General features: G+C 67.2%; 110 protein-coding genes (2 of these 110 running past the window's edge). 65 read left to right on the forward strand and 45 right to left on the reverse strand.

Features of this window, described 5'->3' with window-relative positions; translation table 11 throughout:
- The 14 genes from VL15_RS17985 to VL15_RS18050 all read left to right on the forward strand — a co-directional run.
- Positions 1-470, forward strand: partial view of a ShlB/FhaC/HecB family hemolysin secretion/activation protein gene (locus VL15_RS17985; protein ID WP_230684478.1) — the 3' end only. It extends 1,174 nt beyond the left edge of the window; 470 of the gene's 1,644 nt are visible here — the last part of the coding sequence; its start codon lies beyond the left edge, outside the window; the stop codon is at positions 468-470.
- Between the two features lie 67 nt (positions 471-537).
- Entirely contained in the window at positions 538-2,343 is a 1,806-nt protein-coding gene (locus VL15_RS17990; RefSeq protein ID WP_048247555.1) for a DUF2341 domain-containing protein, read from the forward strand.
- A gap of 28 nt (positions 2,344-2,371) precedes the next feature.
- Positions 2,372-2,779 carry an ExbD/TolR family protein gene (locus VL15_RS17995; protein WP_048247341.1) on the forward strand — a complete coding sequence of 136 codons (408 nt, stop codon included), beginning with the start codon at positions 2,372-2,374 and terminating at the stop codon, positions 2,777-2,779.
- Positions 2,780-2,787: 8 nt separating this feature from the next.
- Positions 2,788-3,486: a TonB family protein gene (locus VL15_RS18000; RefSeq protein ID WP_053077670.1), complete on the forward strand. Its 699-nt coding sequence runs from the start codon at positions 2,788-2,790 to the stop codon at positions 3,484-3,486.
- A 101-nt stretch (positions 3,487-3,587) separates the two neighbouring features.
- Positions 3,588-5,402, forward strand: coding sequence for a putative porin (locus tag VL15_RS18005; RefSeq protein ID WP_048247345.1), 1,815 nt, complete (start codon positions 3,588-3,590; stop codon positions 5,400-5,402).
- A 12-nt stretch (positions 5,403-5,414) separates the two neighbouring features.
- Positions 5,415-6,098: a hypothetical protein gene (locus tag VL15_RS18010; RefSeq protein ID WP_048247347.1), complete on the forward strand. Its 684-nt coding sequence runs from the start codon at positions 5,415-5,417 to the stop codon at positions 6,096-6,098.
- A gap of 58 nt (positions 6,099-6,156) precedes the next feature.
- Positions 6,157-6,750: a YbjN domain-containing protein gene (locus VL15_RS18015; RefSeq protein ID WP_048247349.1), complete on the forward strand. Its 594-nt coding sequence runs from the start codon at positions 6,157-6,159 to the stop codon at positions 6,748-6,750.
- An 82-nt stretch (positions 6,751-6,832) separates the two neighbouring features.
- Positions 6,833-7,720 carry a peptidylprolyl isomerase gene (locus VL15_RS18020; RefSeq protein WP_048247557.1) on the forward strand — a complete coding sequence of 296 codons (888 nt, stop codon included), beginning with the start codon at positions 6,833-6,835 and terminating at the stop codon, positions 7,718-7,720.
- An 8-nt stretch (positions 7,721-7,728) separates the two neighbouring features.
- On the forward strand, positions 7,729-8,544 hold the full coding sequence (locus VL15_RS18025; protein WP_048247351.1) for a hypothetical protein: 816 nt from the start codon (positions 7,729-7,731) through the stop codon (positions 8,542-8,544).
- A gap of 46 nt (positions 8,545-8,590) precedes the next feature.
- Positions 8,591-8,956, forward strand: a complete 366-nt coding sequence (locus tag VL15_RS18030; RefSeq protein WP_048247353.1) for a hypothetical protein — start codon at positions 8,591-8,593, stop codon at positions 8,954-8,956.
- Between the two features lie 47 nt (positions 8,957-9,003).
- Complete coding sequence (locus tag VL15_RS18035; RefSeq protein WP_048247559.1) at positions 9,004-10,419, forward strand: Do family serine endopeptidase; 1,416 nt, start codon at positions 9,004-9,006, stop codon at positions 10,417-10,419.
- A 50-nt stretch (positions 10,420-10,469) separates the two neighbouring features.
- The gene (locus tag VL15_RS18040; protein ID WP_048247355.1) at positions 10,470-10,949 is read left to right on the forward strand and encodes a hypothetical protein; all 480 of its coding nucleotides are present in this window, start codon (positions 10,470-10,472) and stop codon (positions 10,947-10,949) included.
- A gap of 55 nt (positions 10,950-11,004) precedes the next feature.
- Entirely contained in the window at positions 11,005-11,541 is a 537-nt protein-coding gene (gene tecA / locus VL15_RS18045) for a type 6 secretion system effector deamidase TecA (RefSeq protein ID WP_230684479.1), read from the forward strand.
- Between the two features lie 287 nt (positions 11,542-11,828).
- Positions 11,829-12,722 carry an IclR family transcriptional regulator gene (locus VL15_RS18050; RefSeq protein ID WP_048247358.1) on the forward strand — a complete coding sequence of 298 codons (894 nt, stop codon included), beginning with the start codon at positions 11,829-11,831 and terminating at the stop codon, positions 12,720-12,722.
- Positions 12,723-12,759: 37 nt separating this feature from the next.
- Here VL15_RS18050 and VL15_RS18055 read toward each other — a convergent pair whose 3' ends face one another.
- Both VL15_RS18055 and VL15_RS18060 read right to left on the reverse strand, forming a co-directional pair.
- The gene (locus tag VL15_RS18055) at positions 12,760-13,062 is read right to left on the reverse strand and encodes a DUF1330 domain-containing protein (RefSeq protein WP_048247360.1); all 303 of its coding nucleotides are present in this window, start codon (positions 13,060-13,062) and stop codon (positions 12,760-12,762) included.
- Positions 13,063-13,198: 136 nt separating this feature from the next.
- Positions 13,199-14,278, reverse strand: a complete 1,080-nt coding sequence (locus tag VL15_RS18060; protein WP_048247362.1) for a porin — start codon at positions 14,276-14,278, stop codon at positions 13,199-13,201.
- A 446-nt stretch (positions 14,279-14,724) separates the two neighbouring features.
- On the opposite strand from VL15_RS18060, the gene VL15_RS18065 reads away from it, so the two are divergent.
- From VL15_RS18065 to VL15_RS18135, 15 genes are all read left to right on the forward strand, one after another.
- Entirely contained in the window at positions 14,725-15,042 is a 318-nt protein-coding gene (locus VL15_RS18065) for a non-heme iron oxygenase ferredoxin subunit (protein ID WP_048247364.1), read from the forward strand.
- A gap of 1 nt (position 15,043) precedes the next feature.
- Positions 15,044-15,355 (forward strand): recombinase-like helix-turn-helix domain-containing protein, encoded by a 312-nt coding sequence (locus tag VL15_RS18070; protein ID WP_048247367.1) that lies wholly within the window; start codon positions 15,044-15,046, stop codon positions 15,353-15,355.
- Between the two features lie 54 nt (positions 15,356-15,409).
- The gene (locus VL15_RS18075) at positions 15,410-16,480 is read left to right on the forward strand and encodes an aromatic ring-hydroxylating oxygenase subunit alpha (protein ID WP_048247369.1); all 1,071 of its coding nucleotides are present in this window, start codon (positions 15,410-15,412) and stop codon (positions 16,478-16,480) included.
- Positions 16,473-17,243, forward strand: a complete 771-nt coding sequence (locus VL15_RS18080) for an SDR family oxidoreductase (RefSeq protein ID WP_048247371.1) — start codon at positions 16,473-16,475, stop codon at positions 17,241-17,243. Before VL15_RS18075 ends, VL15_RS18080 begins: the two co-directional genes overlap by 8 nt.
- A 29-nt stretch (positions 17,244-17,272) precedes the next feature.
- The gene (locus tag VL15_RS18085; protein WP_048247372.1) at positions 17,273-17,800 is read left to right on the forward strand and encodes a cupin domain-containing protein; all 528 of its coding nucleotides are present in this window, start codon (positions 17,273-17,275) and stop codon (positions 17,798-17,800) included.
- A gap of 18 nt (positions 17,801-17,818) precedes the next feature.
- Positions 17,819-18,715: an alpha/beta fold hydrolase gene (locus VL15_RS18090; RefSeq protein ID WP_048247374.1), complete on the forward strand. Its 897-nt coding sequence runs from the start codon at positions 17,819-17,821 to the stop codon at positions 18,713-18,715.
- Complete coding sequence (locus tag VL15_RS18095) at positions 18,712-19,569, forward strand: IclR family transcriptional regulator (protein ID WP_048247376.1); 858 nt, start codon at positions 18,712-18,714, stop codon at positions 19,567-19,569. The genes VL15_RS18090 and VL15_RS18095 overlap by 4 nt, the downstream gene beginning before the upstream one ends.
- Positions 19,566-20,363, forward strand: coding sequence for an SDR family oxidoreductase (locus VL15_RS18100; RefSeq protein WP_048247378.1), 798 nt, complete (start codon positions 19,566-19,568; stop codon positions 20,361-20,363). Before VL15_RS18095 ends, VL15_RS18100 begins: the two co-directional genes overlap by 4 nt.
- A complete protein-coding gene (locus VL15_RS18105; RefSeq protein ID WP_048247380.1) occupies positions 20,356-22,023 on the forward strand; it encodes a thiamine pyrophosphate-binding protein in 1,668 nt (555 codons plus the stop codon). The genes VL15_RS18100 and VL15_RS18105 overlap by 8 nt, the downstream gene beginning before the upstream one ends.
- Positions 22,016-22,831 carry an aspartate dehydrogenase gene (locus tag VL15_RS18110; RefSeq protein WP_048247382.1) on the forward strand — a complete coding sequence of 272 codons (816 nt, stop codon included), beginning with the start codon at positions 22,016-22,018 and terminating at the stop codon, positions 22,829-22,831. The genes VL15_RS18105 and VL15_RS18110 overlap by 8 nt, the downstream gene beginning before the upstream one ends.
- Positions 22,832-22,903: 72 nt before the next feature.
- Complete coding sequence (locus VL15_RS18115) at positions 22,904-24,394, forward strand: aldehyde dehydrogenase (RefSeq protein WP_048247384.1); 1,491 nt, start codon at positions 22,904-22,906, stop codon at positions 24,392-24,394.
- Positions 24,395-24,412: 18 nt separating this feature from the next.
- Entirely contained in the window at positions 24,413-25,375 is a 963-nt protein-coding gene (locus VL15_RS18120) for a VOC family protein (RefSeq protein ID WP_048247386.1), read from the forward strand.
- Positions 25,372-26,616 carry an NAD(P)/FAD-dependent oxidoreductase gene (locus tag VL15_RS18125; protein ID WP_048247388.1) on the forward strand — a complete coding sequence of 415 codons (1,245 nt, stop codon included), beginning with the start codon at positions 25,372-25,374 and terminating at the stop codon, positions 26,614-26,616. Before VL15_RS18120 ends, VL15_RS18125 begins: the two co-directional genes overlap by 4 nt.
- Before the next feature lie 30 nt (positions 26,617-26,646).
- Entirely contained in the window at positions 26,647-28,047 is a 1,401-nt protein-coding gene (locus tag VL15_RS18130; RefSeq protein ID WP_048247390.1) for an MFS transporter, read from the forward strand.
- 116 nt (positions 28,048-28,163) lie between these two features.
- On the forward strand, positions 28,164-28,715 hold the full coding sequence (locus VL15_RS18135; RefSeq protein WP_048247392.1) for a GNAT family N-acetyltransferase: 552 nt from the start codon (positions 28,164-28,166) through the stop codon (positions 28,713-28,715).
- A gap of 24 nt (positions 28,716-28,739) precedes the next feature.
- Here the strand turns inward: VL15_RS18135 and VL15_RS18140 are convergent, their stop codons facing one another.
- Positions 28,740-29,666, reverse strand: coding sequence for an ADP-ribosylglycohydrolase family protein (locus VL15_RS18140; protein ID WP_048247394.1), 927 nt, complete (start codon positions 29,664-29,666; stop codon positions 28,740-28,742).
- 180 nt (positions 29,667-29,846) lie between these two features.
- Between VL15_RS18140 and VL15_RS18145 the strand changes: the two genes are divergently transcribed.
- The 5 genes from VL15_RS18145 (at position 29,847) to VL15_RS18165 (ending at position 34,087) form a co-directional block, all read left to right on the forward strand.
- Positions 29,847-30,059: a DUF3079 domain-containing protein gene (locus tag VL15_RS18145; protein WP_048247396.1), complete on the forward strand. Its 213-nt coding sequence runs from the start codon at positions 29,847-29,849 to the stop codon at positions 30,057-30,059.
- A 196-nt stretch (positions 30,060-30,255) separates the two neighbouring features.
- Positions 30,256-31,923: a hydroxylamine reductase gene (gene hcp / locus VL15_RS18150; protein WP_048247398.1), complete on the forward strand. Its 1,668-nt coding sequence runs from the start codon at positions 30,256-30,258 to the stop codon at positions 31,921-31,923.
- A gap of 13 nt (positions 31,924-31,936) precedes the next feature.
- Positions 31,937-32,959, forward strand: a complete 1,023-nt coding sequence (locus tag VL15_RS18155) for an FAD-binding oxidoreductase (RefSeq protein WP_048247399.1) — start codon at positions 31,937-31,939, stop codon at positions 32,957-32,959.
- A 128-nt stretch (positions 32,960-33,087) separates the two neighbouring features.
- A complete protein-coding gene (locus VL15_RS18160; RefSeq protein WP_048247401.1) occupies positions 33,088-33,501 on the forward strand; it encodes a PPC domain-containing DNA-binding protein in 414 nt (137 codons plus the stop codon).
- 73 nt (positions 33,502-33,574) lie between these two features.
- Positions 33,575-34,087, forward strand: a complete 513-nt coding sequence (locus VL15_RS18165; protein WP_048247402.1) for a DUF4274 domain-containing protein — start codon at positions 33,575-33,577, stop codon at positions 34,085-34,087.
- A gap of 116 nt (positions 34,088-34,203) precedes the next feature.
- Here VL15_RS18165 and acnB read toward each other — a convergent pair whose 3' ends face one another.
- Positions 34,204-36,789, reverse strand: a complete 2,586-nt coding sequence (acnB, locus tag VL15_RS18170; protein WP_048247404.1) for a bifunctional aconitate hydratase 2/2-methylisocitrate dehydratase — start codon at positions 36,787-36,789, stop codon at positions 34,204-34,206.
- A 393-nt stretch (positions 36,790-37,182) separates the two neighbouring features.
- On the opposite strand from acnB, the gene VL15_RS18175 reads away from it, so the two are divergent.
- Entirely contained in the window at positions 37,183-37,947 is a 765-nt protein-coding gene (locus VL15_RS18175; protein ID WP_048247405.1) for a BPL-N domain-containing protein, read from the forward strand.
- A gap of 11 nt (positions 37,948-37,958) precedes the next feature.
- Here the strand turns inward: VL15_RS18175 and VL15_RS18180 are convergent, their stop codons facing one another.
- The gene (locus VL15_RS18180; RefSeq protein ID WP_048247406.1) at positions 37,959-38,432 is read right to left on the reverse strand and encodes a nuclear transport factor 2 family protein; all 474 of its coding nucleotides are present in this window, start codon (positions 38,430-38,432) and stop codon (positions 37,959-37,961) included.
- 223 nt (positions 38,433-38,655) lie between these two features.
- Between VL15_RS18180 and VL15_RS18185 the strand changes: the two genes are divergently transcribed.
- Positions 38,656-40,038 (forward strand): lysozyme inhibitor LprI family protein, encoded by a 1,383-nt coding sequence (locus VL15_RS18185; protein WP_080970869.1) that lies wholly within the window; start codon positions 38,656-38,658, stop codon positions 40,036-40,038.
- A 48-nt stretch (positions 40,039-40,086) separates the two neighbouring features.
- Here the strand turns inward: VL15_RS18185 and VL15_RS18190 are convergent, their stop codons facing one another.
- Both VL15_RS18190 and VL15_RS18195 read right to left on the reverse strand, forming a co-directional pair.
- Positions 40,087-40,335, reverse strand: a complete 249-nt coding sequence (locus VL15_RS18190) for a hypothetical protein (RefSeq protein WP_048247408.1) — start codon at positions 40,333-40,335, stop codon at positions 40,087-40,089.
- A gap of 570 nt (positions 40,336-40,905) precedes the next feature.
- On the reverse strand, positions 40,906-41,340 hold the full coding sequence (locus VL15_RS18195; RefSeq protein WP_048247410.1) for a universal stress protein: 435 nt from the start codon (positions 41,338-41,340) through the stop codon (positions 40,906-40,908).
- 313 nt (positions 41,341-41,653) lie between these two features.
- Here VL15_RS18195 and VL15_RS18200 point away from each other — a divergent pair, with 313 nt between their 5' ends.
- The 6 genes from VL15_RS18200 (at position 41,654) to VL15_RS18225 (ending at position 46,675) form a co-directional block, all read left to right on the forward strand.
- The gene (locus VL15_RS18200) at positions 41,654-43,138 is read left to right on the forward strand and encodes an amidase (RefSeq protein WP_048247412.1); all 1,485 of its coding nucleotides are present in this window, start codon (positions 41,654-41,656) and stop codon (positions 43,136-43,138) included.
- 370 nt (positions 43,139-43,508) lie between these two features.
- Positions 43,509-44,195 carry a hypothetical protein gene (locus VL15_RS18205; protein ID WP_048247414.1) on the forward strand — a complete coding sequence of 229 codons (687 nt, stop codon included), beginning with the start codon at positions 43,509-43,511 and terminating at the stop codon, positions 44,193-44,195.
- A gap of 123 nt (positions 44,196-44,318) precedes the next feature.
- The gene (locus VL15_RS18210; protein ID WP_048247416.1) at positions 44,319-45,149 is read left to right on the forward strand and encodes an arylamine N-acetyltransferase family protein; all 831 of its coding nucleotides are present in this window, start codon (positions 44,319-44,321) and stop codon (positions 45,147-45,149) included.
- Between the two features lie 129 nt (positions 45,150-45,278).
- A complete protein-coding gene (locus VL15_RS18215; protein ID WP_048247418.1) occupies positions 45,279-45,455 on the forward strand; it encodes a ribbon-helix-helix domain-containing protein in 177 nt (58 codons plus the stop codon).
- Position 45,456: 1 nt separating this feature from the next.
- On the forward strand, positions 45,457-45,807 hold the full coding sequence (locus VL15_RS18220) for a VOC family protein (protein ID WP_048247420.1): 351 nt from the start codon (positions 45,457-45,459) through the stop codon (positions 45,805-45,807).
- A gap of 7 nt (positions 45,808-45,814) precedes the next feature.
- Positions 45,815-46,675, forward strand: coding sequence for a class I SAM-dependent methyltransferase (locus VL15_RS18225; RefSeq protein ID WP_048247423.1), 861 nt, complete (start codon positions 45,815-45,817; stop codon positions 46,673-46,675).
- A gap of 4 nt (positions 46,676-46,679) precedes the next feature.
- Here the strand turns inward: VL15_RS18225 and VL15_RS18230 are convergent, their stop codons facing one another.
- The 4 genes from VL15_RS18230 to VL15_RS18245 all read right to left on the reverse strand — a co-directional run bounded on the left by VL15_RS18230 (position 46,680) and on the right by VL15_RS18245 (position 53,601).
- The gene (locus VL15_RS18230; protein ID WP_048247425.1) at positions 46,680-51,521 is read right to left on the reverse strand and encodes an NAD-glutamate dehydrogenase; all 4,842 of its coding nucleotides are present in this window, start codon (positions 51,519-51,521) and stop codon (positions 46,680-46,682) included.
- 188 nt (positions 51,522-51,709) lie between these two features.
- Positions 51,710-51,898, reverse strand: coding sequence for a 4-oxalocrotonate tautomerase (locus tag VL15_RS18235; RefSeq protein ID WP_048247564.1), 189 nt, complete (start codon positions 51,896-51,898; stop codon positions 51,710-51,712).
- 58 nt (positions 51,899-51,956) lie between these two features.
- Positions 51,957-52,733, reverse strand: coding sequence for a class II aldolase/adducin family protein (locus VL15_RS18240; protein ID WP_048247427.1), 777 nt, complete (start codon positions 52,731-52,733; stop codon positions 51,957-51,959).
- Positions 52,708-53,601, reverse strand: a complete 894-nt coding sequence (locus tag VL15_RS18245; protein ID WP_048247429.1) for an urea transporter — start codon at positions 53,599-53,601, stop codon at positions 52,708-52,710. Before VL15_RS18245 ends, VL15_RS18240 begins: the two co-directional genes overlap by 26 nt.
- A gap of 245 nt (positions 53,602-53,846) precedes the next feature.
- Here VL15_RS18245 and VL15_RS18250 point away from each other — a divergent pair, with 245 nt between their 5' ends.
- Entirely contained in the window at positions 53,847-54,407 is a 561-nt protein-coding gene (locus VL15_RS18250; protein WP_048247430.1) for a putative glycolipid-binding domain-containing protein, read from the forward strand.
- Here the strand turns inward: VL15_RS18250 and VL15_RS18255 are convergent.
- From VL15_RS18255 to VL15_RS18275, 5 genes are all read right to left on the reverse strand, one after another.
- Complete coding sequence (locus VL15_RS18255; RefSeq protein ID WP_048247565.1) at positions 54,362-55,273, reverse strand: alpha/beta fold hydrolase; 912 nt, start codon at positions 55,271-55,273, stop codon at positions 54,362-54,364. The genes VL15_RS18250 and VL15_RS18255 overlap by 46 nt on opposite strands.
- Before the next feature lie 4 nt (positions 55,274-55,277).
- Positions 55,278-56,183 (reverse strand): metal-dependent hydrolase, encoded by a 906-nt coding sequence (locus VL15_RS18260; protein ID WP_048247432.1) that lies wholly within the window; start codon positions 56,181-56,183, stop codon positions 55,278-55,280.
- Positions 56,180-57,115 (reverse strand): SDR family NAD(P)-dependent oxidoreductase, encoded by a 936-nt coding sequence (locus VL15_RS18265; protein WP_048247435.1) that lies wholly within the window; start codon positions 57,113-57,115, stop codon positions 56,180-56,182. The genes VL15_RS18260 and VL15_RS18265 overlap by 4 nt, the downstream gene beginning before the upstream one ends.
- A 21-nt stretch (positions 57,116-57,136) precedes the next feature.
- Entirely contained in the window at positions 57,137-58,726 is a 1,590-nt protein-coding gene (locus tag VL15_RS18270; RefSeq protein ID WP_048247437.1) for a flavin-containing monooxygenase, read from the reverse strand.
- A gap of 246 nt (positions 58,727-58,972) precedes the next feature.
- The gene (locus tag VL15_RS18275; RefSeq protein WP_048247567.1) at positions 58,973-59,644 is read right to left on the reverse strand and encodes a lysoplasmalogenase; all 672 of its coding nucleotides are present in this window, start codon (positions 59,642-59,644) and stop codon (positions 58,973-58,975) included.
- Here VL15_RS18275 and VL15_RS43585 point away from each other — a divergent pair.
- The 3 genes from VL15_RS43585 (at position 59,634) to VL15_RS18285 (ending at position 61,655) form a co-directional block, all read left to right on the forward strand.
- Positions 59,634-59,756, forward strand: a complete 123-nt coding sequence (locus tag VL15_RS43585) for a hypothetical protein (RefSeq protein ID WP_268991209.1) — start codon at positions 59,634-59,636, stop codon at positions 59,754-59,756. The genes VL15_RS18275 and VL15_RS43585 overlap by 11 nt on opposite strands.
- A 235-nt stretch (positions 59,757-59,991) precedes the next feature.
- Complete coding sequence (gene speB / locus VL15_RS18280; protein ID WP_048247438.1) at positions 59,992-60,960, forward strand: agmatinase; 969 nt, start codon at positions 59,992-59,994, stop codon at positions 60,958-60,960.
- A gap of 125 nt (positions 60,961-61,085) precedes the next feature.
- Positions 61,086-61,655, forward strand: a complete 570-nt coding sequence (locus VL15_RS18285) for a YdeI/OmpD-associated family protein (protein ID WP_048247440.1) — start codon at positions 61,086-61,088, stop codon at positions 61,653-61,655.
- A 298-nt stretch (positions 61,656-61,953) separates the two neighbouring features.
- Here the strand turns inward: VL15_RS18285 and VL15_RS18290 are convergent, their stop codons facing one another.
- The 5 genes from VL15_RS18290 to VL15_RS18310 form a co-directional block, all read right to left on the reverse strand.
- A complete protein-coding gene (locus tag VL15_RS18290) occupies positions 61,954-62,166 on the reverse strand; it encodes a DUF1059 domain-containing protein (RefSeq protein WP_048247441.1) in 213 nt (70 codons plus the stop codon).
- A 381-nt stretch (positions 62,167-62,547) separates the two neighbouring features.
- Positions 62,548-63,528: a sulfonate ABC transporter substrate-binding protein gene (locus VL15_RS18295; protein ID WP_048247443.1), complete on the reverse strand. Its 981-nt coding sequence runs from the start codon at positions 63,526-63,528 to the stop codon at positions 62,548-62,550.
- Positions 63,529-63,651: 123 nt separating this feature from the next.
- Entirely contained in the window at positions 63,652-64,491 is an 840-nt protein-coding gene (locus VL15_RS18300; RefSeq protein ID WP_048247445.1) for a MerR family transcriptional regulator, read from the reverse strand.
- 9 nt (positions 64,492-64,500) lie between these two features.
- Complete coding sequence (locus tag VL15_RS18305; RefSeq protein WP_048247446.1) at positions 64,501-65,064, reverse strand: GNAT family N-acetyltransferase; 564 nt, start codon at positions 65,062-65,064, stop codon at positions 64,501-64,503.
- 98 nt (positions 65,065-65,162) lie between these two features.
- On the reverse strand, positions 65,163-66,182 hold the full coding sequence (locus VL15_RS18310) for an AraC family transcriptional regulator (RefSeq protein ID WP_048247448.1): 1,020 nt from the start codon (positions 66,180-66,182) through the stop codon (positions 65,163-65,165).
- Between the two features lie 426 nt (positions 66,183-66,608).
- On the opposite strand from VL15_RS18310, the gene VL15_RS18315 reads away from it, so the two are divergent.
- Positions 66,609-67,973 carry an MFS transporter gene (locus tag VL15_RS18315; protein WP_048247449.1) on the forward strand — a complete coding sequence of 455 codons (1,365 nt, stop codon included), beginning with the start codon at positions 66,609-66,611 and terminating at the stop codon, positions 67,971-67,973.
- A gap of 75 nt (positions 67,974-68,048) precedes the next feature.
- Here VL15_RS18315 and VL15_RS18320 read toward each other — a convergent pair whose 3' ends face one another.
- Complete coding sequence (locus tag VL15_RS18320; RefSeq protein WP_048247569.1) at positions 68,049-68,921, reverse strand: LysR family transcriptional regulator; 873 nt, start codon at positions 68,919-68,921, stop codon at positions 68,049-68,051.
- Between the two features lie 137 nt (positions 68,922-69,058).
- Between VL15_RS18320 and VL15_RS18325 the strand changes: the two genes are divergently transcribed.
- On the forward strand, positions 69,059-70,057 hold the full coding sequence (locus VL15_RS18325) for a quinone oxidoreductase family protein (RefSeq protein WP_048247570.1): 999 nt from the start codon (positions 69,059-69,061) through the stop codon (positions 70,055-70,057).
- Between the two features lie 75 nt (positions 70,058-70,132).
- Here VL15_RS18325 and VL15_RS18330 read toward each other — a convergent pair whose 3' ends face one another.
- A complete protein-coding gene (locus VL15_RS18330; RefSeq protein ID WP_048247451.1) occupies positions 70,133-71,647 on the reverse strand; it encodes an MDR family MFS transporter in 1,515 nt (504 codons plus the stop codon).
- Positions 71,648-71,877: 230 nt separating this feature from the next.
- On the opposite strand from VL15_RS18330, the gene VL15_RS18335 reads away from it, so the two are divergent.
- A complete protein-coding gene (locus VL15_RS18335; RefSeq protein ID WP_048247453.1) occupies positions 71,878-73,437 on the forward strand; it encodes a methyl-accepting chemotaxis protein in 1,560 nt (519 codons plus the stop codon).
- Positions 73,438-73,482: 45 nt separating this feature from the next.
- Here VL15_RS18335 and VL15_RS18340 read toward each other — a convergent pair whose 3' ends face one another.
- Together VL15_RS18340 and VL15_RS18345 are read right to left on the reverse strand one after the other, a co-directional pair.
- Positions 73,483-75,150 (reverse strand): ATP-binding domain-containing protein, encoded by a 1,668-nt coding sequence (locus tag VL15_RS18340; protein WP_048247455.1) that lies wholly within the window; start codon positions 75,148-75,150, stop codon positions 73,483-73,485.
- Between the two features lie 106 nt (positions 75,151-75,256).
- Complete coding sequence (locus tag VL15_RS18345) at positions 75,257-76,111, reverse strand: helix-turn-helix domain-containing protein (RefSeq protein ID WP_048247456.1); 855 nt, start codon at positions 76,109-76,111, stop codon at positions 75,257-75,259.
- 224 nt (positions 76,112-76,335) lie between these two features.
- Between VL15_RS18345 and VL15_RS18350 the strand changes: the two genes are divergently transcribed.
- Positions 76,336-77,670, forward strand: coding sequence for an NAD(P)/FAD-dependent oxidoreductase (locus tag VL15_RS18350; protein WP_048247458.1), 1,335 nt, complete (start codon positions 76,336-76,338; stop codon positions 77,668-77,670).
- Positions 77,671-77,754: 84 nt separating this feature from the next.
- Positions 77,755-78,849: a potassium channel family protein gene (locus VL15_RS18355; RefSeq protein WP_048247460.1), complete on the forward strand. Its 1,095-nt coding sequence runs from the start codon at positions 77,755-77,757 to the stop codon at positions 78,847-78,849.
- A 116-nt stretch (positions 78,850-78,965) separates the two neighbouring features.
- Here VL15_RS18355 and VL15_RS18360 read toward each other — a convergent pair whose 3' ends face one another.
- Complete coding sequence (locus VL15_RS18360) at positions 78,966-79,592, reverse strand: TetR/AcrR family transcriptional regulator (protein ID WP_053077671.1); 627 nt, start codon at positions 79,590-79,592, stop codon at positions 78,966-78,968.
- A 267-nt stretch (positions 79,593-79,859) separates the two neighbouring features.
- Here VL15_RS18360 and VL15_RS18365 point away from each other — a divergent pair, with 267 nt between their 5' ends.
- Positions 79,860-80,195: an H-NS histone family protein gene (locus tag VL15_RS18365; protein ID WP_230684480.1), complete on the forward strand. Its 336-nt coding sequence runs from the start codon at positions 79,860-79,862 to the stop codon at positions 80,193-80,195.
- 40 nt (positions 80,196-80,235) lie between these two features.
- Here the strand turns inward: VL15_RS18365 and VL15_RS18370 are convergent, their stop codons facing one another.
- Entirely contained in the window at positions 80,236-80,898 is a 663-nt protein-coding gene (locus tag VL15_RS18370) for a helix-turn-helix domain-containing protein (RefSeq protein WP_048247466.1), read from the reverse strand.
- 329 nt (positions 80,899-81,227) lie between these two features.
- On the opposite strand from VL15_RS18370, the gene VL15_RS18375 reads away from it, so the two are divergent.
- On the forward strand, positions 81,228-82,439 hold the full coding sequence (locus tag VL15_RS18375; RefSeq protein ID WP_155420252.1) for an alpha/beta hydrolase family protein: 1,212 nt from the start codon (positions 81,228-81,230) through the stop codon (positions 82,437-82,439).
- A 79-nt stretch (positions 82,440-82,518) separates the two neighbouring features.
- On the opposite strand, the gene VL15_RS18380 is transcribed toward VL15_RS18375, so the two are convergent.
- A complete protein-coding gene (locus VL15_RS18380) occupies positions 82,519-83,277 on the reverse strand; it encodes an SDR family oxidoreductase (RefSeq protein WP_048247468.1) in 759 nt (252 codons plus the stop codon).
- Positions 83,278-83,466: 189 nt separating this feature from the next.
- Positions 83,467-84,411, reverse strand: coding sequence for a LysR family transcriptional regulator (locus VL15_RS18385; RefSeq protein ID WP_048247469.1), 945 nt, complete (start codon positions 84,409-84,411; stop codon positions 83,467-83,469).
- 166 nt (positions 84,412-84,577) lie between these two features.
- Here VL15_RS18385 and VL15_RS18390 point away from each other — a divergent pair, with 166 nt between their 5' ends.
- The gene (locus VL15_RS18390; RefSeq protein ID WP_048247574.1) at positions 84,578-85,792 is read left to right on the forward strand and encodes an FAD-dependent monooxygenase; all 1,215 of its coding nucleotides are present in this window, start codon (positions 84,578-84,580) and stop codon (positions 85,790-85,792) included.
- Between the two features lie 111 nt (positions 85,793-85,903).
- On the opposite strand, the gene VL15_RS18395 is transcribed toward VL15_RS18390, so the two are convergent.
- Together VL15_RS18395 and VL15_RS18400 are read right to left on the reverse strand one after the other, a co-directional pair.
- Positions 85,904-86,839, reverse strand: a complete 936-nt coding sequence (locus tag VL15_RS18395; RefSeq protein ID WP_048247471.1) for an alpha/beta hydrolase — start codon at positions 86,837-86,839, stop codon at positions 85,904-85,906.
- A gap of 61 nt (positions 86,840-86,900) precedes the next feature.
- Positions 86,901-87,998 carry an OpgC domain-containing protein gene (locus VL15_RS18400; RefSeq protein WP_048247576.1) on the reverse strand — a complete coding sequence of 366 codons (1,098 nt, stop codon included), beginning with the start codon at positions 87,996-87,998 and terminating at the stop codon, positions 86,901-86,903.
- 381 nt (positions 87,999-88,379) lie between these two features.
- Here VL15_RS18400 and VL15_RS18405 point away from each other — a divergent pair, with 381 nt between their 5' ends.
- Positions 88,380-89,534, forward strand: a complete 1,155-nt coding sequence (locus VL15_RS18405; RefSeq protein ID WP_048247473.1) for a porin — start codon at positions 88,380-88,382, stop codon at positions 89,532-89,534.
- A gap of 42 nt (positions 89,535-89,576) precedes the next feature.
- Here VL15_RS18405 and VL15_RS18410 read toward each other — a convergent pair whose 3' ends face one another.
- Complete coding sequence (locus VL15_RS18410; protein ID WP_048247475.1) at positions 89,577-90,488, reverse strand: LysR family transcriptional regulator; 912 nt, start codon at positions 90,486-90,488, stop codon at positions 89,577-89,579.
- A 141-nt stretch (positions 90,489-90,629) separates the two neighbouring features.
- Here VL15_RS18410 and VL15_RS18415 point away from each other — a divergent pair, with 141 nt between their 5' ends.
- Together VL15_RS18415 and VL15_RS18420 are read left to right on the forward strand one after the other, a co-directional pair.
- Positions 90,630-91,631 (forward strand): aldo/keto reductase, encoded by a 1,002-nt coding sequence (locus tag VL15_RS18415; protein ID WP_048247477.1) that lies wholly within the window; start codon positions 90,630-90,632, stop codon positions 91,629-91,631.
- Positions 91,632-91,770: 139 nt separating this feature from the next.
- Positions 91,771-92,511 (forward strand): sulfite exporter TauE/SafE family protein, encoded by a 741-nt coding sequence (locus VL15_RS18420; protein ID WP_048247479.1) that lies wholly within the window; start codon positions 91,771-91,773, stop codon positions 92,509-92,511.
- 65 nt (positions 92,512-92,576) lie between these two features.
- Here VL15_RS18420 and VL15_RS18425 read toward each other — a convergent pair whose 3' ends face one another.
- The 4 genes from VL15_RS18425 to VL15_RS18440 all read right to left on the reverse strand — a co-directional run bounded on the left by VL15_RS18425 (position 92,577) and on the right by VL15_RS18440 (position 97,328).
- Positions 92,577-94,751, reverse strand: a complete 2,175-nt coding sequence (locus tag VL15_RS18425; RefSeq protein WP_048247481.1) for a hypothetical protein — start codon at positions 94,749-94,751, stop codon at positions 92,577-92,579.
- 474 nt (positions 94,752-95,225) lie between these two features.
- Positions 95,226-95,612, reverse strand: coding sequence for an ester cyclase (locus VL15_RS18430; RefSeq protein ID WP_048247483.1), 387 nt, complete (start codon positions 95,610-95,612; stop codon positions 95,226-95,228).
- A gap of 70 nt (positions 95,613-95,682) precedes the next feature.
- Entirely contained in the window at positions 95,683-96,390 is a 708-nt protein-coding gene (locus VL15_RS18435; RefSeq protein ID WP_230684481.1) for a hypothetical protein, read from the reverse strand.
- Positions 96,391-96,431: 41 nt separating this feature from the next.
- Positions 96,432-97,328 carry a LysR substrate-binding domain-containing protein gene (locus VL15_RS18440; RefSeq protein WP_048247485.1) on the reverse strand — a complete coding sequence of 299 codons (897 nt, stop codon included), beginning with the start codon at positions 97,326-97,328 and terminating at the stop codon, positions 96,432-96,434.
- Between the two features lie 126 nt (positions 97,329-97,454).
- Here VL15_RS18440 and VL15_RS42045 point away from each other — a divergent pair, with 126 nt between their 5' ends.
- The 4 genes from VL15_RS42045 to VL15_RS18455 all read left to right on the forward strand — a co-directional run bounded on the left by VL15_RS42045 (position 97,455) and on the right by VL15_RS18455 (position 100,811).
- On the forward strand, positions 97,455-97,601 hold the full coding sequence (locus tag VL15_RS42045; protein WP_155420253.1) for a hypothetical protein: 147 nt from the start codon (positions 97,455-97,457) through the stop codon (positions 97,599-97,601).
- Positions 97,602-97,878: 277 nt separating this feature from the next.
- Positions 97,879-98,724 (forward strand): peptidoglycan DD-metalloendopeptidase family protein, encoded by an 846-nt coding sequence (locus VL15_RS18445; RefSeq protein ID WP_048247487.1) that lies wholly within the window; start codon positions 97,879-97,881, stop codon positions 98,722-98,724.
- A gap of 210 nt (positions 98,725-98,934) precedes the next feature.
- Complete coding sequence (bla, locus tag VL15_RS18450) at positions 98,935-99,834, forward strand: class A beta-lactamase (RefSeq protein WP_048247488.1); 900 nt, start codon at positions 98,935-98,937, stop codon at positions 99,832-99,834.
- Between the two features lie 104 nt (positions 99,835-99,938).
- Positions 99,939-100,811 (forward strand): LysR substrate-binding domain-containing protein, encoded by an 873-nt coding sequence (locus tag VL15_RS18455; protein ID WP_048247490.1) that lies wholly within the window; start codon positions 99,939-99,941, stop codon positions 100,809-100,811.
- A gap of 46 nt (positions 100,812-100,857) precedes the next feature.
- Here the strand turns inward: VL15_RS18455 and VL15_RS18460 are convergent, their stop codons facing one another.
- The 9 genes from VL15_RS18460 to sapR form a co-directional block, all read right to left on the reverse strand.
- Entirely contained in the window at positions 100,858-101,193 is a 336-nt protein-coding gene (locus VL15_RS18460) for a hypothetical protein (RefSeq protein WP_048247491.1), read from the reverse strand.
- A 355-nt stretch (positions 101,194-101,548) separates the two neighbouring features.
- Complete coding sequence (locus tag VL15_RS18465) at positions 101,549-101,803, reverse strand: GlsB/YeaQ/YmgE family stress response membrane protein (RefSeq protein ID WP_048247494.1); 255 nt, start codon at positions 101,801-101,803, stop codon at positions 101,549-101,551.
- Positions 101,804-101,932: 129 nt separating this feature from the next.
- Positions 101,933-102,709: an ABC transporter ATP-binding protein gene (locus VL15_RS18470; RefSeq protein ID WP_048247496.1), complete on the reverse strand. Its 777-nt coding sequence runs from the start codon at positions 102,707-102,709 to the stop codon at positions 101,933-101,935.
- A complete protein-coding gene (locus VL15_RS18475) occupies positions 102,706-103,620 on the reverse strand; it encodes an ABC transporter ATP-binding protein (protein ID WP_048247498.1) in 915 nt (304 codons plus the stop codon). The genes VL15_RS18470 and VL15_RS18475 overlap by 4 nt, the downstream gene beginning before the upstream one ends.
- A gap of 1 nt (position 103,621) precedes the next feature.
- On the reverse strand, positions 103,622-104,536 hold the full coding sequence (nikC, locus tag VL15_RS18480) for a nickel transporter permease (RefSeq protein WP_048247499.1): 915 nt from the start codon (positions 104,534-104,536) through the stop codon (positions 103,622-103,624).
- Between the two features lie 66 nt (positions 104,537-104,602).
- Entirely contained in the window at positions 104,603-105,673 is a 1,071-nt protein-coding gene (locus VL15_RS18485) for an ABC transporter permease (protein WP_048247501.1), read from the reverse strand.
- A 10-nt stretch (positions 105,674-105,683) separates the two neighbouring features.
- Entirely contained in the window at positions 105,684-107,285 is a 1,602-nt protein-coding gene (locus tag VL15_RS18490) for an ABC transporter substrate-binding protein (RefSeq protein WP_048247503.1), read from the reverse strand.
- A gap of 61 nt (positions 107,286-107,346) precedes the next feature.
- Complete coding sequence (gene ddpX / locus VL15_RS18495) at positions 107,347-107,910, reverse strand: D-alanyl-D-alanine dipeptidase (protein WP_048247504.1); 564 nt, start codon at positions 107,908-107,910, stop codon at positions 107,347-107,349.
- 27 nt (positions 107,911-107,937) lie between these two features.
- Positions 107,938-108,813, reverse strand: coding sequence for a sap1 transcriptional regulator SapR (sapR, locus tag VL15_RS18500; protein WP_048247506.1), 876 nt, complete (start codon positions 108,811-108,813; stop codon positions 107,938-107,940).
- 255 nt (positions 108,814-109,068) lie between these two features.
- On the opposite strand from sapR, the gene VL15_RS18505 reads away from it, so the two are divergent.
- The 4 genes from VL15_RS18505 to VL15_RS18520 all read left to right on the forward strand — a co-directional run.
- A complete protein-coding gene (locus VL15_RS18505) occupies positions 109,069-109,317 on the forward strand; it encodes a helix-turn-helix domain-containing protein (protein ID WP_048247508.1) in 249 nt (82 codons plus the stop codon).
- A gap of 3 nt (positions 109,318-109,320) precedes the next feature.
- Positions 109,321-110,655, forward strand: a complete 1,335-nt coding sequence (locus VL15_RS18510) for a type II toxin-antitoxin system HipA family toxin (protein WP_048247510.1) — start codon at positions 109,321-109,323, stop codon at positions 110,653-110,655.
- A gap of 339 nt (positions 110,656-110,994) precedes the next feature.
- Entirely contained in the window at positions 110,995-112,251 is a 1,257-nt protein-coding gene (locus VL15_RS18515) for an oxalate decarboxylase family bicupin (protein ID WP_048247511.1), read from the forward strand.
- Positions 112,252-112,341: 90 nt separating this feature from the next.
- Positions 112,342-112,635 carry the beginning of an Nramp family divalent metal transporter gene (locus VL15_RS18520; RefSeq protein ID WP_048247513.1) on the forward strand. Its footprint extends 1,014 nt past the window's final position, so only the first 294 of its 1,308 coding nucleotides appear in the window; its start codon is at positions 112,342-112,344; its stop codon lies off the right edge, out of view.

A 112,635-nucleotide genomic window follows, 5' to 3' on the forward strand; every position in this document is an offset into this window, starting at 1 on the left:
GCAAGTTCGACGTCAACCACACGCAGCGCTTCGCGAACGACATGCAGGCCAATGCGCACGTGAACGCGCAGATCTCGAACTCGCCGCTCGTGTCGAGCGAGCAGTTCGCCGCGGGCGGGATGAACAGCGTGCGCGGCTACATGCAGGCCGAGAACACGGCCGACAGCGGCGTGATCGCGTCGCTCGAAGTGCGCAGCCCGTCGCTCGCGAAGTGGCTCGGCGGCGCGGTCGGCAGCCGCCTGAACGAGTGGCGCTTCCACGCGTTCTTCGATGCCGCGCACCTGTGGCTGCTGAGCCCGCTGCCGGAGCAGACGTCGCGCTTCAACCTGATGAGCGTCGGCGTCGGCACACGGCTGCAGATCATGAAGTACGCGAGCGCGGATTTCGAGGCCGGGTGGCCGCTGAAGGCGGGCGTCTATACGCGGCAGTACAGCCCGCGGTTCGATTTCTACGTAAGGCTGGGGTTCTGACGGATTTTTTTTGACCGTGCCGGGGCGAAGCGACGAGCGCGGCGCCCGCACATTCGGGGAGTGGATCGTGAAGCGAGTCTTGTTTTTCCTGTTGGCGGTGATGCTCGGCGTGCTGCCCGGCATCGCGAACGCATGGTGGCAGAACGACTGGTCGTACCGGAAGGCGATCACGATCGACGCGAGCGCGAAGGGCGCGAATCTCGCCGAGTCGGCCGGCCGCGTGCCGTTGCTGATTCGCCTGCACTCGGGCAACTTCCAGTTCGACGGGCTGGCCGACAACGGCGCCGATATCCGCTTCGTCGCCGCCGACGACAAGACGCCGCTGAATTACCACGTCGAGCAATACGATCCGGTGCTCGGCGTCGCGCTGATCTGGGTCGACATTCCGAAGATGCCGGCCGGCGCCGCGGAGTCGATCTGGATGTACTACGGCAACAAGAAGGCACCGGACGGCAGCAAGCCGGCCGAGACCTTCGACGCCGACTACACGCTCGTCTACCACTTCAACGGCGCGGCGGGGGCGCCGCCGAAGGATATGACCGCGTACGGCAACAATGCGCAGAACGCATCGTTCCGCACGGTCGAGGACGGCATCGTCGGCAAGGGCGCACGGTTCGACGGCAGCGGGTCGTTGACGCTGCCGGCGAGCCCGTCGCTGAACCTGGCTGCCGGCGGCAGCTTCACGTTCAGCGCATGGGTGAAGCCGTCGGCGCTGGCGCCGAACACGCTGCTGTACAGCCGCCGCGACGGCGCGAACGCGCTGCTGATCGGCCTCGACAACGGCGTGCCGTTCGCGCAGGTCGACGGTGCCGCCAACAGCCCGGCGCCGGTGCGGACGCCGGCCGCCGCGCCGGTCGCCGCGAACCAGTGGACGTATCTGGCCGTCACGGCCGACGGCAAGAACCTGACCGTCTACGTGAACGGCAAGCAGGTCGCGCAGGTCGCGGCGACGCTGCCCGCGCTGAACGGCGTGGCGACGATCGGCGCGGATGCGGCCGGTGCGCCGGCCGGGCTGGCTGCCTACACGGGCGCGCTCGACGAACTGCGGTTGTCGAAGATCGCGCGCTCGCCGGCCGCGCTCGCCATCGATGCGCTCGCGCAGGGCTCGGAATCGAAGCTGGTCGCGTATGGCGCCGACGAGAAGCAGTCGGGCTTCGGCTTCGGTTACTTCGGCGTGATCGTGCAGTCGGTGACGGTCGACGCGTGGGTCGTGATCGCGATCCTGCTCGGCATGGCGGTCGTGTCGTGGGTTGTGATGTGGACGAAGGCGCGTTACGTCGGCACCGTCGACAAGGCGAACCTGTATTTCGTGCAGCGTTTTCGCGAAGTGGCCGGGCGTCACCTGGTCGGTCTCGCGCATGTCGACGAAGCGAGCGACGACGGCCGCCGGCTGTACCAGTCGTCGCTGTACCGGCTGTACAAGGCCGGCGTGCATGAAATCCACAGCCGCATGGACGGCAACGGCCGCACGGTGATCACGTCCGAATCGATCGAGGCGATCCGCGCGTCGATGGACGCGACGCTCGTGCGCGAGAACCAGCGGCTGTCGAAGTCGATGGTGCTGCTGACGATCGCGATTTCGGGCGGCCCGTTCCTCGGCCTGCTCGGCACGGTGGTCGGCGTGATGATCACGTTCGCGGCGATCGCGGCAGCCGGCGACGTGAACGTCAACGCGATCGCACCGGGTATCGCGGCCGCGCTGCTCGCGACGGTGACGGGCTTGTTCGTCGCGATTCCCGCGCTGTTTGGCTACAACTACCTGCTGATCCGCAACAAGAACGTGACCGCGAACATGCAGGTGTTCGTCGACGAATTCGTCACGCGCCTCGCCGAAGCGCATCGCACGCCCGATCACGCGGTGCTGGCCGACTGACCGCACTGAACGCACGCAGGAGATCACCATGCAGGTTCAGGACGACGACAAGCCGTACGACGACATCAACATCACGCCGATGCTCGACCTCGCGTACGTGCTGCTGATCATCTTCATCATCATGACGACCGCGTCGGTGCAGGGCATCAAGGTCGATCTGCCGAAAGCGAGCTCGTCCGCGAGTCTCGCGAAGCCGAAGACGAAGGCGATCACGGTCGCCGATTCGGGGCAGGTCTTCCTCGATGCGTACCCGGTGACGATGGACGAGCTCGAGAGCCGGCTGCGCACCGAGAAGGCGACCAATCCGGAATTCCCGATCGTGCTGAAGGGCGACGCGGCCGTGCAGTACCAGAAGGTCATGGACGTGCTCGACCTGCTGCGCCGCCTCGACCTGTCGCAAGTCGGTCTCGTGACCGGCAGGGCGAAGCAGGGCTAGGGCGCGCAATGGAAATGACCTACAACGGCGGCCCGCCGGACAAGGGCCCCGGCCGCTACGTGAAGCCCGTCGCGATCGCGCTCGTGCTCGCGGGTCTGGCCGCGCTGATCTGGCGTTTCGCGGGCGATACCGCGGGTGTGAAGCGCGTGAGCGCGCCGCAGGTGACGACGGTGATCCCGTTGCCGCCGCCACCGCCGCCGCCGAAACAGAAGCCGCCGCCCGAGAAGGTGAAGGAAGAGGTCAAGACGCCGATCGACCGGCCGACGATCGCGCCGAAACCGTCCGAGGCGCCGAAGCCGTCGGACAACCAGCCGAAGCAGATGACGATGAATGCCGATGCGCAGGCCGGCAGCGACAACTTCGGCATCGGCGCGGGCGACGGCTCCGGAATGATCGGCAGCGGCGGGGGCGGCAAGTTCGGCAATGCGAGCTACGCGCAATACATGGTGTACGTGCTGCAGCGCGCGATCGAGCAGGACAAGGGTGTGCAGGAGGCCGGCGGCGCGCGCTTCGCGGGCAACCTGAACCTGTGGATGGATCCGTCGGGGCGAATCACGAAGGTGACGATCGCGCAGTCGACCGGCGACGCGAAGATCGATGCAGCCGTGGTCGCGGCGGTCGAAGCGCTCGGCAAGGTCGACGAGGTGCCGCCGCCCGCGACCACGTATCCGGTACTCGTCAAGCTCCAGGGACGCAAGCCGGCATGACGACGCTGACGATGCGCACGCGAAACGACGAAAGAATCATGGGGCAGCGCCGTCGCGCGGTTGCTGCCGGAAAAGAAACGAAAATTGTTCGGAGTGCTTCGATGATTCACAAGATGAACGGACGGGGTGGGGTGCCCCGCAACGGCGCGCTGCCCGCGCGCCTGTCGCGCGTCGGCGCGGCGGTGCTGACGCTCGGGCTGACGTGCGCGTCCGCCGCGCACGGGCAGTCGCTCGAAGCGCAGGCGGCATCGGGGAAGGCCGCGCCGACGGAGAGCGTGGTGATCAACCTGATCAACCTGCTGGTCAAGCGCGGCGTGCTCACGCAGCAGAACGCGAACGAGCTGATCAGCGAGGCGCGCACGGAAGCCGTGCAGGCGAGGGCCTCGCGAGGGGCCGGCGCACCCGTGGTGGCCGGCGCCGGTGTGGTCAACCCGCCGACGCAGCCGGGCGACGTCGCGGTGCCGTACGTGCCGCAGCTCGTGCGCGACCAGATCCGTGACCAGGTGAAGCAGGAAGTGATCGCGCAGGCGAAGGCCGAGAACTGGGCGCAGCCGAACACGTTCCCCGACTGGGTGTCGCGCATCAAGCTCGACGGCGATCTGCGCGTGCGCGACGAATACCATTTCTACGGCAGCCGCAACGCGAACAACGTGACGAACTTCGCGGCGATCAACCAGGGCGGCGGGTTCGACATCAACCCGAACACCAACACGACGCAGTTGCCGACGCAGAACACCACGCAGAACCGCAACAACCTGCTGCGCTACCGCGCGCGGCTCGGCGTGACGGCGACGCTGTCCGACGACATGATCGCCGGCATCCAGCTCGCGAGCGGCAACGACAACGGGCCGGTGTCGACCACGTCGACCGCCGGCGGCGGCTTCGCGAAGAAGAACATCTGGCTGAACAAGGCGTTCTTCGCGTACAAGCCGACGTCGTGGCTGAACCTGACGGCCGGCCGCTTCGACAATCCGTTCTTCAAGTCGGACCTGGTGTTCTCCGACGACCTGATGATGGACGGGCTCGCCGCGAACCTGCGCCATGCGCTGCCGTGGAATCCCGACGTCACGTTGTTCGGCACGCTTGGCGTGTTCCCGATCCAGTACACGAGCGAGAACTTCCCGTCGAACAGCACCGACAAGGCCGGCAGCGACACGAAGTGGATGTTCGGCGCGCAGTTCGGCGCGGACTGGAAGATCGATGCGAAGAACCGGCTGCGCGGCGCGGTCGCGTACTACGACTTCCAGAACATGCGCGGCACGCTGTCGTCGCCGTGCGCGCTGTATCTCGGCGCGACGAGCTGCAACACCGACAACGAGGCGCCCGCGTTCATGCAGGGCGGCAACACACTGATCGCGCTGCGCAACATCGTGCAGAACCCGAACCTCGCGCCGGGGATGACGCCGCAGCCGCAGCTCTTCGGGCTCGCGTACAACTACCGGCTGCTCGACCTGAAGGCGCAGTGGGACACGGTGGTGGCCGATCGCTTCAAGCTGCGCCTGGACGGCGAATACGTGCGCAACCTCGCGTACAACGACAACAAGGCGTTCGCCGCGGCGTCGCTGCCGGTCAACAACTACGAATCGACGTCGGTGAACGCGACGCGCGCCGACTACCGCAGCGGGCCGAACGGCTTCCTCGCGAAGGCGACGATCGGCGAGCCGGAGCCGCGCGAGAAGGGCCAGTGGAACTTCTCGATCGCGTACAAGTACCTGCAGCCGGACGCCGTGCTCGATGCGTTCAACGATCCCGACTTCCATCTCGGCGGCACCAACGCGCGCGGCTACGTGCTCGGCGCCGCGTACGCGGTCGCACGCGACACGTGGGTGTCGGCCCGCTACCTGAGCTCGAAGGAAGTGTACGGGCCGCCGGTATCGATCGACGTGCTGCAGATCGAGCTCAATGCTCGCTTCTGACCGGAGCCGCGAATGAACACCACCTATCGCACGATGCTCTCGGCCGGCGTGGCCGGCGCGCTGCTGTTCGCGGCCGCCGGCGCGCACGCGCAGAGCATCGAGGACAAGCTGCGCAGCCAGTTGCGCTCGACCGTGCAGGAGCTGCGCCAGCTGCAGGACAACCAGGCGCAATTGCAGACCGACAAGGCGGCGGCCGAGAAGCAGCGCGACGATGCACTCGCGCAACTGAAGGCGTTGCAGGGGCAACTCGCGACGGCGCGCGGCGATTCGGGTGCCGAGGCGGCCGCGAAGCGCGCGCTCGCGCAGGAACGGGCGGGCCGGGAGCAGGACGCGAAGTCGCTGGCGAAATACAAGTCGTCCTACGAGGATCTGCTCGCCGTGTCGCGCGCTCGCGATGCGCAGCACACGCAACTGCAGAAGGATGTTGCCGCGCGTGACACGCAACTGAAAACCTGCCAGGCACACAATGCCGACCTGTATCGCGTGGGTCACGAGATTCTCGACGCGTACGAGCATGTCGGGTTTGGCACGCTGTTCTCGTCGCGGCAGCCGTTCGCGCAGTCGGCGCGCGTGAAGTACGACGATCTCGCGCAACGCTACGGCGATGCGCTGTATGCGGGCAAGTACGACCCGGCCACGCGTCCGGCCGTCGCGACGCCGGCTCCGGCGTCGGCCGCATCCGCGAATGCGCCGTGAACCTAGGGCCGGCGCAGGGCATCAACCGATCGATTCGATGAATACGGGGAAGACAGACATGCAAGACAAGCAACCGAACGCCGGCGACGAACGCGCGGCACACGATGCGCCGATCGAAGCGATCAGTGCCGACGGCCTTGCCGACGTGCTGCGCCGCGCGGGTTACCGCGTGACGGCAGCCGAGCAGAACGGCACGGTGCAACTGATGAGCGCAAGCCAGGGCATTGGTTTCGCGGTGCGCTTCGGCAACCCGGCCACCGCGCTCGCGCCGCAGGGCACCGACGCTGAAGCCGCCGCGCTGCCGTACATCGACTACACGCTGTCGTGCGTGCTGCAGGTGCAGGGTGAATTACCGACCGAACTTGTCGCGGACTGGAACCGGACCAAGCGCTTCGCGCGTCTCGCGAGCCATGGGCCGTTTCTCGCGCTGGAGATGGACGTGGTCGTCGCGGGCGGTGTGTCCGAGCGCTACCTGCGCTCGACGATCGAGCTGTGGGACCGGCTGATCCAGGAATTCCTGCTGCACCTGCGCAACCGTCCCGCGATGGCCGAGCAGGATGCGGCGCGTGCGGCGGCGAGCGAACCCGCCAGCGCATCGGTCGCTGGAGCGGCCACCGAAGCGGCCGGGATCGAGGCTGCCGCGCAGTCGTGATCGCCGTGAGCCGGATCGGCGCCGTGAGCGCCGGCCCCGGCGTCTGCATATCAAGAACAATCGAGAGGGCAGTCGAATGACGATGACGAAGATGAAGGTGCTGGCGATGGTTGCGGCCGGTCTCGTGCTGGGTGCGCCGCTCGTCGCGTACGCACAGGACGACGTGATCGCAAACGCCGCGCAGGCGTCGGTCACGCAGGCCGACATCGCGGGTCTGCTGAAGGCGGTGAGCCCGGAGGGGCGTGAACGCCTCGCGGCCGATCCCGCGGCGCTGGACCAGGTCGTGCGTTCGACGCTTGCACAGAAGGCCGTGCTGGCCGAAGCGAAATCGAAGGGCTGGGACAAGCAGGCCGAGGTGCAGGCGGCCGTCGAGCAGGCGCGGCGCGATATCGTCGCGCGCAGCTATCTGACGTCGGTGAACGCGCCGCCGGCCGACTATCCGTCGGACGCGGAGATCCAGTCCGCGTATGACGCGAACCGCGCCGCCTTCACCGCGCCGCGCGCGCTGCACGTCGCGCAAATCTATATCGCGGCGCCGCCGAACGCGGATGCCGCGACGCTCGACAAGGCGCGCAAGCAGGCGGCCGATCTCGCGAACCGCGCGCGCAGCGGCGATTTCGCGGCGCTTGCGAAAGCGAATTCGCAGGACAAGGCGAGCGCCGCGAACGGCGGTGATCTCGGTTTCGTGCCGGACGCGTTGATGGTGCCGGCCGTCCGGCAGGCGGCCGACGCGCTGAAGCCGGGCCAGGTCTCCGCGCCGATCCAGACGCCGGCCGGCTTTCATGTCGTGAAGCTGATCGACGTGCGCGCGGCCGCGCCGCGCCCGCTGGCCGACGTGAAGGAACAACTGCGCGCGATGCTGCGCGCGCAGCGCACGCAGCAGAATGCGCAAACGTATCTCGCGAAGCTGGCCGCGAATGCGCCGATCAACGAAGACGCGCTGAAGAAAGCGCTCGCGTCCGCCCGGTAGGCGCGCTCATGGCACCTGTCCGTTCGACGCCGCGCGTCGAGGCGCCCGACGCACGCACGCCGGGGCGCCGCCGCCCGGCCGCTGCCGCCGACCGTCCGCGTTTGCCGAAGGCGAACCCGTGGCCGGGCCGGCCCGGCGAATGGCCGACGCATTGCCCGCTGTGCTTCGGCGCGCTGGAGCCGTTGCCCGGTGCGGGCGGTTATGCGCGGCACCGGAGCACGCGGTGCTCCGCGCAGTGCGTGCTCACCACGCGCCAGTATCAGCCGGAGGAACTGACGATACGCGGCTCGCGCGACGTGCAGGTCGCGGCGCTGCATCGCGAGCGCTTCATCGCACATTGGCAGCGCCATTACACGCTGATGCGCCGCGTGTGGCCCGCGCTCACGATCGAGCGTTTCATCGCGGTGGTCGCATGCGTGGACGTCGCGGATCTCTGGTCGTACCGGATGTTGCGCGACGACGATCTCGCGGCCGTGCTGCTCGTGCTGGCCGGTTTCCTGCGCGTGCCGGATGCGCCGGACACCGATGCGCGGACGCCCACGGTGCGCTGGGCGAGATTCTGGTTCGACGCGAGCGTGCGCGATGTCGGTGATCTGTGGACGGCCGGCAACGACGCGCCGCCGCTGTTTCGCGTCGACTATCGGGAACCGCTCGTCACGCCGTATCCGACCGGCGCGCAGGTGCAGGCGTGGCAGCCGGTCGACGGCATGCGCGATGCGTGGGTGCGGCACGCCGATGCGGATGAGCCGGCCGTCGAAGCGACCGATCGCTCGGCATTCGCGCGTTTTCTGGCGCGTGCGCCGGTGTCGGGTACGAGCGTATGAGTGCGGCGGCGCAAACGCGATGGCGTTATCTCTGAAGGAGGCGCGGATGAAGATGCGACGAAACGGAATCGCGACGATCGTCTGCCTGCTGCTGGCGGCTGGCGCACACGCGCAGGGCAGCCGCGCGGCGGCGCCGGCCAACGCAGGTTCGGCAACGAAGCCGGTGTGCGTCGACGCGGAAGTCGACGGCAAGCGCGCGCTGTCGTACGACTGCCTGAGTCAGCAGTTGAAGCCGACGGCCGAGCCGCAGGCGGGGGCATCGCAAACGGATTCGGAGCGGCTGTCGAAGCAGCCGTCGAACCGTCTCGGCACGTTCAACCTGTCGACCGAGCAGAACCGCTTCGGTTCGAACTGGGGCCGTTCGGTGACGCCGCAGCGACCCGATGCGCCGGTCGCGGTGCCGCCGAAGTGACGCAGGCGATTGCCATCGCGGCACGGGCATCGACGAGGAACAGCGACATGAAAGCGGGCAAGCATACGGGCCGGACGAGGGGGCTGCGGGCGATCGCGGGCGGGCTCGCGTTTGCCTGCGCGTGTGCGACGGCACCGGCCGCCGAGCGGCCGGCGCAGGCGGGTGCCGCGCCGCCGACCGTCGCGCTGCCGAACTTCGCCGCGCTGGTCCGGCGCGTCGGCCCGGCCGTCGTCAACATCAGCGTCACGCGCGAAGTCACGCAGATGGGCATCCAGTTGCCGCCCGGCATCGCGCCCGATCATCCGCTCGCGCCGTTTCTCGCGCGGCGCGTGATCGGCAACCGCGAGGAAGTGAGTCTCGGCTCCGGCTTCATCGTCAGCGCGGACGGCGTGATCCTGACGAACCGGCACGTCGTCGGCGACGCGACCACCATCGACGTGAAGCTGACCGACAAGCGGCAGTTCAAGGGGCGCGTGATCGGCAGCGATCCCGTGTCCGATGTCGCGGTGATCCGCATCGACGCGCACAACCTGCCGGTCGTTGCGACCGGCGACCCCGCGCGCACCGAAGTCGGCGACTGGGTGATGGCGATCGGTTCGCCGTACGGGTTCGCGAACACGGTCACGCAGGGCATCGTCAGCGCGAAATCGCGATCGTTGCCCGGCGAGCGCGCGATTCCGTTCATCCAGACCGACGTGCCGATCAACCCCGGCAATTCGGGCGGCCCGCTGTTCGACCTCGGCGGCCGCGTGATCGCGATCAACTCGATGATCTTCTCGAAGACGGGCGGTTATCAGGGGCTCGCGTTCGCGATTCCGATCGACATCGCGCTCGACGTGAAGGACCAGTTGCTGCGGACCGGCAAGGTCACGCGCGGCCGGCTCGGCGTGGCCGTGCAGGAAGTGAGCCAGGCGCTTGCGCGTTCGTTCGGCCTCGCGAGTCCGGACGGCGCGCTGATCACGATGGTCGAAGCGGACGGCCCGGCCGCGCACGCGGGCCTGCAGGCGGGCGACGTCGTGCTCGCGGTCGACGGCAAGCCGGTGGCCGAATCGTCGGACCTGCTCGGCACGGTCGCCGGCATGCGCGCCGGGCGGCAGGCCGACCTGCTGGTGTGGCGCGCGGGGCGGGCGATGCACGTGGTCGCGACGGTCGGCGCGTTCGACAGCGGCACGGCATCGGCGGGCGGCGAGCAAGGGCCTGCGCGGTTCGGGCTCGCGCTGCGCGCGGCGACCGAGCAGGAACGCCAGCGGCTCGGCGTCGGCCAGGCGCTCGTCGTCGAGCAGGCGAGCGGCCAGGCCGCCCGCGCGGGTTTGCAGCCCGGCGACGTCGTGCTGTCGGTCAACGGCACGCCGGTCGCGAGTATCGGCGCGCTGATGACCGAGATCGACGCCGCGCACGGCAACGTCGCGCTGCTCGTCCAGCGCGGCGGCACGCGGTTGTATGTGCCGATCGAAATCGGCTGAGCGGGCGCGGCAACGCGGCACATGAGCGAATCGTCGAAACGGGAGGCGGGATGAAGCGAATGCAGAAGTGGGGCGCGTCCGGGTGGCTGCGGGCGATCGCCGTCGGATATGCGCTGGTCGTGGGGGCCACGCCGGCCGTCGCGCAGACAGCCGATGTGCCGCAGACGTGGATCCGTTATGGCCAGCTTGCCGGCCAGCAGTTCCAGGCGTGGCTCGAAGCAGACGGCGATGCGGCCGACCGGCTGCATCGTTATCTCGAGACGCGCGTGCTGAATGCGAGCGCCGATGCGCCGCCGCCCGCGATCGTCGTGCGCGCGTGGATCGGCGCGAACGGCGCCGTCACGCGCATCGAATTCGCGTCGCTCGGCGACGCCGACGCGGACGCGACGCTGCGCCAACTGCTCACGGCCGGCCCGCTCGCGGAGCCGCCACCGCCCGACATGCTGCAGCCGCTGCGCGTGCGCCTGCGGCTCGCACCGAATCCTGACGCGGCGGCCGCCGCACCGGCGTCGGCGGTACGCACGCCGTGACGCTCGGAGTCGAAAGCTGAAGCCTGGCCGATGCCGGTGGATATCGTAATAAGATATGAGGTTATTGCGTTGGCAGGACGCTGACGACCCTTTTCGTCAAAAGGAGCTACCCATGCAACTGACCCAGTTAGGCGGACATGTCGCCCAATCCGGTTTCCCCGAACGGCAGAAACATGCGCAAGCGCTGATGTTCGGCATGGCCAACATCAACGAGTACGTGTCCGCCGGCGTCTGCTACGACGCCGCGGCCTATGTCAGGTACCTGATGCGCGGCGACGCGATGATCGCGCCCGGTGCGCTGCTCGACACGGTCGGCCAACTCTGGAAGACGCGCTTCAACTTCGAGGCCGGCGATCAGTGGGACGGGCGCGCCGCCATTCCGGCGGGAACCGCGGTCGGCTTCTCCCGGAACGGCAATGTCTTTCATGCGGCGATCGCGGTCGGCGGCAGCCGGATCCGGGCGGTGAATGGCGGCCGTCTGGGCAGCGGATGGATGTATGCGGTCGATCTTGCACGGGAACTCGCGCCGGATGCGGCCGGCGGCTTCACGTACGACCGCGCGAACATCCGGGTTCACCTGTCGCGCCTGTAGGCAACCCGGCATCGAATACCGCGCCGGCCGCCATCCTGCGGCCGCTCGCGGCGCGCACGGACCGCGCGGCGGTTTCCCGCCGTTCGGCGATATCCGCATGGCGTCGCGCCGTCCATCGCTGCTATCCTCTCGACCGTGAATGACGCTTCATGGGGTCGCGGATGCGCATGCTGCGTCGCGGTGATGCGCGGGGTGCGAGCGCTGCGTGCGCACTGAGGTAGCATGACTGAATATCCACGATGATCCATGGCCTGTTTCGTGATTGATTTCCTTCCGTCCATGTCCACATGGTCAAGACAACGATGAGCGGCGCTCCCGAATCTGCCTCGCCCGGCGACGACGAATCGTCCGGCGGTGCGTCGTCCTATCTGGTGCCGGGGCTCGAACGCGGGCTGCGGATTCTCGCCGAATTTTCCGCGCGCGAGCCCGTGCTCGGCGCGCCCGAATTGTCCAAGCGCATCGGCATTCCGCGCACGACCACGTTCCGTCTGCTGCAGACGCTCGAGGCGCTCGGTTTTCTCGAGCGCGTGAACGGCGACCGCTATTTCCGGCTCGGCGTCGGCGTGCTGCGGCTCGGCTTCGAATACCTGAACTCGCTCGAACTGACCGATCTCGGCGCGCCCGTGCTCGAACGGCTGCGCGATTCCACGGGCTTCTCGACGCACCTGCTGATCCGCGACCAGCGCGATGTCGTGTTCGTCGCGAAGGCACAGAGCAACACATCGATGTTCGGCTCGGTGAAGGTGCATGTCGGCACGCGCTTGCCCGCGCATGCGACCGTGCACGGTCATGTGCTGATGGGCGACCTGACGCGCGACGCGCTGCGCCAGCTCTATCCGGAAAAGCGGCTCGAACAGTTCACCGAGCGCACGCCGGGCACCGTCGACGAACTGTACGAACGCGTGCGTCAGTACGCGCGGCTCGGCTACGCGGTCAGCGAGGCGGCATTCGAGAGCGGCATTTCGGCTGTCACGGCGCCGGTGCGCGATCATTCGGGCTCGATCGTCGCGGCGATCACCGCGACGGTGCCGCGCTCGGAGATCGGCGAGGCCGGCGAGAAGGAGCGGCTCGTCGAAGCCGTGTGCGGCGCGGCGGTCGACCTGTCGCAGCGGCTGAACTATCGTCCGCTCGAAAGCGATCCGACCTTCGCGCACGCGCGCCACAAGGTCGCGATGTTCTGACCGTGCCGATGCGCGGCCGGCCGGGCCGCCGTCGTGCTCACGCGCCCGGTGCGGGCAGGCCGTGCACGAGCAGCGCGAGCGTGTCCGCGCCCGCCTGGCGATCCACGGAAATCGCCTGGTACTCCGGCGACTCGATGAACCGGCGCGCTGCTGCTTCGTCGGGAAACGACATCAGCACCACCTTGTTCCGGTCCCATTCCCCCTCGAGCGTCACCGGCGCGTCGTCAGCCGCGAGCAGGCGGCCGTCGAACCTGCGGAATACATCCATGAAGCGCGCCTGATACCGGTCGTATGCGTCGCGCTGCGTGAAGCGAAGTTGCGCCAGCAAGTAGACGGCCACGGTCGTCTCCGTTCGTCGGAATCCGCCGATGCTACCCGTTGCCGGCGCGACGCGGACGGCCTCGCCAAAGAAAACAGCGGCCCGCGGGCCGCTGTTTTTTCATCTCGGGCGCCGAACGCCCGATGCGTGAACCTGCTCAGAACGAGTGGTGGATCCCGGTCAGCACGATCACCTGGTTCGCGGTGCTCGACACGCCGGCCGTGAAGAACGCGGCTTTCGCACCGCCCGAACCGTGTTCGACCAGCACGTTCGCATAAAGCTGCGTGCGCTTCGACAGCGCATAGATGTCGCCGAGCTCGAGCTGCGTCCAGCGGCGGCCGGCCAGCGTCGTGGTCGCCGCGCCGCCCGCGATCGTGTTGAACGCGCTGCTGCGGTAGTTCACGCCCGCGTCGTAGCTCTGGAACGTGTCCGAAAAACCGTTCGACTGCATCTTCGTGCGCGTGTAGAGGCCGTGCACGAGGAAGTCGCCGAACTGGTAGGACGCGCCCGCGCCGATGTTCTCGACCTTGTTCGCGGTGTAGCCGTTCGCGGTGTTCTGCCCCTGGAACGACGTGATGCCGGTCTGGCTGATCAGGATCGAGCGGTCGTGCTCGTTCGAGTAGACGGCCGACGCCTTGAACGGCCCGTTCGCATAGTTCAGCGCGACGCCGACCGACTTGCCGGTCGAGAAGTTCGTCGTGTTGCCGAGCGCCATCGTTGCCGCGGCGGAGAAGCCCGCGTAGCTCGGCGAGCGGTATTTGACCGCGTTGTTGTACGGCACGTTGCCGGTCGCGGCGAGCCCGTCGATGTTGCCGGGGTGGAACGCGTACCAGCTCATTGCGAGGTAGGCCGTGCTGAGCGGATCCAGATAGTCGAACGACAGCGGGGTCTGGCGGCCGAGCGTCAGCGTGCCGTAGCGCTCCGAACTGAGGCCGACGAACGCCGCGCGGTTCCAGATCGTGTTCGCGGTCGCGAACTGGCCGTTGTTCGTATAGAAGCCGTCTTCGAGCTGGAAGATCGCCGACAGGCCGTCGCCGAGGTCTTCCTTGCCCTTCAGGCCCCACCGATCGGGCTGCGTGTTGCCCTGGATCATCGCCCACTTCGCATGGCCGCCGACGTTGTTCACGTACGCGACGCCCGCATCCATGCTGCCGTACAGCACCACGCTGCTCTGCGCCCACGCGCCGGACACGGCGCCCAATCCGATGACTGCTGCTGCTACCGCATGCTTGACCATTTGATCTCCTGACTCTCCAACCTGATGAAAACGTGCCGTGGCGGCATGCGCGGTGACGGCCGGCCGTCGCGCGTGTTCCACCGCCGGGTGGGCATTCGTATGTTCCATATAAGGAACAGTGTGCCTCTGATGGAATGGAGTATAGAGGTGTCATGCGCGTGATCAAAAATAAATTTTTCGGGACGGATGGGTTCCCGGACGCTGCCCGACACCGGTGCGCGACGCCCGCAAAAATGGCATAACTCCCCGTCACACAACACAAATTTACATTTGATAGGGTAGGCGGAAGCAATGGTCGACCCGGCGGTCGGTGTTTTCCCTAGGGCATGCAGCTTTTTGTTTTACTCGTGGAAAGTCGCTCCTATAATCACCATCCATAAACTGATGTTCCTAATATGGAACAAAAGAGAAGCAAACCGAGAGTCGATCAGAAGGAAGGGTGTGAGATGTCTGAACAATGGATTTGCGCCGGACACGCCGGCGCGCTGTCGGAAGACACGCCGATCGAGTTCAAGCGGACCGACGGCGTCGAAATCGGGATCTACCGCGTCGGCGACGACGTGTATGCGCTCGAGAACGTGTGCCCGCATGCATACGCGCTGCTCACGCAGGGGTTCGTCGACGAAGGCACGGTCGAATGCCCGCTGCACGAGGCCGTGTTCGACATCAAGACGGGCGAATGCCTGAAGGGTCCGGGCGGACGCGCGCTGAAGCAGTACACGGTGCGCCTCGCCGGCGAGGAAATCCAGATCAAGGTGGAATGACATGAAAGAAGCGACCGTCAACTTCAATCCCTTCCTGAAGCCGTGGGTGGCGCCGCAGCCGAACAACGTCGCGGGCAAGGGGCAGATCGAGATCCCCGGTCAGGTCGAGAACCGGATCTGGCAGAACCGCAAGGCCGAGCCGACCCAGTACGAGAACGACCTCGGCGACGCGCTCGAACGCGTGTTCGAAGCCGGCGCGACCGAGCTGGACGATGTCGTCGCGGGCCTGAACCGCATCGGTTTCCGCGCGCCGGACGGCACGACGTGGACCCCCGAGCGCTTCCGCGCCGAACTGGCCTCGCTCGCGGAATGACCGCGCCGAGCGCGTGACCGCCGACCCGACGACAACCGCATCCGGAGCACACTGATGACGTCCCCCGTACAACACGCAGTCCAACACGACCCGGTCCGTGACTATCTCGACCGCGGCATCAAGAACTACTGGTATCCCGTCGCGCCGAGCTGGCAGGTGTCGAATGCGCCCGTCGGCCTCACGCGCCTGTCCGAGCAGATCGTGCTGTGGCGCGATCACGAGGGCAAGGTCCACGCGCTGGAAGATCGCTGTCCGCACCGCGGCGCGCGCCTGTCGCTCGGCTGGAACCTCGGCGGCAACATCGCCTGCTGGTATCACGGCATCGAAGTCGACGGCGGCGGCACGGTCAACCGTGTGCCGGCCGTGTCGAACTGTCCGCTCGAAGGCACGACGTGCGTGAAGTCGTATCCGGTCGAAGAGAAGGCCGGCGCGATCTTCCTGTGGTTCGGCGACGAAGCGCACGGCGAGCCGGCACCGCTGAACCTGCCCGAGGAACTGGTCGCCGACGAATACGCGCACTTCCTGTGCGTGTCGAACTGGAAGTGCAATTACCAGTACGCGATCGACAACGTGATGGACCCGATGCACGGCGCGTACCTGCATGCGACGTCGCACTCGATGGCCGAAGGCGACAAGCAGGCCGACATGCGCGTGCGCAAGACGGAAACGGGCCTGATGTTCGAGAAGATCGGCCAGCGCGACGTGAATTTCGACTGGGTCGAGCTCGGCGAAACGGGCTGCCTGTGGATGCGCCTCGCGATTCCGTACAAGCAGAAGTTCGGCCCGGGCGGCAACTTCGGGATCATCGGCTTCGCGACGCCGGTCGACGGCGACAACTGCCAGGTCTACTTCTGGCGCACGCGCAAGGTCGACGGCTGGCAGCGCGACGTGTGGCGCTTCATGTACCGCAACCGCCTCGAAGGCCTGCACTGGGACGTGCTCGAGCAGGACCGCTACGTCCTCGAAAGCCTCGCGCCGCAGGCACGCGATCACGAATACCTGTACCAGCACGACATCGGCGTCACGCGGGTGCGCCGGATGCTGCGCCAACGCGCGCAGGAACACCTGTCCGCGCTCGACGCGCATCGCGCGGCGCAGGCCGCTTCGGAGCCCGCGAATGGCTGAGTACGCTCCGGTCGTGTCGCTCGCGGGGCGCCGCGTGCTCGTCACGGGCGGCGCGCGCGGTCTCGGCGCGGCGTTCGTGAAGGCGCTCGTCGCGGCGGGCGCGCAGGTCGCGTTCGGCGACGTGCTGGTCGACGAAGGCCGCGCGCTTGCGGAAGAACTCGCGCAAGCCGGCCATGCCGCGTTTTTCTTCGCGCTCGACCTGGCCGATCCGGCGAGCGTCGACGCATTCGTCGCGCAGGGCGCGGCGGCGCTCGGCGGCATCGATGCCCTGATCAACAACGCGGCAATCACGAACTCGGGCGGCAAGCTGTCGACGGAGCTGGACGTGTCGACCTGGGACGCCGTGATGAACGTGAACGTGCGCGGCGTGTGGCTCGTCAGCAATGCAGCGCTGCCGCACCTCGCGCAGTCGGGTCGCGGCGCGATCGTGAACCTCGCATCGGACACCGCGTTGTGGGGCGCGCCGAGGCTGCTCGCGTACGTCGCGAGCAAGGGCGCGGTGATCGCGATGACGCATGCGCAGGCACGCGAGTTCGGCGCGCACGGCGTGACGGTCAACGCGATCGCGCCGGGGCTGACCGAAGTCGAGGCAACCGCGTACGTGCCGGCCGAGCGCCACGCGTTCTACATGCAGGGCCGTGCGCTGACACGCGCGCAGGTGCCCGACGACGTGACGGGCCCCGTGCTGTTCCTGCTGTCGGACGGCGCGCGCTTCGTGACGGGCCAACTGCTGCCGGTGAACGGCGGCTTCGTAATGAATTGATGTTTTCACTCTGAATGAAGGAGAGGACGATGGCGGACGCCGATCTCGATCGCAAGTCGTGGGACCAGCCGGAAGGCGCAAGCTTTGAAGACTGGATGGAAGGGCGCGTGGCGCGTTATGCGACGCGGCGCTACGACTGGGACGCGCTGAAGTTCCAGGCCGACTACGACCCGAAGTACCGCCGCGCGCAGATGCGCTATGTCGGCACGGGCGGCACGGGCGTCGCGAAGGACGTCAACACGGTGCCGGCCGGCAACTTCACGTTCTCGACGATGGTCATCCCGGCCGGCAACATCGGCCCAAGCCACATCCACATCGACGTCGAGGAAATCTTCTTCGTGCTGCGCGGCAAGATGAAGGTGATCTGCGAGCGCGACGGGCAGACGTGGGAAGCGATCCTCGGCGAGCGCGACCTGATCTCGGTGCCGCCGGGCGTGTATCGCACGGAAATCAACATCGGCGAGGAAGACGCGCTGATGTGCGTGATGCTCGGTTCGTCGAAGCCGATCACGCCGACCTATCCGCCCGATTCGCCGCTGGCGAAGATCAAGCGTTGAGTCGGGGCGGGTGAAGCAATGAGTGTCATCGACAAACGTGAACGCGACCGCACCGCGGCGTTCGCCGCGCTGCTCGGGCAGTTTCCCGAGCAGCGTTGCGCGGCCGGCGCGGCGGGCACGATCGGTTATCGCGAGGCCGGCGCGCAGCATGCGGGCCGCGCGCTGCCGGTCGTGCTGCTGCACGGAATCGGCTCGGGCGCCGCATCGTGGGTATGCCAGCTCGACGCGCTCGGCGCATCGCGGCGCGTGCTCGCGTGGGATGCGCCCGGCTACGGCGTGTCGACGCCCGTGCATGGCGCATCGCCGGCCGCCGCCGATTACGCGGCGTCGCTGAACGCGTGGCTCGAGGCACTCGGCATCGAACACTGCGTGCTGGTCGGTCATTCGCTCGGCGCGATCATCGCGGGCGGTCTCGCCCGTGCGATGCCCGCGCGGATCGCCGGTCTGCTGCTGGTCTCGCCCGCGGGCGGCTACGGCAGCGCACCGGTCGAAACGCGCGAATCGCGCCGCGACGCGCGGCTCGCGATGCTCGCGGAACTCGGTCCGGAAGGGCTCGCCGAGCAGCGCAGCGGCAACATGCTGTCGGGTTTCGCGAGTGAGGATGCGCGTGCGTGGGTGCGCTGGAACATGGCGCGCATCGTGCCGGCCGGCTACGCGCAGGCTACGCATCTGCTTGCGAACGCCGATCTCGCGACCGATCTCGCCGGCTTTCGCGGCCGCACGGCCGTGGCCGTCGGCGCGAACGACGCGATCACGCCGCCCGCTGCCTGCGAACGGATCGCCGCGGCCGCGCAGGTCGGGCTGCAGGTGATTCCGCAAGCAGGACACGCCGGTTACGTGGAAGCGCCGGCCGTTTATTCCGCACTGGTCGCTACATTCTGCCGTCAGTGCGATACGCAGCGAGGGCTGGTATGAGCGAACCGCTGCAACAACACGAATCCGAAAACGCGAAGGCGGAAGCCAGCTACGTGGTGCCGGGCCTCGAACGCGGGCTGCGGATTCTCGCCGAATTCTCGCCGCGCGAGCCCGTGCTCGGCGCGCCCGAGTTGTCGAAGCGGCTCGGCATTCCGCGCACGACGGTATTCCGTCTGCTGCAGACGCTCGAATCGCTGGGTTTCCTCGAGCGCGCGGACAAGGATCGCAACTACAAGCTCGGCATCGCCGTGCTGCGGCTCGGCTTCGAATACCTGAGCTCGCTGGAGCTGACCGATCTCGGCCTGCCCGTGATCGAAAGCCTGCGCGATGCGACCGGCTTCACGACGCACATCGTGATCCGCGACGGCCGCGACGTGGTGTTCGTCGCGAAGGCGCAGAGCCAGTCGCCGGTGTTCAGCTCGATCCGCGTGAACGTCGGCACGCGCTTGCCCGCGTATGCGACGACGCACGGCCACGTGCTGATGGGCGACCTGTCGCTGAAGGAGTTGCACGCGCTGTATCCGGAACGCGCGCTGAACCGGATGACGAGCGCGACGCCGGAGACGGTCGACGCGCTGTACGAAGTGATCCGCGAGGATGCGCTGCGCGGCTACGGCGTCAGCAATTCGTCGTTCGAGCGCGGCATCTCGGTGGTCACGGCGCCGGTGCGCAACGAGACGCAGCGGATCGTTGCATGCATCACGGTGACGGTGCCGCGGCCGGAGATCGATGCGGCGCTGATCGCCGACGGGTTGATCGACAAGGTGCAGCGCGCGGCGGCGGAATTGTCGCGGCGGCTCAATTACCGCTCGGATGACGAGCACACGTTTCTCAAGGCTTTAGGACTGCGATGATTGAGATCGATCTGACCGGGCAGGTTGCGGTGGTGACGGGCGGTTCGTCCGGCATCGGCCTCGCGACCGCCGAACGGTTCTTGCAGGCCGGCGCATCGGTCGCGATCTGCGGCCGCGACAGCGACCGCCTCGTGCGCGCCGAAGCAACGCTCCGCGAAAAATATCCGGGCGTGCAACTGCTCGCCGAGCGTTGCAACGTGCTCGACGAAGCCGACGTGGCCGCGTTCGCGCAAGCGGTGTCCGCCCGCTTCGGCCGTGCCGACATGCTGGTCAACAACGCGGGCCAGGGCCGCGTGTCGACCTTCGCCGACACGACCGACGACGCATGGCGCGAAGAGCTCGAGCTGAAGTACTTCAGCATCATCCGCCCGACGCGCGCGTTCCTGCCGCTGCTGCGCGACGCGCAGGCACCGACGATCACCTGCGTGAATTCGCTGCTCGCGCTGCAGCCGGAGCCGCACATGGTCGCGACGTCGTCGGCGCGCGCGGGCGTGCTGAGCCTCGTGAAGTCGCTCGCGACCGAACTGGCGCCGCAGCGCATCCGCGTGAACTCGATCCTGATCGGCATCGTCGAGTCGGGTCAGTGGCGCCGCCGTTACGAAACGCAGGCGCAGCCCGGCGAAAGCTGGGAAGCGTGGACGGGCGCGCTCGCCCGCAAGAAGAACATTCCGTTGAATCGCTTCGGCAAGCCCGACGAGGCCGCCTGGGCACTTTTTTATCTCGCAACGCATCTGTCGTCCTACACGACGGGCAGCCATATCGACGTTTCTGGAGGCTTTGCACGCCATGTCTGAAAAAACCACGGTTGGCGAGCTGATTGCCGCCTTTCTCGAGCAGTGCGGCGTGAAAACCGCATTCGGTGTCATCTCGATCCACAACATGCCGATCCTCGACGCGATCAACTCGCGCGGCAACATCCGCTATGTCGGCGCGCGCGGCGAAGCCGGCGCGGTGAACATGGCCGACGGCCTGGCCCGCGTGTCGGGCGGCCTCGGCGTCGCGTTCACGAGCACGGGCACGGCGGCGGGCAACGCGGCCGGCGCGATGGTCGAGGCACTGACGGCCGGCACCGCGATGCTGCACATCACGGGGCAGATCGAGACGCCGTACCTCGACCAGGATCTCGCGTACATCCACGAAGCGCCCGACCAGCTGACGATGCTGGACGCGATCTCGAAGGCCGCGTTCCGCGTGCGTACGGTCGAAACCGTGCTGCCGACGATCCGCGAAGCCGTGCGCATCGCGCAGACCGCGCCGACCGGCCCCGTGTCGGTCGAGATTCCGATCGACATCCAGGCTGCCGAAATCGAATGGCCGGAAGATCTTGCGCCGGCGCACATCACGGTGCGCGAGCACGACGAAGCGCGTGTCGCGAAGCTCGCCGACGCGCTTGCCGCCAAGCGCCGCCCGCTGCTGTGGCTCGGCGGCGGCGCGCGTCACGCACGCGAGGAAGTCGAACGCCTCGTGAAGCTCGGCTTCGGCGTCGTGACGAGCGTGCAGGGCCGCGGCGTGCTGCCCGAGGATCACCCGGCGACGCTCGGCGCGTTCAACGTGCACGCGTCCGTCGAGGCGTTCTACAAGACCTGCGACGCACTCGTCGTGGTCGGCTCGCGCCTGCGCGGCAACGAGACGCTGAAGTACAAGCTCGCGCTGCCGCAGCCGCTGTTCCGCGTCGATGCCGACGCGCTCGCCGACAACCGCGGTTATCGCAACGAGTTGTTCGTGCACGGCGATTCGAAGCGCGTGCTGGCCGAGCTGGCCGACCGCCTCGAAGGCCGCCTGTCGGTCGATTCGCAGTTCGCGGCCGATCTCGCGGCGGCGCGCGATCAGGCGGTGACCGACGTGGCGAAGGGCCTCGGGCCGTACAAGCAGCTCGTCGATACGCTGCAGGGCGCCGTCGGCCGCGACTACAACTGGGTGCGCGACGTGACGATCTCGAACAGCACGTGGGGCAACCGTCTGCTGAAGATCTTCGAGCCGCGCGCGGGCGTGCATGCGCTGGGCGGCGGCATCGGCCAGGGGATTCAGATGGGCATCGGCGCGGCGCTGGCGGGCGCGGCGGCGAAGACGGTCTGCCTCGTCGGCGACGGCGGCCTGATGGTCAACGTCGGCGAGCTCGTGACGGCCGTGCAGGAAAACGCGAACGTGATGATCGTGCTGATGAACGATCAGTGCTACGGCGTGATCCGCAACATCCAGGACGCGCACTACGGCGGCCGCCGCTGCTTCGTGCAATTGCACCAGCCCGATTTCGCGCAGTTCTGCGCGAGCTTCGGCCTCACGCACTACCGGATCACGTCGCTCGACCAGGCCGAAGCGATCGTGCGCGAAGGGATGGCGAAGGAAGGCCCGGTGATGGTCGAGGTCGACATGCTGTCGGTCGGCTCGTTCGCATCGCAGTTCGCAGGCCCGCCGGTGAAGAAGGAAGCGCCCACGGAGCGCCAGTATGCGTAACGCGCACGCACCCGTCGACGTCGCGATGATCGGCTTCGGTGCGATCGGCGCGGCCGTGTACCACGCGGTCGAGCACGATGCGTCGCTGCGCATCGCGCACGTGATCGTGCCGGAACACCAGCGCGCGGCGGTGCAGGGCGTGCTCGGCAGTGCGGTCGAGGTCGTATCGTCGGTCGACGCACTGGCCCGTCGCCCCGAGTTCGCGCTTGAATGCGCGGGCCACAGTGCACTCGTCGATCACGTCGTGCCGCTGCTGAGGGCCGGCACCGACTGCGCGGTCGCATCGATCGGCGCGTTGTCCGATCTCGCGCTGCTCGACGTGTTGTCGCGGGCAGCCGACGAAGGCAACGCGACGGTGACGCTGCTGTCCGGCGCGATCGGCGGCATCGACGCACTGGCTTCCGCGCAGCAGGGCGGCCTCGACGAAGTGCTGTACGTCGGCCGCAAGCCGCCGCTCGGTTGGCTCGGCACGCCGGCCGAGGCATCGTGCGACCTGCGCGCGATGACCGAGGAAAAGGTGATCTTCGAAGGCACCGCGCGCGACGCCGCGCGGCTGTATCCGAAGAACGCCAACGTCGCGGCGACCGTCGCGCTGGCGGGCCTCGGCCTCGACGCGACGCGCGTGCGCCTGATCGCCGATCCGGCCGTCGAACGCAACGTGCACCGCATTACCGCGCGCGGCGCGTTCGGCGAGATGTCGCTCGAAATGAGCGGCAAGCCGCTGCCGGACAACCCGAAGACGTCCGCGCTGACGGCGTACAGCGCGATCCGCGCGTTGCGCAACCGCGCGGCCCGCTGCGTGATCTGACCGGGCCACCAAGCGTCCGCCCGCGCCACGGCGAGGGCGGCTGTGCAGAGACAGATTTGTGGGACTTGTGACATGACTCCTTTCGATACGAGCCTCGTACCCGACGGCAACATCCTGATCGGCGGCGAATGGCGGCGCGGCCGTGGCGCGCCTTACGCGAGCATCTATCCGGCCGACCAGTCGCTGAACATGGAAGTGTCGACCGCGAACGCGGAAGACGCGGCCGAAGCCGTCGAGGCCGCCGATGCCGCATGGCGCCGCGCCGACTGGGCCGGGCTGAAGCCGCACCAGCGCGCGCAGGTGCTGTACCGCATCGCGGATCTCATCATGCAGCGCCACGAGGCACTCGCGAACCTGCAGCGCCGCGACAACGGCAAGCCGATCGGCGAGACGCGCGTGCTGGTGGCCAGCGCCGCAAACACGTTCCGCTATTTCGCGGCCTGCCTCGAAACGCTCGACGAGGAGCTGACGCCGTCGCGCGGCGACTACCTGACGATGAGCGTGTACGAGCCGATCGGCGTGATCGCGGCGATCACGCCGTGGAATTCGCCGATCGCGTCCGATGCGCAGAAACTCGCGCCGGCGCTCGCGGGCGGCAACGCGGTGGTGCTCAAGCCGGCCGAAGTCACGCCGCTCGTGTCGCTTGCGCTCGCGCGCATCTGCGAGGAAGCCGGCGTGCCCAAGGGCGTGCTGAGCGTGCTGCCCGGCAAGGGTTCGGTGATCGGCGACGTGCTCGTGCGTCATCCGCTCGTGAAGAAGGTGTCGTTTACCGGCGGCACCGAAGTGGGCCGCGGCATCGCGCGCATCGCGGCAGAAAAGCTGATGCCCGTGTCGCTCGAACTCGGTGGCAAGTCGCCGACGATCGTGTGCGACGACGCCGATCTCGATCACGCGGTCAACGGCGTGCTGTACGGCATTTTCAGCTCGTCGGGCGAAGCGTGTATCGCCGGTTCGCGGCTGTTCGTGCAGCGCGCGGTGTACGACGAATTCATGCAGCGCCTGGTTGCGGGCGCACGCAAGCTGCGCGTGGGCGACCCGACGCGGCCCGATACGCAGATGGGGCCGCTGATCACCGCGAAGCACCGCGAATCGGTCGAGCGTTACGTCGCACTGGGCCTGCAAGAAGGCGGCCGGTTGTTGTGCGGCGGCGAGCGGCCGTCGGGCGACGGGCGCGAGAACGGTTTCTTCTATCAGCCGACGATTCTCGAAGGCTTGCCGAACAGCGCGCGCATCTGCCAGGAAGAAATCTTCGGGCCCGTGCTCGTCGCGATGCCGTTCGACGATGAAGCGTCGTTGATCCGGCAGGCGAACGACAGCGTGTTCGGCCTTGCCGCCGGCATCTGGACGCGCGACTACAAGCGTGCGTGGCGCATCGCGCGTGCGCTGGAGACGGGCACCGTCTGGATCAACACGTACAAGCTGTTCTCGATCTCCACGCCGTTCTCGGGCTGGAAGGAGAGCGGGATGGGCCGCGAGAAGGGGCGTCTCGGCATCCGCGAGTACATGCAGCAGAAGAGCCTCTACTGGGGCTTGAACGACGCGCCGCTGCCGTGGGCGAACTGAGCGAAGGGGAAAAACGCAATGAGCATTTTGGGAATCGAGCAGATCACGTACGGTGTCGACGATCTCGCCACCTGCCGGCGCTTTTTCGCCGACTGGGGGCTGAAGGAAGTCGAGCACGACGACACGGAAGCACGCTTCGAGACGATGAACGGCTGCACCGTGCTGGTCGTCAAGGCCGACGATCCGGCGCTGCCGCCCGCGTTCGAAGCGGGCCCGACGCTGCGTGAAGTCACGTGGGGTGTCGCGACGCAGCAGGAACTCGACGCGCTGCGCGGCAAGTTCGCCGGCCAGCCCGGCTTTTACGCACGGAAGGATGCGCTCGGCTGCACCGACCCGAACGGGATGGCGATCCGCGTCGAGGTCACGCGCAAGCGCGAGCTCGACATCACCGGCTCGCCATCGAACGTGTGGGGCCGGACGCTGCGCGTCGACGAGCCGAGCCCGATCTATGCACGCGCGGAGCCGGTCGAGGTCGGGCATGTCGTGTTCTTCACGAACTGCCTCGACGCACAGGAAAAGTTCTATCACGAGCTGCTCGGCTTCGAGACGTCGGACCGCTACCCGGGCCGCGGTGCATTCATGCGCTGCGCGCCGCACGGCGGCCACCACGACCTGTTCCTGCTCGCGCTGCCGAATGGCAAACGCGGCCTGAACCACGTCGCGTTCACCGTGCGCGATATCCATGAAGTGTTCGGCGGCGGCATGCATATCGACCGCTGCGGTTGGGAAACGCAACTCGGCCCGGGCCGTCACCCCGTGTCGTCCGCGTACTTCTGGTATTTCCAGAATCCGGCCGGCGGCCTGATCGAGTACTACGCGGACGAGGACGTCCTGACGCCCGAGTGGCAGCCGCGCGATTTCGAGCCGGGCCCGACCGTGTTCGCCGAGTGGGCCGTCGACGGCGGCCTCGACGGCAACACGCGCCGGCAGAAGAACGCGAAAGCGCCGGAAGGCAAGTTCATGACGGAGCGCAAATCATGACCGAAGCGAACACGCCCCCGCAGCCCGCGCCGGGCACGGTCGTCGTGATCGGCGGCGGCCAGGCCGCCGGCTGGGTGCTGAAGACGTTGCGCGCGGAAGGCTACGCGGGCCGCCTCGTGATGATCGCCGACGAGGCGCACCTGCCGTACGAGCGTCCGCCGCTGTCGAAGGCCGTGCTGGCCGGCGATGCCGATATCGAAACCGTGCGCGTCGTGCGTCCCGACGAATTCGACGCGCTGAACGTCGAGGCGTGGCAGCCGGAACGCGCCGCGTCGGTCGACCGCGCGCGCCGCGTGGTGACCACCGCCAGCGGCCGCGAGATCGCATACGACCGGCTCGTGATCGCGACCGGCGGCACGTCGCGCCGCCTGCCGGACGCGATCGTGAAGACGCCGAACCTGCACTACCTGCGCACGCTCGACGAAGCGGCCGCGCTCGGCGAGAAACTGCGCGCCAGCCGGCGCGTGCTCGTGATCGGCGGCGGCTGGATCGGTCTCGAAGTCGCGGCGACCGCGCGCAAGCTCGGCGTCGAGGCGGTCGTGGTGGAAGGCGCGCCGCGGCTGTGCGGCCGCTCGGTGCCGCAGATCGTGTCGGATTTCCTGCTCGACCTGCATCGCTCGAACGGCGTCGACGTGCGTCTCGGCGCGGCACTCGCGTCGCTCGACGCGCAGCCGGACGACGCATCGAAGGTGCGCGCGACGCTGGCCGACGGCACGACGATCGACGCCGATTTCGCGGTGGCCGGCATCGGCCTCGCGCTGAATGCGTCGCTCGCGAGCGACGCGGGGCTGGCCGTCGACGACGGCATTGTCGTCGATGAATTCGGCGCGACCAGCGACCCGGCGATCTTCGCGTGCGGCGACGTCGCGAACCATCACAACGGCTGGCTGAAGCGGCGCGTGCGGCTCGAATCGTGGGCCAATGCGCAGAACCAGGCGATCGCGGCCGCGAAAGCCGTGCTGGGCGTGCGCGCACCGTACGCGGAGATTCCGTGGTTCTGGTCCGATCAGTACGACGTGAACCTGCAGATTCTGGGCGATCTGCCGGCCGATGCACAGCTCGTCGTGCGCGGCGAACTCGCCGCGCGCCGCGCGACGCTGTTTTTCCTTGGCGACGGGCATGTGAGAGGTGTCATCGCCGTGAACAACGCACGCGAGCTGAAACTCGCGCGCAAGTGGATGAACCAGGGCCGGGCAGTGGATACGGAAGCCCTGGCAGACACGACCAAAGCGCTTGCCTGACCGGGCAGAGAGACTACGGAGACACCCCGCATGAGCACTTTCGACAACGTCGTGGCCGGTCGCGCCACGATGGAAGCTGCCGCCTCCACGCCCGGCGCGATCATCGCGCGGCTCGAGCGGCTTCCGGCCAACGCGATGCAGATCCGCGCACGCGTGCTGATCGGTACCGCGACGTTCTTCGACGGCTTCGACGTGATCACGATCGCGGCGACGCTGCCGCTGCTGATTCACAAATGGGGGCTGTCGCCGACGCAGATCGGCATGCTGATCGCGTCCGGCGCGATCGGCCAGCTGATCGGCGCATTCCTGTTTCCCGCACTGGCCGAGAAGCATGGCCGCGTGAAGGCGATCGCGTGGAGCTCGGCCGTGATCGGCGTCACGAGCATCGCGTGCGGCTTCGCGCCGACCTTCGAGATCTTCGTGCTGCTGCGGATCCTGCAGGGGCTCGGGCTGGGCGGCGAGCTGCCGGTCGCCGCGACGTACATCAACGAGATCACGCGCGCGCATGGCCGTGGCCGCTTCGTGCTGCTGTACGAGATCGTGTTTCCGATCGGCCTGCTCGTGTCGATGGCGCTCGGTGCGTGGCTCGTACCGCGGTTCGGCTGGGAAATCATGTACTTTGTCGGCGGGCTGCCGCTGATCCTGTCGCTCGTGCTCACGCGTCTCGTGCCGGAATCGCCGCGCTGGCTCGCATCGCGCGGGCGGCTCGCGGAAGCCGGGCGCGCAACGAGCGTGTTCGAAGCGTCGGTGCGCGGCGAGCTGCCGCCGGTCACGCAGGTCGCCGCGTTCGACGAGATGGTGCGCCAGCATCCGAAGCGCAAGATGAGCGACCTGTTCAGCGCCGCGTATCGCAAGCGCACGCTCGCGGTGGCGACGTTGTGGGCGACCTGCGGGTTCATCCAGTACGGGTTGTCGACGTGGCTGCCGACGATCTACAAGAACTTCTATCATGCGCCGCTGCAGCTCGCGCTGAACCTCGCGGTGATCGGCTCGGTGATGGGCGTGCTCGGTTCGCTGGCGTCGGCGCTGCTCGTCGACAAGCTCGGCCGCAAGCCGGTGATCGTGTGGTCGTTCGTGCTGTGCGCGCTGTCGCTGGCGTTCGCGGGCATTTATCACGCCTCGTCGGTGTATGTCGTCGCGATCTTCTGCTCGCTGTCGCTCGGGTTGATGGCGTCGGGGTTCATTACCGCGTACGTCTATACGCCGGAACAATATCCGACGAGCATCCGCGCGTCGGGCTGCGGGCTCGGCAGCGCGTGGCTGAAGATCGCATCGTTCGTCGCGCCGATGGTCGTGCCGCACGCGATCATCGGCGGGAACCTCGCACCGGCGTTTTACCTGATCGGCGTCGTGCCGCTGATCGCCGCAGTGACCGTGCACTTCGTCGGGATCGAGACGAAGGGGAAGGTGCTGGAGGCGCTTGAAGCATAGGCGCTGCCGGTAACGGCGGATGCAGCAAAAAGGCTCGGGCGACGTCCGGGCCTTTTTGCGTTTGGCGGTCGGCATGTTCTAATCCAGCGTCCATTTTCCCGATCGCCGCCGCTGCCATGCCCATGTTCGAACCCGTCACGCTCGATACACCGCGTCTTCTTCTGCGTCCGCTTCGCGAAGCCGATGCGCACACGTTGTTCGATCTCTGGTCGGATACCGAAGCGATGCGCTATTTCTCGTTCTCGCCGATGACGCACATCGAGCAGGCAGCGGAGCGCGTTGCACGCAACCTGAAGACGTCCGCCAGCGGGCAGGATCTGGTCTGCGTGCTCGAACTGCGGGAATCCGGCGAAACGCTGGGCGAATGCTCGCTGTTTCATGCGAACGAGCAATGCCGGCGTGCCGAGATCGGCTTCAGCCTGCGGCGCAAGTACTGGAGCGGTGGATACATGCGCGAGGCGGCGTCCACCATGATCGATCATGCGTTCGACACGTTGCGGCTGAACCGGCTCGAAGCCGATATCGATCCGCGCAACGCGGCGTCGGCGCGGCTGCTCGAACGGCTCGGCTTCGCGCGGGAAGGGCTGCTGCGCGAACGCTGGATTGTCGGCGATGAAGTGTCGGACAGCGCGCTGTACGGATTGCTCGCGAGCGATCGCCGCGGGTGACGCGGCAGGGTCGGCGCCGGTCGCTCACAGTCTCGCGAGCCAGCCCTCGACCATTGCTTTCCCGCGCAGTATCGCGACCCATCGATCCGGCAATGCCTGCTCGCCATACAGCGCACCGGCGAGGCTGCCGGCGATTGTCGCCGTCGTATCCGTGTCGTTGCCGAGCGCGATCGCGCGCTTCACGCAATCTTCGTAGCTGCCCGTCGACAGCAGGCAGTGGATGGACGACCAGAAGCTGTCGACCACATAACCGGACCCTTGCGGCGCATCGAAGCGGCCGTCGAGCACGATCTTCAGTTCGATCTCGTCGGCCGTGCCTTCGTAGCGCGCCAGCAGTTCGTCTTCGGCCGCGCGCACCGCATCGGGCGCCGGCTGGCCCTCGACGATGCCCAGCGCCGTCAGGCCATAAAGCGCGCAGCAAAGCTGCGAGCGCACGTGGCCGTGCGTGACGACGCTCTGCTTGCGTGCGAGGCCGATTACTTCGTCGCGTGATGCGGCAATCATGACCACGGGAAAGCAGCGCATCAGCGAGCCGTTGCCGTTGTCGCGCTCGTCATCAGGCCCGGCAGTGGCCGGCGCCGCGCCGGCCGCCAGCGCGTGGAACGCACGCTGCGTCTGCAGGCCGACGTCGAACACACGGCCGTCCGGTGTGAATGCGCCGCGATGAAACCAGTCCTGCAGGTTGTCGGCCAACGTGTCGAGATTCAGGTCGCGGTCGTGCAACAGCGCATCGAGCAGCGCGAGCGCCTGCGCGCCGTCGTCGCTCCAGGTGCCGGGCGGTACGCCGTCGTGCGCGGGTGCGAAGCCGGGCGGCGGCGTCATGTCGATTGCAGCGGGCGGCGGGATCGATGTGGCGTCGTGGAATTCGTACGGCACGCCCAGCGCGTCGCCGATCAGCAGGCCAAGCAGGCCGCCGCGCAGGCGGGAAAGTCGGTTCGAAATGGCGGTCATCGGAAGGTGGCCGGGTGGAGCGGCTCGCGTCGCGGAATACCGTGCAGACTAGACCAATCGCATCGACGTGCCTAGCCGACGCAGTGCGGCCGGTGCGAATGAATGCCGCATGGCCCGCGTGCGCCGGTGAACTAGAGTCGAGCGGTAGCGGATCAAACCACACCGGGAAGACGACGCGCGATGGCCAAGAAATTTCCCCTGCATCCCATGCATCCGGAGAGGATCTGCTGGGGATGCGACAACTATTGCCCGACGCACGCGATGCGCTGCGGCAACGGCTCCAGCCGCACCCAGCACCCGAGCGAATTGCTCGGCGACGACTGGTATCGATACGGCGACTGGGGCATCGAAGGCGCGGATGCCGACGACGTGTCCGAACCCGGCAGGCAGTGATGGCGACAAGTTGCCTCACCCGCGAGCGTCCCGTTTCTTGATCTGCATCACGGTGGCGATAGGCGTGCCGAAACATCATGAAAAAGATGCATAAGAAACGCATCTTGAAGCGGGCGAGACGTCCGGCGGCAAGGAACCCGCGTTCCGCCGTCGTGTGCGCTGACCCGCGCCCCCATGATCGAGAAAGGAGAGCACCGTGTTTTGCTACCAATGCGAACAGACCGACCGGACTGGCGCGCGGCCCGGCTGCGCGTCGGCGAAGGGCAACTGCGGCAAGGATGCCACGACGGCCGATTTGCAGGACCTGCTGGTCCATGCGGTGAAGGGCATCGCGCAATACGGCGCGATCGCGCGGGCGGCGGGCGTGCCCGATCGCGATGCCGACCGGTTCGTGCTGTACGCGATGTTCACGACACTGACCAACGTGAATTTCCATGCGGCACGCTTCGTTGAGCTGCTGCGCGACGCGGCGCAGACGCGCGACCGCGTGAAGGCCGCATGCGAAGCGAACGCGCGGGCGGCTGGAACGGCCGTTCCCGCGCCGCGGGGGCCGGCGACGTGGCAGCCGGCGGACGATCTTGCCGGCCTGCTGGAACAGGCCGCGACCGTCGGCATCGACACGGGCCTCGACAAGGTGGGCGCGGATATCGTCGGCCTGCGCGCGCTGGTGCTGTACGGGCTGAAGGGCGTGTGTGCGTACGCGCATCATGCGCGGGTGCTCGGCTACGAGCGTGACGATATCTACGAGGGCATCGAGGCGGCGCTCGCGTTTCTCGCGAGCGAGCCCGACGACGTCAATGCGCTGCTCACCCAGGCGCTCGATCTCGGCCGGTTGAACCTGACGGTGATGGAACTGCTCGACAGTGCGAACACCGGCCGTTTCGGCGCGCAGCAGCCGACCGCCGTGCGCGTGTCGCCGGTGGCGGGCAAGGCGATCCTCGTGTCGGGCCACGATCTCGGCGATCTGTACGCGCTGCTCGAACAGACGGCCGGCACGGGCATCCAGGTGTACACGCACGGCGAAATGCTGCCGGCCCACGCGTACCCGACGCTCAACGCATTTCCGCACCTGGCCGGCAACTACGGCGGGGCGTGGCAGGACCAGCAGAGCGACTTCGCGCATTTCCCCGGGCCGATCCTGATGACGTCCAACTGCATCATCGAGCCGATGCCGCAATACCGGCAGCGGATCTTCACGACGGGGCCGGTCGGCTGGCCCGGTGTGCGCCATCTCGAGCATCGCGATTTCTCCACGCTGATGCGCGCCGCGCAGGCGCTGCCCGGGTTTCCGGCCACGGCGCCGGAAGAGACGATCACGGTCGGGTTCGGCCGGCATGCGGTGCTCGGCGTCGCGGACAAGGTCATCGACGCGGTCAAGGCAGGGCAGATCCGCCATTTCTTCCTGATCGGCGGTTGCGACGGCGCGGCGCCGGGCCGCAACTACTACACCGAGTTCGCGGAGCAGGCACCCGACGACACGGTCGTGATGACGCTCGGTTGCAACAAGTACCGGTTCAACCGGCACGCGTTCGGCGATATCGGCGGCATTCCGCGGCTGCTCGACGTCGGACAGTGCAACGACAGCTATTCGGCGATCCGGATCGCAACGGCGCTCGCCGACGCGTTCGATTGCGGCGTGAACGACCTGCCGCTGTCGCTCGTGATCTCGTGGTTCGAGCAGAAGGCGGCGGCCGTGCTGCTGACGCTGCTCGCGCTCGGCCTGCGCAACATCCGCCTCGGGCCGACGCTGCCGGCGTTCGTCACGCCGGGCGTGCTCGCGGTGCTGGTCGAGCAGTTCGGCATCCAGCCGATCGGCGACGCCGGTGCCGACCTTGCCGCGTCGCTGGCGCGCAAGGCCGCTTGAGCGGGATCGTTCGATGACTTATCGGATCGAAATCACGACGCGCGACGGCGAACGGTTCGGCTTCGGCTGCGACGCCGAACAGGATCTGCTCGCGGCGGCGGCCGACGCCGGCATCACGCTGCCGTCGCAGTGCCGGCGCGGAAGCTGCGGCGCGTGCCGGGCGACCGTCGTCGACGGTGCGTACGAGATGCCGGCCGACAGCGCCGGCGTGCTGCCGGCCGGCCAGCGCGGCGCGGTCCTGTTGTGCCGGACCACGCCGCGCGGCGATCTGCGGGTCGCCGCACCGTACGACCGGACCAAGGTGCTGCTGCATCCGGTGCCCGTGCGCGCCGCGCGGATCGCGACGCTCGACACGATCGCAGCCGACACGATGCGCGTCGAGTTGCAGGTCGAGCCCGACGACGCCTCCGGCTCGGCCGTGGAGTTCGAGCCCGGTCAGTTCGCCGAACTCGAGGTGCCGGGCAGCGGTGTGCGCCGCCCGTATTCGCTCGCGAACACGAGCAACTGGGACGGCCGCCTCGAGTTCCTGATCCGGCTGCGGCCGGACGGCTGGTTCTCGACGTACCTGCGCGAGCGCGCGCGGCCGGGCGATCTGCTGACGGTCCGCGTGCCGATGGGCGGTTTCGGGCTGTTCGCGGACAGCCTGCGGCCGCGCTGGTTCGTTGCGGGCGGCACGGGTCTCGCGCCGATCCTGTCGATGCTGCGACGCATGGCCGAGTATCAGGAGATGATCGACACGCGGCTGTTCTTCGGCGTCAATCAGGAAAGCGAACTGTTCATGCTCGACGAGCTTGCGCGTTTGCAGGCCGACCTGCCGCAATTGCGGGTCGATCTGTGCGTATGGCGGCCGGGTGCGGAGTGGGCCGGGTTTCGCGGCACGCCGGTCGACGCGTTGCGCGCGGCGCTCGCGCAGGCCGGTGCGCCGCCGGACATCTACGTGTGCGGGCCGCCGCCGCTCGTGCAGGGTGTGCGGGACGTCGCTGTCTCGGCAGGCGTGCCCGATGCGCGGATCGCGAGCGAGCGTTTTACGGGGTGATGCCCGCGGGTGTTGCCTGCGCGTTGCAGTGAGGCGAGGGCGGTTTTTCTGGGTGCGGGTGACTTGCCGGATTCACGGGGCGAACGTACTCTTTGTCGACACCACGATCCTCCAGCGGGTTCTCGACCATGCAAGCCCATCCCCTGCGTCTTTCTCCCGGCGACGATCTGCGCGCATCCATCGAGGAAGCGTTGCGTTCGCACGGTGCGCACGCGGCATTCGTGATCCAGGGCATCGGCAGCCTGAGCGTCGCGCAGTTGCGCTTTGCCGGCGCCGACCTGCCGACCGAACTGCGCGGCGACCTCGAAATCCTGACGCTGGCCGGTTCGGTCTCGCCGGACGGCGCGCACCTGCACATGTCCGTTTCCGATGCGAGCGGCCGCGTGTCGGGCGGCCATGTGGTGAGCGGCTGCGTGGTGCGCACGACCGCCGAGATCCTGCTCGCGCTGCTGCCCGCGCATCGTTTCGCTCGCGAACCCGATGCGGGTACCGGCTTCAACGAGCTGGTGATCCGTCGCGAGCCGGGCGGCGATGCCGCGTGAGTCCGCCGACGCAGCGCCGAAACCTTGAATATTCAGAACTTCCCGCCATCCGTCATTCGCAAGGAGATCCTGCATGGATGATTCCGAAATCGAACAGAAAGTGTGGGACATCGTCCGGACCTGGCTCGAGGGCGCGACGCCCGAGCAATGGCACCGGTTCGCCGCGCGTTCCAATTACGACGGCAACGGACACGCGCTGCGCTGGCTGCTCGACAACCGCAACGTCGATCACGCGACCGCGCTGCTGATCTACTGGAATCTCGGCGCCGCATGGTTCGTCCAGTACGCGAACGAAAGCGATCTGGGCGACGCGTCGTATCAACTGGACACGTTCCGGCTGCTGCGTGAAATCGAACGGCGCTACGCCGAAGGCTATTACGCCGATCATGGGATCTGGTTCGATCCGCATGACTTCGAAGGCGCGGGCCCGAGCGATTATCCGGATGTACCGGTTGCGCGGCCGGTGCCGGCGTTGATGCTGCAGCCGACGAAGGGCCGCGAGTATGTCGATCTCGACGAAGCGGAAGGTTATGACGAGGGTCTGCCGTTCGACGTGGTCGAGCGGATCAGCGCGCTTTACGACTGACAGGGCAGGTACCCGGAGCCGAAGCCGCATGAAAAAAAAGCGCCGCAGGCATGCAGCCTGCGGCGCCATCGTGCGGCGCTGCGACGGGAACGACCCGCCGCGACCCGGCAGTGTGCTTACATCTGCACGGTGTCGGCCACTTCCTTGAAGTCTTCGATCTGGTCGAAGTTCATGTACTGGTAGATCTTGTCGCCGTTGGCCGTGAGCACGCCCATGTCGGCCATGTACTCGTCCTTGGTCGGGATCTTGCCCAGGCGCGAGCAGATCGCCGCCAGTTCCGCCGAGCCGAGGTACACGTTCGTGTTCTTGCCGAGACGGTTCGGGAAGTTGCGGGTCGACGTCGACATGACCGTCGCGCCTTCGCGCACTTGTGCCTGGTTGCCCATGCACAGCGAGCAGCCCGGCATTTCGGTACGCGCACCAGCCGTGCCGAACACGCCGTAGTGACCTTCTTCGGTCAGCTGCTTCTGGTCCATCTTGGTCGGCGGCGCGACCCACAGCTTGACCGGAATGTCGCGCTTGCCTTCCAGCAGCTTCGACGCGGCACGGAAGTGGCCGATGTTGGTCATGCACGAGCCGATAAACACTTCGTCGATCTTCGCGCCAGCGACGTCGGACAGCGTCTTCACGTCGTCCGGGTCGTTCGGGCACGCGACGATCGGCTCGTGGATGTCGGCGAGGTCGATCTCGATGACGGCCGCGTAGTCGGCGTCGGCATCCGGCGACAGCAGTTGCGGGTCGGCCAGCCATTGCTCCATCGCCGCGATACGGCGCTGCAGGCTGCGCGGATCCTGGTAGCCCTGCGCGATCATCCACTTCAGCAGCGTGACGTTGCTGTTCAGGTACTCGATGATCGGTTCCTTGTTCAGGTGCACCGAGCAACCGGCGGCCGAACGTTCGGCGGACGCGTCCGACAGCTCGAACGCTTGCTCGACCTTCAGGTCGGGCAGGCCTTCGATCTCGAGAATGCGGCCCGAAAAGATGTTCTTCTTGCCTTGCTTGGCCACCGTCAGCATGCCTTGCTTGATCGCGTACAGCGGAATCGCGTTGACGAGGTCACGCAGCGTCACGCCCGGCTGCATCTTGCCCTTGAAGCGGACCAGCACCGATTCCGGCATGTCCAGCGGCATCGTGCCGGTGGCGGCCGCGAATGCGACCAGGCCCGAGCCTGCCGGGAAGCTGATGCCGATCGGGAAGCGCGTATGCGAATCGCCGCCGGTGCCGACGGTGTCGGGCAGCAGCATGCGGTTCAGCCACGAGTGGATCACGCCGTCGCCCGGGCGCAGCGCGATGCCGCCGCGCGTGCTGATGAAGTTCGGCAGCGTCTGGTGCGTCTTCACGTCCACCGGCTTCGGATAAGCGGCGGTGTGGCAGAACGACTGCATCACGAGGTCGGCCGAGAAGCCGAGGCAGGCGAGGTCCTTCAGTTCGTCGCGGGTCATCGGGCCCGTGGTGTCCTGCGAGCCGACCGAGGTCATCTTCGGTTCGCAGTACGTGCCCGGGCGCACGCCCTGGCCTTCCGGCAAACCGCACGCGCGGCCGACCATCTTCTGCGCGAGCGAGAAGCCCTTGCCGCTGTCGGCCGGCTGGTGCGGCAGGCGGAACAGCGTCGACGGCGCGAGGCCCAGCGCTTCGCGTGCCTTCGCGGTCAGGCCGCGGCCGATGATCAGCGGAATGCGGCCGCCGGCGCGCACTTCGTCGAACAGCACGTCGGACTTGACCTGGAATTCGGCGATCACGGCGCCGTTCTTCAGTGCCTTGCCGTCATACGGGCGCAGTTCGACCACGTCGCCCATTTCCATCTGCGACACGTCGAGCTCGATCGGCAGCGCGCCGGCGTCTTCCATCGTGTTGTAGAAGATCGGGGCGATCTTGCTGCCGAGGCACACGCCGCCGAAACGCTTGTTCGGAACGAACGGGATGTCTTCGCCGGTGAACCACAGCACCGAGTTGGTGGCCGACTTGCGCGAGGAGCCGGTGCCGACCACGTCGCCCACGTAGGCGACCAGGTGGCCCTTTTCCTTCAGCGATTCGATGAACTTGACCGGGCCGCGCTTGCCGTCTTCTTCCGGCGTGATGCCCGGGCGCGTGTTCTTCAGCATCGCCAGCGCGTGCATCGGGATGTCCGGGCGGGTGGTGGCGTCCGGGGCCGGCGACAGGTCGTCGGTGTTGGTTTCGCCCGTCACCTTGAAGACGGTGATGGTCAGGCTTTGCGGCACTTCCGGACGGCTGGTGAACCATTCGGCGTCGGCCCAGCTTTGCAGCACGGCCTTCGCGTGCGCGTTGCCCTTGTCGGCGAGTTCCTTCACGTCATGGAACTGGTCGAACATCAGCAGGGTTTTCTTCAGCGCGTCGGCGGCGACGGCCGCGACTGCTTCGTCGGACAGCAGTTCGATCAGCGGCTGGATGTTGTAGCCGCCCAGCATCGTGCCGAGCAGTTCTGTGGCGCGTTCGCGCGAGATCAGCGGGCAGGCGGTCTCGCCCTTGGCCACGGCGGCCAGGAAGCCGGCCTTCACGCGGGCGGCTTCGTCGACGCCGGCGGGCACGCGGTAGGTGATCAGTTCGACCAGCGTCTGCTCTTCGCCGGCGGGCGGGTTCGTCAGCAGTTCCACCAGTTCGGCGGTCTGCTGAGCCGTCAGCGGCAGGGGAGGAATACCGAGCGCGGCGCGGGCGGCCACGTGAGCACGAAAGTTTTCAAGCATGGGGAGACCTGCTGATATTGCGTTTGAGGGGAAGGCCGTTCCGGCACTCCGGGGCTGTTCCAGGCACTGCTTTGAACGCGATTCTAATCGCATCACTCTATAACGTCAAATGTCTTATGTCTTATATAAGACTTGAGGCGCGGACCGTTCGAGGCGGCGACTGGCGATGGCATGTGCCGGCTATCGAAGCCGTGGGGCTCGATTCCGATTGCCGGTGCGGCACATATCTGCACAAGCACGCAAGAAACGGTACACACGCGGCGCTTTCGCGCGCCTACGCTTCGTGTCGCGCGGCTTGCAATCCGGTTTCAAAAGCGCGGGGCGAAAAAGGGGCGTGCGTCCGTCGATTCGTCTTGAGCGGTCGCGATGCCTTCAACTCCGTCGATCAAGAACATGCGATCCCGAGATTCGATTGTCCTGCTGGTGTCACTCGTCGCGTCGTCGGTCGTCCAGGCGGCCAGGACCGGTGACGAGATGCGTGGCGCGGCCAGCCGGCCCGTCGCGCTGGTCTATCGCGGGCCCGCGGCGTGCGACGGTTGCCCCGAGGCGATCGCCGCGCGCCTGCAGGAGTCGGACTACAAGTTCCGGGTGATCTACGTCGGGCCGGCGGAAAAGCTCAAGATCACGCCCGGCGCGCTGGCCGGTGCCGCGTTATACGTCCAGCCCGGCGGCGGGCAGGACATTCCCGGCGCGGCTGCCAGCATCGGGAGAAATTCGATCAGGGCCGTGCGGCACTACGTGTCGAACGGCGGGCGATACCTTGGTATCTGCATGGGCGCCTACCTGGCGGGCGACCAGGGTTTCGGGCTGGTCGACGGCGAGATCGACTCCGAGGTCGACCGGCCGGGCTCGACGATTCACGGTATCGCGGACACGGTGACGCCGGTCGTCTGGCGCGGGAAAAAGCGCTGGATCTACTTCCAGGATGGCGCGACGCTCCCGGCCGCTCGAACCGGCTCCGGCGGTGTCGTGCTCGCGACCTATCCGAACAACGATATCGCGGCCGCGACTTACCGCTACGGCAAAGGGCGCGTCGGGCTCGTCGGCCCGCATCCCGAGGCCGATGCAAGCTGGTATCGCCAATACCGTCTCACGAACCCGGACGGCGTGTTGCCGGACATGGCGTATGACCTGATCAACGCCACGATGAAGCCATAACGGCGCGTGTCCTACTTTCGCTTGGCGCGATACGCGTCGAGATTCTTCCGCGCCTGCGCGCGGATCGCGCGTTGCACGAAAGGCGTCCAGCCGAGCAGGGCGCCCTTGAACCCGAGCGCCTGACGTGCCCAACGCCAAAGGTCGAAACTGTCGCGATGCTCGACGATGCGCCCGTCGCGAAACCGGAACTGTGCGCGGATCCGGTTGACCACCATCCGGCCGGTCGTGGTGAACCGGTAGTGCGCGACCCACTCCGCGTGCCCGGTCTGTTCGTCCGCGTCGACCTCGCCGAACGTCAACGAGAACTCCTGCGCACGTGCGACCAGCATGCGCCACATGTCACGGGCGAGGTCGCCGCGCAGTTCACCGAATGCGGGATCGCTGAAGACGATGTCGTCGGCATAGCAGGCAAGCATCGCGTCGATGTCGCGCTGCTGGAAGGCTGTGTAAAAGCGCTGGATCAGCTCGGTGTTCGGATGACTCATCTTTTGATTGTCTGTCGTTGTCGATGAAGCGGCGTCTCGACGCGGCGGCCGGAGGCCGGGCAAGCCACTGTAGCGGAAATCGAATGCGCTGTCGCCGACGGGCGCGCTCACGCGCGGTGATTTCTCCCGGCTGTTCCGCCGGCCGGCCAATTGATGGAAAATCGCGCGCTGGAGGCCGGCAAGGCCCCGATCTGAGAGCGCGTTGACCGTCGAGAACCCATCCATGAAATTCCGCATTGAAGCGCCGTTCCGGCGCACGTTGTTGCTCGTGCTGCTTGCGCACGCATCCGAATCCTTCGCGGCCGGGCTCGACTGCACGCAAGCAACCAGCCCGACAGAAAAGGCCGTGTGCGCGTCGAACGACCTGCATCTGGACGACGGCAGGCTGTCGGCCTTTTACCGGAAGCTGTCCGATACGTTGCCGCCGGGGCAGCGCACGGCGTTGCGCACCGCGCAGCTCGGCTGGCTGAAAACCCGCGATCAATGCGGCGCCGATCACGGCTGCCTCGAGCAGCGCTATCTGTCGCGCATCGCCGATCTGCAAGCGCGCCTCGCCACGGTGCTCGCGTATCGCCCCGACGCAGAAGACAAGGCTGCGCTCGACGATTTGCGTACGCTCGTCGAGCAGGCGCGCCGAACGGATTCACGCTCGCCGGTCGACAAAGCGATCGAGCGGCTGCGAATCAAGGATGCTGTCACGCGCTTCTCGAGCGAATCCGGCGGCGAGCAAGGGCCGGTTTTCCCGGCTGCCCGGCCCGACGGCGTGACGGCCGACGAATGGAAGGCGTTGAAGGCGTCGCAGATCGACACGGACGATACGGCGATGGGCGCGTTCTACACGCTCATCGATCTCGACGGCGACGGGCGGCGCGATCTGGTCGTCGAATCGGCATCGAACGGAACCGGGTTGTGGTCGTCGGTCGACGTCTTGCGGCGCAACGGCGGCAAGTTCGACGTGCCCGGCGAGTCGAACGAGGCGATCGACCGCAGCCTGTACACGACGAATGGCCGCGGCGCGAATCAGGCGGCCGATTGGATTCGCGTGCGCGGGCGCGTCTATGCGCTTTATCGCGACAGTCATTACGGGGTGGACGAGTTTTACCTGCTGCGGCCGTTTACCGTCGTCGACCAGGTGCCGAAACTGACGGTGCACTACCGTTACCGTCTGTCGGTGCCGGTCGAGCAGCACGATGAAGGGAAGAAGGGCGCGACGGTGCTCGACGGCACGTTGCATGCGGCCCTCGAACAGGCGCTGCACGCGGTGAGCGACAGCACTGCGCGCGACGCCGGCGCCGACAAGCCGCTATGTCCGATTCCGCCCGACGTGCAAGGCGACGATCGCAGCGAGTATTCGAACTACGGCCCCGGCCACTACACGTACGAGATTGTCGGCGACATGCCGGTTCATATCGGCGGCAAGTGCTACATCGGCCGGCTGATCGACTGGTTCGGGCAATACGGAAAGGACGGGCTGACGGCGCAGTTGTCGATGCGGCTTCCCCGCGACGATACGGACCGCGAGCAGACGTTCAGCGTGAACGGCGTCCGGGCCGTGACGTCCGTCACGACCTCGATCGAGAAAATGACGGTAAACAGCGGGAATTGACGCCCGCGCTCACGATTGCGGCGCAGCCGGCTTGCCGCGGGATTCGCGTCAGCGGGCCGCCATCGCGACGTCCTGATGGTCGCGCCCCGTTACCAGGCAGCCCGACATGAACGCCTCGCTCTGGCTGCTGGCGGCTGCCGCGCCGAAGCCGCGGCCGAGCGCGTCGACCTTCACCTGCGCGGCGCCCTGTTCGCACGCAAGCGGGCTGGCGTCGCGGCCCTGCGCATGCAGGATCGCACGATCGCCAATGAGATAGGCCAGCAACGCGAAAACAGCGATATGTACGGCTCGTCTCATGGTTTGTCTCCTCGTTGCTCAAGCGTAACGCGGACACGTTCGACGAAGCACTTGGGGGTTCCCCTTGTAAACGTCTGCTGAAACGGGGGCGGGGCAGAGGGCATCTGTCCCGTTTTTGATGGCTCGCGCGCGGGAGGCGTCGGCGGTTTTCGGGCCGGCGGCGAGCGGTTTTAATGCGTCCGGCAGACGAAGCCGAGCGTGCAGCATGGCCATCGTGCGCCAGATTTCCGCGCGGCAGGCGGGTGATTCGCGCGAGTTTGACGAATGTCAGGGTACGGGCGGGAGGGGACGGTCGCGCGGCAGTTCAAAGCGATAGCATGAATGCATGATTTGACGGAACGCGATGCCTGACGAGCGCAGTGCATCGGGTCCGGCAAGCAGGTCCATGTTGAATATCGCTCTCGAAATAGTGAGGAATCCAAATGTTGAACGTCTCTTCCGTGCTGATCAGTCTCGCTCCGATGTGGGCAATCTTGCTGGTTGCGTCTTCGGCGGCCGCCTATTTCGTATTCTGGCGCAAGGCCATCAAATAAACGCTGCACGACAGGCGCGCATGGCGCGCCATGCCTGTCATTGCACCGCAGTTACCGGCACATTCGAAATCCGCACCAGCCGGTCCATCACGCTGCGGCGAAACACCGACAACAGCGCATGCAGCGGATCGTGCCGCGGCGCGACGACCACGATCTCGTCGCACCCGGTCTCGGCCGCCGCGGCCGCGATCGTATCGGCCACCGGCCCGACCTTCATCACGACGCTGAATTTCACGTTCGCATCGCGCAAGATCCGCTCGGCCATCGCGAGATCGTCGGTCGCGAATTTCTCCTCGATCGCGCGCAGCCGCGACAGCGGGTGAAACGCCTCGAGCCGCGTCGATTCGAGCGGCGCCTGGACGTTGATTAGCACGATTTCCGACGCGCACCGCTCTCGATACAGAAACGTTGCGTGCCGGACGGCCTGAAGCGAGCGCGGCGAATGGCCGACCGGAACCAGCAGCTTGAGCATGGACGATGTCCCAGGAACGAAGTACTTCCAGCGTAGCGTTCCGCCGCCGGAAGCGATCTAAAGAGATCGGATCTACGCGTAAAAAAGTCGTTAACGCAGGCGGCGTCGTAGCGCGTCTATTAGAAATATAAGAAATTTAAGTTTATGCGCATAAACGAGGACGCCGGCCCCTCCCACACCACCCCGATTCAGTCGAATCCGCAATGAATTGCGCCGCAAAATATCGGAGGTCGCCCGGAACGCGTCGCGTAGAGTAGAGCATCGGCCGCCGCCCAGCGGCCCGCCATTCGATAACGCTTCCCAGGAGACCCGCATGCCGCACGGCGCCCCGCAGCTTCTCGCTCCCGCTTCCATTCCCGTCGACCCGATCGTGCGCCTGTCGGCAGGCGAGCTCGCGTCGGCAATTCGCAGCAAGGCGGTCTCGTGCGTCGAGACGATGCGCGCGTATCTCGACCACGTCGAGCGTGTGAACGGCGCGGTCAACGCGATCGTCGCGCTGCGCGACCGCGACGCGCTGCTCGCCGAAGCCGCGGAAAAGGATGCCGCGCTGGCGCGCGGCGAATACCACGGCTGGATGCACGGGATGCCGCAGGCGCCGAAGGATCTGGCGATGACGAAGGGGCTGCGCACGACCTACGGCTCGCCGATCTTTCGCGAGAACGTGCCGCAGGCCGATTCCGTGGGCGTCGCGCGGATGCGCGCGGCCGGCGCGATCTTCATCGGCAAGACCAACACGCCCGAATTCGGGCTCGGCTCGCACACCTTCAACGAGGTGTATGGCGCGACACGCAATCCGTATGACCTGACGAAGAGCGCGGGCGGCAGCAGCGGCGGCACGGCGGCGGCGCTCGCGTCGCGGATGCTGCCGGTGGCCGACGGCAGCGATTTCGGCGGCTCGCTGCGCAATCCGGCCGCGTTCTGCAACATCTACGGCATGCGCCCGTCGCAGGGCCGTGTGCCGCGCTGGCCGGGTGTCGACGTGTTCGTGCAGCAGCTCGGCATCGAAGGGCCGATGGGCCGCACGGTCGGCGACGTCGCGCAACTGCTCGCGATCCAGGCCGGCTACGACGCCAACGATCCGCTGTCGCTCGCGGAAGATCCGGCCGTGTTCGCGCAGCCGCTCGACGCGGACCTGCGCGGCAAGCGCATCGCGTGGGTCGGCGACTGGAACGGTTATCTCGCTACCGAGGCTGGCGTACTCGCGCAGTGCGAGCAGGGGCTGGCGACGCTGCGCGAGATCGGCTGCGACGTCGATGCCGCGCTGCCGGCGTTCGCGCCTGACCGGATCTGGCGCCTGTGGCTCGCGCACCGGCATCTGCTGTCCGGCGGCGGGCTGCTCGCGCACTATCGCGACCCGGCGCGCCGCGCGCTGCTGAAGCCCGAGGCGATCTACGAGATCGAAGGGCTGCTCGCGATGCAGGGCGCGGCGGTGTTCGACGCGAGCGTCGAGCGCACCGCGTGGCATCAGGCCGTGCTGAGCTTCTTCGACCGTTACGACTTCATCGCGGCGCCGACCGCGCAGGTGTTCCCGTTCGACGTCGACCAGCGCTGGCCGAACGAGATCGCGGGTCGCGCGATGGACACCTACCACCGCTGGATGGAAACCGTCGTGCCGTGGACGCTGGCCGGCTGCCCGGTGATCAACGTGCCGGTCGGCTTCAACGACGCGGGGCTGCCGATGGGGATGCAGCTGATCGGGCGCCCGCGCGCCGATCTCGCCGTGCTGCAGCTCGCGCGCGGCTACGAACAGGCGGCCGACTGGGTCGGCCGGCGCCTGCCGGCGTGGATGGCCGCGTAACGTCGCGGCCGGCCGGTAGCCGGTAGCGGGTAACCGGTGGCGGAGTGTCGAAACGGGCGGCGGCGAGCCGCCCGTTTTGCTTCGTTCCCGGCGCGCGTTGCCCGACGGTGCCAGGCGATGGCGATGCGTTTCATAGCAGCGCTTGCGCAGGCTGGAAACCACCGTCATTGATGCGACCGGAGAGCGAATTCCGGCGCCTGCCGGATATTGCGCGGCAATCGCGGATGAATCCGTGCGATGGTGTCCGCCGGTCGCGGAATGGCAAGCGGCCGCGCGGCGCGATTTCGTTTCGATGTGTTTCAGTCGTTGCGGCGGCGTGCGACGCGCTTCGACAATATCGACCTCAATCATTCGGGCACGAGGGAAACACATGAAGCACATTCGCGCGACGGGCAGGCATCTGGCCTCGGCAGGCATTGCGTTCGGCATTCTGGTAAGCGGCGCCGCGCACGCGCAGCTCGACCTGCAGTCGATCGGCGCGTCGCTGCTCGGCGGCGGGCAGCAGCAGGCGGCGCCCGCGCAGGGCGGCGTCGCGCAACTGCTGCAGGCGTATGTCGGCGCGAACCAGCAGGTGCTGTCCGGCCAGTCGTCGCTCGCGTCGGCGATGGGGTTGACCGGCGCGGCCGGGCAGGCGCAGCAGGCCGCGAGCCAACTGGCCGGCGGCAATGCGCTGACGCCGGCCGCGCTGTCGCAGATGGGCGGCGCGCAGCAGTCGGTGTCGCAGGCGCTCGGCCAGGCTTTCGCGAGCGGCAGCGCGACGCACGGCCCGGTCGACAAGCAGGCGTTCAGCAACGGCCTCGCGTCGCTCGGGAACGGGCTCACGCAGTATTCGCAACTGCAGTCGGGGCTCGGCAATCTCGGTTCGACGAGCGCGGCGTCGCTGCTGCAGTCGGGCCTGAATCCGCAGAACATGCAGGCCGCGTCGTATATCGCGCAAAGCGCGCCGGGCCAGTTGCAGTCGCTCGCGGCGACGCTCAGCCAGGCCGTGCAGTTCGCGACGAGCCAGGGCATTTCGGTACCGTCGGTCGCGTCGTCCGCGCTGAAGCTGCTGCCGTAACGTTGCGCGGGCGGGCGCGCGGTGCGGTGCCGGCATCGCGCGCGACGGCGAACAATCGCCCTGCGCAACCTGGGGATTTCGCGCGATGCTATCGTGGCGTGTCCCTCTTATCGGTGCAGGTTCATGACTGACTCGTTCGACCTCTCGCGCTATTTTTCCCGCATCGGCTACGACGGCCCGGCCGAGCCCACGCTCGACGTGCTGCGCCGGCTGCATCTGCTGCATCCGCAGGCGATTCCGTTCGAAAACCTCAATCCGCTGACGGGCGCGCGCGTTGCGCTCGACGTGCCCGCGATCGTCGACAAGGTGATCGGGCACCGCCGCGGCGGCTACTGCTTCGAACTCAACAAGCTGTTCCATACGGCGCTCACGACGATCGGCTTTCGCGTGACGCCGCTGATCGCGCGCGTGCGCTGGATGCTGCCGCCCGAGATCGTCACCGCGCAGACGCACATGGTGCTGCGCATCGATCTCGATGATGCGGTCTGGCTCGCGGACATCGGCTTCGGCAGCGCGACGCTGACCGCGCCGCTGCGCTTCGTGCCGGGCGAGCGGCAACTGACACCGCACGGCGCGTTTCGCGTGATCGATGCGCCGGTCGACGGCGAATTCGACCTGCAGTTCGAGACGCCGGACGGCTGGCAGACCACCTACCGCTTTTCGCTGAAGCCGACCGAGTGGATCGATTACGACGCCGCGAACTGGTTCACGTCGACGTATCCCGAATCGATCTTCCTGAACGACCTGATCGCGTGCCGCGTGCTGCCGGACGGCCGCGCCGCGCTGCGCAATACCACGCTGACGCTGCGCGACGCGGCGGGCGCCGGGCGCACCGTCACGTTCGACGACGCGGCCGCGTGGGGCGCATGCCTGCGCGACACGATCGGCATCGATACGACGGGATTCGATCTCGACGCACTGTTCGCGCGGCTGGCGGCGCGCGCCGCGAAGTAACCCGAACCCACGGTATTCGAAGGCGGCCCGCACACGGGCCGCGGCCGATCACGCGATCCATCGCCATCGCCATCGCCATCGCCATCACCCGCACTTGATTTTTGCTAGATTGCTAGCATACTAGCTGTCATGACCGACGAAGAAGTGAAGCAATTCAACGTGTACCTGCCGCTCAGCCTGATCCGGCAGGTCAAGCATCGCGCCATCGAAACGGAGCAATCGCTGTCCGCGCTGGTGGCCGACGCGTTGCGCGCGTACCTGGCCGCGCCGCAGCCGGGCGCGGGGCCGTCCACCAAGGAGGAGTGACATGTCATCCGAGCGAATCGAAGCCGTGTTCCTGACCACGCACAACTGGGGCAAGTCGGCGAAGTTCTTCCAGGCGCTGGGCTTCAAGCTGGAATTCGAAACCGATCACCAGTCGGGCCAGTTGCGCAGCGGCGACGGTCCCTATCTTTTCATCGCCGAAGTGCCGCCGGGCGAGACGCCGGACCTGCAGGTCGTGCTCAAGGTGCAGGACGAGCAGGCGGTGCAGCCGCAGCCGATCGTCGATGTCGTCACGCCGTTCGAGGACACGCACTGGGGCACGCGCGACATGACCGTGCGCGACCCGGACGGCCGCGTGTGGCGGCTGCAGGCGCCGGGCAAGCAGGGTGCGTGAGGCCGCCATGACCGATACCCGCGAAGACGCCCCCGACAGCACCGCCGCGCGCGTCGCGCTGTGGCGCGCGCTGCATGTCGAACTCGACGCGCCGCCGCACGTGCTCGCCGACGAAATCGGGCTCCGGTTGCTCGCGCCGGCGCCCGGCTGGCAGCAGCGCGGCGACATGGATCCGCAATTCACGCGGCCGTTCCGCGCGTCGATCGTCGCGCGTGCGCGCTTCATCGAGGATCTCGTGGTCGAGCAGGCCGCGCACGGCGTGAGCCAGTACGTGATCCTCGGCGCAGGCCTCGACAGCTTCGTGCAGCGCCGGCCCGACATGGCGTCGCGCGTGACCGTGTTCGAAGTCGACCCGCCGGCGCCGCAGGCATGGAAGCAGCGCCGTCTGGTCGAACTCGGCTTCGGCGTGCCCGACTGGCTGCGTTTCGTGCCGGTCGATTTCGAGGCGAAGCAGTCGTGGCGCGATGCGCTCGTCGCCGCGGGCTTCGATGCCGGCAAGCCGGCGGTCGTGGTGTCCACCGGCGTCAGCATGTACCTGACGCGCGAGGCGAACGCGGCCTCGCTGCGCGAAGTCGCGTCGCTCGCGCCGGGCTCGACGCTCGCGATGACGTTCCTGCTGCCGCTGGAGAATGCGGATCCGGACGTGCGCCCGGGGCTGGAAATGGCCGCGAAGGGTGCGCGCACGAGCGGCACGCCGTTCATCAGCTTCTTCATGCCGGCGCAGATCCAGGCACTCGCGCGGGAGGCCGGCTTCGCGACCGCCGCGCACGTTTCGGCCGCCGAACTGACGCGCCGTTATTTCGCCGATCGCACCGACGGCCTGCGGCCGCCGAACAACGCGGAAGAGCTGCTGGTCGCGACGGTCTGACCCGTCACGCGCGTTCGAGCACGGCCATCTCCCGCACGATCACGAGCAGCACCGCGAGACTTGCGCCGCCTGACGCGCGCAGGTCCGCGAGCAGGTGCGCATAGCGTTCGAGCGCGGCTTCGCGGCGCTCGCGCCATGCGCCGACGATCGTCTCCGGCGTGGTCGAATCCGGCGACTCCGCGAGCGCGCTCGTGGCGAGCGTGCGCTTGAGGCGCGCGACTTCCGCGAGCGCGGCCGCGCGCGCCAGCATGTCCCAGTGCGTCGGCGTCGGCAGGGTCGCCGCGCGTTCGCTGATCCAGCTGTAATTGAGCAGCGTGCCGAGCGAGAAATAGACGCCCGCGACGAGTTCGAGGCTGCGGTTGCTGGTCGCGGCCACCTCGGCGATGTCGAGCAGCGCGGCCGAGATGTCGCCGCTCGCGACGCGCACGGCGAGCGCGCTGTCGACACCGGCCTCGACCAGTACGCGCTGCCGCTCGGACAGCGCTTCGAGATCGTCGGCCGGCAGCAGCGACGGCAGTTGCGGCGCGAGCCGCTGCGCCGCGTCGCCGCAGCGCGCGATCAACTCGGCGACGCCGCCATCGGCCACCGCGCCGGACTGCAGGTGCCGCAGGAACCACAGTGCCGCGCGCTCCAGCAGCCGCGCGACGTCGACGAACATGCGCGCCTGCATGTCGTCGGCGACGCGGTTGTCGAGCGCGTCGATGTCGCGCCACACCGCATCGAGGTCGAACACGTCGCGCGCCATGATGCACGCGCGCACGATGTCGCCCGGCTTCGCGTCGGTTTCCTCCATCAGCCGGTGCACGAACGCGCAGCCGACACGGTTCACGAGCGCATTGGTCAGGTGCGTCGCGAGAATCTCGCGGCGCAGCGGATGGCGGCGCATCGGTTCGCTGAAGCGTTGCTGCAGCGGCTTCGGGAAGTAGTCGACGAGCATCGCGGCAACCAGCGGATCCTCGGGCACGTCGGATTCGAGCAGCGCGTCGTAGAGCCACATCTTGCTGTACGCGAGCAGCACCGCGCGCTCGGGCGACGTGAGGCCGAGCTTCGCGGCTTGCCGTTCGGCGACTTCGTCGTCGGTCGGCAGGAATTCGATCACGCGGTTCAGGCGGCCCGCGCGTTCGAGCCAGCGCATCAGGCGCGCCTCGGCGTCGAGCAGCTCGACCGCATAACGACCCGCGATCGACAGCGCCTGCGTCTGGTAGTAGTTGTCGCGCAGCACGAGCAGCCCGACTTCGTCGGTCATCTCGGCGAGCAGCGCGTTGCGTTGCTTCTCGGTCATCTCGCCGTCGGAGACAACGAGCCCGAGCAGGATCTTGATGTTGACTTCGTGATCCGAACAATCGACGCCGGCGGAGTTGTCGATCGCATCGGTGTTCATGCGGCCGCCGCGCTGCGCGAACTCGATGCGGCCGAATTGCGTGCAGCCGAGGTTACCGCCTTCGCCGATGACCTTGCAGCGCAGGTCCGCGCCGTTCACGCGCACTGCATCGTTCGCGCGGTCGCCGACCTGCAGGTGGGTTTCGCGCGCGGCCTTCACGTAGGTGCCGATGCCGCCGTTGTACAGCAGGTCGACCGGCGCCTGCAGGATCGCGCGGATCAGCTCGGTCGGCGGCAGCGCCTGAGCATCGATGCCGAGCGCGGCCTGCACGGCCGGCGACAGCGGGATCGTCTTCGCGGTGCGCGGATAGACGCCGCCGCCCGCCGAAATCGCGGCCGGATCGTAGTCGGCCCAGCTCGAGCGTTCGAGCGCGAACATGCGCTCGCGCTCCGCGAAGCTCGTCGCGGGGTCGGGGTTCGGGTCGAGGAACACGTGCCGGTGATCGAACGCGGCGACGAGCCGGATGTGCGGCGACAGCAGCATCCCGTTGCCGAATACGTCGCCCGACATGTCGCCGACGCCGACCACGGTGAAGTCGGTCGCCTGCGTATCGACACCCATCTCGCGGAAGTGCCGCTTCACCGATTCCCAGGCGCCGCGCGCAGTGATCGCCATCTTCTTGTGGTCGTAGCCGACCGAGCCGCCGGACGCGAACGCGTCGTCGAGCCAGAAGCCGTATTCATGCGAGATCGCGTTCGCGTAGTCGGAGAAGGTTGCCGTGCCCTTGTCGGCGGCGACGACCAGATACGGATCGTCGGGATCATGACGGACGACGTCGGGCGGCGGCACGATCGCATTGCTCACCAGGTTGTCGGTCAGGTCGAGCAGGCCGCGCAGGAACGTCTGGTAGCACGCGATGCCTTCGCGCATCCACGCTTCGCGATCGCTCGGCGGCGGCGGGTTCTTCACGACGAAGCCGCCTTTCGAGCCGACCGGCACGATCACGACGTTCTTCACCATCTGCGCCTTCATCAGCCCGAGCACCTCGGTGCGGAAATCCTCGCGGCGATCCGACCAGCGCAGGCCGCCGCGCGCGACGCGTCCGCCGCGCAGGTGGACGCCCTCGACACGCGGCGAATACACCCAGATCTCGAACATCGGTTTCGGTTCGGGCAAGCCCGGTACTTTCGCCGGATTGAACTTGAACGACAGGTAGGGTTTCGATGTGCCGTTCGCGTCGAGCAGGAAGTAGTTCGTGCGCTCGGTCGCGTTGATCACGCCGAGGAACTGGCGCAGGATGCGGTCCTCGTCGAGGTTCGGCACCTGGTCCAGCGCAGCTTCGATCGCCTTCAGCAGCCGTTCGGCCTGCGCGTCGCGCGTGTCGCCGGTGCGCGGATCGAAGCGCAGCAGGAACAGCTCGACGAGTTGCCGCGCGATCGCCGGATTGCCGGTCAGCGCGCGTTCAATATACGCGTCGCTGAACGTCGAGCCGACCTGCCGCAGGTATTTCGCATACGCGCGCAGGATCGTCACTTCGCGCGCGCTCAACTGCGCGCGCAGCACGAGGCGGTTGAAGTCGTCGTTCTCGATCCGGCCGTTCCAGATCCGGTCGAACGCATCCTCGAACAGGTCTTTCACGCGCTCGATGTCGAACTCGGCATCGTCGGCGAGTTCGAGGCCGAAGTCGTGCACCCACGCATGCGCGGCGTCCTGCGTCTGGATCCGGTACGGCCGTTCCTCGTCGACGCGCACGCCGAGATGCTCGAGCATCGGCAGGCTGCGCGACAGCGCGATCGGGTCGCCGGCGCGATAGACCTTGAAGCGGAATGCGCGCGGCTCGGCCTCGATCGGCCGGTACAGGTTCATCGCGAGCTGGCCCGAATCCTTCACGCGCTCGATCAGCTCGATGTCGCGCACGGCCGTGCGCGCCGGATAGTCGTCGCGATAACCGGCCGGGAACGAGTCGGCATAACGTTGCAGCAGGCGGTTGCCTTGCTCTTCGCCGAAGGTGTCGAGCAACGCGTCGGCGAGATCGTCCTGCCAGCGGCGCGTGACCTGCACGAGCCGCGTTTCGAGCTCGCGCGTGTCGACGTCGGGCATCGTGCCCGGTTCCGCATGCACGACGAAGTGAATGCGTGCGATTGCCGATTCCGACAGCAGCGGCGTGAATTCGACGTTCACGCCGTTGTACGCGTCGATCAGCAGTTTCGCGATGCGCCGGCGCAGGTCGGTGTTGTACTTGTCGCGCGGCACGAACGCGAGGCACGACACGAAGCGGTCGAACCGGTCGCGGCGCACGAACAGGCGCGTGCGCTGGTGTTCCTGCAGCCGCAGGATGCCGAGCGCGATGTCGTAGAGCTGGTCTTCGTCGGCCTGGAACAGCTCGTCGCGCGGATAGGTTTCGAGCACCGTCACGAGCGACTTGCCGAGATGCCCCTTCGGCAAAAAGCCCGCGCGCCGCACGATGTTCGCGCACTTGCGGCGCACGATCGGGATCTCGGCGCTCGACACCATGTACGCGGTCGACGTGTAGAGCCCGATGAAACGGCGCTCGCCGGTGACCTTGCCGTCGGTGCCGACCAGCTTCACGCCCACGTAGTCGAGATAACCGGGCCGGTGCACGGTCGCGCGCGAATTCGCCTTGGTCAGGAAGATCGGCCACGCGCCCATGATGATGTCCGCGGCGGCCGGTGGCAGCGGCGTCACGTCGGGCGCACCCGACGTGCGCAGCGATTCGCGCAGGATGCCGAGGCCCGTGCCCTCGATGCCGCGCAGGCCGAAGCCGGTGCCATCCGACACGAGCGCGTAGTCGCGGTGGCCGAGGAACGTGAAGTGATCGGCGGCCATCCATTCGAGGAACGCGCGCGCCTCGAGGTCTTCCGCGGTCGATTCGCGCGCCTTCATCTCCTTGATCGTCGCGCGGGCGATGTCGACGATCTTCGGCCAATCCTCGACCGATGCGCGGACGTCGCCGAGCACGTGCGCGATGTCCTCGCGCAGCGTGTCGAGCAGCGCGGCGTCGCCGCAGCGATCGACTTCGAAGTGGATGAACGACGCGAGTTGCGACTGGCCGTCGCCGGGCGTCGCGCCGCCCGCGTCGACGCGCTCGATGCCGCCGTTGGCGCCGCGCCAGATGCGGAACACGGGATGCAGCGCCGAATGCAGTGCGAGCCCGAGGCGGTTGACGGCCATCGTCACCGAGTCGACGAGGAACGGCATGTCGTCGTTGACGATCTCGATGACCGTGTGGTCGGAGTGCCAGCCGTGCTGTTCGAGGATCGGGTTGTACACGCGCAGCCGCTCGCTGCCGGGGACGTATTTCTGGGCGGTCTGCCAGTGCGCCATCGCGGCGCCGTACAGATCGGCGATGCTGCGGTTCTGCAGATCGTCGGCGTCGACGAAATCGTAGTAATGACGCAGGAATGGTTCGACGATTCGGAACGTGGCTTCGGGTAGGCGCCCGCGCGCGAATTCGACGACATCGGAGAGCAGGTGTGCGACGACTTCCTCGTTCTTCGCTTCCATGGCGGTCTCCCGGGTGGCCATTGGCTGCTGCGTCTGTCCGGCATTATGCGCCGATTGCGTGACAAAGCGATGTGCGGGCGCACAACGCGGGCGAGGGGAGGAGGCCGCACTGCAGAGCCCGTGGCGGGCACTGCAGGGTGTGACTCAACGCAGTGCCGGCGGCGGCGCAGCGACGCCGACTGTCACGCTCAGCGCTCGTCGCTCCACAGCTTCCCGGCCGTCGCCCAGTTCTCTTTCTTCACGTCGGTCAGAATGATGTCGACCGAGCCCGGCGCGCAGCCGAGCGTCTCGCACGTGACGCGCGTGATCGCTTCGACGAATTCGCGCTTCTGTTCGACGGTGCGGCCTTCGAACAGCTGGATATTGAAAGTCGGCATGACAATGCTCCGGTTGGGTTTGAACGATGCGGCCGCGGTCGCGGCCATGGTTGCGGCGTCAGTCGCGATACGACGGATCGATCCGGTCGAGCCGGCGCAGCAGCGCCGGCCATTCCAGTTCGCCTTCGATCGCGCCGCCGTCGCGCAGTTGTTCGGCGGTGCGGTCCGCGACGGCCGGGTCGGGCAGCACGAGCGGTCCGCCGCCTGCCTGCGCGCGGACCTGGATGTCGCACGCCTTGATCAGCGTATCCATCAGCACATAAGCTTCGGCAACGGTGCGGCCGACCGTCAGCGTGCCGTGATTGCGCAGCAGCATCGCGGATTTCGCGCCGAGGCTCGCGGTCAGCCGCGCGCCTTCGGCCGGCGAGAACGCGAGCGCTTCATAGTCGTGGTACCCGAGGTCGCCATGAAACCGCAGCGCGTGCTGCGACGCGGGCAGCAGCCCGTCGCGCTGGATCGACACGGCAATGCCGGCCGTATTGTGCAGATGCATCACGCAGACGGCATCGGCGCGCGCGGCGTGCACGGCCGCGTGCAGCGCGAAGCCCGTCACGTTGACCGCGTGCTCGCTGTCGCCGATCCGGTTGCCGACCAGGTCGATCTTCACGAGATTCGACGCGCGGACCTCGTCGAACGTGAGGCCGAACGGGTTGATCAGGAAGTGGCCGGGCTCGCCGGGCACGGTCGCGGAAAGATGCGTGTAGATCAGGTCGTCCCAGCCGTTCAGCGCGACGAGCCGATACGCGGCGGCGAGGTCGACGCGCAGCCGGCGTTCGGCGTCCGAGATCGGGCCGCCGGGTTTCACGGCATCAGGACGGTGTGCGAATGACGACATCGGTTTCTCCGAGGGTGAAGCGGCGCGTGACCGCCACCGTGACCCACGACGCAAGCGCGAACGGCGCCGTGAATGCGGGAATGCCCGCGCGCGTCGCGAGCCACTGGATCAGCGCGGCGAGCGCGGCGGCCGCGAGCGCCGCGCGCGGGCCGCGCGGCATCAGCGCGAGTGCGGCGAGCGCGCCGTTGAAACCCAGCAGGCCATTGGCGTACGACGCGCCGCTCGCGCCGAGCGCGACCAGCAGCACGGTCGACACGATGGCGCCGCCGAGCGCGAACGCGGCTGCACGGCGCGATGCGGCGGCGATGCCGGCGACGATCAGCACGCCGGCCCATGCGCCTTGCGCGAAGGTGGTCTGGGCGACGCCCGAGAGCAGCGCGTCCGCGGCGGAAGAAAGCGTCAGCGCCGCGTCGGCCGCGGCGCCGTTCGCATGCTGCAGCGCGACAAACGGCAGCCATAGCGCGGTGACGGCGAGGCACGGGCTCGAATACGGACACTGGCGCCAGCGGGCGAGCGGCACGCGCATCGCGCGCTGCACGAGCGCCGCGCCGATCGCGGCCAGCGGCACCAGCGCGACGGCTGCGAGCGAATCGGGCGCGAACAGCACCGCGATCAGTGCGGCGAGCGCGCCGTTGAAACCGTGCAGCCCCTGTTCGACGTCGCGGCGCTCGGCGCCCGTCAGCACGGCGGTCATGCTGGCGGCGGCCGAGCCGAGCAGCGCCGCTGACGCGAGCCGCAGGTCGGTCAGCGCCAGCGCGGCGAGCAGCAGCGCGCCGGTCAGCGCATTCGCCTGCAGTACGATCTGCCCGATGCCGCGCAGCAAAATGCGCAGGTCGATCGACGGCGAGGCGGAGCGGGCGGTAGGCATGATGGCGGCGGAACAGGACGAGCCGCGAGCATAGGACACAATTCCATGCACCGGAATAGGGAATTCTGGATAGTCAGGATTTGTGTTCGGTGCCCCAGAACGGGGAATGGGTAGGTTTGACCGGGGCTTTGTCAGCGTTTTTTGTGAGTTACCTGCTTTGTTGGCGAATTTGGGTATCGGCTGGCGTTTTCGTGACGGGACTTGTACAACGATGCCCCGAATCGGGCAAACCGGGAGGTGGAACGATGCGTGAAGTGCGTTGGGCGTCGCTCGAAGGCGACGGGGTTGAACATCTGACGTTCGACCGGAGCGGCGGCGGGATCGTCGTCGAAAGCGCGGTGGTCGGCCAGCGCTACGGCCGCGCGTACGGGCTCGCGTATCGCGTCGAGTGCGATCCGCAATGGCGCGTGACCTATGCGGTGCTCAAGGTGATGGGGGGCGGCACGCTCGAACTGCGCGGCGACGGTGCAGGCCACTGGCACGACGGCGCGGGCCGCGCGCTGCCGGAACTGGACGGCTGCATCGATATCGACATCGCGGCGACGCCGTTCACGAATTCGCTGCCGATCGGCCGCCTCGGGCTCGCACGCGGCGAACGGCGGCCGATCGACGTCGCGTACATCTCGACGCCGGACCTGAAGGTCACGCCGGTCAAGCAGGCCTACGCGTGCATCGAGCCGGGCCGGCGCTACCGTTACGAAGGGATCTTCCGCAACTTCACGGCCGAGATGGATATCGACGACGACGGGCTCGTCGTCGACTACGAGACGCTGTTCAGACGCCTGCCGGCACCGACATTGCGCTGAACCGCGGCGTTCGCGACCGCCGGCCGTTCATGCGCGGATGCGAAGCGGTCGATCCGCGACGCGATCATGTCGGGGTGGCGCAGCACGATCCAGTGCGTACCGTCGATTTCCTCGCGTACGTGGTCGCCGAGCCAGCGGTCGAGGTCGACCGACATCTCGGGCGTCACGTAACGATCGCGCACGGGTACCAGGATCTGCACGGGCGCTTGCGCGTACCGTTCGCGCGGCTTGCGCGCCCGCGCCAGGAAGTTCGCGCGGTAGAGCTGCAGGCCGTTCAGCGCGTTCTTCAGCTGCACGGGGTCACGCTCGGCGCGCACGCGTTCGGTGAGCTGCAGCCAGCGCGGCCACAGTGCCGCGCCGCCGAGCCGCCACACCAGCGACGGCACGACCGGCAGATGGAAGAACGCGATGTACCACGACTTCAGGCTCTGCTTGAGCCGCATCTTCGCGCGGAACACGTGATCGAGGCACGGGCCCGAGATCGACGTGTACGACGCGATCCGGCCGCGGAACGCGGGGTCGGTCACGGCCTCCCAGCACTGGATCGAGCCCCAGTCGTGGCCGACGAGGTGGAACGGCCGGCCGCCGCAGGTCGCGTCGGCCACCGCCTTCAGGTCGTCCGCGAGCCGCGCGAGCGTGTAGTCGGCGCGGCGGCGCGGCGCATCGGACGCGCCGGCGCCGCGCACGTCGTACGCGATCACGCGGTAGCGCTTCGACAGCCGCGCGCGGATCGGCGCCCACACGGCCGCCGAGTCGGGGTAGCCGTGCACGAGAATCAGCGGCGGCGCGCGCCGCGACCCGCTTGCATAGACGGCGAGTTTCACGTCGCCGGACTGGACGGTCAGCATCTCGTGGGCGCGGGCCATGGCGTCACGCTTGCGGAACCGGGTGCAGCGGCACGCGGCGCGGGGCGGCTTGCGCCGCATAACGCGCGTTGGTCGCGTCGATGTTCTCGAGCAGCGTGTCGAGCCCCTGCAGGTACTGGTGGTTGTCGTGGTCCCACGGGTGGAAGCCCGGGCGGAAGTAGTCGAGCCATTCGCGCGCGATGCTCGGGAACACGCCGTGCTTCGGGCTGTACAGATACTTCACGAGGCGCCACATGCCGCCGAACTTGCCGTGCTCGCGACGGTGCGCGCGCATCAGGCGCACGTGGAAGTCGAACACGATCGTCCAGAAGAACACCGTCGTCGTCAGCATCGTGCCCGTGCGCAGCAGATAGCTGCCGAGGCCCGGCTTCATCACGGTGGTCCATACGTCGTACGACACCGCCTTGTGCTCGGTTTCCTCCATCGCGTGCCACATCCACATCTGCTGGTAGCCCTCGACCGAGCCGTCGATCCGGTGCTCGTGGCCCGACAGCAGCTGGTTCGCGAGGATCGCCGTGTAGTGCTCGAGCGCGATCGTGATCGCGAGTTGCATCGAATGCGGCAACGCCTTCCTGAACCAGCCGAGGATCGTCCACAGCCGCTTGTCGAGCTTGTGCGCGGGCAGGCCCGCCGCTTGCAGCAGGTCGTTGTATTCGATGTGCTCGCGCGTGTGCATCGCTTCCTGGCCGATGAAGCCGAGCACCTGCTTCTTCAGCTCGGGATCCTCGATTTGGTCGCGGTAGTTGCGCACCGAATCCATGAAGAAGCGTTCGCCGGCCGGGAACAGCAGCGACAGCGCATTCATGAAGTGCGTGACCGGCACGCCCTGCACGTGCCAGTCGCGCGCGCGTTCCGGGGGCAGCGCGAAACGAATGTCGCGCCGCACCGGCATCATGTTCGGGGTCGTCATGATTGTTCTCCTCCCTGATTGCCTGCATTGTTGTACGTGGCGTGCAGCGGCGCGGGCGCCGGCGTGCCGCGTGCGGTCTGGCGGCGGGCCTTCGCGGCTTCGCGGCGCGTCGCCAGCACGACGAGCGCTTGATAGGCGGACGGCAGGATGCGCGCCATCCAGTCGCCGGCCTTCGCATCGCGGCCGATCAGCACGCGGCGCTTGTTCCTGCGCACGCCGGCGAGGATCGTGCGCGCGGCGTCGTCGGCGGTCGTGATGAAGAACTTCTCGAACGTGTCCCGGCCTTGCTGCTCGCTCGCGACCATGAAGCCGACCATGTTCTTCGACACGCGGCTGGCCTGCGCGATGTTCGTGCGAATGCCGCCCGGATGCACGCAGGTCGCCGACACGCCGCACTTCATCATGTCGAGTTCCTGGCGCAGCGATTCGGTGAAGCCGCGCACCGCGAACTTGGTCGCGTTGTAGCCGCTCATGCCCGGCTGCGCGAAGATCCCGAACAGGCTCGACGTGTTGATCACGTGGCCGTCGCCCGATGCCTTCAGGTGCGGCAGGAACGCCTTCGTGCCGTGCACGACGCCCCAGAAGTTGATGTTCACGATCCACTCGAGATCGCTGTATTCCATGCCTTCGATCGTGCTCGACAGCGCGACGCCCGCGTTGTTGAAGATCAGGTTGACCTTGCCGTGTTCCTTCGCGGTGTCGTCGGCCCACGCGAACATCACGTCGCGTTCGCCGACGTCGAGCACGCGCGTCGATACGCGCACGTTCGGTGCGATCGCGCGGACGATCCGTTCGGTTTCCGCGAGGCCGACTCCGTTCTTGTCGGCGAGCGACACATGGCAGCCGGCCTGCGCGAGCTGGATCGCGAGCGAGCGGCCCATGCCCGAGCCGGCACCCGTGATCGCGGCGACCTTGTTGGCGAAATCTCTCATGTCGGTGGCTCCTTGTCTGGCTCAGGCCGCTTCGGCGGAAGTGGAAGTGGAAGCGGAAGCGGCCGGCGCGGCGACGGGCCGCGCGGTCGTGTCGTGTTGCGGCGCGCGATATGCGTGGTAGTCGGCGATCGAGAAGCGCGCGGTCGCCTGGCGGAAGCGCCACGTGAAGCCCGGCCACAGCGTCGTGTTCTTGCCCGTGCGCGGGTCGAGGTACCAGCTCTTGCAGCCGCCCGTCGACCAGATCGCCTTCTTCAGCTTGCCCTGCAGGTCGCTGTTGAACTGCGCCTCAACGAGCGGACGCACCTCGATCGCGTCCGCGCGCTCGCGGTGCATCGCCTGCAGCGCGCCGAGGATGTATTCGATCTGCGACTCGATCATGAACACCATCGAGTTGTGGCCGAGGCCCGTGTTCGGGCCGACGATCATGAAGAAGTTCGGGTAGCCGGGCAGCGTCGAACCGAGATACGCGTGCGCGCCGTCGCGCCACGCATCGACGATGTCGAGGCCGCCGCGGCCGACGATCGCACCGCGCGGGAACGGATCGGCAACCTGGAAGCCGGTGCCGTAGATCAGGCAGTCGACTTCATGGCGCTTGCCGTCGGTCGTCACGACCGCGTCGGCCTCGATATGGTCGATGCCGGTCGTGATCACGTCGACGTTCTTGCGCGACAGCGCCGGGTAGTAGTCGTTCGAGATCAGCACGCGCTTGCAGCCGAGCGTGTAGTTCGGCGTGACGGTCTTGCGCAGCTCCGGATCGGGAATCTGCTTGCGGATGTGGCGCAGCGCGAGCTTCTGCACGTTCTTCATCAGCGACGGATGGATCGCGAAACCGAGCACGCGCGATTCGAGCATCCAGTAGATGCCGCTGCGCACGGCCTTCTGCGTGAACGGCAGCGTGCGGAACAGCCACTTCTCGAGGCCGCTGAGGTTGCGGTCCGGCTTCGGCATGATCCACGGCGGCGTGCGCTGGAACAGCGCGAGTTCCTTCACGCGCGGCGCGATCTGCGGCACGAACTGGATCGCGCTCGCGCCGGTGCCGATCACCGCGACGCGCTTGCCTTCGAGCGCGTAGTCGTGATCCCAATGCTGCGAATGGAACGCGCGGCCCTTGAAGTTCTCGACGCCGGGAATGGCCGGCAGCGCGGCGCGCGACAGGCCGCCCATCCCCGACACCAGCACGCGCGCGGACAGCCGCTTGCCGTTCGCGAACGTGAGGCGCCAGCGCTGCGCGGCCTCGTCGTATTCGGCGCGCTGCAGTTCGTGGTTCAGGCGCAGGTGCGGGCCGACCCCGAAGCGCTGCACGCAGTCTTCCAGATACGCGCGGATCTCCGGCTGCGGCGCGAACATGCGCGTCCAGCGCGGGTTCGGCGCGAACGAGAACGAATAGACGTGCGATTGCACGTCGCATGCACACCCGGGGTAATGATTGTCGCGCCACGTGCCGCCGACCGACGCGGCCTTCTCGAGGACGACGAAGTCGGTCACGCCTGTTTGCCGCAGGCGGATCGCCATCCCGAGACCGGCGAAGCCGGTGCCGATGATGGCGATATCGATGGTTTCGTCCAGGCCGTCGTGGCCGGGCGGACCGAAAGGCAACGTGCGAGCATTCATCCGGGTGTCTCCGATTTGGCTCATTTTGGAATGTTACATTGTTTGATGTAACGATAGTGGGTGAGCCCGGAAACCGCAAGAGGCTAGAAGCGCCGCTCTAAGGGCCGGAAACCAGACGGGAAAAGGCTGAGCGGGGTTTGGAACGGGCCGGTTTCCACATGGCGGAATTCGCGGAAAGGCCCGTCGACGGGGCGACACAAGCGGGGGATGAGACCGCCGGCGCGCGGCGGTCTGTTTGAAACGGAATCAGGGGCGGATCGATCGGGCGGCGGTCTCATGGAAAACCCCGGCCACGATCATGACCTGCGCGAGCGCATAGAGGCCCCAGATCAGGTAGTCGATGCCGGGAAAGCCGCCGAGGAAGCGGCCGACGCCGATCAGCGTATCGGAGCCGACGAAGACCAGGCTGCCGACGGCCACCAGCGGGCCGTGCGTGCGGGCGGCGAGCGCGAAGCTCGCCATCACGCACAGCACGAGCATGTACACGGCGACCGGCGCCAGCAGCTCGCCGAGGTGCGGAAGGAAGGCCAGGTAGAACGCCGGTGCGGCGATCCACAGTCCGACGAGCGCGACGATGCGCCAGCCGTGCGGTCGCGCGCGCCAGCGGAAGAAAATCGCGCAATAGAAGAGATGCGTGAGCAGGAACGCGCCGAGGCCGAAGACGAACGACAGCGGCCAGTCGGGCAGCGCGAGCAGCACGTCGCCGAGCACGGCGGTCGCGAGCGCCGCGCACAGCCACGCGCGTTCGCGCGGCGCGCCGCAGGTGCTGCCGGCTGCGAGCAACAGGATGCCCATCGCGGCTTTCGCGGCGGCCTGGCCGGGATAGGGCGCGACGGCGAGCGACAGCCCGTACAGCAGCGCGGCGGCGACGGCGAGTGGCCAGAGCCGGCGGTAGGTGGCGGGAAGCGTGGCGATCAAGGCGGGTGTCTCCGGTTTGTTGTTGTCTGCGGTGGACGGCGCGCAGGCGGTGGCGCGGCTGCCGGCCATTATCCGGAAGAAAAGGCGCGCGAAAACCGGCGAATCCTTCTAGGAAACGGTGCCGATGCGGCCGCCGGATTTCTTCCACGCGTTGCCCCGGTTGAACCGGGGCAACGACTTCAATTCGGCTTGTTATGATCGCCGCCGTATTGCCGTTGTCGTTGTTCCGCCCGGCCGCGCGACTGGAGGCGCAAGCCGGTGCGTACCCGATGAATCCCTGCCGTGCCCGGCCCGCGCGCCAATGCGAAGCGGGGCGGGGCCGGCTCCCCACGAAAACAGGTTCGACCATGACCGAACTTTTCCACGGCGACGGCGCGATCCGTCGCACGACGCCGTACGGCTCCTCGATCGAAAACACCTATGCGGGTGTGCTGTCGTTCATGCGCCGCAACTATTCGCGTGTGCTCGACGGCGTCGACGTCGCGATTTCCGGCGTGCCGCTCGACCTCGCGACGACCTATCGTTCGGGTGCGCGGCTCGGGCCGGCCGCGATCCGCGCGGCGAGCGTGCAGCTCGCGGAACTCAATCCGTATCCGTGGGGCTTCAATCCGTTCGACGATCTCGCGGCCGTCGATTACGGCGACTGCTGGTTCGACGCGCACAACCCGCTGTCGATCAAGCCCGCGATCGTCGAACATGCGCGCACGATCCTGCGTTCGGGCGCGAAGATGCTGACGCTCGGTGGCGATCACTACATCACGTATCCGCTGCTGGTCGCGCACGCGGAGCGCTATGGCAAGCCGCTGTCGCTGATCCATTTCGACGCGCACTGCGATACGTGGGCCGACGACGATCCGGACAGCCTCAATCACGGGACGATGTTCTACAAGGCCGTGAAAGAAGGGCTGATCGATCCGGCGACGTCGGTGCAGGTCGGTATCCGTACGTGGAACGACGATTTTCTCGGGATCGAGCGGCTCGACGCCGCGTGGGTGCACGATCACGGTTCGCGCGCGGCGGTCGAACGGATCGTCGATATCGTCGGCGCGCGGCCCGCGTACCTGACGTTCGATATCGATTGCCTCGATCCGGCGTTCGCGCCCGGGACGGGGACGCCGGTCGCGGGCGGCTTGTCGTCCGCGCAGGCGCTGGCGATCGTGCGTGCGCTTGGGGCCGTGAATCTGGTTGGCGCGGATGTTGTCGAGGTGGCGCCCGCTTACGATCATGCGGACATTACGGCGATTGCGGCCGCGCATGTTGCGTGCGATTTGCTGTGCCTGTGGCGGCAGAAGAAGGTGGCGGGGGCGTTGAAGTAAACGGGCGGGCCCGTGGCTGCCGAGCGACCGGTCATGGGCCGCACCACGGGCGTTGATATCCGTAAAAAACCGCTAGACTGCGAACGCCTTCCCCGCACATGGACTGAACCATTCAGGATAGCGACATGACCGAAAGCGCTCTAACCTTTACCAGTCAGACCGAATGGGAAAGCTGGTTGGGGCAACACTGCAGCAGTTCGACCGGTGCATGGCTGCGTCTGGCGAAAAAAGGCACCGGGCAGCGGACCGTGACCTACGAACAGGCGTTGGAAAGCGCCCTCTGTCATGGCTGGATCGATGGTCAAAAGCGGGCTGAGAGCGAGCAATACTGGTTACAACGCTTCACCCCGCGCACCGCAAAAAGCATCTGGTCCAAACTCAACAAGGAAAGGGCTGAAGTGCTGATCGCCGCCGGCAGAATGCGCCCGCCCGGCATGAGCGAAATCGAGAAGGCCAGGAAGGACGGCCGCTGGGAGGCTGCTTATACGTCGGCCAGTCACTCGGTCGTGCCGGACGACCTGCAGGCGGCTCTGGACGCAAATCCGGGCGCCAGGAAGTTTTTTGCAACCCTGAACAGCCGCAACCGCTATGCCATCCTGTATCGGATACAGAACGCCAAAAAGCCGGAAACAAGGGCGCGCAAAATCGAGGAATTCGTCGACATGCTGAATCGTGGTGAAACCTTCCATCCATAAGTCTTGCGGTTCTGGCGGAGGTTTTGTCGAACGGGGCATATAACCCGTAACGGCCGCTTCGGCTCGGCAGTCTTCATGCGTGGAACACGCCCGAAGGACTGCTACCGGTCGAACGCGGAACGACGAGTTCGGCCCGACAGCGAGATATTCGTACGATAGCGGACCTTCCGTAGCTGCCCCACCAGGCCACGCGTAGAAGAAGATTTCGGCAAGATGAGCAGCGACGGTCAACGCAGATGCGTTGTCGGCAGATGGCCGTCGTGAGGTGGTCGCCGCTCTTCAATCGGTCGCGCCGGCGTTACGCGTGACGCGGTGCTTCAACGGGCGGTGTGCCGTCATGAAACAGCGTTTTCAGCTGCGAACGCAGTTCCGGCGAATCGGCATGCTTGTGAACCGTGACCGCATGCTGGACGGCCGCCTCGAGCAACTCGTTTTCGGAATCCGCGGATAGCGCAACGGAACAATTCATTTCGCTCGGGAATTCCCGGCAGTCGATGTATTTGCGCGTCATGATGTCCTCTTCATACGACAGTAGTCATGGGTCTTGCGTGAATGACCGCGCGGGATGCCGCGCGAAGCACATAGGGCACGATTGCGCCTCCTTGTCGCGGACGAAATGATTTTGAAAGTATAGGTTGCGTGCAATGAATTCGCGGTAGCGCATCGAAATTTGCAGCGTTCCGCCTGCGGCCACGAATGAAACAGGGATGTACTTAACGGCCGACTACATGGCTGACGAATTCCGCACACGAAAGTCCATCGTCTGGCCGGAAGCGACGTTGGCATGGCAGTTCGTCCCGCGGCTCACCGAAAATTCCGGAAGAACGCAAAAGGCCGACGGGCAGTGAACCCGTCGGCCTATTTTTCGAACGCGTGCGCGCTGCGCCGCGCGTTACTTCGCCGCGACCGCCGTCGCCACGCGTTTATCGGTCCACGCGTTGTCTGCGACGCTCAGCTTCTGCGGAATCAGCTTCGCCCCATAAAACGCATCGGCAACGCCTTGCTGAACCTTGACGATCTTCTCGTCGATCGGCACCGCGCCGAACGGCACGCGCTTGATCCACGTCTCGACGAGCGGCAGCGGCAGCCCGACCTTCGGTGCGATCAGCGCGGCGGTCTCGGCCGGATGCCCGTTGACCCACAGGCCCGTCTCGCGCGCCTGCTTCAGGATCGCGCCAACCACGTCGGCATGCTGCTCCGCGAAATCGCGCGTCGCCTCGTAGAAGTTGTTCGCGGGCGTGAGGCCCGTGTAGTCGGACAGCGTGCGGATCTTCAGCGAATTCTGCGCGGCTGCGTAGTAGGGATCCCACACGGCCCACGCGTCGACGTTGCCGCTCTCGAACGCGGCGCGTGCGTCGGCGGGCGGCAGGTACACGGGGCGGATCTCGTCGTAGCGCACGCCGGCCTTCTTCAGCGCTTCGAGCAGCAGGTAGTTCGCGCTCGAGCCCTTCTGCAGCGCGACCTTCTTGCCGCGCAGGTCGGCGAGCGAACGGACCGGCGAATCGGCCTTCACGAACACGGCTTCGTTGTGCGGCGACGGCGGTTCCGCGCCGACATACACGAAGCGCACGCCGGCTGCCTGCGCGAACACCGGCGGCGGCGCGCCCGTATAGCCGAAGTCGATGCTGTTCGCGTTGAGCGCTTCCAGCAGTTGCGGGCCGGCCGGGAATTCGAACCACTGCACGCCATAGCCGAGCGGCTTGAGGCGTGCTTCGAGCGAGCCTTGCGCCTTGATGACCGACAGCAGGCCGGCCTTCTGGTAGCCGATGCGCACGACCTTGTCGGCGCTGCCCTGCGCGAAGGCGGACGTGGCGGCGACGGCGACGAGCGCCGTCGCGGCGGTGCGGGTGATCCAGCGGGTGAAACGAATCATCGAACGGACTCCATGCGAAACGTCTTCGGGGAGCGGCCGGTGCCGCTCGGTTGGAAGAATCGTCGCATGGGCGGTCAAGACCGCAAACGAAGCATTGCCGATATCAATATGACGGCGGCGGGCTTATGCTTTGTCGCCGTCGCCTTGCGTATCGGGCGTGCCGGACTGCCGCGCGGCCTCGTCGCTGAGCTTCTTGTCGAGGATCGTCGCGACGCGGCCGCCGAGATACGCGCTTGCCGCGGTTTCGAGCGCGCGGTTCGTCTCGCCTTCGACGAACACGGCCGCGAGCGGGCGCAGGCGCCAGATCGCGTCGACCAGTTCGGGCACGTCGGTGGCCGGCGGCAGCGTGTCGGCGTCGTAGCGGTCGAGCCGCTTCACGACGAGGTCGACGAGCAGCCGCGCGATCGCGTCGAAGTGCGGCCGCGCGAGGCTGATCACGTCGAGCAGTTCGCGCGGCGGGATGCCTTCCTTCGTCATCGCGGCGGCCGCCTCGAGCAGCGCGGGGCTTTTCGCGACGAACGACAGGCCGTGCCGTTCGAGCAGGCCGAGCTCGGTCACGCGGGAAAGCTGCGTGGTGGCCTGCGGGCCGAACATCTGCGCAAGCGCGGCGAGCGAATAGGTTTTCGGCAGTTCATGCGACCAGCGGCCGCCGATCGCGTTTTCGAGGCCGAGGATCGAACGCAGGTCGTGGCCTTCGTCGATCGCCTTGATCAGGTCCTGGATGTTCGACAGCGTATAGCCGCGCGCGAGCAGGTGGTTGATCAGCTTCAGGCGGGCGACGTGCGTGTCGTCGTAGATGCCGACGCGCCCGCGTTTCTCCGGCGGCGCGAGCAGCCCGCGGTCCTGGTACGCGCGAACGTTGCGCACGGTCGTGTCGGACACGCGCGCGAGTTCGTCGACCGTGTACTCGTTGCGGGAATCCGCCGCGGCCTCGTCGGGTGTGGAATGAGTCTGTTTTGCCATGCGGCCATTCTAGCGCGACGGGGCGGGCTCGGGCGAGGCGGGCAGCGTGTGCGCGCCGTCGCCGAGCGGGCGTTGCATCAGCGCCGTGTCGATCCAGCGGCCGTGCTTGAAACCGACCGCCTTCAGCGTGCCGGCCGGCTCGAAGCCGAACGCGCGATGCAGCGACGTCGAGCCGCCGGTGCCGCCGTCGGCGATCACCGCGATCATCTGCCGCCACGGGCCGGCCTCGCAGCGCGCGATCAGGGCCGCGAGCAGCGTACGGCCGACGCCGCGCCCGCGCTGCGCGTCGTCGATGTAGATCGAATCCTCGATCGTGAAGCGATACGCACGGCGCGCGCGGTACGGCGTCGCGTACGCATAACCGGCCACGCGACCGTCGCATTCGGCGACGAGATAGGGCAGTCCATCGCGCAGCACCGCGTCGCGGCGCGCGCGCAGCTCGGCGGCGTCGGGCGGCGTTTCCTCGAACGATGCGACGCTGTGGAGCACGTGGTGCGCATAGATCGCGTGGATCGCGGCGAGGTCGGCGTCGGTCGCGTCGCGGACGATGCAGGCGGCTGGCGTGGTGGACATGGTGGCGGGGTGGCAGGGCCGGGATGCGGGCAAACCATGACTATGCGGGCGATTGCGTGACACGTAAAGCGGCGGCCGTGCGTCCGGTGCCGCGGCGGTCAGTTCGGCTGCCGCTTCTTCTGCGTGTCGCGCGGCAACTCGTCGAAGCGGGCGAAGTAGTACGCGGAAAAGCGGCCGAGGTGCCCGAAGCCGAATGTCAGCGCCGTATCGGTGATGCTGGCCACCGGGTCGGTCAGCAACTGCACGCGCGCGGCGTCCAGCCGGATATTGCGCAGCAGTTCCATCGGGGTCGCGCCGTGGTAGCGCCGGCACAGCACGTTCAGCGTCCGCAGGCTGACGCCGGCCGCCCTGGCGAGATCTTCGAGCGAGATCGGCGCGCAGAGCCGCGCGTGGATGAATTCGTGCAGCGCATCCATCTGCCGGATGCCGCCGCGCGATCCGGCTTGCGCCGGCGCGCCGCGCGCTTGCGGCGCCGGGCCGGCCTGCGCGGCAGCGGGCGACGGCGGGCAATGCACGAGCAGGAACAGCGCGAGGCTTCGTTCGAAGTGGTCGCGCCATTCGGCCCGGATGCCGCCGTCGTCGGCAACGGCGAGCACGTTGAGCAGCGACTGCGCGATCAGATCCCATTGCGACGCAAGCGCCGTCGGCAACAGGAATCCCGGTGCGAGGCCGGGCGCCGCTTCGTCGGGCCGGCGGCCGCAGACCGCGCGCATCAGCGAATCGGGTACCTTGACGATCAGTTGCCGGGTGCCGGACCGCCAGCGGAGCCGGACGCGCGACGTCGGCGCCAGCACGGCGGTGCGCCCTTCGGACACGCCCATCACGTGCCCGTCGCACTCGATTTCGGCGCCGCCCGCGAGCGACGTGTGGACGAGCGAAAAGCCGTCGAACGGGCGCGGGGCGACCTCGACTTCGGCGCCGTATTGCAGCGCATAGACGCTCAGGTGATTCAGTTGCCCCTTGAAAAGCGCTGCGTCGGGTACACCCTGCTTCCAGCGCAGCGCATGCTCGGCCAGTTCCAGCGAGACCTGCTCGTGCGCATCCGTGCGCAATCCTGATCGAAACACGCAATTCCGATACAGCGCGGACAGCACGTCCGCATTCGCGGTGAGGGGCATGGGGCGTCTCCTGTGTGGCGCTTGTCGTGCGGTACATCCGGCTGGCCGCGGATGCGCGTCGTGCCACATCGGTTTCTCTTGTGAGCGAGATATCCTGAAAGGATGATATTGATCTTTGTCAGGCTTGTCGAAAGTTTCGCAAGAATCGGATAGTCCAGTTCCCGCAGGGGAAAAATCCGGATAGCGCGCGGCGCGCGGTACGAGAAAAACGGATCGAATTCGCGCGCCGGCTGCAAATTCCGGATAGTGGAAATCATTGTGGCTTCCTACACTGCGCCGGCATCCGGACGGACAGCTGCGCATTTCACGACGATGATTCGTACAACTACTAAATAGATAGGCTGAGCGATCGTATTGGTTCGAACGCGCGTGATGCGACGGCTACCGCCGGGCCTGAATCCCCTCTGTAAAAAAGAAGGAAGTTCCATGCGTCAAATCAACCTGCAGGCGCTCTCCGACGATGCGCGGCTGGGCAAGCTGCACGGCGTCGTGTTGTTTTGGTGCGCGCTGATCATCGTGTTCGACGGTTACGACCTGGCGGTGGCCGGCATCGCGCTGCCGGCGATCATGAAGGAGATGGGCGTCAGCCCGGCGCAGGCCGGATTCATGGTCAGCTCGGCGCTGTTCGGCATGATGTTCGGCAACATCGTGTTCGGGACCGTCGCCGAGCGGATCGGGCGCCGCTGGGCCATCGCGGCCTGCCTGACGCTGTTCAGCGTGTTTACCGCGGCGGCCGGGCTGGCGCCGACGCCCGCACTGTTCGGCGCCGCCCGCTTCCTGGCGGGCATCGGCATCGGCGGCGTGATGCCGAACGTTATAGCCCATATGACCGAGTACTCGCCGCGCCGCATGCGCAGTACGCTGGTGACGCTGATGTTCAGCGGCTATTCGGTCGGCGGCATGCTGGCGGCCGTGATGGGCAAGGGAATGATCGAGACGTTCGGGTGGCAGTCCGTGTTCGTCGCGGCGGCCGCGCCGGTGCTGCTCGTCCCGCTGCTCGTGAAATGGATGCCGGAATCGCTGCCGTTCCTGATCCGGCGCGGCAGGACCGACGAGCTCGCGCGCATCGCGCGCCGGCTCGATCCTGCATACCGGCGTCAACCGGGCGACTGTTATGTCGTTCCGCGCGAGGACAGGGCGGGCGGCGCGCGGGTTCGCCAGTTGTTCGACGACGGTCGTGGATTCAGCACGGTCATGTTCTGGATCGCCTGCTTCATGTGCCTGTTCATGGTGTATGCGCTCAGCTCGTGGCTGACCCGGCTGATGGCGAGCGCCGGCTACAGCCTCGGCTCCGCGCTGACCTTCGTGCTGGTGCTGAACGCCGGCGCGATGGTCGGCGCGATCGGTGGCGGCTGGCTCGCCGATCGCTTTCCGATCAAGACGGTGCTCGTGTCGATGTATCTGCTCGCGGCGGTGTCGATCACGCTGCTCGGCTACCGGATGCCGACCGCGCTGCTGTTCGTGCTGGTCGGCCTCGCGGGCGCTTCGACGATCGGCACGCAGATCGTCAACTGCGCGTATGCGGGGCAGTTCTACCCGATGACAATCCGCTCGACAGGCATCGGCTGGACGCTGGGCGTGGGTCGCGGCGGCGCGATCCTGGCGCCGATCGTCATCGGTTTGCTGGTGGGCATCGATCTGCCGCTGGAACAGAACTTCATGGCGATCGGCCTGCCCGCGCTGGCGGCAGCCGTCGCGGTCGGCCTGATCGATCATCGGCGCTCGGCGTCGCATCACGGCCTTCCGGCTTCGGCCGGCGAACGGCAGGCGTCGCCCGCGCGGCAGTCCTGAGCGGCGCATCTGCGGGGTGCAACCCGCCGCGGATCACGGCCGGCCCGCCGCAGCGGTTCTGACGGGGCTGCGGCGTCAGAGCCGCCCGTCCGCCGCGTGCACTGCATCCGCGATTGCATCCGCGACGCGCTGCACGCGCGGCGAGCGGCGCACGTCCGGATGGACGACGAGCCAGATCTCGCGCTCGATGTCGCAGCGCGGCGCAGCCGTCAGCTCGACGAGCGGCGCGCCGGCGTGCGCGGCGGGATCGTCGACGAGAAACCTGGGCAGCAGCGCGACGCCTGCCCCCGCCGCGCACGCGCGATGTTGCGCGGCCAGGTCGTTGGTGACGAACGCGAAGCGGCGCCCGGCCGCGAAGCGTTCGAGCCACTGCTGTTGCGGCGTTTGCGCGAGCGCGTCGTCGTAACCGACGAATGGCCAGGTGTCGGGCGACGCGTCCGCCCATTCCGGCGATGCGCACAGCGCGAAGCGCATCGTGCCGAGCCGGCGCGCGGCGAGCCCCGGCTCGCTCGGCCGCGACAGGCGCACCGCGAGATCGGCTTCGCGCGCGTACAGGTTCGCCGCATGCATCTCGCCCATCAGGTCGATCCGCAGCGCCGGCCATGCGTGCTGCGCGCGGGCGAGCCGCGGCGCGAGGAAATGGCTGGCGAACACCGGCGACGCCGACACGCGCACCACGCCGTCGAGTGCCGCCGCGCCCTGGGCGGCGCGCGCGAACGCATGCGTGTCGGTTTCGATGCGCGCGGCGTGGTCGGCGAGGTGCAGCCCTTCGTCGGTCGGCGGCCAGCCGCGCGGCAGCCGGTCGAACAGCCGGATGCCGAGCGCGGACTCCAGCGCGTCGATGCGCCGCGCGACCGTCGAATGCTGAACCTGCAGCGCCCGTGCGGCCGCCGACAGACTGCCGCCGCGCATCACCGCGAGGAAGTAGCGGATGTCGTCCCAGCTCATCGGCAGTGCAGACGCGGCAGCGGGATCTTGATCGTGGTCGGTCGAATTTTGCACAGTAAATGGGCGAGAAACGTGAATTCCGTTCGATTATGCACGATGGGATGATCGTGTCACTTCATTCGATTGCGAGGAACGTCATGACCCAAACAACCACCGCCATCCGGATCGGAATCGACCGCTACGGCGACGCCGGCGTGCTGCGTCGCGTCGATGCGCCCGTCGCGCCGCCCGGTGCCGGCGAAGTGCGGATTCGCCAGACCGCCATCGGCGTGAATTTCGTCGACATCTATTTCAGGACGGGCGCGCACGCATTGCCCGCGTTGCCGGATGCGCTCGGCGTCGAGGCGGCCGGCGTGATCGACGTGGTCGGGGCCGGCGTGACGGATCTCGTCCCGGGCCAGCGTGTCGCGTACGCCGGTATGCCGACCGGCAGCTACGCGAGCCTGCGGACGATGCCGGCCGAGCGCGTGCTGCCGATACCCGACGGCCTGAGCGACGACGCTGCCGCCGCCGGGCTGCTGAAAGGGATCACCGTCTACATGCTGCTGCATCGCGTCCGGCAGGTCGGCGCCGGCGATACGGTGCTCGTGCACGCGGCGGCCGGCGGCGTCGGGCTGCTGGCGACGCAGTGGGCGCATGCGCTCGGCGCGCGGGTGATCGGCACGGTCGGGTCGCCCGCGAAAGCCGGGCTCGTGCGTATGCACGGTGCGGAGGCGGTCGTCGATTATCGCGAGGAGGATTTCGTCGCGGCCGCGCGTGCGTTCGGCGGCGGCGCGGGAGTCGATTACGCGATCGACGGGATCGGCGGCGACGTGCTGACGCGCACGCTCGGTGCGATCCGTCCGTTCGGGATGGTCGCGAGCATCGGGCAGGTTGCCGCGATCGGCGCGCGGCAAACGCTGGACCTCGACGAACTCGGGCCGACCCGCTCGATCGCGCTGGCCCGGCCGAGCGTGCTTGGTTTCATCGCGCGCGACGTCGCCGGGTATCGCGAAGCCGCGCGCGCGACGCTCGAACGGCTGGCGGGCGGCATGCACGTCGAGATCGGCGCGCGAGTGCCGCTCGAACAGGCGGCCGATGCGCACCGGTTGCTGGAGTCGCGCGCGACGACGGGGGCGGTGGTGCTGGTGCCGTAACGGCGGGCGAGTGCGGATCGCGATGCGGCCTGACGGTCCCATCGCGGTGCTGCCGCGGTCCGGCTCGCCGGCCGGTCAGTTGTGCTTGCGCAGCGGCGCATCCTCGACGAACCACGCAAGCACGAACGCGATCGCAACCACGACGGCCGCCGCGAGATACACGACATGCAGCGAACCCGCGAACGCATGCAGGTACACGTCGCGCACCGCGTCCGGCAACTGGTGCACGGCACCCGGGCCGAGCGCGGGCGGCAACTCCGTGCCGGCGGGCAGCGCCTGCAGCATCCGCGACTGCAGCCCGTGCGAGAACAGCGCGCCGAACGCCGCGACGCCGATCGAGCTGCCGATCGAGCGGAACAGCGTCGCGCCCGACGTCGCGACCCCCATGTGCCGGAACTCGACCGTGTTCTGTACCGCGAGCGTGAGCACAGGCATCACCATCCCGAGGCCGATCCCGAGCAGCGCCATGTATGCGTACATCGTATGCAGCGGCGTATCGAGCGTCAGCGTCGACAGCAGTGCCAGCGCGATCCCGCCGATCAGCGTGCCGGCGATCGGAAACATCCGGTACGAGCCGAGCCGCGAGATCAGCCGGCCGCTGATCACCGACATCGCGAGCATCCCGCCCATCATCGGCAGCAACTGCATCCCGGCCTGCGACGGCGTCGAGCCCTTCACGACCTGCAGGTAGAGCGGAATGAACGTGACCGAGCCGAACAGCGCGGTACCGACCACGAAGCCGATCAGGCTGACCAGCACGAAGGTGCGATGGCGGAACAGCTCGAGCGGGATGATCGGCTCGGCCGCGAGCCGTTCTTCGTAGATGAAGCCGCCTATCGCGACGAGGCCGAGCACGAGCGTCATCCACAGTTGCGGCGACGTCCACGGCAGCAGCGAGCCGCCTTCGCTCGTGAACAGGATCACGCAGGTGAGGGCGGTCGCGAGGAACGCCGCGCCCATGTAGTCGATCCGGTGCTTCACGTGCGCGGTGTGCGGCCGGAACGCGATGCCGATCACCGCGAGTGCGAGAAAGCCGAGCGGCAGGTTGATCGTGAAGATCCAGCGCCACGACAGGTGCTCGACCAGGAAGCCGCCGAGCAGCGGGCCGACGATCGTCGCGAGGCCGTAGACGCCGCCGAACATCCCCTGGTAGCGCGCCCGGCGATCGGGCGGAACCAGATCGCCGATTGCCGCCATCGTGACAACCATCAGGCCGCCGCCGCCGAGCCCCTGCAGCGCCCGCAGCACGATCAGCTGTGTCATGTCCTGTGCGACGCCGCACAGCGCGGAGCCTGCGAGGAACAGCACGATCGCGGCCTGCAGCACGATCTTGCGGCCGTACAGGTCGCCGAGCTTGCCGTACAGCGGTAGCACGACGGTGGACGACAGCAGGTACGCGGTGACGACCCACGACAGCTGGTCGAGGCCGCCGAGTTCACCGACGATCGTCGGCAGCGCGGTCGATACGATCGTCTGGTCGAGCGCGGACAGCAGCATGACGAGCAGCAGCGCGGCGACGATCAGCGCGGTCGGCGCGTCGCGGCGGGCCGCTTCGGCGGCCGGCTGGGTAAGGAGGGTGTTGGTGGTCATCGAAATATCTGCCATGGCAGGGAATTGTTCGGGAATATAACCACGGATGATTGCCTAGTCAATTTCTGCCCAGCCTCGATATGTTGCAACCGTAACAGGAGATTGCCGACGCGAAAAATTGACCGGGATCAGACGAAAAGCGGGGACGGACTCAAGTTTTCTGCAGGCAAACCGTAATCCAGAGTGCTGTGGACCAATTGCCGCGGCACTTTTCATCGCTCACGCCCGTCATGAACCTGAACGCCCTGTTTTCCCGTTTCTCGATCCGTACGCGGATTTTCTCCACGCTCGGTCTCGTCGCCGTGCTGCTCGTCGTGTCGGGGCTGATCGGCCTCGCCGGCATGCAGAGTTCGAACCGCGCGCTCGACGAGGCCTATACGCAGCAACTGGCTGCGAAGACCGCGCTGTCCGCGGCGAGCCTGAACCTGACGATCGTGCGCACGACGCTCGACCGCGCGCTGCTGCATCCGGAAGCGCCGGAAGTGCCCGATCTCGTCAAGAAGGCCGAGAGCTATCTCGCGAAGGCCGACACCGCGTGGCGCGGCTACGCGGCGATGCCGCACGACGGCGACGAAGGTCCGCTCGCGAGCCGTCTCGACGCCGCGCGCCAGGCGCTGATCGGGCAGGCGCTGAAGCCGCTGATCGACGCGATCCGCGACGGCCGGCGCGACGAGGCCGACCGGCTGCTGATGACGGTCGCGCCGCCGCTGTCGGTCGCGCTCACGCAGGCGACCGATGCGCTCGATGCTTACCAGGTCGCGCGCGGCAAGGATGTCTACGACACCGCGCAGACCTATTACGGCTGGATGCGCGCGGGCGCGATCGCGGGCATCGCGTTCGGCCTGGCCGCGTGCCTCGGCTGCGCGATCGGCCTGCATTTCGCGATCACGCAGCCCGTGAACCGGCTGCTGTCGCATTTCCGCCGCCTGTCGGACGGCGACCTGACGTCGGAAGTGCGCTGGTCGTCGCGCGACGAGATGGCCGAACTGGTCAAGGGCGTGACGGGCATGCAGCGCAGTCTCGCGGACACGGTGCGCCAGGTCAGCCAGGGTTCCGAAGCCATCTCGACGGCGACGCACCAGATCGCGGCCGGCAACACCGACCTGTCGCAGCGCACCGAAGAGCAGGCGTCCGCGCTGCAGGAGACGGCCGCGAGCATGGAGCAGCTGACGGCAACCGTGAAGCAGAACGCCGACCATGCGCTCGAGGCGCAGGCCTGTGCGGACAGCGCGAGCGAGATCGCAACGCGCGGCGCGACGGTGGTCGGCGAGGTGATCGGCACGATGAACGAGATCGACCACAGCTCGCAGAAGGTCGCCGACATCATCGGCACGATCGAGGGGATCGCGTTCCAGACCAACATCCTTGCGCTGAATGCGGCGGTCGAAGCCGCGCGCGCGGGCGAGCAGGGCCGTGGTTTCGCGGTGGTCGCGGGCGAGGTGCGCACGCTTGCCCAACGCTCGGCGTCCGCGGCGAAGGAGATCCGCACGCTGATCGGCGAATCGGTCGAGCGCGTCGCGACCGGCTCGCGGCTCGTCGGTATGGCCGGCACGACGATGCAGGACATCCAGCAGGCGATCGGGCGCGTGACGGGCATCATGACGGAGATCGCGGCTGCATCGAGCGAGCAGCGCGACGGGATCGAGCAGGTGAACCGCGCGGTGTCGCAGATGGATCAGGTGTCGCAGCAGAACGCGGCGCTCGTCGAACAGGCCGCGGCTGCCGCCGCGTCGCTCGAGGAGCAGGCCGAGGGGCTGCGCCGCGCGGTGGGAGCGTTCCGCGTCGCTTGACGAATGGATGAATGGCGGGCGGTGACGAGGCGCCCGCCCGCCGCGTCAGACGTCCGTGAGCTGCGCGGCCGCGCGCGACGACGCGACGATCAGCAGCTTCATCGTTGCGCGCGTCGCACCGACGAACAGCTTGCGCGCGGCGCGCGCGTCGAGCGTATCGAAGTCGACTTCGGTGAGGATCACGCACGGCGCCGACTGGCCCTTGAAGCGGTAGATCGAATCGAGCAGCACGTCGCCTTCGCGATATTCGGGGTTGCCGAACAGGTCGTACTTGCCGGTGAAGCTCTTGATCCGGTGCGGGCCGAGCTGGTCGAGCGGCGCGAGCACCGAGCCTTCGCGGCCGCGATACGACAGCACTGCGATGTCCTGCTTGCGGAAACCGAGCGACAGCGCCTGCGTGATCGCGCGCTTGGTCGCGTCGATGCAGGCTTCCGCCAACGCGTCGCCCGACGCGCCTGCTTCCCCGTATGCCGACACCGACGGATCGGAACCGTCGAACGGACTGCCCGAGCGCAGTTCCGCCGCGAGCGGTTCGACGCGGCCGACGACGTCGCGCACGAATTCCAGCAAATCGCGCGGGCTGCGGTAGTTCGTGAGCGCCTTCAGCGTGACCCAGCCGGGCAGCGCAACGGGCTCGCGCATGTACAGGTTCTGCAGCGGATCTTCCAGCCACCACCATGCGCCGTCCGGCGCCAGCAGGCGTTCCAGCGCGGCTGCCCACGGCGCATGGAAATCCTGCCCCTCGTCGACGACCAGCACGTCGAAGCGCCAGCGCTCGGGGATCGGCGTTTGCGCGAAGCGCGTCTCGAGCCGCTCGAATTCGCCGGGTACCTGGAAGTCGGGCGTATAGCCACCGTCGCGCGCGACCCAGTCGCACAACTGGTGGTAGTTCGCGATCTTCGCGCCGGGCGGCGCGATGCGTGCGATGTAGTCGGCGAGCGGCCGGTTGAAGCACGCGTAGAGCACGCGTTTGCCGGCCGCGACGGCATCGCGCATCGCCTGCACCGCGAGCTGCGTCTTGCCCGAGCCGGCCGTGCCGGTGACGCGCAGCCGGAACGGCGCGAATTCGAGCTGGCGCGCCCACGCGGCGAGCCCACCCGACAGCCGCGTGACGAGCGTGCCGGCCTGCCCGACGAGCGCGCTCGTGTCGGGCGTGAGCGCCAGCTCGTCCGCGAGGAAATGGTGGAGCTTCGATGCGTTCGGAAAGTGTTCGTCGTCCTCGGGCAGGATCTGCAGGATCACCTGCGCGAGCTGCGCCTTACGCGACGCGTCGACGATGCGGTCGGCCGCGACGCCGGCGATCGATGCCTGGCGGATCGTGTAGTCGGGGCAGTACAGCAGCGCCTCGACGCCGTAGACGCCCGCGCCGAGCGCAACCGTCAGGCGCCGGTGCAGCGTTTCCTGCGTGCGCGCGAGCTGGATCGGAACATTACGCTCCTTCTGCAGGTAGACCTTCACGAGCCCCTTCGGCGTTTCGCGCAGGAAGCCGGCCTTCTGCTCGATCAGCAGCACGCGGCCGGCCGGGCTCACGACGACGAACGCGGCCTCGCCGAACACCGAGAAGGCCTGGTCGGCGCGCGTCCAGTGCACGCCGTGATACACGGTGTAGCTGTCCGGCAGCGCGTGTTCGAGGGCAGCGAGCGTTTCGCGCTCGCGTTCGGCCGCGCCGGTCGCGGCGAGGCTTTTCCAGTCGTCGGGAATGAGGCGGGCCATGGAGTCGGGCGACGTACGCGTGAACAGGAGCGGCTATTGTACTGAGGAACCTGTTCACGGCCGCGCGGCCCGCACGGACGCCGTGCGTCCGGAAGGTGGGCGATTGTTACCCGCGCGTGAGCCGTTTCGCGAGATCGGCGCTGAGGATCGCCATGCGCGCGGGTTTTTCGTAGCAGACGACGTCGAACGCGCGGATCACTTCGCTGATGTCGGCCTCGCTCGCGCGGCCGGTGAGCAGGTCGCCCGTCAGCACGAAGATCGGCGCGCCCGGGTTGTCGGACGTGCGCACGGCCTTGATCGCGGTGGCGGCCGTGCCGTCGTCGAACAGCCATTCGGTCAGGACCGCGTCGAACGCCTGGCCCTGCAGTGCGTCGACGAACGCCGCGAGGCCGTCGAACGCGGCCGTCGCGAAGCCCTGCCGCTCGAGATAGCGGCACAGCTCGGTGGCGCTGACGCGATCGGGGTCGATCACGGCGACGACGAGCTTGTCGCTCTCCGCGCGGCGCGGATAGATTTCGATCTTGTGCACGTCGTACGCGTTCTGGTACAGCACGCCGGTGTGGCGCAGCACGCGCCAGCGGCCGTTCTGTTCGTACGCGACGAACTCGGGGCGCGCGCCGGCTTCGAGCGGCGCGCCGATCCATGCCGTGCAGGGAATCTCGGCGACGCCCGCGTAAAGTACGGCCTCCTGCGAATACGCGCCGACCATGCCGGGGTCGAGCGTCTGCGCGCCGAACAGCTGGGCGGCGGGTTCGCCGTACGCTTCGGCGACTTTCTTGATCTGCGCGAGCGTCCAGGGGCTGCTGCCGCGCAGTTTGCGGTGGCCTTGCGAGAAACTCAGATCGAGGATGCGGCACAACTCGGTGGTCTGCTGGCGCTTGCCGATGCCGTTGCGGGTCATCAGCTCGCGCACGCGCTCGGCGACCGCGAGGGAATCCGTGGTGATTGCTTCAATGGTCATGCTACGGGAACGGATCGTGACGTTCAGAACGACGCCTTGCGGCAGTCTCGACGGACAGTCTTCATGACGTCCAATGGCGAGCCGACCGGCCACGCGCGGAAAAGATAACTTTACCGCAAAATGGTCGTCATTCCGTGTCGCGAACGGTGCGTTTCTGTGAAAGGTGTGTCACTACGTTACCGCGACGGCCCGTAACCGGATGCATTAACGCCCGACAGGAAACAATGACGACAACCTATCCGCTGCACGATGCATTGACCCGCGCCGACACGGCGCTGCCGGCCGAGGCCGACGTCGTGATCGCCGGCGCCGGCATCATGGGCTGCGCGGCCGCGTACTACCTGGGCCTGCGCGGCCTGAAGGCCATCGTGCTCGACAAGTCGCGCATCGCCGGCCAGCAGTCGACGCGCGCATGGGGCTTCGTGCGGCAGCAGGGCCGCGAAGCCGCCGAGGTGCCGCTGATGATGGCCGGCATGCGGATCTGGGAAGGGTTAGAGGAAACCCTCGGTTTCGATCTCGAATGGCGGCAGGGTGGCTGTCTCTATATTGCGGACAACGAAACGGACTGGTCGTCGTTCAACGCATGGCTCGGCGTCGCGCGCGAGCACGGGCTCGACACGCGCACGCTGACGCGTGCGCAGATCGACGAGCGCGTCAGCGGCCTTTCGCCACAGGCACGCACGCTCGGCGGACTGTACACCGCGACCGACGGGCAGGCGGAGCCGCGCCGCGTGGCCGCGGCGTTCGCCGCGCGCGCCACCGAGGCCGGTGCGCGCTTCTTCGAAGGCTGTGGCGTGACGGCGATCGAGACGGCCGGCGGCGCGGTCGTCGGCGTTGCGACCGAGCGCGGCACGATCCGCACACGGCGCGTGATCTGCGCGGCCGGCGCGACCAGTTTCCGGCTGCTCGACGGCGTCGGCATCCGGTTGCCGCAGCAGGCTGTGCGCGGCACCTGCATGCGCACCAATGTGGTGCCGCCGGTATCGGCGTCGACGGTGTGGGGGCACGGCCTCGGCATCCGGCAGCGCAAGAACGGCGCGATCAATCTCGCCGACGACATGCAGGTCGACGTCGACCTGACGCTCGGCCACCTGCGCGGGTTGAGTCTCTTCTGGCCGCAGTTCTGGTCGCAGCGCGACAAATTCCGGCTGCACCTGAATTCGGCCGCGTGGCGCGATGCGTTCGCGCGCATCAACGGCGCGACCGGGCCGATCGAACCGCGCGATCCGCAGCCGCAGCCGAATCGCGCGCACGCGCCGCGCGCGCTCGCGAAGCTCAAGGCGATTTTCCCCGCGCTGAAGGACGTGCAGATCGTCGAGGCCTGGGCCGGCCTGATCGACGTGCTGCCCGACGGCATTCCGGTGATCGATGCGCCGGGTACGCCGTCGGGGCTCGCGATCGCGACGGGGTTCTGCGGTCACGGTTTCGCGATGGGGCCGATCGTCGGCCGGCTGCTCGCCGAATGGATCGACACGGGTGCGCCGTCGCTCGACCTGTCGGCGTTCCGCGCGCGACGTTTCGTCGACGGCACGATGGTGCGGCCGCGCAGCATGCTTTAACGGACGAATCGATGCAATGACATCGGGTCGGATCGCCGTGTTCCCGTCGTAGAATCGAGCCCGCATCCTTCAGGAGATTCCCCGTTGGCTTCGCCCTCCGCCCAGCGTCGTTCGTTGCGCTCCCGCCTGCGTCGTGCCCGCAATCCGTGGCAGGCGCCGCGTGCGCGCATGCTGTTCACGCGTCCCGCGACGTCGCCGCGGCGCACGCTGCTGTTCCGTGTCGGCGCGGTCGTGCTGTTGTGCATGCTTGCGTTCTTCGTGCTGTATCTCGATCGCGACGGCCTGCGCGATTCGACCAAGAGCACGCCGATGACCGTCGCCGATCTCGTGTACTTCACGATGGTCACCGTCGCGACGGTCGGCTACGGCGACATCGTGCCCGTCACCGCGCGGGCGCGCCTGCTCGATGCGTTCTTCATCGTGCCGATCCGCATCGGCATCTGGTTCATTTTCCTGGGCACGGCGTATCAGTTCGTGATCCAGCGCGTCATCGAGGAATTCCGCATGAAACGCCTGCAAAAGCAGTTGTCCGATCACATCGTCGTGTGCGGTTACGGCCTGTCGGGGTCGATCGCCGTGCGCGAGCTGCTCGAGAGCGGCGTCGATGCCGCGACGATCATCGTGATCGATTCGCAGCAGCAGGCGCTCGAGGCCGCGACGTCGCTCGGCGTGACGGGGCTGCTAGGCGATCCTGCGCACGAGGATCTGCTGCAGCAGGCGCAGGTGCGCGCGGCGAAGGCCGTGATCATCTCGGTGACCGACGATCCGACCGCGATCCTGCTGACGCTGTCGGTGCGCAGCATCGCGCCCGATACGAAGATCGTCGTGCGGATCCAGGAGAACCTGTACCAGCGGCAACTGCGGCAGGCCGGCGCGGACGTGATCGTGTCGTCGACGAAGATCGGTGCGCTGCTGCTCGCGGACGCGGTGCATAGCCGCTACATCGTGCCGTTCGTGAACGACATGCTGTCGACGCGCGGGCGTGCGACGCTGATCGAGCGCGAGGCGTTGCCGCACGAGATCGGCTGCATGACCAATGTCGTGCCGGGTGCGATCGTGGTCGGGCTCGATCGCTGCGGGAAGATTCAGTCGTTTTATGAGGACCCGCCGTGCAGGATCGAGAAGGGCGATACGCTGGTGGTGATTCAGTCGGCGAGGATTCCGGATCCGGATGTTTGACGGGCGTTCTTTAAGCGAGGCGCAATAAATTCACGTCAACGGGCCGAACGCTGCTGCTCGCGATCCGGTTCCATCGCGGAGCCGGCTCTTCCGGTAATCGCCCGCCACCTCGCCGGTCAACGCACCGGCGCCGCCGACGCCAGCAGGCTGCGCAGGAACACCATGATCATGTGCCCGATCGGCACCTCGGACAGGATCGACTGCTGCAGCGACAGGCCCTGCGAGAGCCCCATGAACGATACGGCCAGCACGGCCGGCGATTCGGGCGGCACCTTCTTCAGCCTCGCGAAAATCTGCTCGATGCAATAGGCGAGGCCATCGCGGTGGCCGTCCAGCAACGCCTGCGACGCTGCTGCAAAAGCCGGGTTGCGTCGCCCCTGAAGCTTGAACTCGACGCCCAGCACTGACCACTCGGGCTCGGCATCGACCGTCCGCGACCAGACTTCCAGCGCATTCAAGATGTCGTCCCCGGTTGCGGACGGGTCGCTCAACGCCCGGGCGATGTCGGCCACTTGCGTCTTTGAGCGCTCCTGCATCAGTTCGACGAACAGCGCTTCCTTGCTGGCGAAGTTCGAATAGAACGCGCCCTGCGTATAACCGGCCTCGGCCGCGATATCCCGGAGCGACGTGGCGCCGAAACCGCGATCGACAAACAGCCGCTTCGCTGAGGCGAGCAAATGTGCACGGGTCTGCAGTCGACTTTCTTCGCGGCTCAGCCGCGGGGGAAGGGGCGCCATGTTCATGGCGGGAAGGATATCAGTTGATATTTGAGATAGATACCATTACGATCGCGTTTCACATATCACTTGATATTTGAAACGCGGCGCGGGATTGTGCATCGGAATGTCGCCAGCGCGGCTTGTCGTTTTCCTCGCGTCGCGTGACCCGATGTGCCGAGGTGAGCCGCACGCCGATCAAGCGAACGCCGCCTTCGCGGGGCGTGGTGAAACAGTCTGTTAGTCATGCGAATCATGTCGATTCTCATGCGGATGCGATGCAGGAAGCAAAAGATGAGCGTGAGCAAGACCTATGCGCAGCTCGTGGTCGAGCTGTCCGAGCTGGACGAGGAAATCGAGCGTGCGCGCGCGCGCGAACGCATCGATGCGATCGAAAAGGTTCACTCGCTGATGGACACCTATGCGATCAAGCATCGCGACCTGGTCGGCCGCAACGGCCGCCGGGGTTCGTATGTCGTGAAAGTGCTGCCGGCGCGGTATCGCGACCCGGCGAGCGGGAAGGAATGGAGCGGACGCGGCAATGCGCCGCTCTGGATCCGCGGCAAGGACCGTCGTCGGTTCGTCATATGCAAGCCTCGGTCCACCGGCAAGAAAACCAAGACGAGTTGACGGCGCATGACGGGCGCGCCGCCCGACGGCTGGCGCTGGACTACGGCGACACCGATTTCGCCGGCGTGTGACCCGGCGGCGTCAGCACCACGAGCAGCGTCGCGCCGGCCGGCGATGGCGCCACGTACGCATGCGGCCGATGCGACGAAAAGAGCGCGCTTTCACCGGGCCGCAACCGCGTCGGCTCGCCATGCTCGAAATGAAGTTCCAGTTCGCCCGACAGCACATAGCAGAACTCGTCGCCCTCATGACCGGCGAGCCCGCCGGCTTCGTCCACGGTGCGCGCGTCGACCTGCATGCGCAGCGTGATCATCCCAGCGGAACTGTCGCGATGCAGCAGCGCGTACTCGTACGGGATATTCGCGATTCGCGTCGTGACGATGTCTTCCGCGTGGCAAACGCTGAGCGAAGCGCGATGGCGCGGTGGGTTGGTCAGCACGTCGCGCCAGTCGAAGCCCATGCCTTCGATGATCCGGTGCAGCACGCCGAAGGTCGGCGACATCTTGTTCGTCTCGATGCGCGAAAACGTCGCCGCGGGCACGCCGGTCAGCCGGCTTGCCTCGTTCAGCGTGAGATCGCGCGACTGCCGCAGCGCACGCAGCCGCTGTCCGATCTGGTCGGCGGGAACCTGCAGGTGCTCGCGACGCCGCGGCTTGATCGGCAGCGCCGAAAGGAGCGACGCGACGCGGGTTTTCTTGCTCATTACCGTCCACCGGGGAGAAAGTTTTTACCGATACGTAATAAAAATATACCGCATCGGCGCGATCCCGGGTGATGCAATGTGCAGCGCTTGTCGTTGGCCGGTATCGCGGCGTACACTTCCGAGGCGTTGTGGTGACGAAAGCGGGGCATCTTCGGTGCCTCGTTTTTTTGGCCTCTGAGTTTACGTATACGTAAATTTCGTGGCCGTGCACAACGCATCTCGTCTCGGCCGTCAGGACGCAATGCCGTATACATGATGGATGGAGATCAAGGCGGCGACGCGGCGCCACGGCCATAAATTTACGTATCAGTAATTTCGGAGAGCGTGACATGAATCAGCAAGACGATCGGATGGATAGCGCATATCGCGCGGAAGGCTGGGTGCAATGGCCCGGCGAGCCGGAGTTGAGTTTCCAGTTCGCGCGCACGCTCGGCGGTGCGCAGGAAGGCGCGAGCCTGATCAGCGAGTGTTTTCGCGCGGCGTCGCGGATGACGCCTGGCGATACCGAGAGCTGGTATCGCGAATGGCAGGTGCTCGCGAAGACCAGCGAGCAGCGCGCGCTCGACGCGTTCGAGCGCGGCTTCTTGCGTACCGCGAGCAGCAACTGGCTGCGCGCGGCCAACTACTACCGGTCGTCGGAGTTCTACCTCGCACATGATGACGTGCGGCGGCGCGATAGTTTCGACAGCGTCGAACGTTGCTCGCATCGCTATCTCGAAGGGCTGACGCCGGCCGGCGAGATCGTGCGGATACCGTACGAGGGCGGCGCGCATCTCGATGCGTATTTCATCCCGTGCGCAGGTAGCGACGTGCGTTCGCCGGCCGTGATCGCATTCGGCGGGCTCGACGAGTACAAGGACGAACTGCTCCACGAGATGCCCAAGCACGCGCTGACGCGCGGCATGTCGCTGCTGCTGGTCGATCTGCCGGGGCAGGGCGGCACGCTGCGCCGGCAGGGGATCGTGAACCGCCCCGATACGGAGGTGCCGGTCGGCGCGTGCGTCGATTACCTGCTCACGCGCGGCGACGTCGATCCCGGCCGGATCGCGTTGTACGGCGCGAGCGTCGGCGGCGTCTATGCGGCGCGCGCGGCGTCGTTCGAGAAGCGCATCGTCGCGGTGGTGTCGGATTCGGTGATGTTCGACATGGCGTCGCTGTTCGCGAGCTGGCTCGATACGCCGGACCGGCTCATCTGGCGGCACCTGAAATGGGTGTTCGGCTGCGCGACGCCGCAGGGCGTGGTCGACAAGGCACGGGATTTCCGTCTCGCCGGCGTGATCGACCGGATTCCGGTGCCCTATCTGGTGCTACAGGGCACCGAGGACTGGCTGGGACTGAGGACGGCGACCGATACCTACGACTACGCGAAGGCGCACGGCGTCGACGCGACACTCCGGTTGTTCGCGCCGGATGAAACGGGCGCCGCGCACTGTCAGGTCGACAATCCGACGCTCGGGCAGGAATTCATCTGCGACTGGCTGGCGGCACGACTGGGTATCGACCAGCGCGAAGTCCGGCAGCGGACGCAGGCCCTGGCCTGAGCGACGGGGGGCGGGGACGTCCGGGAGACATCATCCGCCGTGGTGGGTGACGCCTCCCGGTGCGGACCGCCGCCTGCGCTTACCCGCGCCCCACGAACGGCATCGCGGTCGCCATGATCGTCATGTTCAGGATGTTCGTGTCGAGCGGCAGATTCGCCATCTGCACGACCGCATTCGCGACATGCGTGACGTCCATGCGCGCCTCGGGCGCGAGGCTGCCATCGGCCTGCGGGACGCCTTGCGTCATCCGCTCGGTGAGCGGCGTCGCTGCGTTGCCGATGTCGATCTGGCCGCACGCGATGTTGTACTTGCGGCCGTCCAGCGCCAGCGACTTGGTGATCCCGGTCACCGCATGCTTGGTAGCCGTGTACGCGATCGTATCGGGGCGCGGCGCGTGCGCCGAGATCGAGCCGTTGTTGATGATCCGGCCACCCTGCGGCGTTTGCGCTTTCATCACGCGCCATGCGGCCCGCGCGCAGAGAAAGACGCCGGTCAGGTTCGTCGCGACGACACCGTTCCACACGTCGAATTCGTAGTCGCCGAGCGACACGGGCGGCGCGTTGCGTCCGGCGTTGTTGAACAGCACATCAAGTCGGCCGAACTGCTGCGCGATCTGCGCGAACGCGTGGTCGACCGATGCTTCGTCGGTGACGTCGGCAGGAAACACCTGCGCGTCGCCGCCGGCGGCGCGGATTGCGTCTTGCGTTTCGCGCAACGATTCTTCCGTGCGCCCGAGCAGCGCGACGGTGAACCCCGCGTGGGCGAGCGCGATGGCCGCGGCGCGACCGATGCCGGCCCCGGCGCCCGTGACGGCTGCGAATTTCTTCGTGACAGACATGGCTTGATTTCCTGCTGGTTGAAAGAGGGGCGAAGCGGCCGATGACCGATGTCATCGCTACTTCGGCAATGTAGTCGAAATGTCCGGCGCACGGCTTCAAGCAGCATCGTCAAACGCGATCGATGCTGGCCGTCGATTGATCGACTGAACCGGTGCGTCCTTCGAGTCGCTTATCGACGATCACCACGCCTATTTCTTCCGCCCGGACACCGCCTTCCGCGCCCGCACCCCCGTCTCCGCGAACAGATCGACCACCACGTCGCGCAGCCAGCGGTTCCCCTCGTCCTGATTGACCCGCGTATGCCACAGCATATGAATCGGCGCGCCCGGCAGCGTGACGGGCAACGCGCGCCAGCCGAGCGAGAACGGCGCGGCGAGCTGCAGCGCGAGATGCTCGGGCACGGTCGCGATCAGGTCGGTGCGCTGCAGGATGTAGCCCACGCTCATGAAATGCGGCACCGTCAGCCGCACCTGGCGCGTCACGCGGCGCCGCTTCAGCCATTCGTCCACCTGCCCGTGACCGGTGCCGGCCGATACTACGACCAGGTGCTCGGCGTTGCGCCACGCATCGACCGTCAGCGGCGCATCCTCGAGCGGATGCCCGCGGCGGAACAGGCACACATAACGCTGATCGAACAGCCGGCGCTGATAGAACCCGCCCTTGAGTTGCGGCAGCAGGCCGATCGCGAGGTCGACGCGGCCGTCGGCCATTTCGTCGCCGAGGTTGACGCTGGTGTTGCGGACGGTATTGAGCGCGATGCCCGGCGCCGCTTGCGACAGGTGTTCGAGCAGCGCGGGCAGGAACACGACTTCGCCGATATCGGTCATGCCGATCGTCAGCGTACGCGTGGCGCGCAGCGGATCGAAACCGGTCTCGGGATTGAGCGCGGCATGCAGCGTCGCGAGCGCGTGCGAAACGGGTTCCGCCAGCCGCAGCGCGAACGGCGTCGGCACGACGCCGCCCGGTCCGCGCACGAACAGCGGATCGCCGAGCCGGCGGCGCAGCTTCGCGAGCGCGTTGCTGACACCCGGCTGGCTCATGTTCATCTGCTCGGCGACGCTCGACACGCGCCGTTCCTGCATCAGCCGCTGGAAAAGCAGCAGCAGGTTGAGGTCGATATCGCTCAGTTCCATGGGTTTCGCGTTGCCTTGCTCATTGCATCCAGTGATGAAGCAGATTCATTTCATTTTATTGCGGGATGAATGTCTACTCCCGAAACTACCGATACGGCGCATGCATTCGACATGTCCGCTGCGCAGCACGCAGACCCCATATCTGAATATCGGAGACATCTTCATCATGCAGACGAACCTGAAGATCGCGATCGTCGGCGCCGGCATCGGCGGCCTGACGCTCGCGCTCGCATTGCGCGAGCACGGCATCGACGCGCAGTTGTATGAGCAAACCGACGAACTGCGCGAAGTCGGCGCGGCCGTCGCGCTGTCGGCCAACGCGACGCGCTTTTACGAGCGCATGGGTTTGCGCGAGGCCTTCGACGCGGTGTGCGCGGACATCCCGGGCCTCGTCTATCGCGACGGGCGCAGCGGCGCGGTGATCGGCCATCATCGCGGCGACCCCGACTATCGCCGGCAATTCGGCGGCGCGTACTGGGGCGTGCATCGCGCGGATCTGCAGGCGGTGCTGTCGAAGGCGGTCGGCGCCGATTGCATCCATCTCGGCCATCGGCTGGTCGATCTCGCGCAGCATCCCGATCGCGTCACGCTGTCGTTCGACAACGGCGAGCGCGTCGAAGCCGATCTCGTGATCGGTGCGGACGGCGCGCGTTCGATCACGCGCCGCTGGATGCTCGGCTACGACGATGTGCTGTATTCGGGCTGCTCGGGCTTTCGTGGCGTGGTGCCGGCCGAACGCATGGACCTGCTGCCCGATCCCGACACGATCCAGTTCTGGGTCGGGCCGCGCGGACATCTGCTGCACTATCCGATCGGCGACCACGGCGACCAGAATTTCCTGCTGGTCGAGCGGCATCCGTCACCGTGGCCGTCGCGCGACTGGGTGATGCCGTCGGAGGAGGGCGAGCAATTGCGCGCGTTCAGGGACTGGCATCCGGCGGTGGTGCAGATGATCACCGCCGTGCCGATCAGCCAGCGCTGGGGGCTGTTCCATCGTCCGCCGCTCGGCCGCTGGAGCCGCGGGCGCGTGACGCTGATCGGCGACGCCGCGCATGCGCTGGTGCCGCACCACGGGCAGGGCGCGAATCAATCGATCGAGGACGCGGTGGTGCTGGCGGCGCAACTGGCGAAGGCCGGCCCGGGCAACTGGCGCGAGGCGCAGGAAGCGTACGAGCGCCTGCGTCGCGGCCGGACGCGCAAGGTGCAGTACGCGTCGATCTCCGCGGCCGACGTGCTGCACCTGCCCGACGGGCCGGCCGCGCAGGCGCGCAACGCGCGTCTTGCCGAGCGCGACAGCGTGCTGCATCACCTGGACTGGATTCACGATTTCGACGCGCTCGCCGAGGAGCCTAACGAGCGGCAGGGCGGTACGTGGCTTTGAGACTGAAGTGCGCGCCCGGGTGGTGCGCGCAGCGCGTTGTTCCTGTCGACGGACGATCGGCCGGGCATCGGCCGGTCTGACGAAAACGGGCGGGGCAGCGCCCGCCCGCCGTCACTTCACGCATTCGAGCGTGTACTTTAACCCCTGCCCGAGCAACCCGCGCCACACGTCCCACGTATGCCCGCCGTCGACGATGCGCAGTTCGGCCGGGTTCTGCGCGCGCCGCAGCTGCGTGTACAGCACGCTCGATTCCGCCTGGATCGTCAGGTCGTCGTCGCCGGCCGCGATGAACATCGGCACGCGCCAGCTCCGCGCGAAATAACCGCGCATCAGCGCCGGGTAGTTGAGTTCGTGCCACACGCGCGAGTCGAACTGCCGGTCGCCGAACACGCCGACGTAGCGCGCGGCGGAATTGAGCGGCGGCTCGTTCGCATAGATCGCGGGGCTCAACAGCATCGCGCCGCAGAACAGCCCGGGTTCGAGCAGCGAGAAGCGCAGCGCGCCGAAGCCGCCCATCGACACGCCGCCGATCGCGCGGCCCGCGCGCTGGTTCGACACCGCGAAGTGCGCTTCGACTTCGGGCAGCAGGTCGTTGAGGAACGCGCTCTGCATCTTCTCCTTGCGGTCGACGTACCAGTCGGTGCCGCCCTGGGGCATCACGATCACGACGGGCGGAATCTCGCGGCGCTCGATCAGCGTATCGGCGGTGGCCTGCAGCCGGCCCTGCGTGATCCAGTCGTTCGCGTTGCCGGCATTGCCGTGCAGCAGGTACATCACCGGGTAGCGCGCGCCTTCCGGGTTATAGCCGGGCGGCAGGTAGACCGTGTACGACCAGTCGCGCTTCAGCGAGGCCGACCGGAACGAGCGCAGCACGACGCTGCTGCCCGGGTTGACCGGCGGCTCCTGAGCGGTCGACGGCGTCGTCGCGGTCTGGACGGCCGGTGGCGGCGGCGCGGGCGATACCGTCGGCGCGGCCGGTGTGGCGCGCGCAGTGGCGATGGAGCCGGCGATCAGGGCGACGGCGAACGGAAGGGCGAGTCGGCGCATGGCGAATCGTTTGTGAGGAGGCGCCGGCTATCGTAGCAGCGGCGCATGACGGCGCGGCGCATCATCGCCGCGAGCGGAACGGCAGCCGCGCGACGAGCGGCCCGTAGAGTTTGGCGACGAGATACAGCAGGCCGATCGCGACGACGTCGGCGGTCAGGCCGAGCGGCACGTCGAGATAACCTTCGGTCGCCTGGTAAAGCAGCGAATCGACCGCGAGCGAGATGCCGGTGCCCGCGACGAAACACAGCAGCCCCTGCCGGCCGATCGTGCCGATCCACGGCATCGCGTGCGCAACCTTTTTCATCCAGCCGAGGTGGACGAGCTTGGCCGCGAGCCACGCGATCGCGAGGAAGTTCACGAGCCGCAGCGCGCCGAGGTTCTGCTTGATCGACGGATCGGTCGGGAACGGCTCGATGCGCAGCCGGTAGTACGCGCCGGCCGCGACGATCGCGAGCGACACGGCCGTCAGCAGCCAACCCTGCGGCTTGGGCGCGAGCGTCTGGTAGACGGGCTGGCAGCGCGCGATCACGCCGAGCACGAACAGGAACTGCCACGCGAACGGATTGAAATCCCACGGCGCGCCTTCGACGGTCGGCAAAAAGCGCGCGACGTGCGGCGCCGCGACCCACAGCGACCCGCTGAACGCGAGCATCAGCCACGGCTGCGTGCGCGCGAGCGGCAGCGCGAGCGGGACGAGCAGCGCGAAAAACGCATACATCGGCAGCACCGACGCGAGGTACGGCTGGCGGCGGAACAGCAGGATGTCGCGCAGCGCGGCGAGCGGCTTGTGCAGCAGGCCGTCGAGGTCGTTGGTCGGCATGTTCGGGCCGTCGATCGCGAACGCGTTCAGCGCGGCCGTGATCAGCAGCATCAGGCCGGCCGTCACGAGGAACGCGCGGTAGATCTCGAACGCGCGACGGATGAAGCGCTGGCGTGCGGCGGCTTCGTCGTGCCGCTCGGCGAGCGAGTTGTATGCGATCGCGGTCGCGAAGCCGCCGAGGAACACGAACACCTCGGCCGCGTCGCACAGCGCGTAAGCGTGCAGCGTCACGCGCGACAGGATGCTGCCGCCGATGTGGTCGACGACGATGACGAGCAGCACGAGGCCGCGGAAGAAATCGAGTTCGGCGTAGCGGCCGGCCCGGGCAGGCGCGGTCATCGGACCGCGTCCCGGCGCGGGCCGCGTGCGCGGCGGGCACATGCCGCGCATGAATCGGGGTGAAGCATGACTTCGTGAAAAATTGGCGAACGGATGCGCATTGTGCCACCGATGCGACGCCTGCCGGGTTTACGCGGATGGCGGGCCGGCCCGCCGCTGCCGATAAGCCCGGTCAGGCAGTCTGCACAACGGGGCAGTTGGAAGAGCGCAACGCTTTGCGCGCGGTTTCAATACCCCGATGGACGGACGGTTTGCGACGTGACACCATTTTGTCTCCACGCGGCCGCACACCGCGTCGTCCGCCCTGCGGGCCACACATACAACAGATCAAACATTCGCCGGGCGCTCGACCGAGCCCGGCCCCGGCTCCGGAGATCCGTCATGAAGAAGCACGTCATTTTTGCCGCCGCGCTGGCCGCTTTCGCCGCGCCGGCCTTCGCCCAGAACAGCGTGACGCTGTACGGCCTGATCGACGAAGGCTTCAATTACACGAACAACGTGAACGTCAATGGGGTCGGAAAAACGAATTACCAGCTCGCGAGCGGTTACGCGCAGGGCAGCCGCTGGGGCCTGAAAGGCAGCGAGGACCTGGGCGGCGGGCTCAAGGCGATCTTCACGCTGGAAAACGGTTTCGACGTGAACAACGGCCGGCTCGGCCAGGGCGGCCGCATGTTCGGCCGCCAAGCGTTCGTCGGGCTGAGCGAGTCGCGCTTCGGCACGCTGACCTTCGGCCGCCAGTACGATTCCGTCGTCGACTATCTCGCGCCGCTGACCGCGAACGGCAACTGGGGCGGCACGCTGTTCTCGCACCCGTTCGACAACGACAACACGGACAACTCGTTCCGCGTCAACAACACGGTCAAGTATGCGAGCGCCGACTGGAACGGCCTGACGTTCGGCGGCACGTACAGCTTCAGCAACAGCACGAGCTTCTCGAACAACCGCCAGTACAGCATCGGCGCGCAGTATTCGCTGGCCGGGCTGCAGGTCGCGGCTGCATACCTGCAGGCGAACAACCCGGGCGTCGGCAGCGCGGGCGCGATCGCGGCCGACGACGCGAACTTCGTCGCCGACCGCCTGCGCATCTTCGGCGGCGGGATCAACTACACGTTCGGCCCGGCAACGGTCGGCTTCGTCTACACGAAGACGGACGTGAAGAACCCGGTATCGACCGTCTACCTGCCGGCCGCGACGTTCGCCGGCCTCGGGCTGACCGCGACGAAGTTCCAGAACTTCGAGATCAACGGCAAGTACCAGCTCACGCCCGATTTCTATCTCGGCGCGCAGTACGTGTACACGGATGGCAAGTTCGATGCCGCGGCCGGCTCGTTCAAGCCGAAGTACCACACGGTCGGCCTGATGGCCGACTACAGCCTGTCGAAGCGCACCGACGTCTATCTGCAGGGTGCATGGCAGAAGGTCGCCGGCGACAAGACCGGCACGGCGGCCGACGGTGGTTACGTCGTCGGGACGGACGGCCCGTCCTCGTCGTCGAACCAGTTCGCGGTGCGCGCCGCGATCCGCCACAAGTTCTGATCGGGCGGCAGCCGGGGCCGCGTGCCCCGGCACCGGCCGTCGTCAGTCCGTCCGGCGCGAGCCGCCGAGCGTCTCCGCGAGCCAGTCGACGAAGATCCGCACGCGCGGCGCGAGATGCCGGCCGTGCGGAAACACCACCGACACGGGCAGCGGCTCGGCATTCCATTCCGGCAGCACCTCGACCAGCGAGCCGTCGGCGAGCAGCGGCGCGAGCCCGTCGCGCGGCGCCTGGATCAGCCCGAGACCCGCAAGGCAGCACGCGAGATACGCCTGCGAGCTGTTGACCGACACGATGCTGTGCATCTTCACCGCGTGCCGCTCGCCCGTATCCATATCCGCATATTCCCAGTCCAGCTCGCGGCCCGTGCGGCTCGAGAAATAGCCGACCGCGACGTGGTCGGGCAGCTCGTCCGGCGAGCGCGGCGTGCCGTGGCGCGCGAGATACGCGGGCGACGCGCAGTTGATCTGCGCCATCTCGCCGATGCGCCGCGCGACGAGAGACGTGTCGGACAGCACGCCGACCCGCACCGCGCAGTCGATGCCGTCCGCGACGAGATCGACGAAGCGGTCGGTCGTGCTGATCACGACCCGCAGCTCGGGGTAGCGCGCGTGGAAATCCGGTAGCGCCGGGATCACCTGGTTCAGCGCGAAGCGCTCGGGCAGGTCGACGCGGATCACGCCGCGCGGCGACGTGCCGGCGTCCTCGAACAGCGTTTCCACATCGTCGAGATCGGCCAGCAGCCGCACGCAGCGCTCGTAGTAGGTCGCGCCCTCGGCGGTCAGCGCAACGCGCCGGGTCGTGCGCTGCAGCAGGCGGATGTTGAGATGCTTTTCCAGATACTGGACGGCGTTGCTGACCGTCGGGCGCGGCAGTTGCAACTGCTCGGCCGCTTTCGTGAAGCTGCCGAGATGGGCGACGCGCGCGAAGATGCGCATTGCATGCAGATGGTCCATGCGGGGCGGGAGGCTTGGCGGATTGGAACAGGCTCCATTGTTAATCAGCGTCGAATGGTTTGGTGGAGCGTTTCGCGTTTATCGCGCGCCGCGATGCGTCCAGAATCCGGTCCATTCACTGACCACTCGAAGGAAACGGACATGGACAAGCGTCAACTGGGCCGCACGGGCCCGCAGGTGTCGGCGATCGCGCTCGGCTGCATGGGGATGTCGGATTTCTACGGGCCGGCCGACCGCGACGAAAGCATCGCGACGCTGCACGCGGCGCTCGACAGCGGGATCACGATGCTCGACACCGGCGATTTCTACGGGATGGGCGACAACGAGATGCTGGTTCGCGACGCGCTGCGCGGCACCGCACGCGACCAGGTGCTGATCAGCGTGAAGTTCGGCGCGCTGCGCGATCCGGCCGGCGGGTTCGCCGGCTACGATGCGCGGCCCAAGGCGATCCGGAACTTCGTCGCGTATTCGCTGAAGCGGCTCGGCACCGACTACATCGACATCTACCGGCCGGCGCGCGTCGATCCGGCGGTGCCGATCGAGGAGACGGTCGGCGCGATCGCCGATCTCGTGAAGGCCGGATATGTGCGCCATATCGGCCTGTCGGAAGCCAGCGCCGACACGATCCGCCGCGCGGCGGCTGTCGCGCCGATCGCCGACCTGCAGATCGAGTATTCGCTGCTGTCGCGCGGCATCGAGGCCGAGATCCTGCCCGCGTGCCGCGAACTCGGGATCGGCGTGACGGCCTACGGCGTGTTGTCGCGCGGGCTGCTGGGCGGGCGGTGGAGCACGGCGCGGCAGGGCGAGCGCGATTTCCGCGCGGCGAGCCCGCGCTTCCAGGGCGAGAACCTCGCGCACAACCTCGCGCTCGTCGACGCGCTGCGCGCAATCGCCGACGAGAAGGGCAGCAATCCGGCGCAGGTCGCGATCGCGTGGGTGCTGTCGCGCGGCGGCGATATCGTGCCGCTGATCGGCGCGCGCAAGCGCACGCAGCTTCAGGACGCGTTGCAAGCACCTGAATTGCAACTAACGGTCAAAGACATCACCCGCATCGAAACGGCGGTTCCCGCCGGGGCGGCTGCCGGTGAGCGTTATCCGGCCGCACAGATGGCGCACCTCGACAGCGAGCAGGGACGGGGGTAGTCCATGGGGCCTGAATGGCGGAGGCGGACCTGACAGGCCCGCCCGACAGGCCCTAGCCAGCCTCAGGCAAAGCCAGATGGCGGGCGGCGTGGCAGGGGTTCACCATCGGCGCCGTATTCAACCGGACGGAACGCCTTCCATGCAAATTCATACGCTGATGATCATCGTGCTGGTTTTCCTGCTGGCCGGCGCGGTCAAGGGAATGATCGGACTCGGGTTGCCGACGATCGCGATGGGGCTGCTCACGCTCGCGATGCCGCCGTCGGCCGCGGCCAGCCTGCTGCTCGTGCCGTCGTTCATCACCAATGTGTGGCAGCTGTGGCTCGGCCCGTCGTTCGGGTTGCTGCTGCGCCGCCTGTGGCCGCTGCTCGCCGGCCTCACGATCGGTACGCTGACGGGCGGGCTGCCCGCGCTCGCGGCCGGCAGCACCTGGACGCATGCGGCGCTGGGCGTGGTGCTGATTGCCTACGGGCTGTGGGGGCTGGCCGCCGCGCGGCTGCCCGCGCCGGGCCGCCACGAAAAATGGCTATCGGCCGTGGTCGGCTACCTGACCGGCGTCGTGACGGCCGCGACCGGCGTGTTCGTCGTGCCGGCCGTGCCGTACCTGCAGGCGCTGCGATTGTCGAAGGACGATCTGATCCAGGCGCTCGGGCTGTCGTTCACCGCATCGACGATCGCGCTCGGCTTGCAGTTGCGCGTGACGGGCGCGCTGCAGACGGTCGATCTCGGCGTGTCGGCGCTCGCGCTCGTGCCGGCGCTCGCGGGCATGGCCGGCGGGCAATACGCGCGGCGCGTGATGAGCGAGAAGGCGTTCAAGCGCTGCTTCTTCGTCGGGATGATCGCGCTCGGCGCGTACATGGCCGCTTCGGGGTGGTTGTGAGCGGGCATCGCCGGGAAGCGTGACGCCCGCCGCCGCGAGACATCCCGAAGCGGCGGTCACGCCGCTCAGGCCGGGTCGGCGTACTTCAGCGTCCACCCGAACGTGCGGGTCGTGCCCGTGCCGAGTGCAAACGGCTTCGTCGTGCACGCGAAGTTCGAATGCAGCTGGCCGATCGGCGTCGTCGACAGCGGATTCGTCGTGCCGTTCACCGTGTCGAAGGCGGACAGCGCGCAGGTGTCGAACCCGGACGCCGCATAGCCGGTCGCGGGGCTGTTCGCGTACGTCACCGACACGCCGTCGCCGTTGGCCTGCGTGGACGCGAAATCCGCGAACGACGTGAAGTCCGTCTCGACCGACAGGTTGCCGGTGAGCGTGCCCGAGCTCAGCGTGTCGCTGCGCGTGACCGAGCCGTGCGCGAACGTCAGCACCGTATGCACCTGCAGGTCGAGATCGGTCGTATACAACGCGTTCTTCGATGCGAGACGGAACTTCGTCGTATCGAACGACACGATCACCTGCCCGTTGGCCTGCTGTACGTTCAGGTTCTTGTAGTACGTGACGGGGATGTAGGTTTTCCCGTTGTACGACACCTGCGGCACCAGCAGCGCATAGCCAAGATCGGTCGTGCCGTAGATCAGCTTGTCGGAGAACGGCACCGGGTAATACGGCGTGAACGAGTTGTAGTCGGGCGCCTGGCTGAGGTTCAGGTTGATCACGCGGCGCCCGTCGCGCACGGTGAGCAGCGCCGCGCTGTACGGATGCGCGGTGTCGCCGGGCTGGTTGTACCAGGTGAGCGTGTAGTGCGGCAGCGCATCGAGCCATGCGCCGTAGTCCGAATCGGCCATGGGCGCCTTGCCGCCGAAGCCGAGCTTGTTCCACCACGCGTTCACGTACAGGTACTGGTGCAGCAGGCTGAAGTTCTCGCCCATCACGCGCGGCTTGCCGCGATACGCGTCCGTGCCGCGGCCCTTGACCCACATGTTCACCGACGGCGTCGGCAGCGACGGGTCGTACCAGTAGGTGTCGAAGCGATGCGCGGCCTTGTAGATGAATGCGTACGCGACCTGCTTCTCCTGGTCGGACAGCACGCCGGCGTTGGCCGCGGCCGTCAGCACTTCCATGAACGCGGAATCGCCGTACGGGCCGATCGAGCGGCCGTAGTTGAAGCCCTGGCCGTCGGCGTTCAGCTGCGGCAGGATCAGGTCGACCGACTTGCGCAGATAACCCTTCAGTTCCGGCGTGAGGTTCGCTTCGTTACCCATCTCGAACGTGCGCTCGGTCACTTCGCCGATCAGCAGCGTGCTGTAGCGGTCGAAGCGCGCCTGGTCGTAATAGGTCGTGTGCGTGTTCGACGCTTCGTCCGAGAAGCCGCCCGACGAATCCTTGCGGATGTGGTTCGTCAGCGTGTACAGCAGCGCGTCGCGCGCGCCCATCGTCGCGACGGACGGATCGGTCGCCGATGCGAACGACGGGCTGCTCCAGCCGAGCTTCTGCCGCAGCCCGGCAATTCCGTAGGACACCGCATAGTAGTTCTGCGCGGTGTTGAGCGACGCGATGTCGATCGGCGTGCCGGCGGCCGGGCACGTATTGGTCTTGCCGCTCGCGTCGGGGCCGAACATGTCGCAGAAGGTGAGCCGCTGCTGCAGCGTCGCGAGCATCGCGTCGCTGAAGACTTCGTTGAGCATCCCGTGCGCCTTCAGGTTGTTCAGCGTGACGAGGTAGTAGTACTCGCCCCACGACGTGTTCGCATACGTGTAGTTGCTGCCCGACTGCGCCATCATCGCGGTCGTGATCGTCTGGTAGGTGGCGAGGTAGCTCGCGTATTGCGGGTCGCCCTTCGACTTCATGTCGATCAGGATATACGACAGGCCGAGCGCAAGCTTGCCGGGCAGGAATTTGTCGCCGGTGTTCGTGTCGAGCACGTGGACCGGCGTGCCGTCGCCGAGGTCCATCACGACCTGCGTGAAGTCGGGCGACTTCCTGATCAGGTCGAACAGCGCGCGCATCTGGCCCATCATCGTGACGGGAATGTTCGCGCCGGCCGGCACGCTGGTGTCGGGCGCGCCGTAGACGAGCGCCTGCAGCGAGTTCGATGCGAGCGTGGGCGTGGGCGTCGAGGTCGACGGCGGCGCCGATGAAGACGGCGAGTCGGTCACGTCGTTGCCGCCGCAGGCGCTGACGAACAGGACGGAAAGGGCGCTGAGCGCGGCGCCGAGCGCGAATCTGCTGCGCGGATGCATTGTGTCTCCAGTTTTGAATAATGATGAAGGACGGGCGGGTGTGGCCGTTGCCGCGCTCGATGCCCGTACCTGACCTCCGCCTTGCAACCCTGATCCCTGACGACGGATGGCCTGAATCACAACTCGAGCGGGCAAGCGTTCTCCCTGCACGGGCCATGGCTGACGTCGCGCTCAAGCATTGGAAAACGTTTTCCAAATTTAGGCATCGATCGGCGTGATGTCAATCAACTTTCACGTTCGATGCGCCGGTAGAAACCCGAATAGTGGGAATGAAAGGGTGAGCGCGTGGGTCAGAATTACGCAGAAATTACCGGTGATTTTTTCGGAGATTGATGGCGTGCGGTGCGACATGCCGGCGTGGAAGTGGTTGCCGGGAAGATTGCCGGGAGATGCGTTTTCAGTCTCGATTGAGAGAAAACGTTATCCATAAGGATCGAAACGAATCGACGCGTTGCCGGGGCGCTCCGGCGAGCGCTAAAGCTGGGCCTCGATCGCCGCCTTGTCGATCACCGACCAGACCTGGCGGATCTTGCCGTCGTGAAACTCGTAGAACACGTTCTCGGAGAACGTGACCTTCCTGCCGTCGACGGCGAGCCCCATGAAGGTCCCTTGCGGCGAACAGGCAAAGCGAAGCCGGCACGCGATGCGCGGCGGCTCGCACGCGAGCAGCCGGATGTCGAAACGGAGATCGGGAATGTCGCGGTAGTCCTGTTCCAGCATCGCACGGTAACCGGACAGGCCAAGCGGCCGGTCGTTGTGGATCACGTCGTCGGCGACATACAGGCCGAGCGCCAGCCAGTCCTGCCGGTTCAGGCAGTCGATATACGCGCGGTAGCGGGTGGCGAGATCGGTGTCGGTCATGGCCATGTCTCCGTGTGTCGATGGGGGAGCGGAATGCCGCGCCGGTGTCGCGTGTTGGGCCGGGCGTGCGTTACAGCGCCAGTGCGTCGAGTATCCCGCGCTCGACGGTCGCCCAGTCGCGGTCGCCGTTTTCGATCGACAGCTTGTCGAGCGGCAATTGCTCGAACAGCGCGTCGGTCGTTTGCCGGTAGTCGCGATACAACGCGATCAGGCCGTCGAGGCCTGTCAGTCCGCGCCGCACGCAATACGGTGCCGCCAGTTTCCAGCGGGTCTGATAGGTGACCCAGTCGTCGCCGCGTTCGGCACAGACCGTGCGGATGGCGGCATCGATGTCGCGCTGCCAGAAGTAGACGACCAGCGGCGCGAGCGGGGCGATCGTCCGGGCCAGTTCTCGGACGTACGCTTCGATGAGCGCGGGTTCGCCTTCCATCAGCAGCAGATTGGTCAGGTCGCCGTGAAAGAGTTGTCCGTCCAGCACCGACACCGTGGTGCCGAGCCGCACGTCGTCGACGAAAGCGGCCCAGCGCGCGAGCGCACGCTCGGCGAGTTGTGCGGCCGTCGCGTCGCGCCAGGGCTCGAACCAGTGCTCGAGCTCGTCCGTGGCGCGCACGGGATGAGGCTCCGTTCGTTCGTGGATGGCCACGACGTCGTGCCCGGCCGCCTGCAGGCGGCTGGCGATGAAGCGCATCGTGCTCGACTTGCCGGACCCCATCATCCCTTCGACGATCACGAGCCGGCGGGCAACGGCAGCGGGCGAATCGTTGGCGGCAGCGATCATGTCGGGACGGGGACGGGGCAGGAGGGCATCAGGGCATCAGGTTACCGCGTGGCGGTTTCGCCGGACAGGAACGCAACGAACTCCCGCGTGTACTTCGGCAGCGCGTCGAACGATCGCGCGCAGAGCGTCAGTTTCCGGTGGCTCCATGGGTCGGACAACTCGACGAGCCGCACGTCCATCGTCTGCATCGCGCGCTCGGCCGCATGCCGCGACACGATGCCGATGCCCACGCCGCTCGCGATCACGCGGCAGATCGCATCGAAGCTCTTCAGTTGCACGCGATAGCGGATCCGCTTGCCGAGCGCGCGTGCCTGGTCGGCGAGATGCACCTGTAGCGCGCTGCCGTCGGTGAGGCCGATGAAATCGGCGTCGGCGATCGCGTCGAACGCGACCTGGTCGTGCGAGGCGAGCGGATGCGCGGCGGGCACGACGACGATCAGCCAGTCTTCGCGAAACGGTTTCTGTTCAAGCCCGCCGAGCCCGACCGAATCGGCGACGATGCCGACCTCGGCCGTCTTGTTGCGGATCGCATGCACGATCTCCTGGCTCGAGCGCTCCTCGACGCTGATCGACAGCTTCGGATGATGCGGCAGGTAGTCGGCCAGTGCGTCGGGCAGGTACTCGCTCAGCGATGCCGTGTTGCACAGCAGCCGGATATGCCCGCGCAGCCCCTGGCCGTATTGCTGCAGTTCGCCGCGCATCAGGTCGATCTGCTGCAGCACGGTGCGCGCGTGGTGTTCGAGCGCACGGCCTGCGTCGGTCGCCTGCGCGCCCGATTTGGTCCGGTGCAGCAGCGGCACGCCGAGTTCATCCTCCATGCCGCGGATGCGCTCGCTCGCGGCCTGCAGCGTGATGTGCGTCCGCTCGGCGCCGCTCGTGATCGTGCCGGCCTCGCAGATGTTCAGGAAGAGCCGCAGGTCGGTCAGGTCGAAGCGCATGATGGCGGGGAGCGATGGCGTTGTAATGGCCGATAAGTTAGCAGGGAACGGCAGCCTCGGTCTCAGGCTACGCCTGAGACCCGATTCGCCGGTTCCGCATTTTCGGGGCGAGATCGATGGCCGATCATGACCGCACATCCGCACATCAACCGGGGGCCTGTCATGCAGATCGATTCGTCGTGGGGCGTGTCGTTCAAGATCGCACTGCACCTGTTGTTCCTGTGCATCGGCATCGCGTGGGCCGGCTCCGAACTCGTCGCCTGGTTGCGTTGAGCGCGGCGGCAGGCACGCGCCAACTCGGCCGCCGGTCGCCTTTTTCCACCGATCCCACCTATTGGAACAAATCCGTCATAGGTTCAAAGACGAAAATTCTTCCGCTTCCCCGTAAAAAGACCATCAAGTTTTTCCGAATCGGACCGTATTACCGGTAGCGAATGCCGGCCGACGCCCGGTTCGTGATCGTTTGTCATCATTGTTTGCATCCGGTTACACGTCGGCCGTTCCGTTTTTGAGATGCTTGAAAGATTGTCAAACCGGAGTCGGATCGTCCATGGAAACGCGCGAGATTCACCGCCACGCGGGGTGGCTGTCGGGCCTGGCCGCCGTGCTCGTCATGGCCGGTTGTGCAGGCACGCAGTCCGTTCCGCCGAGCGACACGCTGGCGGGATCGTCGTCGTCGAGCCAGCCTGCCGCTGCGCCGTCGGCCGCCACGCCGCCGCCGGCGCCGATTCTCGTCGCGCAGAAGTACGTCGTGAAGCGCGGCGACACGCTGACGGGTATCGCGTCGGCGAACAACTGCAGCATCGCGGACCTGCGCACCTGGAACAAGCTGGGCACGGGCAGGCTGCGCATGGGGCAGGTGCTGCGTATCGTCAGGCAGCAGCCGCTGCCGCCGTCGTCGGGCGCGGCCGGTGCACAGGCTGCCGCAAGCGATGGCGCGGCGGGTAACCAGGCGACCGCGCAGGCCACGGCGTCGACGGCGAGCGACCGTCAGGTCGTCAAGGACACGAAGCGCCATTCGAGTGCGGTCGCGCTCACGTGGCCCGCAAGCGGCAAGATCGTCGACGGGTTCCGGCCGGGGCAGAACCGCGGCATCCAGATCGCCGGCCGGCCGGGCGATCCGGTCCGCGCCGCGGCCGCCGGCCGCGTGATGTACGCGGGCACCGGCCTGAACGATTACGGCAGCCTGATCATCGTCCAGCACAACGCGGATTTCCTGACCGCCTATGCGCATAACCGCAAGCTGCTCGTGAAGACGGGCGACATCGTGCGCCAGGGCGACGAGATCGCCGAGATGGGCGACCTCGACAACTCGCGCGTCGCGCTGCTGTTCGAAGTGCGGCGCGACGGCAAGCCGGTGAATCCGATGCCCTACCTGCCTTCGTCGCAAGGCTGAAGCGGGGCGTTTCAACTGGAACGTGGCGGCGGTCGCTGCTACGCTAGGGTCTTCATGCGAGTCCCGCGCTTCTCGCGGGGCCGACGGGCGTCTTTCGGGGATGCGCGGCGAATGCCGTCGCGGGCCGGCCGTCGGCGTGAACGGGCGCGCTTCGCCGATGCGCGCCCGCGTTGCTTCGTGCCACCGATTCCGACAGAACCCTACTCATCCATGGAACACTCACCGACACGCCGCTCGCTGTTGCTTGCCGCCGTTGCCGCGCCGTTCGTCGCCGCGTGCACGTCCGCGCCGGTTGCCGACCAGGGGCGCGCTCACGCCGCGCAAGCCGAACTTGCCGCGCTCGAAAAAGCATCGAATGGCCGGCTCGGTGTCGCCGCGCTCGATACGTCGAACGGCGTGCGCATCGCTCACCATGCGCGCGAGCGTTTCCCGCTGTGCGGCACGTATGCGGTCGTCGCGGCCGCCGCGATGCTCGCGCGCGGCTCGCTCGACGCGTCGCTGCTGCCGCGCCGCATCCTGTACCGCCGCTATGAAGTCGTGTCGGGCTCGCCGATCACGGAAAGCCACGTCGACACCGGCATGACGATCGAGCAGCTTTGCGTGGCGATGCTGCAATCGGGCGACAAGGGGGCCGGCAACCTGCTGATGGGCGTGCTCGGCGGCCCGCAGGCCGTCACGTCGTTCGCGCGCGCGAGCGGCGACACGGCGTTCCGCCTCGATCGCTGGGAACCCGAACTGAACCTGGCCGCGCCCGGCGACGAACGCGATACGTCGACGCCGGTCGCGATGGTCGACATGCTGCAGCGGCTGCTGCTCGGCAACACGCTGCAGGAACCGCAGCGCACGCAGCTGACGGAATGGATGACCGGCGGCGCGCGCGGCGCGACCGGCATCGCGGCGGGCGTGCCGCCCGGCTGGCGCGTCGCGGACAAGGCCGGCACGGGCGGTTACGGCACGACGACCGACGTCGCGGTGCTGTGGCCGCCATCGCGCGCGCCGCTCGTGATGGCCGTATCGTTCACGCAGCCGCAGGCCGACGCGGCGGCCCGCGCGGACGTCGTCGCATCGGCGGCGCGCATCGCGGCGGGGGCGCTCGTCGCGACGGCCTGAGCGATCCGCGTCTCGCGTCTCGCGCAAAGCCGGCGTTTGGCTTATCGTGTCGGTCAGCGCGCGCCGGTGTCGGCGCGCGGTCTCTTCGTTTCTCGTGCCTCGTCATGCGCCGACTTCCGCCTCTGCACGCGCTGCAGATCTTCTCGACGGTGGCTCGCCACCGCAGCTTCACGCGCGCGGCCGAGCAGCTGTGCATCACGCAGGGCGCGGTGAGCCGGCAAATCCAGACGCTCGAGGCGCACTACGGCTTTCCGCTGTTCAAGCGGCATGCGAAGGGCCTCACGCTCACGGCGGAGGGCGAGCAACTGCTGCCGGTGGTCAACGAGAGCTTCGCGCGAATCGAGGACATCTCGATGAAGCTCACGCGGCAGCGCACCGATCTCGCGCTAAAGGTGCCGACCTGCGTGATGCGCTGGATGCTGCCGCGCATCATGCGCTTCCAGGGCGAGCATCCCGATCTCCATGTGCAGATCACGACCGCGTGGCAGCATGTCGTCGATTTCTCGACCGAGCCGTTCGACGCGGCGGTCGTCTACGGCACGTCGCCGGGCCCGGGCGTATTCGCGCTGCCGCTGTTCGACGAGCGGCTGACGCCCGTATGTGCGCCCGAATTGCGGCAGGCGTCGCCGCTCAATGCGATCGGCGATCTCGCGCGTCATACGCTGCTGCATCCGACGCGCGACCATCGCGACTGGCGTGCCTGGCTCGATCATGCGGGCGAGCGCGGCGTCGATCCCGCTCGCGGGCCGACGTTCGACACGCTCGATCTCGCGACGAACGCGGCGATGCAGGGCTTCGGCGTCGCGATCGGCGACGTGACGCTCGTCGATGACGACGTCAGCGCGCACCGGCTCGAACGGCCGTTCGACCTCGTGCTCGAAACCGGCGCACGCTACTTCTTCGTGTATCCCGAAACCATCGGCAGCCAGCAGAAGATCCGCGCGTTCAGCGAGTGGATCGCGCGCCATCGCGACTGACGCGCGGCCACGTCGGAACCGCCGCGCGCCGCGCGGGCGACCGGTGTTACTGGTATGTCACGACGGCGATCATCGGTGCGAGATTGTTGCCCGACCGCTTCGGTAAAACGATTGCGCGCGAAGCCTGAGTAAAGGTCGTGGTCTTGACGGCCTGCTGGCTCGCCGCGTCGACGAACGCGATCTGGCCGGTCGCCGGCCGCGGGCAGTCGGGGCGTACACGCGCTTGCGCGGCATCAGCCGTATCGAGCGCGAACGAGCAGGGTGGCTCGACGATCATGCCGGAAAAGTGAATGATGCCGGACGCGCCGGCGGCAAAGGACGAGGACGTGGCCAGAAGCGAGGCAGCCAGCGCGAACGAGGCGGCGATCACACGATGCTTCATGACAGGCTCCAGAAAGGAAGCGCGTCGCAGCGGGGCCGCTCGAATGGCAGTCCGTCAACGCTGCGGTGCTAAGTGCGTAAACGGCAATTCCATCGGATCTCTTGAATGAAAAATCGGAAATGACGGGAATAAGCAAACAGCGCCGTATTCCTTCAATCAATTTATCTCAAATTTGAGCGGCCGCAAGTTCGGGTAATGCCGGTGTCGTAAACCGGATGAACGGTTGCCGGCGGGCGCCGGTTGTTGCGGGTGAATCGTTGCGGCATCAACGAATCCGCCGTGCCGCGAATCGTTCGCCAAAAGAAAACGGCCGCTCGTGAATCATGATCACGAGCGGCCGCTTTGCGTGGTGCGATCAGGCCATGCGCTTGCGCACCGCGCCGACGACGATCAGCAGCACGATCGCGCCGACGATCGACGCGATCCAGCCGGCGCCCTGGCCCGGCGCATACCAGCCGGCGGCACGGCCGACGTAGCCGGCGACCAGCGAGCCGACGATGCCGAGCACGGTGGTCATCAGGATGCCCATCTTGTCGTCGCCCGGCTTGAGCGCGCGGGCGAGGAGGCCGACGATGAGCCCGACGACCAGGGTTTCGATGAATTGCAGCATGAACGCCTCCCTATTGCTGTTGAGCTGTTGACGAAAGGAAGTTGACCCGTGCGGCGCACCAGGGTTCCATGCGGCGGCAAGCCGGCGCATGGCGTGCCGAGTATCGCACGCCGGTGCGTCATGCCGATGTCAGGCGGCCGGCGTGTCCGTCACCGGGTCGAGACGGCGGTAGCCTTCGGTTGCCTGCAGCAGCGTGCGCGTGTAGTCGCGTGCGACCTGCCCGGCACGCACGTCCTCGATTCGCAACTGCTCGACGATCTCGCCATGCTGCATCACCGCGACGCGCTGACACAGGAAGCCGATCACCGCGAGGTTGTGGCTGACGAGGATCATCGTCAGGTTGCGCTCGCGATGCAGGCGGCGCAGCAGGTTCAGGATTTCGGCCTGCACCGATACGTCGAGCGCGGATGTCGGCTCGTCGAGCAGCAGCACGCGCGGCTCGACGATCAGTGCGCGCGCGATCGCGACGCGCTGTCGCTGGCCGCCCGACAACTGGTGCGGATAACGGAAGCGGAACGTCGGGCCGAGCCCGACTTCGGACAGCGCGCGGGCGATCCGCGCATCGGCGTCGTCGATCCCGTGGATCGACAGCGGCTCGCGCAGCGTCTGGTCGACCGTGAAGCGCGGGTGCAGCGACGCGTACGGATCCTGGAACACCATCTGCACGTGGCGGCGGAAGGCGCGATCGAGCGTGCCGCCGACCGGCCGTCCGTCGATCGACAGGCTGCCGGCCGCGAGCGGCACGAGGCCCGTCAGCGCGCGCAGCAACGTCGACTTGCCGGAACCCGATTCGCCGACGAGCCCGAATACCTCGCCGTCGCGCACCGCAATGCTCGCGTCGCGCACCGCGTCGACGTGACCCGTGCGGGTCGGGAAACGGATCGATACGTGATCGACGTCGATCATCGTGCGGCCTCCTGGCGATCGGCGGGCGGGATGGTTTGCGGCGCCGGATCGAGCCACGCCGGATCGCGCCGCAGCACGGGCAGTTCGTCGGGCGGGTTCGCAAGCGGCGGGTTCGCCGCGAGCAGCCCGCGCGTATAGGGATGAGACGCGTCGCGCAGGTCGCGCGCGGCGCAGGTTTCGACCACGCGGCCCGCGTACATCACCGCGACGCGATCGCAGAACGACATCACGAGCGGCAGGTCGTGGCTGATGAACATCAGGCCCGTGCCGTGCCGCGCGATCATCGCGTCGAGCACCGCGAGCACCTGCATCGAGACCGCGACGTCGAGCGCGGACGTCGGCTCGTCGGCGATCAGCAGGCGCGGCCCGGTCGACACCATCATTGCGATCATCACGCGCTGGCCCATGCCGCCCGACAGCTCGTGCGGATACGCATCGGCGACGCGCGCCGGGTCGCGGATCTGCACGGCCGCGAGCGCGTCGACGATCCGTTCACGCAGCGCGCGGCCGCGCAGCCCGGGCTCGTGCAGCCGGAACGCTTCGCCCATCTGCTTCGCGACCGTCATCACCGGGTTCAGCGAATATTTTGGGTCCTGCAGGATCATGCCCATCTGGCTGCCGCACAGCCGCCGGCGTTCGCGCGGGTTCATCGCGAGCAGGTCGTGGCCCGCGAAGCGCATCGTGCGCGCCGACCAGCGCGCGGCGTCGGGCAATAGGCCCAGCAATGCGCGGCCCGTCAGCGATTTGCCGGAGCCCGATTCGCCGACGATGCCGAGCCGTTCGCCGGGCGCGAGCGTCAGCGACAGGTCGCGCACGGCGTCGGAGACGACGCCGTCGTGCCCGCGAAAGCCGATCTTCAGGCCGTCGATCTCGCAGAGCGGTGCGGGCGCGGTGGCGGAATGCATCGACATGTCAGGCTCCATGGCGGGGATCGAACACGTCGCGCAGCCCGTCGCCGAGCAGGTTGAACGCGAGGCTCACGAGCAGGATCGCGATGCCGGGCAGCGTCGCGACCCACCATGCGTCGAGCAGTACGTTGCGGCCCGACGCGACCATGAAGCCCCACTCGGGGCTCGGCGGTTGCGCGCCGAGGCCGAGGAAGCCGAGGCCCGCGACGGTCAGGATGATGCCGGCCATGTCGAGCGTCGCGCGCACGATCACCGACGACATGCACAGCGGCACGATGTAGCGAAGCAGGATGCGCGGACCCGACGCGCCCTGCAGCCGTGCGGCGTGGATGAAGTCGGCCTGCGCGATGCGGATCGTCTCCGCGCGCGCGAGCCGTGCATAGGCGGGCCATGCGGTGATCGAGATCGCGACGACCGCGTTGATCACGCCGGGCCCGAGCGCGGCTGCAAATGCGAGCGCCAGCACGATCTTCGGGAACGCGAGCGCGACGTCGGTGATGCGCATCAGCACGCTGTCGACGAAGCCGCCGCAATAACCGGCCGTGGTGCCGATCAGCAGGCCGATCGGTACCACGATCACGACGACGAGCAGCGCGATGCCGAGCGTGAGGCGCGAACCGGCGATCAGCCGCGAGAGGATGTCGCGGCCGAGCTGGTCGGTGCCGAGCCAGTGCGACAGCGAGCCGGGCGGCAGCAGGCGGTCGGACAGCACCTGGCGCAGCGGATCGTGCGGCATGATCAGCGGGCCGACGATCGCGACGACGATCAGCGCGACGAGGATCGCGAGCCCGAACAGGTTGAGCGGGTTCGTGGCGAAACGGCGCCAGCGTCGGTATGCGAGGCCGAGCGCGGCCTGCGAACGCGATGCGGGCGCATCGGACAGCAGCCACGCGCGCAGCGTGAGGCGCTCGGCATTCATGATCGGACAACCTTCCGGATAAGCGATGAAAGAAGCAGGGTGGCAGCGGTCATGTCGGAATGGCCCTCAGCGCGCACGCGGATCGAACACGCGGTACAGCGCGTCGGTCAGCAGGTTGACGGTGATGAACATCGCGCCGATCACGAGCGTCGCGCCGAGCACCGCGCTCATGTCGGCGTTCAGCAGCGCGCCCGTCAGGTACGAGCCGAGCCCCGGCCACGCGAACACGATCTCCGTCAGCACCGAGCCTTCGAGCAGGTTGCTGTACGTGAGCGCGATCACGGTGAGCAGCGGCACCGCGATGTTGCCGAACGCGTGCCGCCAGATCACGCGGCGCTCCGACAAGCCCTTCGCGCGTGCGGTGACGATGTATTCCTGACTCAACTGGTCGAGCATGAACGAGCGCGTCATGCGGCTCAGGTACGCAACCGAGTAATAGCCGAGGATCGCGGCCGGCAACGCGATGTGCGACACCGCGTTGCGGAACACGTCCCACTCGCCGGCGAGCGCCGCGTCGATCAGCAGGCTGCCGGTGCGTGTGTCGACCATCCCGTCGTACACGGGGTCGAGCCGGCCGGGGCCGCCGACCCAGTGCAGCCGCGCGTAGAACAGCAGCAGCCCCATCAGCCCGAGCCAGAACACGGGCACCGAATTGCCGATCAGCCCGACGAAGCGTGCGATGTGGTCGATCGGGCGGTTGTGCTTCACCGCGGCCGCGACGCCGAGCGGCACGCCGATCGCGATGCCGATCAGCGTCGCGATCGTCGCCAGTTCGAGCGTGGCCGGGAACACGCGCTTGATGTCGTCGAGCACCGGGTTCGCCGTCAGCAGCGACACGCCGAGATTGCCGTGCAGCACGTCGCGCACATAGATCAGGAATTGCGTGACGAGCGGCTTGTCGAGCCCGAGCGCGATGCGTTCTGCCGCGTACGCCTCGGCCGACGCGCGATCGCCGAGGATCGCGAGGACGGGATCGATCGGCACCTTGCGGCCGATCACGAACGTCAGCGCGAGCAGCCCCGCGAACGTGACGGCGAGCGTGAGCGCCCAGCGCAGCACGCGCAACGCCCAGCGCACAGCCGGGCGCCGCGCCGGCAGCGTGCGCAGTGCTTCGAGAGAGGAGGCGGGAGTCGACATGCGGCGAATCTTATGGCTTCTTCAGGTTACGGTACGACACCAGATCGTTGATCGGCCCGACGTCGAGCCCGCTCACGCCGGGCCGCGTCGCGACCTGCGCGACTTTCTCGAACATGATCACGAACGGCGAGCGCGCGAGCATGTCCTTCTGCATCGCCTGATACCGTTGCGCGCGTTTCGCGGCGGTCGGTTCGGCGAGCGCGACATCGGTTTCCTTCGTCAGTTGCGGGATGTCCCAGCTATTGCGCCAGGCCAGCATTTTATAGCTCGACTTGTCGGAGTTGTCCGGATTCCACGCAAAACCCTGCGCGTTGCTGTGCGGGTCGATGTAGTCGGCTGACCATTCGCCGATGTAGATGTCGTGCTGGCGCGCGCGGTATTTCGCGAGCGTCTGCTTGTTGTCGCCGGGGATCAGCTGCACCTTGATGCCCGCCTGCGCGAAGTTCGCCTGCACGGCCTGCGCGATCTCCGTGTACGGGTAGTCGTTGCGCACGTCCATCGTCACCGAAAAGCCGTTGGGCACACCGGCCTTCGCGAGCAGCGCCTTCGCCTTCGCGACATCGAGCTTGTACGGATTCGCGTTCAGCGTGCCGAGGAAGCCTTCGGGCAGGAAGGTCTGGTGCACCTTGTAGGTCGTCTTCACGACGTTGCCCTGGATGCCGGCATAGTCGACGAGCCACTTCAGCGCTTCCTGCACGTCGGGTTTCGCGAGCGTCGGGTTCTTCGTGTTCAGGCCGAGATACAGCAACGTTGCCTGCGGCGACGCCGTCACCTTCGCCTTGCCGGATTTCACGACCGAAGCGAGATCGTCGGGGCTCAGGTCGCGCGCCGCATCGACGTCGCCGTTTTCCAGCAGCAGGCGCTGGCTCGCGGCTTCGGGCACGTGGCGCAGCACGATGCGCTTCATCGCGAGCGGCAGCCGGTAGCCGTCGAAGCGCTGCAGCACGATGCTGTCGCCGGCGGCCCACTTGACCAGCTTGTACGCGCCGGAGCCGGCTTCGTTGGTCTTCAGCCACGCGTTGCCGAAGTCGTTGCCCTGCTGGTGCGACAGCAGCAGCTTCTTGTCGAGCACCGACGCGGGCCACGAGCCGAGCACGTTCAGCACGAAGGTCGGCGCGTATTTCTGGTCGGTCGTGATCGACACCGTCTGGTCGTCGAGCTTCTTCACGTTGGCCGCGACGTTCGCCTTCGTGAGACCGATGCCGGTCAGCACGGCGGCCGGGCCCTTGTCGAGCAGCACCGCGCGCTGGATCGACCATGCGACGTCGTCGGCCGTCAGCGGATTGCCCGAATGGAACTTGAGGCCGGGGCGCAGCTTGAACGTATAGGTCAGCCCGTCGGTGCTCACCGTCCACGACTGCGCGACATCGCCGTTGAATTTCGACGGATCGCGCAGGTCGACGCGCACGAGCCGGTCGTACGTATTCGCGACGTATTCCTCCGGCACCAGCTCGTAGATCTCGCCCGGATCGAGCGTCGTGAATTCGTCGAGCAGGGTCGCCATCACGAACAGGTCCTTCGGCGTTTCCGCTCGCGCGGCGGAAAGCGGAACGGCGGCGAGAACGGACGCGGCGGCCAGCGCCGCGACGAGCCGGGATGTCAGGGGTTTCATGTGCGCTCCATCGTGAGGTGAACGTGCAATGGGTGAACGTAAAACGGCAACGGGACGTGCATCACATCAGGCGCCACGGGCCGCTCGCCGCGTTGTCGATCTGCGGCAACGCGTGCGAGCCGGGCAGTTCGTAGTGCCACCATTCGCTGTCGATGTGCGCGAAGCCGGCCGCGTGCATCACGCCGAGCAGCAGCAGGCGGTTGCGTTGCACGGCTTCGGGCAGCCCTGCGTGGAAGTGGCCCGACGCGGCGACCATCTCGTCGAAGCCGGTGCCCATGTCGAGCGGCTCGCCGTTTGCGTCGACCAGCGTCAGGTCGAGCGCGGTGCCACGGCTGTGATTCGAGCCGCGTCCAAGATCGGCGACGAAGTTCGGGTCGGGCAGGAAATCCCACAGCACCTGCTGCGCCTGCGGCGGCCGGTACGCGTCGTAGATGCGCAGCGTGAAGCCGGCCTGCGCGGCGACATCGACCGCGCGGCGCAATGCGGCTTCGGCCGGCGCCAGCAGCAGGCAGTGCGCGCTGCGGTAGATCGGCTTGCCGGTCAGGTTGCGGTCGGTCGCGTAGACGAGGTCGAGCTCGACGCGATGCGTGGCGGGCGTGATTTCGACGAGGCGGTGGTCGTTCATCGGCGGTTCGGGTTCATTCAGGCTCGCTCAGGATTCGAATTGGTCGAACGTGTGTTGCAGTTCGCGGTTGCGCGCGACGCGCCGGTCGATCGCGGGGCCGAGGCGGTCGACGACGGCCGTGATCAGCAGGTTGAACAGGCAGGTGAGCGGCGCGAGCGAATCCCAGAACTGGCCGACGTCGGTCTTCACCTGCAGCAGGTCGGCCGGCCATTCTCGCGCCCACGGGCACGACAGATCGGTGACCAGCGCGAACGGCTGCCCGCGCTCGGCGGCCGCCTGGCAATAGCGGCGCGCGCTGCGCGAATATGCGCGCGTGTCGGTGACGATGCAGTACGGCCGCTCGAATTCGGAGTTCAGCGAATCGACATACGAGCCCGATTGGCCGTCGGAATAGAACACCCGCGGGCGCAGGTATTCGAGATAGCTGCTGAACGCGGTGCTGATCCCGCGCGTCGACTGGATGCCGAGGATGAACACGGCGTCGGCATGGGCGATGCGGTCGGCGACCTGCGCGAACACGGGGCCTTCGGCGAGCCGGTACACGTGACGGATCGCATCGAGTTCGCGTTCGAGCGACGACGCGAGCGCGCCGTCGCCGCCGTTGCCGTCGGCCGGTTGCGTGCCGGCGACGCGGCGGTATTCGTCGAGCCGGTCGGTGATCATCCATGGGCGATCGCCGCCGCCGCGCAGCTCGCGTTTCAGGTCGTCGAGATTGCGATAGCCGACGCTGCGCAGGAAGCGCCCGACCGAGATGCCGCTGGTGCCGGCCTGCCGCGCGATCTGGTCGGCCGTTTCGAGCCCGAGCCGGTCGAGGTTCGCGAGCATGTAGCTCGCGATGCGCTTCGCGGTCGGCGTCAGCTCGGCAAAGCGGGATTCGACGGTACGGGCGAACGCGCAGGTCATCGGATGTTAGATCGTTGTCGTCTGATGATCGAATGTCATCCATCTAACGAAGCCAAAATCATTCGCGCCAGCGGATAAAAACTATGGTGTGAGGAAAAGTGATAGGGTCAAAAGCGCGTTCAATGGTCGAGTGATGGCGTGCAAGCGTGGGAATTATTACTGATAGACATATTTTTCGTTTATTCCTGACAGGAATAATTTGCGTTTATGTCTGTCAGGAATATACTGCGTTGATTGCCTACAGGAATCCGCGCCGTGAATTTCATCGTCAATACGCCCGCGCAACTGGGCGAAATCCTGTCTTCCGCGCGTCAGGCCAAGGGCCTGACGCAAGCCGAAGCGGCGGCGCGAATCGGCGTGGGCCAGTCGCGTCTGTCGTCGCTCGAAACCGCGCGCACCGAAAGCCTGTCGCTCAGCCAGTTGCTCGAACTGACCGCGCTGTACGGTCTCGAACTCAGCATCCGCACGAAGGACGGGCGCGACGCAGCCAACGTCGAGTGGTAAGCGATGGGACGCAAATCGCACACTCGCGCGTTGTCGATCTGGACGAATGGCCAGCGGGTCGGCACATGGCGGATTCCCGCGCGCGGCGACATGGAACTGCTGTACGCCCGCGAGTGGAAGCAGTCGGCCGTCGGTCGCCCGTTGTCGCTGTCGCTGCCGTTTGGTGTCGGCGATGCGCCGTTGCGCGGCGAACGCGTCAATCATTACTTCGATAACCTGCTGCCGGACAGCGACGCCATTCGGCGCCGGCTGGCCGCCCGGTTCGGCACGGCGACGATCGAGCCATTCGATCTGCTCGCTGCGCTCGGCCGTGACTGCGTCGGGGCGGTGCAATTGCTCGCCGAAGACGACGCGCCAACCGGCCTGGATCGTATCGACGGCACGCCGCTGTCGGACGAGGACGTCGCACGCGTGCTCGATCAGGCGAGCGGTGTGGCAACGGGAGCCGAGGACGACGACGACTTCCGATTGTCGCTGGCCGGTGCACAGGAAAAGACCGCGCTGCTGTTTCACGACGGACGATGGATGCGTCCGCATGGCGCGACGCCGACGACGCACATTCTCAAGTTGCCGCTCGGGCTGGTCGGCAACAAGCGGGCCGATCTCACGGCCTCTGTCGAGAACGAATGGTTGTGTCTCGCGGTCCTGCGAGCATTCGGGCTGCCGGCGGCGAATGCGGAGATCGTGCGTTTCGGCGCGCACAAGGTCCTGTCGGTCGAGCGATTCGATCGTGCGTTGCATCGTGACGGCCGGTGGCTGTTGCGCCTGCCGCAGGAGGACTTCTGCCAGGCGCTCGGCGTGCCGCCTCACCTGAAGTACGAGTCGCAGGGCGGCCCCGGCGTGCCTGACCTGGCTGGCCTCCTGCGCCGTTCGGAGACGGCGCGGGAGGATCTCGACACACTGTTCGCCGCGCTGATCGTGTTCTGGATGCTCGCCGCACCGGACGGGCATGCGAAGAACTTCAGCCTGCGTCTGCTGCCGGCAGGCCGCTTCCGCCTCACACCGCTCTACGATGTGATGTCGATCTGGCCGGTCGAAGGCGATGGCGCGAACCAGTGGTCGTGGCACAAGGCGAAGCTCGCAATGGCCGTGCACGGCAAGCGCAAGCACTATGCGATGCGCGACATCACGCGACGGCACTTCACCGCGATGGCCGAAACCTGTCTGCTCGGCGATATCGCGACGCCGATCGTCGAACGTCTGATCGACATGACGCCGCGCGTGATCGAGTCGGTCGGCGCTGCGCTGTCTCCCGGGTTTCCGGCGAGGGTCGCGGAGCGGATTCTGGGCGGATTGCGGTTCGCCGCACAGCGGCTCGCCGACATTCCGCGGGAGTGAATCGCGTCTCGCCCCGGCCTGGTTAGCTGACGTTCGACGTATCGGCATCCGCCTGTCTTCATCCATATAATCAGTTATCCAGATCGATTGCGCGAAATCGCGATCGTGCGTTGCGCATACCCATCTCCTCTTGCCGCCGCCCGGCATGCCACCGCACCGCAATAATTACAAAATTAAAGCCGATAAGATTAAATCATTAATTCAGGTTAATAATTCATTTAAGTTTTGTGTCGATTTGGATTTAACTTGCGTCACGGGATGTTCGATTTTCGATAATCCGAAAAGCGGCAATTGTTCCGTAATGGAAATTCGCTCAATCGCAAGAATGAAGAGGAAATCATGACGAATCTTTCTCGACGCAAGATGCTGGCGGGGACGGCCGGCGCCATTGCCGCCGCGGGTATTGCCGTATCGGCCAAGGCAGCCTCGTTCGGCAATCCGGACAGCCCGCCGGAAGGTGCGGTGAATGCGCGCAACCGCCAGAGCCTGACCGACCCTGGCCCGAAAAACCCGGCAATCGCGAATCAATTTCCGTCGTTTCAGGATCCGCCGGCCACCGATATCAACGGGATGCCGTTATTCTGGGCATCGTTCAATAATGCCCATAAGCGAATTCAGAATGGCGGATGGGCGCGCGAAGTCACGCAGGACGATTTTGCGATTTCAGAAACCATTTCCGGCGTGAATATGCGCCTGACGCGCGGCGGCATTCGCGAGATGCACTGGCACCAGCAGGCCGAGTGGGCGATCATGCTCGACGGCCGCTGCCGGATCACGGTGCTCGACGAACTGGGGCGGCCGTCGGTGCAGGACGTGAAAACCGGCGATCTCTGGTATTTCCCGCCGGGTCTGCCGCATTCGCTGCAGGGCCTCGGCACCGACGGCGCCGAATTCCTGCTTGCGTTCGATAACGGCCGTGCATCGGAATTCAACACGCTGCTGCTGACCGACTGGGTCGCGCATACGCCGCCCGACGTGCTCGCGCTCAACTTCGGCGTGCCGGCCGATGCGTTCAAAAACGTTCCGCTCGACAACCTGTGGATCTTCCAGGGCGACGAACCTGGCCCGCTCGCGGAAGCGCAGCGCGCGTCGGTGTCGTCGGCCGGTGCGCCGCCGCATCCGTTCATCTTCTCGCTCGGCGACATGAAGCCGGTCAGGAAGACCCGCGGCGGCGAAGTGCGGATCGCGGACAGCACCAACTTCAGCGTGTCGACGACCGTCGCGGCGGCGCTCGTCACCGTGCATCCGGGCGGCATGCGCGAACTGCACTGGCACCCGAACGCGGACGAATGGCAGTACTACCTGCAGGGCGAGGCGCGGATGACCGTGTTCGATACGGGGCCGAAGGCGCAGACGGCCGACTTCCGCGCGGGCGACGTCGGCTACGTGAAGAAGAGCCTCGGACACTACGTGCAGAACACCGGCAAGACCGACCTGGTGTTCCTCGAGATCTTCAAGACCGACCGTTACGCCGAAGTGTCGCTGTCGGACTGGCTCGCACACACGCCGCCGAAGCTCGTCGAAGCGCACCTGAACGTCGCGCCGGACGTGATCGCGCAGTTTCCGCGCAATCGTCCCGACGTCGTGCCGCTTTAACGCCGCCGCCGCTGCCGTGGCCGGCAAGCGGCAGGCCGGCCGCGGCGCCCGCTTCCGGGCAAGCCTTCCTTATCCGAACGGAACTCCACCATGATTCCCGTCACGAGCAAATCCGCCGGCGGCTTCGCGCTGCCCGGCCTGTCCCCCGAGCGCACCGACGGCGCGGCGCGCGCCGCGCTGGAAGGGCGCCGCACCGGTCTCGCCGCGCTGCTGCCGTTCGTCGGCCCGGCCGTGATCGCGTCGATCGGCTATATGGATCCCGGCAACTTCGCGACCAACATCCAGGCCGGCGCCGCATACGGCTACCGGCTGCTGTGGGTCGTGCTGGCCGCGAACGCGATCGCGATGCTGTTCCAGGCGATGTCGGCGAAGCTCGGCATCGTG

Source organism: Burkholderia cepacia (genome assembly GCF_001039005.1).
Lineage (GTDB): Bacteria > Pseudomonadota > Gammaproteobacteria > Burkholderiales > Burkholderiaceae > Burkholderia > Burkholderia theae.

Bases quoted from the DNA above. Each gene is read 5' to 3' on its own strand.
- VL15_RS18165 (WP_048247402.1), top strand. From the start codon at position 33,575: ATGGATGATTCCGAAATCGAACAGAAAGTGTGGGACATCGTCCGGACC.
- VL15_RS18195 (WP_048247410.1), bottom strand. From the start codon at position 41,340: ATGCTCAAGCTGCTGGTTCCGGTCGGCCATTCGCCGCGCTCGCTTCAG.
- VL15_RS18060 (WP_048247362.1), bottom strand. From the start codon at position 14,278: ATGGTCAAGCATGCGGTAGCAGCAGCAGTCATCGGATTGGGCGCCGTG.
- VL15_RS18235 (WP_048247564.1), bottom strand. From the start codon at position 51,898: ATGCCGACTTTCAATATCCAGCTGTTCGAAGGCCGCACCGTCGAACAG.
- VL15_RS18470 (WP_048247496.1), bottom strand. From the start codon at position 102,709: ATGATCGACGTCGATCACGTATCGATCCGTTTCCCGACCCGCACGGGT.
- VL15_RS18425 (WP_048247481.1), bottom strand. From the start codon at position 94,751: ATGCATCCGCGCAGCAGATTCGCGCTCGGCGCCGCGCTCAGCGCCCTT.
- VL15_RS18125 (WP_048247388.1), top strand. From the start codon at position 25,372: ATGACCGAAGCGAACACGCCCCCGCAGCCCGCGCCGGGCACGGTCGTC.
- VL15_RS18290 (WP_048247441.1), bottom strand. From the start codon at position 62,166: ATGACGCGCAAATACATCGACTGCCGGGAATTCCCGAGCGAAATGAAT.
- VL15_RS18005 (WP_048247345.1), top strand. From the start codon at position 3,588: ATGATTCACAAGATGAACGGACGGGGTGGGGTGCCCCGCAACGGCGCG.
- VL15_RS18105 (WP_048247380.1), top strand. From the start codon at position 20,356: ATGTCTGAAAAAACCACGGTTGGCGAGCTGATTGCCGCCTTTCTCGAG.
- VL15_RS18190 (WP_048247408.1), bottom strand. From the start codon at position 40,335: ATGAGACGAGCCGTACATATCGCTGTTTTCGCGTTGCTGGCCTATCTC.
- VL15_RS18200 (WP_048247412.1), top strand. From the start codon at position 41,654: ATGCCGCACGGCGCCCCGCAGCTTCTCGCTCCCGCTTCCATTCCCGTC.
- VL15_RS18370 (WP_048247466.1), bottom strand. From the start codon at position 80,898: ATGAGCAAGAAAACCCGCGTCGCGTCGCTCCTTTCGGCGCTGCCGATC.
- VL15_RS18090 (WP_048247374.1), top strand. From the start codon at position 17,819: ATGAGTGTCATCGACAAACGTGAACGCGACCGCACCGCGGCGTTCGCC.
- VL15_RS18030 (WP_048247353.1), top strand. From the start codon at position 8,591: ATGAAGATGCGACGAAACGGAATCGCGACGATCGTCTGCCTGCTGCTG.
- VL15_RS18400 (WP_048247576.1), bottom strand. From the start codon at position 87,998: ATGACCGCGCCTGCCCGGGCCGGCCGCTACGCCGAACTCGATTTCTTC.
- VL15_RS18250 (WP_048247430.1), top strand. From the start codon at position 53,847: ATGCGTGAAGTGCGTTGGGCGTCGCTCGAAGGCGACGGGGTTGAACAT.
- VL15_RS18360 (WP_053077671.1), bottom strand. From the start codon at position 79,592: ATGAACATGGCGCCCCTTCCCCCGCGGCTGAGCCGCGAAGAAAGTCGA.
- VL15_RS18410 (WP_048247475.1), bottom strand. From the start codon at position 90,488: ATGGACCATCTGCATGCAATGCGCATCTTCGCGCGCGTCGCCCATCTC.
- VL15_RS18010 (WP_048247347.1), top strand. From the start codon at position 5,415: ATGAACACCACCTATCGCACGATGCTCTCGGCCGGCGTGGCCGGCGCG.
- VL15_RS18080 (WP_048247371.1), top strand. From the start codon at position 16,473: ATGGCTGAGTACGCTCCGGTCGTGTCGCTCGCGGGGCGCCGCGTGCTC.
- VL15_RS18240 (WP_048247427.1), bottom strand. From the start codon at position 52,733: ATGTCGTCATTCGCACACCGTCCTGATGCCGTGAAACCCGGCGGCCCG.
- VL15_RS18265 (WP_048247435.1), bottom strand. From the start codon at position 57,115: ATGAGAGATTTCGCCAACAAGGTCGCCGCGATCACGGGTGCCGGCTCG.
- tecA (WP_230684479.1), top strand. From the start codon at position 11,005: ATGAGGTTATTGCGTTGGCAGGACGCTGACGACCCTTTTCGTCAAAAG.
- VL15_RS18110 (WP_048247382.1), top strand. From the start codon at position 22,016: ATGCGTAACGCGCACGCACCCGTCGACGTCGCGATGATCGGCTTCGGT.
- VL15_RS18225 (WP_048247423.1), top strand. From the start codon at position 45,815: ATGACCGATACCCGCGAAGACGCCCCCGACAGCACCGCCGCGCGCGTC.
- VL15_RS18510 (WP_048247510.1), top strand. From the start codon at position 109,321: ATGGGACGCAAATCGCACACTCGCGCGTTGTCGATCTGGACGAATGGC.
- VL15_RS18390 (WP_048247574.1), top strand. From the start codon at position 84,578: ATGCAGACGAACCTGAAGATCGCGATCGTCGGCGCCGGCATCGGCGGC.
- VL15_RS42045 (WP_155420253.1), top strand. From the start codon at position 97,455: ATGACCGCACATCCGCACATCAACCGGGGGCCTGTCATGCAGATCGAT.
- VL15_RS18415 (WP_048247477.1), top strand. From the start codon at position 90,630: ATGGACAAGCGTCAACTGGGCCGCACGGGCCCGCAGGTGTCGGCGATC.
- bla (WP_048247488.1), top strand. From the start codon at position 98,935: ATGGAACACTCACCGACACGCCGCTCGCTGTTGCTTGCCGCCGTTGCC.
- VL15_RS18025 (WP_048247351.1), top strand. From the start codon at position 7,729: ATGGCACCTGTCCGTTCGACGCCGCGCGTCGAGGCGCCCGACGCACGC.
- VL15_RS18160 (WP_048247401.1), top strand. From the start codon at position 33,088: ATGCAAGCCCATCCCCTGCGTCTTTCTCCCGGCGACGATCTGCGCGCA.
- VL15_RS18395 (WP_048247471.1), bottom strand. From the start codon at position 86,839: ATGCGCCGACTCGCCCTTCCGTTCGCCGTCGCCCTGATCGCCGGCTCC.
- VL15_RS18210 (WP_048247416.1), top strand. From the start codon at position 44,319: ATGACTGACTCGTTCGACCTCTCGCGCTATTTTTCCCGCATCGGCTAC.
- nikC (WP_048247499.1), bottom strand. From the start codon at position 104,536: ATGAATGCCGAGCGCCTCACGCTGCGCGCGTGGCTGCTGTCCGATGCG.
- VL15_RS18465 (WP_048247494.1), bottom strand. From the start codon at position 101,803: ATGCTGCAATTCATCGAAACCCTGGTCGTCGGGCTCATCGTCGGCCTC.
- VL15_RS18485 (WP_048247501.1), bottom strand. From the start codon at position 105,673: ATGTCGACTCCCGCCTCCTCTCTCGAAGCACTGCGCACGCTGCCGGCG.
- VL15_RS18075 (WP_048247369.1), top strand. From the start codon at position 15,410: ATGACGTCCCCCGTACAACACGCAGTCCAACACGACCCGGTCCGTGAC.
- VL15_RS18305 (WP_048247446.1), bottom strand. From the start codon at position 65,064: ATGTCCACCACGCCAGCCGCCTGCATCGTCCGCGACGCGACCGACGCC.
- VL15_RS18205 (WP_048247414.1), top strand. From the start codon at position 43,509: ATGAAGCACATTCGCGCGACGGGCAGGCATCTGGCCTCGGCAGGCATT.
- sapR (WP_048247506.1), bottom strand. From the start codon at position 108,813: ATGACCTGCGCGTTCGCCCGTACCGTCGAATCCCGCTTTGCCGAGCTG.
- VL15_RS18100 (WP_048247378.1), top strand. From the start codon at position 19,566: ATGATTGAGATCGATCTGACCGGGCAGGTTGCGGTGGTGACGGGCGGT.
- VL15_RS18320 (WP_048247569.1), bottom strand. From the start codon at position 68,921: ATGAGCTGGGACGACATCCGCTACTTCCTCGCGGTGATGCGCGGCGGC.
- VL15_RS18155 (WP_048247399.1), top strand. From the start codon at position 31,937: ATGACTTATCGGATCGAAATCACGACGCGCGACGGCGAACGGTTCGGC.
- VL15_RS18330 (WP_048247451.1), bottom strand. From the start codon at position 71,647: ATGACCACCAACACCCTCCTTACCCAGCCGGCCGCCGAAGCGGCCCGC.
- VL15_RS18140 (WP_048247394.1), bottom strand. From the start codon at position 29,666: ATGACCGCCATTTCGAACCGACTTTCCCGCCTGCGCGGCGGCCTGCTT.
- VL15_RS18215 (WP_048247418.1), top strand. From the start codon at position 45,279: ATGACCGACGAAGAAGTGAAGCAATTCAACGTGTACCTGCCGCTCAGC.
- VL15_RS18245 (WP_048247429.1), bottom strand. From the start codon at position 53,601: ATGCCTACCGCCCGCTCCGCCTCGCCGTCGATCGACCTGCGCATTTTG.
- VL15_RS18385 (WP_048247469.1), bottom strand. From the start codon at position 84,411: ATGGAACTGAGCGATATCGACCTCAACCTGCTGCTGCTTTTCCAGCGG.
- VL15_RS18315 (WP_048247449.1), top strand. From the start codon at position 66,609: ATGCGTCAAATCAACCTGCAGGCGCTCTCCGACGATGCGCGGCTGGGC.
- VL15_RS18175 (WP_048247405.1), top strand. From the start codon at position 37,183: ATGCGATCCCGAGATTCGATTGTCCTGCTGGTGTCACTCGTCGCGTCG.
- VL15_RS18340 (WP_048247455.1), bottom strand. From the start codon at position 75,150: ATGGCCCGCCTCATTCCCGACGACTGGAAAAGCCTCGCCGCGACCGGC.
- VL15_RS18420 (WP_048247479.1), top strand. From the start codon at position 91,771: ATGCAAATTCATACGCTGATGATCATCGTGCTGGTTTTCCTGCTGGCC.
- VL15_RS18085 (WP_048247372.1), top strand. From the start codon at position 17,273: ATGGCGGACGCCGATCTCGATCGCAAGTCGTGGGACCAGCCGGAAGGC.
- VL15_RS18065 (WP_048247364.1), top strand. From the start codon at position 14,725: ATGTCTGAACAATGGATTTGCGCCGGACACGCCGGCGCGCTGTCGGAA.
- VL15_RS18255 (WP_048247565.1), bottom strand. From the start codon at position 55,273: ATGGCCCGCGCCCACGAGATGCTGACCGTCCAGTCCGGCGACGTGAAA.
- VL15_RS18455 (WP_048247490.1), top strand. From the start codon at position 99,939: ATGCGCCGACTTCCGCCTCTGCACGCGCTGCAGATCTTCTCGACGGTG.
- VL15_RS18345 (WP_048247456.1), bottom strand. From the start codon at position 76,111: ATGACCATTGAAGCAATCACCACGGATTCCCTCGCGGTCGCCGAGCGC.
- VL15_RS18020 (WP_048247557.1), top strand. From the start codon at position 6,833: ATGACGAAGATGAAGGTGCTGGCGATGGTTGCGGCCGGTCTCGTGCTG.
- VL15_RS18300 (WP_048247445.1), bottom strand. From the start codon at position 64,491: ATGGCAAAACAGACTCATTCCACACCCGACGAGGCCGCGGCGGATTCC.
- VL15_RS18325 (WP_048247570.1), top strand. From the start codon at position 69,059: ATGACCCAAACAACCACCGCCATCCGGATCGGAATCGACCGCTACGGC.
- VL15_RS18380 (WP_048247468.1), bottom strand. From the start codon at position 83,277: ATGTCTGTCACGAAGAAATTCGCAGCCGTCACGGGCGCCGGGGCCGGC.
- VL15_RS18040 (WP_048247355.1), top strand. From the start codon at position 10,470: ATGAAGCGAATGCAGAAGTGGGGCGCGTCCGGGTGGCTGCGGGCGATC.
- VL15_RS18115 (WP_048247384.1), top strand. From the start codon at position 22,904: ATGACTCCTTTCGATACGAGCCTCGTACCCGACGGCAACATCCTGATC.
- VL15_RS18350 (WP_048247458.1), top strand. From the start codon at position 76,336: ATGACGACAACCTATCCGCTGCACGATGCATTGACCCGCGCCGACACG.
- VL15_RS18135 (WP_048247392.1), top strand. From the start codon at position 28,164: ATGCCCATGTTCGAACCCGTCACGCTCGATACACCGCGTCTTCTTCTG.
- VL15_RS17995 (WP_048247341.1), top strand. From the start codon at position 2,372: ATGCAGGTTCAGGACGACGACAAGCCGTACGACGACATCAACATCACG.
- VL15_RS18145 (WP_048247396.1), top strand. From the start codon at position 29,847: ATGGCCAAGAAATTTCCCCTGCATCCCATGCATCCGGAGAGGATCTGC.
- VL15_RS18095 (WP_048247376.1), top strand. From the start codon at position 18,712: ATGAGCGAACCGCTGCAACAACACGAATCCGAAAACGCGAAGGCGGAA.
- VL15_RS18120 (WP_048247386.1), top strand. From the start codon at position 24,413: ATGAGCATTTTGGGAATCGAGCAGATCACGTACGGTGTCGACGATCTC.
- VL15_RS18490 (WP_048247503.1), bottom strand. From the start codon at position 107,285: ATGAAACCCCTGACATCCCGGCTCGTCGCGGCGCTGGCCGCCGCGTCC.
- VL15_RS18050 (WP_048247358.1), top strand. From the start codon at position 11,829: ATGGTCAAGACAACGATGAGCGGCGCTCCCGAATCTGCCTCGCCCGGC.
- speB (WP_048247438.1), top strand. From the start codon at position 59,992: ATGACCGAACTTTTCCACGGCGACGGCGCGATCCGTCGCACGACGCCG.
- VL15_RS18445 (WP_048247487.1), top strand. From the start codon at position 97,879: ATGGAAACGCGCGAGATTCACCGCCACGCGGGGTGGCTGTCGGGCCTG.
- VL15_RS18405 (WP_048247473.1), top strand. From the start codon at position 88,380: ATGAAGAAGCACGTCATTTTTGCCGCCGCGCTGGCCGCTTTCGCCGCG.
- VL15_RS18475 (WP_048247498.1), bottom strand. From the start codon at position 103,620: ATGTCGATGCATTCCGCCACCGCGCCCGCACCGCTCTGCGAGATCGAC.
- ddpX (WP_048247504.1), bottom strand. From the start codon at position 107,910: ATGAACGACCACCGCCTCGTCGAAATCACGCCCGCCACGCATCGCGTC.
- VL15_RS18000 (WP_053077670.1), top strand. From the start codon at position 2,788: ATGGAAATGACCTACAACGGCGGCCCGCCGGACAAGGGCCCCGGCCGC.
- VL15_RS18515 (WP_048247511.1), top strand. From the start codon at position 110,995: ATGACGAATCTTTCTCGACGCAAGATGCTGGCGGGGACGGCCGGCGCC.
- VL15_RS18375 (WP_155420252.1), top strand. From the start codon at position 81,228: ATGAATCAGCAAGACGATCGGATGGATAGCGCATATCGCGCGGAAGGC.
- VL15_RS18310 (WP_048247448.1), bottom strand. From the start codon at position 66,182: ATGCCCCTCACCGCGAATGCGGACGTGCTGTCCGCGCTGTATCGGAAT.
- VL15_RS18220 (WP_048247420.1), top strand. From the start codon at position 45,457: ATGTCATCCGAGCGAATCGAAGCCGTGTTCCTGACCACGCACAACTGG.
- VL15_RS18460 (WP_048247491.1), bottom strand. From the start codon at position 101,193: ATGAAGCATCGTGTGATCGCCGCCTCGTTCGCGCTGGCTGCCTCGCTT.
- VL15_RS18435 (WP_230684481.1), bottom strand. From the start codon at position 96,390: ATGATCGCTGCCGCCAACGATTCGCCCGCTGCCGTTGCCCGCCGGCTC.
- VL15_RS18230 (WP_048247425.1), bottom strand. From the start codon at position 51,521: ATGGAAGCGAAGAACGAGGAAGTCGTCGCACACCTGCTCTCCGATGTC.
- VL15_RS18285 (WP_048247440.1), top strand. From the start codon at position 61,086: ATGACCGAAAGCGCTCTAACCTTTACCAGTCAGACCGAATGGGAAAGC.
- VL15_RS18365 (WP_230684480.1), top strand. From the start codon at position 79,860: ATGAGCGTGAGCAAGACCTATGCGCAGCTCGTGGTCGAGCTGTCCGAG.
- VL15_RS18270 (WP_048247437.1), bottom strand. From the start codon at position 58,726: ATGAATGCTCGCACGTTGCCTTTCGGTCCGCCCGGCCACGACGGCCTG.
- VL15_RS18260 (WP_048247432.1), bottom strand. From the start codon at position 56,183: ATGACGACCCCGAACATGATGCCGGTGCGGCGCGACATTCGTTTCGCG.
- VL15_RS18335 (WP_048247453.1), top strand. From the start codon at position 71,878: ATGAACCTGAACGCCCTGTTTTCCCGTTTCTCGATCCGTACGCGGATT.
- VL15_RS18430 (WP_048247483.1), bottom strand. From the start codon at position 95,612: ATGACCGACACCGATCTCGCCACCCGCTACCGCGCGTATATCGACTGC.
- VL15_RS18015 (WP_048247349.1), top strand. From the start codon at position 6,157: ATGCAAGACAAGCAACCGAACGCCGGCGACGAACGCGCGGCACACGAT.
- VL15_RS18035 (WP_048247559.1), top strand. From the start codon at position 9,004: ATGAAAGCGGGCAAGCATACGGGCCGGACGAGGGGGCTGCGGGCGATC.
- acnB (WP_048247404.1), bottom strand. From the start codon at position 36,789: ATGCTTGAAAACTTTCGTGCTCACGTGGCCGCCCGCGCCGCGCTCGGT.
- VL15_RS18440 (WP_048247485.1), bottom strand. From the start codon at position 97,328: ATGCGCTTCGACCTGACCGACCTGCGGCTCTTCCTGAACATCTGCGAG.
- VL15_RS18185 (WP_080970869.1), top strand. From the start codon at position 38,656: ATGAAATTCCGCATTGAAGCGCCGTTCCGGCGCACGTTGTTGCTCGTG.
- VL15_RS18130 (WP_048247390.1), top strand. From the start codon at position 26,647: ATGAGCACTTTCGACAACGTCGTGGCCGGTCGCGCCACGATGGAAGCT.
- VL15_RS18070 (WP_048247367.1), top strand. From the start codon at position 15,044: ATGAAAGAAGCGACCGTCAACTTCAATCCCTTCCTGAAGCCGTGGGTG.
- VL15_RS18295 (WP_048247443.1), bottom strand. From the start codon at position 63,528: ATGATTCGTTTCACCCGCTGGATCACCCGCACCGCCGCGACGGCGCTC.
- VL15_RS18180 (WP_048247406.1), bottom strand. From the start codon at position 38,432: ATGAGTCATCCGAACACCGAGCTGATCCAGCGCTTTTACACAGCCTTC.